The organism is Bifidobacterium sp. B4142 (assembly GCF_026537325.1).
Lineage (GTDB): Bacteria > Actinomycetota > Actinomycetes > Actinomycetales > Bifidobacteriaceae > Bombiscardovia.
Genome location: NZ_JAFNMJ010000006.1, coordinates 57,672 through 144,836, shown reverse-complemented (window position 1 = coordinate 144,836; position 87,165 = coordinate 57,672). Strand labels below are relative to the sequence as shown.

At 62.7% G+C, this 87,165-nt stretch carries 53 protein-coding genes and 1 pseudogene (1 of these 54 cut by a window edge); 21 read left to right on the top strand and 33 right to left on the bottom strand.

Annotated features, from left to right (window positions below):
• Positions 1–391: 391 nt before the first annotated feature.
• The 3 genes from J3U06_RS08675 to J3U06_RS08665 all read left to right on the top strand — a co-directional run bounded on the left by J3U06_RS08675 (position 392) and on the right by J3U06_RS08665 (position 3,525).
• On the top strand, positions 392–1,429 hold the full coding sequence (locus tag J3U06_RS08675; protein ID WP_267444944.1) for a LacI family DNA-binding transcriptional regulator: 1,038 nt from the start codon (positions 392–394) through the stop codon (positions 1,427–1,429).
• A gap of 222 nt (positions 1,430–1,651) precedes the next feature.
• Complete coding sequence (locus J3U06_RS08670; RefSeq protein WP_267401196.1) at positions 1,652–2,101, top strand: MarR family winged helix-turn-helix transcriptional regulator; 450 nt, start codon at positions 1,652–1,654, stop codon at positions 2,099–2,101.
• Positions 2,098–3,525 carry an MFS transporter gene (locus tag J3U06_RS08665; RefSeq protein ID WP_267444943.1) on the top strand — a complete coding sequence of 476 codons (1,428 nt, stop codon included), beginning with the start codon at positions 2,098–2,100 and terminating at the stop codon, positions 3,523–3,525. Before J3U06_RS08670 ends, J3U06_RS08665 begins: the two co-directional genes overlap by 4 nt.
• 13 nt (positions 3,526–3,538) lie before the next feature.
• Here the strand turns inward: J3U06_RS08665 and J3U06_RS08660 are convergent, their stop codons facing one another.
• Entirely contained in the window at positions 3,539–5,710 is a 2,172-nt protein-coding gene (locus tag J3U06_RS08660) for a glycoside hydrolase family 127 protein (RefSeq protein WP_267444942.1), read from the bottom strand.
• Positions 5,707–7,206 carry an oligopeptide:H+ symporter gene (locus J3U06_RS08655; RefSeq protein ID WP_267401193.1) on the bottom strand — a complete coding sequence of 500 codons (1,500 nt, stop codon included), beginning with the start codon at positions 7,204–7,206 and terminating at the stop codon, positions 5,707–5,709. Before J3U06_RS08655 ends, J3U06_RS08660 begins: the two co-directional genes overlap by 4 nt.
• A 266-nt stretch (positions 7,207–7,472) precedes the next feature.
• Between J3U06_RS08655 and J3U06_RS08650 the strand changes: the two genes are divergently transcribed.
• The 4 genes from J3U06_RS08650 (at position 7,473) to J3U06_RS08635 (ending at position 17,401) form a co-directional block, all read left to right on the top strand.
• Positions 7,473–8,324, top strand: a complete 852-nt coding sequence (locus J3U06_RS08650; RefSeq protein WP_267401192.1) for a helix-turn-helix domain-containing protein — start codon at positions 7,473–7,475, stop codon at positions 8,322–8,324.
• A 112-nt stretch (positions 8,325–8,436) separates the two neighbouring features.
• Positions 8,437–9,531 carry a hypothetical protein gene (locus J3U06_RS08645; protein WP_267444941.1) on the top strand — a complete coding sequence of 365 codons (1,095 nt, stop codon included), beginning with the start codon at positions 8,437–8,439 and terminating at the stop codon, positions 9,529–9,531.
• A gap of 441 nt (positions 9,532–9,972) precedes the next feature.
• Positions 9,973–13,614: an InlB B-repeat-containing protein gene (locus J3U06_RS08640; RefSeq protein WP_267444940.1), complete on the top strand. Its 3,642-nt coding sequence runs from the start codon at positions 9,973–9,975 to the stop codon at positions 13,612–13,614.
• 1,300 nt (positions 13,615–14,914) lie between these two features.
• Complete coding sequence (locus J3U06_RS08635; RefSeq protein ID WP_267444939.1) at positions 14,915–17,401, top strand: beta-L-arabinofuranosidase domain-containing protein; 2,487 nt, start codon at positions 14,915–14,917, stop codon at positions 17,399–17,401.
• Between the two features lie 181 nt (positions 17,402–17,582).
• Here J3U06_RS08635 and J3U06_RS08630 read toward each other — a convergent pair whose 3' ends face one another.
• Both J3U06_RS08630 and J3U06_RS08625 read right to left on the bottom strand, forming a co-directional pair.
• Entirely contained in the window at positions 17,583–18,971 is a 1,389-nt protein-coding gene (locus J3U06_RS08630; protein ID WP_267430617.1) for an MFS transporter, read from the bottom strand.
• A 51-nt stretch (positions 18,972–19,022) separates the two neighbouring features.
• Complete coding sequence (locus tag J3U06_RS08625; protein WP_267444938.1) at positions 19,023–19,979, bottom strand: nucleoside hydrolase; 957 nt, start codon at positions 19,977–19,979, stop codon at positions 19,023–19,025.
• Between the two features lie 306 nt (positions 19,980–20,285).
• On the opposite strand from J3U06_RS08625, the gene J3U06_RS08620 reads away from it, so the two are divergent.
• The gene (locus J3U06_RS08620; RefSeq protein WP_267444937.1) at positions 20,286–21,683 is read left to right on the top strand and encodes a sugar porter family MFS transporter; all 1,398 of its coding nucleotides are present in this window, start codon (positions 20,286–20,288) and stop codon (positions 21,681–21,683) included.
• 48 nt (positions 21,684–21,731) lie between these two features.
• On the opposite strand, the gene J3U06_RS08615 is transcribed toward J3U06_RS08620, so the two are convergent.
• The 3 genes from J3U06_RS08615 to J3U06_RS08605 all read right to left on the bottom strand — a co-directional run bounded on the left by J3U06_RS08615 (position 21,732) and on the right by J3U06_RS08605 (position 24,534).
• Positions 21,732–21,935 carry a hypothetical protein gene (locus J3U06_RS08615; RefSeq protein ID WP_211120454.1) on the bottom strand — a complete coding sequence of 68 codons (204 nt, stop codon included), beginning with the start codon at positions 21,933–21,935 and terminating at the stop codon, positions 21,732–21,734.
• Between the two features lie 113 nt (positions 21,936–22,048).
• Positions 22,049–23,086 (bottom strand): alpha/beta hydrolase, encoded by a 1,038-nt coding sequence (locus J3U06_RS08610; protein WP_267444936.1) that lies wholly within the window; start codon positions 23,084–23,086, stop codon positions 22,049–22,051.
• Positions 23,083–24,534, bottom strand: a complete 1,452-nt coding sequence (locus tag J3U06_RS08605; RefSeq protein ID WP_267444935.1) for a sugar porter family MFS transporter — start codon at positions 24,532–24,534, stop codon at positions 23,083–23,085. Before J3U06_RS08605 ends, J3U06_RS08610 begins: the two co-directional genes overlap by 4 nt.
• A gap of 159 nt (positions 24,535–24,693) precedes the next feature.
• On the opposite strand from J3U06_RS08605, the gene J3U06_RS08600 reads away from it, so the two are divergent.
• Both J3U06_RS08600 and J3U06_RS08595 read left to right on the top strand, forming a co-directional pair.
• Entirely contained in the window at positions 24,694–25,623 is a 930-nt protein-coding gene (locus tag J3U06_RS08600; protein ID WP_267444934.1) for an AraC family transcriptional regulator, read from the top strand.
• 123 nt (positions 25,624–25,746) lie between these two features.
• A complete protein-coding gene (locus tag J3U06_RS08595) occupies positions 25,747–26,466 on the top strand; it encodes a DUF4391 domain-containing protein (RefSeq protein ID WP_267444933.1) in 720 nt (239 codons plus the stop codon).
• A 40-nt stretch (positions 26,467–26,506) separates the two neighbouring features.
• Here J3U06_RS08595 and J3U06_RS08590 read toward each other — a convergent pair whose 3' ends face one another.
• Positions 26,507–27,697, bottom strand: coding sequence for a CdaR family transcriptional regulator (locus J3U06_RS08590; protein WP_267401177.1), 1,191 nt, complete (start codon positions 27,695–27,697; stop codon positions 26,507–26,509).
• A gap of 202 nt (positions 27,698–27,899) precedes the next feature.
• Between J3U06_RS08590 and J3U06_RS08585 the strand changes: the two genes are divergently transcribed.
• Positions 27,900–29,198: a GntP family permease gene (locus tag J3U06_RS08585; RefSeq protein WP_267401176.1), complete on the top strand. Its 1,299-nt coding sequence runs from the start codon at positions 27,900–27,902 to the stop codon at positions 29,196–29,198.
• Between the two features lie 27 nt (positions 29,199–29,225).
• Complete coding sequence (locus J3U06_RS08580) at positions 29,226–30,356, top strand: glycerate kinase (RefSeq protein WP_267401175.1); 1,131 nt, start codon at positions 29,226–29,228, stop codon at positions 30,354–30,356.
• 132 nt (positions 30,357–30,488) lie between these two features.
• Here J3U06_RS08580 and J3U06_RS08575 read toward each other — a convergent pair whose 3' ends face one another.
• Positions 30,489–31,607, bottom strand: coding sequence for a zinc-binding dehydrogenase (locus J3U06_RS08575; RefSeq protein ID WP_220236959.1), 1,119 nt, complete (start codon positions 31,605–31,607; stop codon positions 30,489–30,491).
• Between the two features lie 227 nt (positions 31,608–31,834).
• Here J3U06_RS08575 and J3U06_RS08570 point away from each other — a divergent pair, with 227 nt between their 5' ends.
• Positions 31,835–32,566: an SOS response-associated peptidase gene (locus J3U06_RS08570; RefSeq protein WP_267401172.1), complete on the top strand. Its 732-nt coding sequence runs from the start codon at positions 31,835–31,837 to the stop codon at positions 32,564–32,566.
• Here the strand turns inward: J3U06_RS08570 and J3U06_RS08565 are convergent.
• From J3U06_RS08565 to pepN, 3 genes are all read right to left on the bottom strand, one after another.
• Positions 32,515–33,168 carry a peptide deformylase gene (locus tag J3U06_RS08565; RefSeq protein WP_267401170.1) on the bottom strand — a complete coding sequence of 218 codons (654 nt, stop codon included), beginning with the start codon at positions 33,166–33,168 and terminating at the stop codon, positions 32,515–32,517. The genes J3U06_RS08570 and J3U06_RS08565 overlap by 52 nt on opposite strands.
• 30 nt (positions 33,169–33,198) lie before the next feature.
• Entirely contained in the window at positions 33,199–34,575 is a 1,377-nt protein-coding gene (gene glmM / locus J3U06_RS08560; protein WP_267401169.1) for a phosphoglucosamine mutase, read from the bottom strand.
• A 134-nt stretch (positions 34,576–34,709) separates the two neighbouring features.
• Positions 34,710–37,325: an aminopeptidase N gene (pepN, locus tag J3U06_RS08555; protein ID WP_267444932.1), complete on the bottom strand. Its 2,616-nt coding sequence runs from the start codon at positions 37,323–37,325 to the stop codon at positions 34,710–34,712.
• A 212-nt stretch (positions 37,326–37,537) separates the two neighbouring features.
• Here pepN and J3U06_RS08550 point away from each other — a divergent pair, with 212 nt between their 5' ends.
• Both J3U06_RS08550 and J3U06_RS08545 read left to right on the top strand, forming a co-directional pair.
• The gene (locus J3U06_RS08550) at positions 37,538–38,296 is read left to right on the top strand and encodes a hypothetical protein (RefSeq protein WP_267444931.1); all 759 of its coding nucleotides are present in this window, start codon (positions 37,538–37,540) and stop codon (positions 38,294–38,296) included.
• Between the two features lie 115 nt (positions 38,297–38,411).
• Complete coding sequence (locus tag J3U06_RS08545) at positions 38,412–39,476, top strand: 2,3-butanediol dehydrogenase (protein ID WP_220236953.1); 1,065 nt, start codon at positions 38,412–38,414, stop codon at positions 39,474–39,476.
• Between the two features lie 87 nt (positions 39,477–39,563).
• Here J3U06_RS08545 and J3U06_RS08540 read toward each other — a convergent pair whose 3' ends face one another.
• The 11 genes and pseudogenes from J3U06_RS08540 to J3U06_RS08490 all read right to left on the bottom strand — a co-directional run bounded on the left by J3U06_RS08540 (position 39,564) and on the right by J3U06_RS08490 (position 58,034).
• Positions 39,564–41,417, bottom strand: a complete 1,854-nt coding sequence (locus tag J3U06_RS08540) for a ribonuclease J (RefSeq protein WP_267430627.1) — start codon at positions 41,415–41,417, stop codon at positions 39,564–39,566.
• 62 nt (positions 41,418–41,479) lie between these two features.
• Positions 41,480–42,391: a 4-hydroxy-tetrahydrodipicolinate synthase gene (dapA, locus tag J3U06_RS08535; RefSeq protein ID WP_267444930.1), complete on the bottom strand. Its 912-nt coding sequence runs from the start codon at positions 42,389–42,391 to the stop codon at positions 41,480–41,482.
• 269 nt (positions 42,392–42,660) lie between these two features.
• Positions 42,661–43,089 (bottom strand): hypothetical protein, encoded by a 429-nt coding sequence (locus J3U06_RS08530; protein ID WP_267444929.1) that lies wholly within the window; start codon positions 43,087–43,089, stop codon positions 42,661–42,663.
• A 494-nt stretch (positions 43,090–43,583) separates the two neighbouring features.
• Positions 43,584–44,153 (bottom strand): DUF805 domain-containing protein, encoded by a 570-nt coding sequence (locus J3U06_RS08525; RefSeq protein ID WP_267444928.1) that lies wholly within the window; start codon positions 44,151–44,153, stop codon positions 43,584–43,586.
• Positions 44,154–44,256: 103 nt separating this feature from the next.
• Complete coding sequence (locus J3U06_RS08520) at positions 44,257–45,036, bottom strand: hypothetical protein (RefSeq protein ID WP_267444927.1); 780 nt, start codon at positions 45,034–45,036, stop codon at positions 44,257–44,259.
• A gap of 539 nt (positions 45,037–45,575) precedes the next feature.
• Positions 45,576–46,468: pseudogene (gene dapA / locus J3U06_RS08515) on the bottom strand (4-hydroxy-tetrahydrodipicolinate synthase).
• Between the two features lie 40 nt (positions 46,469–46,508).
• Complete coding sequence (gene dapB, locus J3U06_RS08510; protein WP_267444926.1) at positions 46,509–47,246, bottom strand: 4-hydroxy-tetrahydrodipicolinate reductase; 738 nt, start codon at positions 47,244–47,246, stop codon at positions 46,509–46,511.
• A 32-nt stretch (positions 47,247–47,278) separates the two neighbouring features.
• Complete coding sequence (locus J3U06_RS08505; RefSeq protein ID WP_267430637.1) at positions 47,279–48,589, bottom strand: MFS transporter; 1,311 nt, start codon at positions 48,587–48,589, stop codon at positions 47,279–47,281.
• Positions 48,576–49,316, bottom strand: coding sequence for a GNAT family N-acetyltransferase (locus J3U06_RS08500; protein WP_267444925.1), 741 nt, complete (start codon positions 49,314–49,316; stop codon positions 48,576–48,578). The genes J3U06_RS08505 and J3U06_RS08500 overlap by 14 nt, the downstream gene beginning before the upstream one ends.
• Positions 49,317–49,443: 127 nt before the next feature.
• Entirely contained in the window at positions 49,444–53,484 is a 4,041-nt protein-coding gene (locus tag J3U06_RS08495; RefSeq protein WP_267444924.1) for an ATP-dependent DNA helicase, read from the bottom strand.
• A complete protein-coding gene (locus J3U06_RS08490; protein ID WP_267444923.1) occupies positions 53,481–58,034 on the bottom strand; it encodes a PD-(D/E)XK nuclease family protein in 4,554 nt (1,517 codons plus the stop codon). Before J3U06_RS08490 ends, J3U06_RS08495 begins: the two co-directional genes overlap by 4 nt.
• A 131-nt stretch (positions 58,035–58,165) precedes the next feature.
• Here J3U06_RS08490 and J3U06_RS08485 point away from each other — a divergent pair, with 131 nt between their 5' ends.
• From J3U06_RS08485 to J3U06_RS08465, 5 genes are all read left to right on the top strand, one after another.
• Positions 58,166–59,719, top strand: coding sequence for a serine/threonine-protein kinase (locus J3U06_RS08485; RefSeq protein WP_267444922.1), 1,554 nt, complete (start codon positions 58,166–58,168; stop codon positions 59,717–59,719).
• Positions 59,720–59,884: 165 nt separating this feature from the next.
• Positions 59,885–65,311 carry an Ig-like domain-containing protein gene (locus tag J3U06_RS08480; protein WP_267444921.1) on the top strand — a complete coding sequence of 1,809 codons (5,427 nt, stop codon included), beginning with the start codon at positions 59,885–59,887 and terminating at the stop codon, positions 65,309–65,311.
• A gap of 6 nt (positions 65,312–65,317) precedes the next feature.
• Positions 65,318–66,823, top strand: coding sequence for an AAA family ATPase (locus tag J3U06_RS08475; protein WP_267444920.1), 1,506 nt, complete (start codon positions 65,318–65,320; stop codon positions 66,821–66,823).
• A 3-nt stretch (positions 66,824–66,826) separates the two neighbouring features.
• A complete protein-coding gene (locus J3U06_RS08470; RefSeq protein WP_267444919.1) occupies positions 66,827–68,077 on the top strand; it encodes a DUF58 domain-containing protein in 1,251 nt (416 codons plus the stop codon).
• The gene (locus J3U06_RS08465) at positions 68,074–70,485 is read left to right on the top strand and encodes a transglutaminaseTgpA domain-containing protein (protein ID WP_267444918.1); all 2,412 of its coding nucleotides are present in this window, start codon (positions 68,074–68,076) and stop codon (positions 70,483–70,485) included. The genes J3U06_RS08470 and J3U06_RS08465 overlap by 4 nt, the downstream gene beginning before the upstream one ends.
• Positions 70,486–70,640: 155 nt before the next feature.
• On the opposite strand, the gene J3U06_RS08460 is transcribed toward J3U06_RS08465, so the two are convergent.
• The 4 genes from J3U06_RS08460 to J3U06_RS08445 all read right to left on the bottom strand — a co-directional run bounded on the left by J3U06_RS08460 (position 70,641) and on the right by J3U06_RS08445 (position 80,330).
• Entirely contained in the window at positions 70,641–74,807 is a 4,167-nt protein-coding gene (locus tag J3U06_RS08460) for a DNA-directed RNA polymerase subunit beta' (protein WP_267444917.1), read from the bottom strand.
• Positions 74,808–74,895: 88 nt separating this feature from the next.
• Entirely contained in the window at positions 74,896–78,462 is a 3,567-nt protein-coding gene (rpoB, locus tag J3U06_RS08455) for a DNA-directed RNA polymerase subunit beta (RefSeq protein WP_267430657.1), read from the bottom strand.
• 194 nt (positions 78,463–78,656) lie between these two features.
• The gene (locus J3U06_RS08450) at positions 78,657–79,307 is read right to left on the bottom strand and encodes a hypothetical protein (protein WP_267444916.1); all 651 of its coding nucleotides are present in this window, start codon (positions 79,305–79,307) and stop codon (positions 78,657–78,659) included.
• Between the two features lie 30 nt (positions 79,308–79,337).
• A complete protein-coding gene (locus tag J3U06_RS08445; RefSeq protein WP_267444915.1) occupies positions 79,338–80,330 on the bottom strand; it encodes an A/G-specific adenine glycosylase in 993 nt (330 codons plus the stop codon).
• A 112-nt stretch (positions 80,331–80,442) separates the two neighbouring features.
• On the opposite strand from J3U06_RS08445, the gene J3U06_RS08440 reads away from it, so the two are divergent.
• Positions 80,443–81,096 carry a tRNA (cytidine(34)-2'-O)-methyltransferase gene (locus tag J3U06_RS08440; RefSeq protein WP_267444914.1) on the top strand — a complete coding sequence of 218 codons (654 nt, stop codon included), beginning with the start codon at positions 80,443–80,445 and terminating at the stop codon, positions 81,094–81,096.
• Positions 81,097–81,111: 15 nt separating this feature from the next.
• Here J3U06_RS08440 and J3U06_RS08435 read toward each other — a convergent pair whose 3' ends face one another.
• From J3U06_RS08435 to J3U06_RS08410, 6 genes are all read right to left on the bottom strand, one after another.
• Entirely contained in the window at positions 81,112–82,476 is a 1,365-nt protein-coding gene (locus J3U06_RS08435) for a PFL family protein (protein ID WP_267444913.1), read from the bottom strand.
• A gap of 10 nt (positions 82,477–82,486) precedes the next feature.
• Complete coding sequence (locus J3U06_RS08430) at positions 82,487–82,759, bottom strand: ACT domain-containing protein (protein ID WP_029677784.1); 273 nt, start codon at positions 82,757–82,759, stop codon at positions 82,487–82,489.
• Between the two features lie 116 nt (positions 82,760–82,875).
• The gene (gene galK, locus J3U06_RS08425) at positions 82,876–84,138 is read right to left on the bottom strand and encodes a galactokinase (protein WP_267444912.1); all 1,263 of its coding nucleotides are present in this window, start codon (positions 84,136–84,138) and stop codon (positions 82,876–82,878) included.
• Complete coding sequence (galT, locus tag J3U06_RS08420) at positions 84,135–85,418, bottom strand: galactose-1-phosphate uridylyltransferase (RefSeq protein ID WP_267444911.1); 1,284 nt, start codon at positions 85,416–85,418, stop codon at positions 84,135–84,137. The genes galK and galT overlap by 4 nt, the downstream gene beginning before the upstream one ends.
• Positions 85,419–85,500: 82 nt before the next feature.
• Complete coding sequence (locus J3U06_RS08415; RefSeq protein ID WP_267444910.1) at positions 85,501–86,352, bottom strand: DeoR/GlpR family DNA-binding transcription regulator; 852 nt, start codon at positions 86,350–86,352, stop codon at positions 85,501–85,503.
• Positions 86,353–86,571: 219 nt separating this feature from the next.
• Positions 86,572–87,165, bottom strand: the 3' portion of a protein-coding gene (locus J3U06_RS08410) for a polyprenol monophosphomannose synthase (protein WP_267401132.1). The gene runs 111 nt beyond the window's last position; only the last 594 of its 705 coding nucleotides appear in the window; the start codon falls outside the window, past its right edge; its stop codon occupies positions 86,572–86,574.

The following is an 87,165-nucleotide window of genomic DNA, read 5'->3' as shown; positions in this document are numbered from 1 at the left end:
CACACCGCATACACCACCGGCACCACAAACACCACCACAAACACCACCGCAAACGGCCCCATAAACAACCAACCACGCCAACGAGAACTCACGTGGCCCCGGGGTGCACTGCTTGACCGGGTAGCATCGCCGCTAGCAACAGCAGCCATATCTGACCTTCTCCCTCGAAGCGCTACAACAACACAAACAAACAAGCTCCGACCATATCGAACTGCAATGGACGTTCACCGGATGTTTTCGTTATCATAATAGCACGTATCTGCGAATCAAATATTCTCTGAATCTCTGATATAATGGTGTTTACAAAAATGGTGTCGCAAACATATTGTCTGCCACCAAGGAGCAACCGACGCTAAGGACGGCAAGCTCCCATGAGCTGGATCAGGTAGGCATGGGACGGAAGAAACAGGTATCGATACAGGACGTTGCACAGTTTGCCGAGGTATCGCCGCAAACTGTGTCGCGAGTCGTTAATGACAGCACAGCTGTGCGCCCGAACACCAGACAAAAAGTGCTGAACGCCATGGAAGCCTTGGGCTACCGGCCGAATTATGCCGCCAGGGCGCTGAAGCACGGCCGGTTCAACAATATTGGCATCGTCCTGTTCAACATCACCACATTTGGCAATGCACGCATCCTGGACGGCGCTGTGGAAGCCGCATCAGAATTCGGATATGCGGCGACCGTCCACGTCGTCAACCACTCATCGGAAATTACCTTAGCGGATATCCTAGAGCAGATGAAGCAGTTGCCTGTGGACGGCGTCATCGTGGTGCTTGAACAAAGAGTCGGCGATTTTGGTCGTTTTAGACCCAGCAAGGAGCTTCCCGTCGTGCTCATCACCGAGAAGCCTTCCCCTCATTGCCCCACTATCGATGCCGATCAATACGGATGCTCAACTTCGGCTGTCGAATATCTGCTCAAAAAAGGCCACCGCACTGTTTACCACATCTCAGGCCCCTCGACTTCACGAGCTGCGGAAAGCCGGGCCAAGGGATGGAGGGACGTTCTTCAGGCTTACGGCATCCCAGTGCCGCCGACTTATATAGGTGATTGGGAAGCAGACAGCGGGTATGAGGCAGGACGAGCCTTGGCGCATGAAGCTGATTGCACAGCCATCTATGCAGCCAACGACCAGATGGCTTATGGAGCCATTGAGGGCCTCAAAGACTCCGGCAAAAGAGTACCTGAAGATGTCAGCGTGATCGGTGTCGACGATTCTCTGATCGGAACGGTCCCAAGATTGAGTCTGACTACCATGCGCATGGATTTTGAAACCATCGGGCGTGAGGCCTTTGCAAAAGTCAAGCTCCAGTGTGAGGGAGAATACGTTCCTACAAACACCAAGACGCTTATTCCGGCGAAGTTGATCCAGCGCGGCTCGGTCATCGACATCAGCCAGCGACAGAAACAAGTCAGGCAAAAGTAACAACTTCCCCCGGACCATCTGACACGGCATCATAGCTTTGGCCCAAGTAGATGTCAGATCACAAGTACTACGCTGCTTGCTGTAACGGTGCGGCAGACTTCTGCGATGCCTGCAGAAGAATCCAAAGACCTCATTGCCGCCTTTAACAACCCGACATGAACGTTTGTCCATACTTGGGTGATTATTCATTAGGTAGCTAACGATCAATCCAAGGGAGGGCCTTTGAGCAAAGACTACGGCAAGCGAATCAAACGGGCAGCCAACCTCATGTCACGATCCATGGATGCCTACGCGGCTCGATATGGGCTCACGGGCACCCAGATGTCCATCATCGACTTCCTGGGCGAGTCCCAGGACCACACCCAACGGGACATAGAAATGGAATTCGACATCCGCCCGTCTACAACGACAATAATCCTGCAGCGTATGGAGGCCAGCGGACTGGTCGGCGCCAAACGGGATCCCGGGGACGGCCGTCAACGCATCATTGTTCCGACCGCAAAGGCCCGGGCCCTGCAGAAAGCCGTGCGGCTATATATAGACAGCCAGCAAAAGGCCATGGAGCGCCAGTTCGACCAGCGTGATCTGGCTGTCTTCGATCGTGTGCTGACCTATTTCATCTCCTTGAATTCCGGTGATTCCTCCCAGGCCGGAAAGGAGTCTCACTCATGAGCTCAACCCAAGCAGCCCAAGAGCAAAGTACAGCGATCCCCCGTATGGTAATCGGCGCTGTAGTAGCCACTGGCATCATGTCCTTCTGCGGAGTGATCGTGGAAACGGCCATGAATATCACCTTCCCTGCCCTCATGAGCCATTTCAGCATCGGAACCTCCAGCGTGCAATGGATGACCACCCTTTACCTCTTGGTCGTTGCCTCCATCACCCCGCTCTCGGCGGCCCTCAAGCGCCGGTTCCGCAGCCGAACCCTCTTTCTGTGCGCTAACTTGCTCTTCCTGACCGGACTGGTCATCGACGCGCTGGCTCCAATCTTCCCGCTCCTGCTGCTGGGAAGGGCCATACAAGGGTTGGGCACCAGTATCGCCCTGCCGCTGATGTTCAACATCATCCTCCAGGAGATCCCGATAAAGCGCATCGGCACCATGATGGGCGTAGGCACCCTGATTACAGCTATCGGACCAGCCGTCGGCCCCACCTTCGGCGGTTTGGTAGCGACCACGATCGGATGGCGTTTCGTCTTTATCATCCTGATCCCAGTACTGGTCATCTCGCTGGTGACCGGCCTGGCCTGTATACCCTCGGTTCCTGTGTCCGCAGACAGGCAAGCGGCCGGGCTGGGCCCGCTTGACGTGTTCCTGATGGTTCTAGGGTTTGTAGGTCTGATCTTCGGCATCAGCAACGCATCGGCAGGATGGCTCTCCTGGAGGTTTGGCGGAACGCTGGCCCTGGGGCTTGTCACCTTGACAGCGTTCAGCCTCCGCGCCCAGCATCAGGCCTATCCGATCATCGACGTGTACTTGTTCACTGACAGTTGCTTCTCCCTGCATGTCGGAGCCTACATTCTATTCGAGATCTGTGCCCTGGCTCTCTCCTTCATCTTGCCCAACCACCTGCAGCTGGTTGATGGATGCACCTCTCTGCAGGCCGGACTGGTGTTGCTGCCGGGTGCGGCGATCGGAGCTGTTCTGGCACCGCTCTCCGGCAGGCTCTACGATCAGCTAGGCCCGCGCATTCCCATCATCAGCGGTAGCTGTGTTGCCTTTGTCGGCCTCCTCGGATTTGCTCTGACGGCCCGCCGACTGACAGCCATAACCGTCCTGGTGCTCTATATTTTCTTCATGCTGGGCATCGGGCTGAGCTTCGGCAACATCATGACCAACGGTCTGCATCGGCTGAGCTCGGAGCAACAGGCCGACGGCAACGCCATTTTCAACACCGTCCAGCAGTTCGCCGCAGCCATCGGCAGCAGCCTGGCGGCCACCATCGTAGCAGCAGGCCAGGCCGCAGTGGCAGACCGGCGGCTGGGCACCATCAATGGCTCCCAGCATGCCTTGATCTTGCTGCTGATCGTTGGCACCCTGGAGGTTCTGCTGATTCTGGCCGCCCCGCGTCGCTCTCAGAAACCGCAGCATGCTTGAGGGATGGCAGCCTTCAGTCCACGTTCAAGAAAACCCTCATCTCGTTTTCGCCACGGTTAGACCAAGCGAAATAGGGAATCAGGGTGGCCGTGGTCGGCATACGACGGACCGGTTGCCATTGACGGTAGAGCGGAGCAGTATCAGCCCCGTCTGCTGACTCCCGCCAGGCTGGCGCCCGCAGTCTGACCATGCTGCGGCTGACCGCATCGACATGACCCTCGGCCTTAGAATCGTCGAGATATGCCCCGGCCTGAAAAGTGAAGGGCTCGACTCTCACGCGGCTTGCATCACCCGACAAGGCATTGCCGTCCAGATGCAGCAGATGCAGGTTGGCCCCGTTGTCCCTTTCCTCGGCGCAGTAGACTATGGGTCCCCTGGTCACCGCCACCTTGTCCGCATCCTGGCTGACCAGAGGATTGGCAGCAACAGCACGCACTGGCATGTCGAAGTCGATGTCGATCCGATCGCCCTTCTTCCAGGGACCGGAAAGGTAGAGGTACCCCTGTTCCACACGTCGGCTGATAACATCCGAGGAACCTTGGCCTGTGCGGACCGTCACCGCATCGGCAGCTGCATCGCCGCCAGCCCAGGAAGGCAGACGGAGAGCCAGGGTGGTCCAGCCATCACCGGAAGCCTGAACCTTTAGGCGGATTACACCCTTCCAAGGCAATTCCGAATGCACCTGCAAAGCGATCGACCCCTCCCCCAGGTCCGTCTGGATCCTACCGCCGATGTAGAGGTGTACAAAGAACGTGGACCCATCCTCGGCAAGGGTGTAAGCGTAATTCTGCACCGATTCGACCAGGCGGGCCAAGTTGGGCGGGCAGCAGGCGCATCCGAACCACCGTTTACGCACGACGGGCACGTAACTGTAGCGGGGATCCTTGTTCAGCTTGGTCTGGGGCCTGACCTCGAGGGGATTGCCATAGAAGAAGCTCTTGCCATCCATGGCCATACCGTCAAGCACCGTGTTATAGAGGGCCAGCTCCATCACGTCGGCATATTCCGATCTGGGGTCCAGCTGCAGCATTCTACGGGCGAAGAAGATCAGAGCCACAGAAGCGCAGGTTTCACAATATCCGGTGTCGTTGGGCAGGTCGTAGGCATAGGAGTGCGATTCGGCATCCGCGTCGGCACCCACCCCTCCCGTGACGTAGAGTTTCTTATCAACAATGTCACGCCAGATGGCATGCACCGCCTCATTCAGTGCAGAGTCCTCGGTCAGCCTGGCCACATCGGCAACTCCCGAATATAGATACCCGGCCCTGACCGCATGCCCGACGGCTTGACGTTGCTGAGCCACCGGTTCATGGGCCTGATAGTAGGCATAGGGTGCTGGCCTGCTGTCGTCGACAGTGAAGTTGGCATGCTCATAGGCTGCCCTCTGCCGATCCTCCTGCTCGAAGTAGAGGGGGCTTGTTCCCCGCTGATTGACGAAGTAGGCCGCCAGGTCCAGATACCGCTTGATTCCGGTGGTCTCATACAGGCGGATCAGAGCCATCTCGGCAATCTCGTGACCCGGATAGCCGTGCAGCTGATCGTCGGCCGGTCCGAAAGTCGCAGCCACATAGTCGGCAAACCGCTCGGCCGCATGCAAAAGCTTGGTCTTGCCCGTGCCCTGGAAATAGGCGATGGCACCCTCTATCAAATGGCCCAGGGAGTAGAGCTCATGATGATCCTTGAGATTGGTGAAGTGCCGGTTCATCCCGTTGAGGATGTAGTAGGTGTCCAGGTATCCGCTGTCCAGTTGGGCGGCACAGACAATGTCTATGGCCCCGTCGGCAAGCCGCTCCAGTTCGGCATCCGGATGATGCGCCAGGGAGTACCCCACGGCTTCCACCCATTTGGAGAAGTCGGTGTCCTGGAAAACGTAACCATAGAACTTATCCGGATCGGGATGATCCGGATCCTTCGGCAGGCAGCGGAATCCCTGATTGGTGTAAGTCGGCGGCTGGAAGTCTCCACTTTCCTCCTGCCCATTCAGCCTCTCGTTGAGAGCGGCGGCAGCGCGAAAATTGTGCATGCAGTAGCTGGGTGAAGCACCAGGCACCTGGTCGTTGAGAGCCCTCCATTGGTAGGGCAGGACCGCTGTTCTGACCAGCTCCTGCTCGGCTGACCAGAAGGGGTCGTCGACGCTGGCCTGGCTGATCTCAATAGGCCCGCTCATATTGAATTGCTGACTCATGCTGCCATCTGCCTTTCTATGTGACGGCTGAAGACGGTTAGCACCAGCGCAACAGTCGCCAGGGCCGCAGCCACGATGGGGAAAAGATAGACCTGCTGATCGGCCGTCTGGAAGAATTTGAAGAAAATGATGGCAATGGCATTGCCGATGGCCGCGGTCTGGTTCCATGCCGTCTGCAGCTGGGTCTCATAGGACTCAGGAGAGAGTCCGGAGACCAGGGAGCTGCCGATCGGACCTACGAGCTGGTCGGACAGGGCCATGAAGGCGTAGTAAATCAGCACCCACCAAAGAGAGTAGCCGGATGATCCGCTCCCACCCAGAATCAGGGAGGGTATGGTCAGCGTGAAGAAAGCCAGAGCCGTGACCAGCAGCCCCATACCATACTTATAGGTGGTCCGGATTGCCCCGACACGAGTTTTAGTCCACAGGAAGATGAAAATAGGCCCGGCTATCAGATCCATGACCATGTAGATGACCTGGAGCGAACCCGGGGCGATGGTGATACCGAAGATCACCCGGTTGACCTTCTTGTCCAGGAAAATGGCGATGGCGCTGGTCAACAGAGTGGCGCCCAGGGCCATGACGATCTGAGCGAAGAAGAACCAGAGAAAGGCCCGAAGATGGGTGTGATCACGGGCGGTCAGGTCTTTTTTGGTGAACAGGTTGACCAGGAAGCAGATGGGTACTACGAAAGCGAAGGTGGTGACGGCGTTGATGATGGCATTCAGGTTGAAATGCTTGGTCAAGACCAGGGCGGCGATGACCAGCGCCAGCAAAACTAGCCCGATGACCAGACCCTTGAGTATCTTCTGGCGCTCCTGGGCTGACAGGGGCTTGATGGGAGCCTCACCCAGGGGTCCAAAGAACCGATACTGTGTGAAGAAGATAGCCGCGCCGTAGAGCAGGGCAAAGATCCCGGCCACAGCGAAGCCGATATGGTAGTTGCTCAGACCGATCTGGCCCACCACGACCGGGGTGATGATCCCAGCCACCGTGTTGGCAAACTGGTGGATGGTGAATGCCGCGTCGCGTCTGCGGGCATCCTCCTTGCGGTAGAGCTGCCCGGTCAGGGAGGCATTGGACATCCCCATGATGGGCATGGACAGCAGCACCAGGGCGATGTAGGCCATGGTCTGCCCGAAGACCTGCCTGGTCGGCGGTATAGCAAGGATGAAGAAGGCTGTGGCCTTGAGAAGATTGCCTAGTATCAGCGCCTTACGCATTCCCAGGACCCTGTCAGACAGCCAGCTGCCCACGATATTGAGCAACCCGTTGGCCGCTCCCATGGCCGCGATCATCAGAGCCGCATCCCCCTGGGAGAACCCCAGCCCCTTGGAGAATGGGGTGTAGAGGTAGTAGATCATCAGTGCGTAGAATGCGCCCCAGGCGGCCGAGTTGCAGAAATTGCCCAGAGCCAGGGTCCCGATAGCACGAGGATGTCCGAAGAAGCCCTTGTCGTCCCTGACCTCTTCCAAGGTGCTCTCCGTGTGTTTCATGATTGCATCGCTCCCGGAATAGTGGTGAATTTATAGAAAAGGTGGATGATTTTGAGGTATAGATTCTTTACAGGCGTCTGGGTCACCGACCCCTGCGCTGGTATGGTTCGGTCTGCCACGGTCGTTCCGTCTCTTTCTCATATGCCTAGGCTCCGCTGCCTATGCTGCCTTCAATGGTAGTGATGGCGAATCTCATAGCCGGTGGCCTAGAATTCACAATACGTGGGGTTTTTTTACCTATTTTCTCCGACGAGAGGTCGATTTTCATGACATTGTTCTATGACCAGGAAAGCCAGCCGCAGCCCGAGCTGGTGTCTGCCGGCACCTTTATAGGCGACCCAGGCTGGCAGCACAGCAGACGCGTCATCAGGACCTTCGAAATCATCTGCAACATCCAGGGCATTTTGCCCTTGCAGATTGGCGACACGCGCTACATGGTGGGTCCGAGCACCTTCCTGATCGTGCCTCCCAACCTAGAGCATCGAGGATTTCGCGCCATCACCGAGAGCCTGCGATTCGATTGGATGCATTTCAATCTGCCTGGCTTGACCCCAGTCAGAGGCAACAGCGATGATCCCGAAGCGGACGAGGCTTCGAGCATCCTCCTGCCTGCCTACAGCGAGCACCTGTTCATGGACCGGATCACCGTCATCACCAACCAGTTGCTGGACGTCTACCAGATGCACGGCGATCAACACTATCTGAATGCTATCCTGGCCTGCGTGCTTTATGAGGTGACCATGCAGGCCAAGCAGCTTCTGCACACCCCGTCTATGAACATTCATGAACTGCAGCCGGTGCGCGACTGGATCCGCATACACGCTCTGGGGCCGATCAGCCTGAGCCAAATCGCCGACTACTTCAGCTACAACAAAAGCTACCTATCGCGCAAATACCGGCAGAAGTTCGGCATCACCATTTCCCAGGAGATCGAACGCTTCCGCATGGAGGCGGCTAAGTCGCTGCTGGTGGAGACCGACGACACAGTGGAAGGCATCGGGGCCATCGTCGGGTACAAGGACGACAAATACTTCATGAAGGTATTCAAACGCAACACCGGCATCAGCCCCACCCGCTACCGAAGAACCTTTCACCAAAGGCACTTCAACTCCCACTGAGCGCTACAACCGGGTCGATCATAAGGACAATAGGTGGGTTTTAATGACGCAGTGGTCTCTGCCAGGCCGATTTCGCGGCCGACGCTCATAGGATGAAAACAGCAAGGTGATTTTGCAACGAAGGGAGATCCCCATGCCCCACACCAACCCGCCTCGGATGATTTTCAGCCAGATGATCGATCCTCGACGCATCGAGCTCTACTGGGACCAGGAGGTGGAGGGAGCCTCAGATCCCAGGCATTTCCGTCTGTCCCTGGACGACCATCCTCTGCCGCTGATGGAGAGGACCGACGTGGAGTGGAATCTGCTCAATGTCTATGAACCCATCAAGAAACGGTCCACGTTGATTACCAGAGACCCCTTGGATCGCACTGTTCTGGGACGCCTGTCCGTACGAGCGGAAGCGGCCATCGTCAATCAACAGGGTCAGCAGGCCGATCCGGAAGTCGAGATCGTGGTCAACAACTGGCACTGCCAGTATACGCAGTTCACCAACTGCCGCTGCGGAATCCCCATCGAGTCATCTGAAGACGTCAGGCACCACACCCGGCTGTTGGCGGCCGACCTGATCGACACCATGATGTCCGCATCGCCGCGGATAGCCCGGACCATGATCTCCCTTGGGGCCAGGGTCGCCATCTACGGGCCTCATGAGGATGTCTATGACATACCTGAACATCGCGGCGGCGCCCAGATTATGGATCGCCCTGTGGAAGGGTACGGCGGCATGATCGGTGACCCGGTCACTTCCATCTCCGCAGCCAATATCGAGCGCATCACTGAGGGCATGCATCAGACCCGGTACCCTAACGAGTCCATACTGGCCCATGAATTCGGCCACGCCATCCACCTGCTGGGCATCAACCGTCTGGAAGATCAGAGTCTGGCCCATCGAATCCAGGCCGCCTACAGCCATGCAATGGAGGCTGGACTCTGGCCGCGAACCTACCTGATCGGCAACATCGAAGAGTACTTCGCCACCCTTACATCCATGTGGTTCAACGTCATGGCCGAGAGCGCCGACGACACCTGGGACGGGGTCCGAGGCCCGCTCAACACCAGGAATGAGCTGCACGAATACGACCCGATCGGCTACGACCTGCTTGCGGACATATATCCGCAGACCGCTCTGCCCTACCCTTGGGATACCAATGCAGTCAACCACGACTACAGCGGGCATATGGACCAGTTGCCCTGCGGGCACTAAAACTTTAGCCAGTCATCCTGCCCAAGGCCAGTCTCTCTCACTTGAAGGTAAGAGGGAATCACTTGCTGATCAATGTCATCAGCCACACTTGTAACCGACCGATGCAAAAATCAACAACTGGTGCTTTCCACACAAGCGGAATGTCTTCGGACCCCCCAGGCATTCACTGTTCCACGAACCGACATAAGCATGAGGAATCGACCAGACAAGCCCGCAAGAATCCCTAAAAAGTTACCCTGTTAATGTTCCAAAGGTGAAGGGCAGCCGTATGACGGACGCCCCTGCTGCTGGGAGCGGGATGCTTCGCTTTAAAGTGATGAGGCTGAGCGTGATAAGGTTGTTTCTGGTTGTAGGGAATACATGTGCGGCTTGCGGCTTTACATGAGGCGGGGGCACTGGGAAGCATGACCGCGTATGCGTGGATAGGGGTTTGTGCATATCATGCGCCAGCATTCGAACATCTCGGCCAGGGCCATCGGCATCTTGCTTGTCGTCATCCTGCCTGCCAGCCTCCTGGCCGGAGGCTTGGCCGCAGCCGATGCCACCGTCGGCAAACCATCCGGCACGGCCACGCACGCCACCCTGGAAAACCCAAGGAAGCAGGACCCCGAAACCCCCAGCGCAGATAGCCGGCAGCCCGACGCCGCTGGCAGCGCGCTGACCGCCACCCCGCCAGCCCCTTCATCCCCGCTGACCACATCCTCCCCACTGCCGTCATCCTCCCCCCTGGCCGCGCCCGACGCTCCCGACACCACAGGCAGCCGGCCGCAGGCCCAATCCTCTCAAACCTGGACGGTCAGCTTCGACCCGGCCGGCGGCAGCAGCATCGGCGGGCAGACCATCCCCGACGGGGGGCAGGCCAGCCGGCCCAGCCCCGACCCGTCCAGGGACGGGTACCTGTTCGACGGCTGGTTCCAAGGCGATGTCGCCTACGACTTCAACCAGCCCGTCACCCGCAGCATCGCCCTGACCGCCCGGTGGACCAAGGGAGACGACAACTGGTCCATCAGCCCCAGCCAAGGGCCTATAACCGGGGGCGCCAAGGTCACCCTCACCCCGCCAGCACAGCGCGGCATCAAATTCAGCCAGCTCAGCATGGGCGGCATGCATTCCGCGGCCCTCGCCTCGGACGGCAGCCTCTACACATGGGGAGACAACGGCGGCGGCGAGCTGGGCGACGGCACCAACACCAACAGGAACACGCCAGTCCAAGTGAAGAAGCCCCAAGGCGCGCCAGAAGGATTCATTTGGAAACAAGCCAGCGTAGGCTGGTCCCATTCCGCGGCGTTCGGCTCGGACGGCAACCTCTACACATGGGGAGACAACGGCCATGGCCAGCTGGGCGACGGGACCACCACCAACCGGAACAGGCCAATCCCGGTCGGCAAGCCCCAAGGCGCGCCAGAAGGATTCACCTGGAAACGATTCATCCTAGGAGACTTGAATACCGCAGCATTCGGCTCGGACGGCAGCCTCTACACATGGGGGAACAACCAGTACGGCCAGCTGGGCGACGGCACCACCACCGACAGGAGCAGGCCAGTCCTGGTCGGCAAGCCCCAAGGAGCCCCCGACGGATTCACCTGGAAACAGGTCAGCATAGGCTGGCAGCATTCCGCGGCCATCGGCTCGGACGGCCAGCTCTACACCTGGGGACAGAACTACAGAGCCCAGCTGGGCGACGGCACCACCACCGACCGGCACACGCCGACCTTGGTCGGCAAGCCCCAAGGAGCCCCCGACGGATTCACCTGGAAACAAATCAGCCTAGGCGACTGGCATACCGAGGCTTTAGGCTCGGACGGCAGCTTCTACATCTGGGGAAGCAACGAACACAGCCAGCTGGGCGACGGCACCACCACCAACAGGAGCAGGCCAATCCCGGTCGGCAAGCCCCAAGGAGCGCCCGCCGGGTTCACCTGGAAATACGCGATCCTAGGCTGCAACCATTCTGCGGCGATCGGCTCGAACGGCCAGCTCTACACCTGGGGAGTCAACGGCAACGGCCAGCTGGGCGACGGCACCACCACCGACCGGAACCGGCCGGTCATGGTCGTCTTCCCCGGCGCCACCACGCCTACTGATGTCCTGTTCGGCCAGGCCAAGGCCATGGGGGGGATCACGGCCAACCCTGATGGCACCTGGCAGGCGACCACGCCCGCGCATGACCCGGGGGCCGTGGACGTGAGGGTCGTCTGGAACAGGAACGGGCCGCAGCCGGACGCGCACCTGCAATACACATATATCGCCCCCAAATACCAGGTCGGCTTCACCTCCAAGGACAGCTCCTGCCCCGCCCCCACGGGCATGCCCCCCAGCCAGGCCGTCACCCAGGACGGGCAGGCGGAACGCCCCCAGCCGGACCCGAAAGCCGACGGCTGCCTGTTCGACGGCTGGTTCCAAGACAATGTGGCCTACGACTTCACCCAGCCCGTCACCCATGACATCACCCTGACCGCCCGGTGGACCAGGACGGACACGCAGCACTGGACCATCAGCCCCGCCCAAGGACCCGAGACCGGAGGCACCAAGGTGACCCTGACCCCGCCCAAGCCGCGCGGCATCAGATTCAGCCAAATCAGCGCAGGAAGAGGAAACATCGCTGCTGTCGCCTCGGACGGCAACTTGTACGCGTGGGGAAGCAACCAGTACGGCCAACTGGGCGACGGCACCGCCACCGACCGGCATGAGCCGGTCCGGGCGTTGAAGCCCGAAGGCGCGCCAGCCGGGTTCACCTGGGTGCAGGCCTCGGCAGGATACATGTTCACACTGGGCCTGGGCTCCGACGGCAATATCTACAGCTGGGGCGACAACGAGAACGCCACGCTGGGACGCAGCATCGGCGGCAAGACCATCAACGGCATCCCGGCCGACCCCCGGCCCGGCAAGGTCGACAAGCCCCAAGACGCGCCAGCAGGGTTCACCTGGAAGCATGTGGAGGCGGGAAGCCTGCACGCGCTGGCATTGGGCTCCGACGGCCAGCTCTACAGCTGGGGCCTCAATGAGCATGGCTATGTAGGCAACGGGACCACCACCCGGCAATACACTCCCGTCCGGGTAAGCTTGCCGGAGCATGCGCCCTCAGGGTTCACCTGGAAGCGGATGAGCGGCTGGGGCTGGCATTCCCTGGCTCTGGGCTCGGACAACCAGCTCTACGGCTGGGGATACTCCAGGGCTTGCGAGCTGGGCACCGGGCAAATAACGCCAGACAGGCTCACCCCTGTCCCTGTGGCCAAACCAGAGGGCGTGTCATCCTGGGGACAGTTCCAGATGGGCGACTACAGCTCGCTGGCCATCGGCTCCGACGGCAACGCCTACGGCTGGGGCAGCAGCTTCAGCGGCAGCGTCGGCAACGGGGACGCCAATATTATGGTGTGTACACTGGCCCAGGCCCGCCCTTCCTATGCTGGGCAATCCTGGAAGCAGGTCAGCGTCCACAACAGCACGTCTCTTGGCATCGATTCTGCCGGGCGCCTGTACGCCTGGGGCAACAACGATTACGGCCAGATCGGGGACGGCACCACCATTGAGCGGCATACCCCGGTCCAGGTGGCGGCGCCGGCAGACGGGCCTTCCGGCTTGACCTGGGTGCAGGTGAGCGCCGGATGGGACAACCTGTCCTACGGCCTGGCCTCAGACGGCAACCTGTACTCCTGGGGGAGCAACATCAACGGCCAGCTGGGGCGCGAGCCCGCTGAAGCCTGGCCGGCCAGCCGGCCAGGACCGGTCGGCTTCCCCGGAAAACCACAAGCCACCAGCATCTGCTTCGACCAAACCCGGCAGCAAGGCGCCTGCCTTGCCGCCGGCAAAAACCTGACGCCCAACGCGGACGGCACCTGGAACGCCACCACGCCCGCCTACACGCCAGGCCCCGTCCCCGCAGCCATCGACTGGACCCAGGACGGCAGACAGCAGCAAACCGACACAAGCAACACCTACCGGTACCTGTCCATCGCCAGCCTGCCCCTGACCGGAGGAAACGGCATGCTCCTCCTGCTCGCCACAGGACTGCTCGCCGCAGGAGCCGCCACAGCCGCCAAAAACCGACGACAACAAACCCAAACAAACACTTCACACGAGTAAGCAGCCCGGGCCACACCCCAACAGGACCCAGGCCAACAGGCGGCCCCGCCACCCCCAACACGACGGGACCGCCACCACACCCAACAACCCTACAAACCACAACCAGACCCCAGTCGGACCAACCACACACCGCCAGCAAACAGCAACCCAGCCCGACTTTAATGCAGAGAAAGCCGAGAACGGGATTGCGATCGGCCTTGACGGTCGCTGCCGCGTCAGGCATCCACAATCACCAAGTCTAAAAGCCAAAAGCGCGGGCATAGGCAACCCGCTTTCGGCAAAACAGACCACAAAACCCAAACACAAAGCTCCAACACGAACAAAAGGCACACCAGGTAAGCGCAGCCACCGACTACCATCTTCCAATCACAACCTAAAGCAAGAGTGTCATCTTATCCCATCAGCATCGATCCCTAAGTCTGCATCAACCTCGATAGATGTGTCCAGGCTCTGATCAACCCGGCAAAGCCAACGATAGAGTTCGTCTCTGGCCGTTTTCCCACATTCAAGCAACTCGCATTTGCTGTTTTATGCATTGCATCTGTCCTAATCTTCGCCTCACCCGCCAAAGACGCACAAACTGATGACAAACCAGGAATCGCTCATCAGCCCATCAATTCAGCCACGGAAGGCCGAAGCCGTACAAGTATAGGATCTGCAGAGACAATGCACGATAGAGAAGTCGAGGCTGGTCAGGAGCCCCGCATGCAAGAACCAGGCAGATCGGGTCGCGTATGAGTGCTTTCGCGCCGTATGCCATCCCTGCTTTGGCCCATGAGAGGCATTCTGGCAAGATGGTCCATTCACTGGAAAAGCAGTCACTGCGCTGGGCATGCGACTCTGCCGCTGTCTTGGCACCAACCATTCCGCGAGAAGGGGCCATCAGCCATTAAATGGCTTGATCCATGCAGATCAGTCTGAAGCGTACAAGACCCATCGTCCTGGTTCGGCTGTATTGCTCTAACTCGACCAATGCCTCAACCTGAATGGATTGATGAAATAAGAACCACGCAAGAAAGACAACCGCTCTGGCCGTCGGATCTGATGGCTGCCGCAACCACAACAATCCGCAACGACCGCCACCAGCACATCCCGATTCTCCAATAAGCGTCTCAGCCACTGCTTTGATGGTCAACCGCTCATGTCCTCATAGGAACTATGCGGATCCTGGACACGGTCCCTGGTGCCCTCATGACTGTAGCAAACCGCTAAGCGCTATAATTACTTCCAGCAGCATAGTCGGCCCCTGCTTCGCTGGTCGTCGTGCGCGGCCACTAGATATTTGCCGCAAGGAGGGGTCATGACCGATACACACGTACGATCCGCATCACCCACAAACCAGCTCCGACGGAAACATGGGCAGGAGCATGAGTACTTCACCTTTGCCCCGTCCCAGATCTGCCTGACCCCGGGCAGTACCTATGCTGATGCCCAGCAGGCCGGTGCGGACTACCTGCTCAGCCTGGATCCTGACCGTCTGCTGGCCCCATACCGGCGCGAGGTCGGCCTGCCCCACCAGGACAGCCCTTACCCTAACTGGGAATCCATGGGCCTGGATGGCCATATGGGCGGCCACTACCTATCCGGCCTGGCGGCATACTGGCAGACTCTGCTCGATCACCGCTTCCTGGCAAGGGCAACCTATATGTTGACTGTCCTGCGTGAATGTCAACGAGCCTCCGGCGACGGCTTCCTAGGCGGCATGCCCCACAGCGCCGAGCTCTTCCGAAGCCTGCGAAAAGGCCATATCCAGGCACAGTCATTCGATCTGCAAGGCGCATGGGTTCCCCTCTACAACCTCCACAAGCTCATGGCGGGTCTATTGGATTGCTGGCAGGCCTTCCAAATCCCTGAAAACAACAGCCAAGCAGCAGATGCCTCCGCCATGGCCCACGACATGGTTCTGCAGCTGGCTGACTGGTGGTGCAATCTAGCGGACGCCATTGCCGAGCAGGATTTCCAAGCCATGCTGTCTTGTGAATACGGAGGATTGAACGATGTCTTTGCCCGTCTATACCAGCTGACCGGGAGAGAACGCTATCTGCGCCAGGCCCGCCGCCTGACCGACCAGGCCTTCTTCGAACCGCTGGCCGGCGGCAAGGATCGGCTTACAGGCCTGCATGCCAACACGCAGATCCCCAAGGTCCTGGGTTACGAGCGTCTGTTTGAGATCACCCGCGAGAAAACCTATCGCAGGGCCGTAGACACCTTCTGGCATGGGGTGGTGGACCGGCGCACGGTCTCCATCGGTGCCCACTCCGTCTCGGAGCATTTCAACCCGCCGGACGACTTCTCCGCCGTGGTCACCTCCCGGGAAGGCCTGGAGACCTGCAACAGCTGCAACATGGCCAAGCTGGCCCTGAGCCTCTATAGGCGCACAGGGCAGGCCCGATACCTGGATTTCTACGAGCGGGTGCTGGTCAATCATCTGGTCTCCACAGTAGGCATCCACGAGCACGGCTTCGTCTATTTCACCCCTATGCGTCCACGGCATTACCGGGTCTACTCCAGCGCCCAGCGCTCCTTCTGGTGCTGCGTTGGCACAGGCCTGGAGAATCACGCACGCTACAACAGCATGATCTTCGAACGCCAACCAGGAAATGAGCCCGGCAGCAAATCCGAGTCCCTGGTGGTCAACCTCTTCATTCCTGCCGTCCTGGACTGGTCCGCCCGCGGACTGCGCGTCGGACTATCCTATGCTCCCGGCCCCGGAACAGCCAACCTGGGCCGTCTGGACCTGGAAGGTCCGCCGGAGGAGCAACAGACCGTGGACCTTTACCTACGTCATCCCTGGTGGCTTGAGGATGCCAGGTACCGGGTCATGCAAGGACAGCAGGCCCAGCTGACCGTCGAACCAACGAGGTCCGCTTCAAACAACAGCCCATGCTTCGACCATTTGCGCCTGACCTGGACTGGACAAGCAACTTTGGAGGTGGCCCACCGGGTCCGGGTGACTGCCGAGCCCCTGCCTGACGGTTCGGACTGGATCAGCCTGCTGCGCGGTGTCAAGGTCATGGCTGCCCGCAGCGATGACGCTGATCTGGAGGGCCTGAAGGCAGACGACTCCCGAGCCGGTCATATCGCCGCCGGTCCTCTGCGCCCGCTTGGCGACCTGCCTCTGCTCCTGGGAGAGCCCAAGGACTTCCTTCTGCCCCACCCCCAGGACGACGGCGCCATCGAGGTGGCCGTCGCCAGACCGCACGCACCAGCCCGGGAGGCGGAAAGGGACCCCGAGTGGACCGACTCGCGCCTGTTGCTGGTCCCCTTCACCTCTATAGAGGCCTCCAGGTACTCGGTTTATCTGCCTTGGGCACAGGATTGGGATAAAGACCGCGTTCATCGCATCTTGAAAAACATTGATGTTCAGGAACAGGCCCATGAGCGTCAGATTTGCGATCAGGTGAAATGCGGATCCCAGCAGTCCGAGATCGACCATGAATATCAGGGTCGGAATGACCGGCAGGAGCTGATCGAAGGAGCGAACACCCGTCGCGCACTGACTGGCGGCTGCTTCTCCTACCGGCTCCATGATGCCACTGGGAAAGCAAGGATGCTGGAGGTGGCCATGCGCAGCCAGAACAGCACAGCTCGTTATTCTCTGCGAGCGGAAGGCTTGGAGCTGGGGCAACCAGTCAGGAGCCATGAGCACGGCACGGTCCTCGACCGGTACCCCCTGAATGGGCAAGGCTTGAATGCCCTGCCCGACCGGTCTGTCAGGGTGAGGATTCAGGCTGGCAATGAGTGCCCCACCCCTGACATGCTGACCCTGGCCCTGATCCGCGGCTGAATCGCAGGCCCTTCCCCATGCAGAACTGACAGGGCTTCAAAGCAAGGCTGAGGGCGGCATCGGCAATTCCCCGTTGCGCACTGCCCACCACATACCCACCATATATATGGGTCGACCGCCTGACCGGGCGAAAGGCGATTCCTCTTATCGCGGTCAGGCGGTCGATGCTTTTCTCGGGAGCCTAGTGCTGGTCGTCAGGCTTGGCGTAGATGAACTTGTTGCAGATCAAGTACACGATCAGGCCAAGCAATGCTACGGCAGCGCCGATCAGGAGCAGGTTGCTGTAGTTGGCCGCCAGGCCGGTGGCACCCATGATGCTGAAGCCTTCCAGGCTGGTCTTGCCCATCAGGCCGCCGATGATGGCGATGCCGATGGAGCCGGTGACATTCATGACCAGGTCGTTCATGCCCACGCCGCGGCCTGACTGCTCCTGTGGCAGGGTGTCAAGCACGGTGGAGACGATAGGCGAGTACATGAGGCCGACGCCGGCGTAGTAGACGCAGGCAGTCAGAGTCAGAGCCAGAAGGCCGGAATTGACCACTAGGGCTGATCCGGCGAAGCCTAGTATCATCAAGCAGGCAGCGATGATGATCGCTGTTTTGCGACCGATTTTGTCCACGATGGCACCCGAGGTGGTGCCCAGCACGGCGGCTACCAGGAATGCCCAGACCACGTGCAGGGAGACCGTGGAGGTCGGCACCCGGTAGACGTCACGCCCGATGGCGTTGAAGATGGGCGACATGCAGTAGTTCATGAAGTAGAAGATCAGGATCAGGGCGATGCCCATCAACCAGCGCTTGTTGCGGAAGAAGGCCGGGGTGATGAAAGGGCTGCGGGCCCGGCTGATATACAGCCCGAAGATCAGGTAGCAGACCGCGGAGGCCACCAGCAGCCACCAGGCGGCATATGAGAAGAAAAGAGTCAACAAGGCCGTTGCCAGGCCGAAAATGACAAAGCCCAGCCAGTCCACCTTCTCGCCATTGCCACCGCCGGTGGGCAGGCTCTTGAGCAGAACGGGCAGGAAGAAGATCGTGACCGCAGGAATAAGGAACAGGTACTGCCAGGCCAGCGAGCTGAGCAGACCAGCAGCGAAGATGCCGATGGCTGCAGACACCTGGTAGCCTGCCGTGAAGATGCCAAAGAAGATCACTTTCAGCGAGGGCTTGAGATATTTGGTCGCCACGACCAGGTAGGCCGAGCCGGCCACCTGCTCCCCGGCGGTCTGCAGCAGCCGGGCCGCAATCACATTCCAGATGTTGGGGGCCATAATCGTGTTGGCCACATACCCGTACACGGACCCCACGAACAATATGCACAAGCCAAAGGTGACCAGCTTGCGCAGGGAGACGAAGTCGCCCAAGGAACCGTAGATGAAGCAGACGATGCCCAGGACGATGCTGGGCAGGGCCGTGATCAGCGAGGCCTGATCAGGTGCGCCCGCATCCTTGCCGACTTGCTGGAATACCAGGTTGAAGCCCTGCAGGCACAAGGTGCCCAGGACAAAGGTGATCAGCAGCAGGATCAATGATCGTACGGCTGTCGAATCCTCGGTGGGTTGTTCTTCGGACATAATGTCTTCAATACTCTTTCTCTTGCGTGAACTTGCCGGGGATGGCGGACATCACTCGGTCTGGGAGGCCAGACTGGTGATGCGGGTCATGAACTCGTTCAGGAAGCGGGGCACATCTACGTCGACGGCCACACGCATGGTCTTGTGCGGATCATTGAGCCGCTGCTCGTCCCCGATGGTGCGCCCGCGCGTGGCCCCTTCGGTCTCGACCTTCATATTCATAGGCAGGGTGGTGACCAGGGTCGGATCCACGGCCACGCCCACGGCCAGCGGATCGTGCAGGCCACAGCCTCCCAGGTGGGGCGAGGTGGTCTCATAGGCCTTGATATAGAAGTCGGTCATATCCGCCAGGAAGGTGCCTGCCGCAGTGCCCAGTTGCCGCCAGCGGGCGGTCTCCTTGTAGGTGAGCAGAGTCTGCAGGGTCACGTCCAGACCGACCATGGTCACGGGCGCGCCGGAGCGGAAGAGCGCATCTGCCGCGTCCGGATCCTGGGAGATGTTGGCCTCCTGCCAGGCATCCACATTCCCCGGCACGGTCAGAGCACCGCCCATAAGCACAATGGAGCCGATGCGCTGGGCTATATCGGGCTCCTTCGCCAGGGCGGCGGCGATGTTGGTCATGGGGCCTGTGGGCACGTATACTAGGTCCTTGCCGTAGGTGTTGACTGAATCGATGATAAAGTCTACAGCCGACTGCGTCTCCGCCTTGCGGTGCGAGTCCGGGATGGCCGCGTCGCCGATGCCGTTCTCGCCGTGAATGAAGACGGAGACAGGCAGCACCTTGAAGGAGTCGGCTTTGGAGGCGTGGGGCAGACCCGGATAGACCTTGACCTCCGGGTGTCCCAGCAAGTCGGTGATGGCCAGATCATTCCGGATGCCCTGCTCCAGCAGAACGTTGCCATAGGTACCCGTTATGCCGATCAGCTCAACTTCGGGGCTGCCCAGGGCGTAGGAAATAGCCAGAGTGTCGTCGACACCAGTGTCCAGATCGAGAATCAGCTTGCGCATGCAATGCTTCCTTTCGTCGCCATGGCTGTATAGAACCATGGCCGTAAGCACCCACGGCGTTCTTGGCGCGCATACGAGTTTACCATAGGTTGGACCGGGCTGTTTCGCCGCTCATGACAGGAACTAGCCGTGGACAATATCCTCAGATGCTCATGGCTTCGGCAACCAGAACTCAGGTGACGAGTCCGGCATCTGCCTTCTGGCTGATTGCACTGTCCATAATGACAAGCCAGACGCACAAGCCGCTCCCCCAGGTGCCTATGATGACTCTGATTCTGCCCGGATGAGCTGGCGAAAGGGGTACCCATGGCTCCAAGGGAAACGAAGGCATCCACAACCACGCTCCAAGAACGTCGACGCAACCTGCAGCTGATGACCTCGCTAGGCGTGCTGGCCGGAGGCCTCTACGGCTACACCCTGACCGTTATCTCCGGGACGCTGGTCGGCATGAACCTAGGCTCGGGTCCGGACGGGCACCTGACGGCCGGCGAGCAGGGCATGGTCACCTCCGCTTTGTTGATAGGGGCGGCGCTGGGATCCTACCTGGCAGGCAGGCTCAACGACCGCTTGGGTCCCAGACTCATCATCCTGACCGGCGCCCTGCTGGCCATCCCCGGAGCTCTGCTGAGCGCCCTGGCCCCCAGCCTGCCCCTGCTGGAACTGGGGAGGTTGGTCATCGGGGTCGGCATAGGCATGACTTCGACCATTGTGCCCATCTACCTGGCCGATATGGTCGGCACGGTTGAACGCGGACGGGTGGTTTCGGTCAACTCGGTCATGATCGTGGTTTGGCAGCTGCTGGCGGTCAGCGTCAACGCCATCATGAACCGGATGGGCGCCGACTGGCGGACCATGCTCTGGGCAGTAGTGCCACCAGCCGTCCTGCTGGCTTTGCTGGCATGCTTCCTTCATGACAGTCCTGCCCACCTGATCCGCCGAGGCGAACAGGACCAGGCGGCGGCCTTCCTTGAGGCTACACACGACGAAAAAGAGGCCCGGGAGACCATGCAGGAGCTTTCACAGCCCAAGAGTGCGACAACCGCCAGCTTCAAGGCCCCCTGGCTCCGGCGGGTGCTGATCGTGGGCATCGGCGTGGCCATGATCAACCAGCTGACAGGGCTGAATATCGTCAACTACTACGCGCCGACCATCTTCACCGATACCCTTGGCTTCGACCCCTCCCTGTCCATGGTCGCCACTGTGCCCGTCATCCTGGTCTCCGCCATAGCGGCCACCATCGGAGGACTGGGGCTGATTGACCGATTTGACCGCCGCGCCATACTGGCCGCGGGACTTGCAGGCACCATCGTCTTTCTCGCCGCCATCGGGGTCTGCTACCAGTTCGTCGGCGCCCCCGGCTCCGGGTCACGAACGGCCGCCTGGATCATGATCGGCATGATGATGATCTACGTGGTTTTCGTCCAGGGCCTGGTAGCCCCGGTCACCTGGCTGCTCCTGTCCGAGATCTTCCCTCAGGAGGTCAAGAGCCGCGGCATGGGCTACGCCAACGTGGCCATGAACCTGACCAACTTCGGACTCTCCTTGGTCTTCCCCACTCTGCTGGCCCGGCTGGGCGGCACCGGCGCCTACCTGCTCTTCGCCCTCATCAATGTATGCGCCTTGGTTTTCGCCTGGGTCAGGGTGCCCGAGACCAGGGGCAAAAGCCTAGCCCAAATCGAGCAGGAGGCCCGAGCCCGGGCATGAAAAGAGGGCGAAGCCGGATGCCGGCCCGCCCTCAATGGGCCTGATGCTTCAGATGCCGAAGACCTGCTTGGCCAGCTTGGCAATAGTGTCGCCACCCAGCTCCGCGACATCGTTCTTGCACTGGTTTATCTTGCCGAAGAGCTGGTCCGCATCGTTGTAGGACAGGGGCTTGCCAATCTGCTTGGCCAGGTCCACCAGCTGGTCGATGGTCTCCAGGTTGCTCAGCTTCTCTACCAAGGTCTTCTCGTCCATGAATCACTCCTCTGTAAGCGGCGGTGCAGGTACCGGGGGCCTTACGCCATCGATGCCCATATTTTCCCCTCCCATCATAGTCAACGACCGGATGAACCGGGCGCGCAAAGGGCTCAAATCAGGTCGTAGGAAAAATCGTGGATCTGGTCCAGGGCCTGCCGGCTCTCCACCAGCCAGGTCATGGCCACTGGATAGACATGTCCCAGGGTCTGCAGGCGGTTGAGTCTCGGGTCCTGCAGCTCGAAGTCGCGGCCCTTCCTGCACAGAATCTCGGCCAGCTTCAGAGCGTCACCCTGCAGAAAATCGTCGGCACTAGTGTTCAGGAAGACCGGCGGCAGGTGGACCATGTCGACCAAGGTCGTCAGGTCGGCCACCTGGTCGCCCCCAGCATGTATGAAGCTTCTAAAGAAGGATGGAGCAACGATTGCCAGGTCATCGGTGGGCGAACCAGTTGGATGGAAGTCTTCCAGATCCGCCGATAAGTAAGTAGTCAGATCGAAAAGCCCTGAGACGAAGGCAGCGCCCCGAGGCCGCAGACCGGCAGGTTTCAGCCCCAGCCTCTGCGCGAATTGGTCATCGGACTCCACTGCCAGCGTATAGAGGGCCAACGTGCCTCCGGCCGAATCTCCCGTCAGAAAGATCCGATCAGGCGAAACCGGATACGCGTCCAGGTGGTTCTTTATCCAGGTCAGAGCCGTCAGCACATCACCCAGCTGGCCCATGAAGTCCGTGCTCGGGACCAGTCGGTAGTTGACTGAGAAAACCGCAAAGCCGCGCTGGGCCAGGTGGGTGCAGAAGTTCCGGTTGAGCTCCTTGTAGCCGTACATGAACCCGCCGCCGTGGATGTCGATGTAGACCGGGGTCACCTTGCCGTTGCGCAGCAGGGCATCATGAGGAAGGTAAAGATCCAGCTTGTGGGCCCGCAGACCATCGTCCACATAAGCGATGTCGTTGAGGCAGTCCACTCCCTCGGGCACCTGCCAGTGACGGGAGCGGGGAGCATCCATGCGCCCGAAAGTCAGCCGGGAGCCCAGAACGGCCTGGACTATATCGGCACTGCAGCCATCCAGGTCCCCGTCAACCTCGGTCCAACCCTCCAGGAGTTCACGTTCCTCGTCGGTTACAGTCATCTCTGAATCGTTGCTCATCATTCAGCCCTCATATCTTCCAGCTCTACGCCGTTGGTCTCTGGCAGAACCTTCAGAACGAACAGGAGGCTCAGCGCCGCGAAGACGGTATACAGCAAATATACGTTGCCGGTGCCGATCCCATCCCGCAGCCAAGGGAAGGAGGTGGACACCAAAAAATTCCCGATCCAGTTGAAAGCGGTTGCTACGGCCACGCCCATGGCACGGATATTGTTGGGGAAGATCTCACCGATGACCACCCACATGGCCGGCCCCCATGTGCCGCAGAATGTGAAGTAGAAGAGGTAGACCGCTACCAGAGTGAGCGGCGCCCACACACCCTTCAAGGACAACCCCGTGGCGGTGACCTGGGCATGGTAGAAGCCGAAGGTAGCGAGAAGAAGGAAGACGGTCATGCCAGCAGAACCGAAGGCCAGAAGCTTTTTCCGGCCGATCCTGTCAATCAACGCCATGGAAATGATCATGGGGACGAAAGCGACCACCGCACGGATAACCGAAATGTTCAACGCTTGCTGCTCAGAAAAACCGAGCGATCGCCAAAGGCTGGAATCATAGTAAAGAATGATGTTGACCCCGTTGAACTGTTGGAACAGCGCCACAGCAATAGCTATCCAGACCACCTTTTTCAGGCCGAAGGTGCGTCCGCGCAGATCAGACAGCCGTGGACTGGTCTCATTGCCGACCGAAAGCCTTATCTGAGCCACTTTTGCCTGTGGATCCCGGGTGCCATTGAGTTGCCTGAGCAGGGTGGCAGCCTCCTGGTCACGTCCTTTCATGACCAAGTACCTGGGCGACTCGGGCAACTTAAAGCAGACAATCAGCATGATCAGAGCAGGGACCAACATCATCAACAGCATCCACCGCCAGGTGGGCAAGGAAAACCACAAAGCCTGGTCAGCTCCACCTGAACTTTTGGCCAGCACATTGTTGACTATAACGGAGGCCAGCATGCCGATGCCCACCGCAAACTGCTGGAAACTGGTCAGGAATCCACGCATTTTCGTGGGCGAAACCTCGGCAATATAGGCCGGTCCGACCACAGAAGCAAAGCCCACGCCAATGCCGCCGATGATGCGGAAGAGTAGGAAACTCCATATTTCCGGAGCGAAGGCCGACCCTATTGAACTGACCACAAAGAGTAAAGCCGCCGAAAGCATGATCTTTACTCGCCCAAATCGGTCAGCCAGTTTGCCAGCGAACCAGGCACCGATCACGCAGCCCAACAGGGCAGCCGATACCGAAATGCCGCTCATGAAGCTGTTAAGGCCAAAACCTGCTTTTGTGCCGGCAATGGAATCCACGGCCCCGTTGATCACTGAGGTGTCGTAGCCGAACAGCAATCCTCCTGTTGCCCCTGCCAGACAGACCAGGATGATGCGGCGTCGCACAGACGGATCAAGAACTTCCGTCACATCACCAGACGATGACGACTGATTGTTTTTTTGTGACACGGTCACTCCTTTGTAGCATGACACATCGTTACCACAAAGCTATACATACCCGAGGGTCTGAGAATGTCAATCGGTGACCCGGATACGACATTTTGTGACCTGTCTGCCAGGTGAAATGAAATAATGTACAGACTGCTTTCCTCGGAAAGGAGATGTTCAATGCTGCAAAATCCAAAGGAAGCCCATCAATACAACACAGTGATCAGCCCCGACTTCTTGGAAGAGGACATTTATCCCGAGGGCTATCCAGGCCTGGTCATCGTTCATTATGACAATGACGAATTGGTTAGCGCTCATTGGCACCAGGGTCTGGAAGTGATTCACACCATCCATGGTGGCGGCTCCTTCCAGGTCGAAGACCAGCACTATATGCTCAGGGACAACGATAACCTGCTGATCAGCCCGTATAAGATGCACCAGGGCCGCACCGTCAGCCACAGCAAAGGTTTGGTTAAGATCATCTCAGTCACCTTCAACAATGAAGTCGTAGGTCGGATTTACCCCTTTGCCGACAGGTTTCTTTTCTCGCTCTCCAGTCCCCATGCCAACATGCAAGACCGGAAGAATCTGGACCAGCTGATGATCAGCATCGGCAGCCTGTATGAATATCAGAACACGGCTTCGGCATTTCTGCTGAATGCAACGCTTTATCAATTGCTGCACTCGCTGTACACCAGATTCACCATCGGCGTGCGGCCGCCGGAATCAATCAGATCAGGGCGCAATGTCACCAGGCAGATTCTCGGCTATCTAGCCAATCACCACACCGAGAATCTGACCGAGCGGACTGCGGCCGCCTACTTTGGCTACAGCAGAGAGCACTTCAGCCGTCTATTCCGAAAGACCACTGGCTCCACCTTCAAGTCTTATCTGACCAAATTGAGACTGGACGACGCAAGAGCCAATATGGATCGGTCCAGTGGCCCCATAACAAATATTGCCGCCGATGCTGGATTCCCCAATCTGACCAGTTTCACACGATCCTTCACTCGTGAATACGGGATCACACCCCGGCAATACCGAAGGGGGCATCTCCAGATCGATCAAGCAACGTTACAGACGAACAGCGACGATCTATGCGACAAGTAGCAACACTCATAAAAACGTTTGCCTGATAGACAACAAGTCATGTCATGCCGTCAAACGGACATTCATGCTACTGGTCGCGCTCCTGCCGGTAGAATAATGGAAACAGAGACAGAAAGGCCAAGGATGACAATCGCAACCTACGAAGGCGTATCCGCGCTATCCCTGGGCCTGCCGCCCGCCACCGCCATTCCAGCAGCCAAGAGCGAACTGCCCATAAGGGCCTTCACCACGCGACCTCCCGTCTCCTCACGGCTGCGTCAGCACTTCTCCACCAGCATCGACAAGATCGTCATGCTGGCCCTGCTGCGGCCCGGGACTGTTCCTGTGACGGATGGCGCACACTGCCATGAGGTGCTGGTCATGGCCGTCGGGCTGAAGACCCCCGATGTGCCGGAGGACGTGTTGGAGCACATCGCCGCCATGCGCTCCTCAGGCATGGTTTTTATCACCATTCACCAAGGTGAAGAGGGACTCGTCTGCACGCCGGCCGTCCGCCGGGCCCTGCCTACCAAGGCCGGTCATGAGACCAGGCATACGCTCCACCTAGGCAGGCCCCGCCCTGCCGATCAGACCAGTCTGACCCTGGTGGGCGACGATATGGATCAGCTCTGGGACAGCCTGTGCGCCCAGGTGACCCTGGACCGGACTGACGGCACGGATCTGGACAGCCGACTCGCCGTCCGCGAGCGCATCGACCTGCTCAAGACCCAGGAGGCCAAGCTGGCCGGGGACCATGGCCGGGCCCGGACCACCCAGGCCCGCAACACAGCCTTTGCCAAGCTTCAGAAGGTCCGGGCCGAACTGAACCAGCTTTCCGCCGGTAGTCAGACGGCGCAAAAATAGGACACGGAGTCTAGCCCGACCTGGTTCGGCCTTATTTGTTCTAGCTCGTTTCCCTAGGATGGTCGGCGGTCTCAGGATGCTCACCCAACTCGGCGCGTTCATCGGGGATATCCTTGTAGGCCAGGTATTTGCGCAGTTCGAAGGCCATGGCCAGGTCGGGATAATCGCTTAGGCGGCGGGGATTGTAGCCTGTCTCTCTGGCCAGGGCATCCAGTCGGTTCTGCATGGTGTTCTTGTGGATGAAAAGCTCCTGGGCGGCGTGGGTGATGCTGCCGTTGTGCCGGATGTAGGCGCTGAAGACCCTCTCGAACCAATCGACACGATCCGGAGGGAGGCCCGCAAAGACCTGATCCACAAAGGTCTGACACTGCTCGGCGGGCAGTGAGGTGATGAGCAGACCCGCGCCCATCTGCTCGTACCGATACCGCTGGTCATCGTCGGTGAATCCGGCCCAGCGCGCGGCGATGCAGGCCTGCCGGTAGCTGTGCCAGTACTGGCCCGGATCCGCTTGGATCATCCCCGCGCCTAGCACCACCTTGGAGCCGACTGCCCGACCGAGAGCCTGACGCAGCGCAGCCACGAACTCATCAAGCTCAGCATCCCCCATCTGCGGCGCATAGATGCGAAAGACCTTTGGGCTCACAGCGAAAAGGGGAACCCCGAAGGACAGACAGGTCTTGCAGAGCCTCTCGTAGAGCCTATCCTGGTTGAGCCTTTCCAGCCGGATACCTGGCGTCCGGCCGACCAGAGCCCGTCGTGGACCCGACAGATCCAGGTCGAGGGCCAGGGCCAGGGCGTTCATCAATTCGTCGTCCTTGTGCTCCAGAGTCAGTAGGTTGACCAAGTTGCTGGTCATGATCCGCCGGTTGAATCTGTCAATCTGCTCCATGTTGGCGCAGAGCATGAGCTCGGTCATACGCTCGATGATCCCGCCCAGAGCGCCAACCTTGTTCACTGGGCCGGTGATGCCGATGACCGCCACCACAGCGTCATTGAGCACCACCGGCACGTTGACCCCGTCACGGGCGCCCTGATAAGGATGGCGACGATCCACGGCAACGGTTTGGCAGTCAACGGCCGCCTGACGGGCCGCGTCATGGAAGCTGCCTATGCGCGAAGCATCAGTGCTGGCCACCATGGCTCCCTCGGTGTCGAAAAAGTTGATATTGTACTCGGTTACATCCTTGAGATTATCGACGATTGTCTGCGCCGTCGCAGGGTCTATGGTCATGGCGCCTCCTTACGGACATGGTACATGAACCATTTTTGCCATCGTCACCCATCGCTTTTCGATTATGGGTGCCCTGGCAAAAAGTCCATAACAGAGCCACACTAAAAGCGAGAAAAGAATGGGATCGTTACTGGACTGGCCCGGCAGCTACGACGGTGCCGGCCCTGGTCCCTGGCACAGGTTACGGATCAAAGGAACCGACATGGACATTACCCTGTCATGGTGGGCCGCCCTGCTGGGCCTGGCCCTGGCCATCATCCTCATTCTCAAGAAGCTCAACACCACCTATGCACTCATGCTGGGAGCAATCCTGGGCTGCCTGATCGGCGGCGCCTCCCTAGGGCAGACCGTCAACATCGTGGTAGCCGGATCCCAGAGCGTCATGGGCACGGTTATCCGGGTCCTGGCTGCCGGCGTGCTGGCGGGAGTCATGATGGAGTCCGGCGCTGCCAACCGGATAGCCCGAGCCATAGTAGACGGCTTGGGCGAGCGCATGGCCATCCTCTCCCTGGCCCTGGCCACCATGATCATCTGCGCCGTCGGAGTCTTCATCCCCGTGGCCGTCCTGATCGTGGCGCCCATCGCCATCGAGGTTGGCAGTCGGCTCAGGATCTCCAAGCTGGCCCTGCTGATCGCCCTGTCCGGGGGCGGCAAGGCCGGCAACATCATCTCCCCCAATCCCAACACGATCGCGGTGGCCTCAGGGTTCCACATACAGCCCTCGGCAGTCATGATCGGCAGTTTCATCCCGGCACTATGCGGACTGGCCATGGCCGTCCTGCTGGCCACCATCATGCAGCATCGCGGGCGTATCGTCACCATGGACGACCTGGGCGATGATGCAGCTAAAGCCTCCAAGGACAAGGATCTGCCCTCCTTGGGACGCTCCCTGGTGGCCCCTATCACTGCTGTGGTTCTGCTTCTGCTCAATCCCGTGGGCTCTATTCTGCATATCGGCCTGCTGGAGCGGTTCCAGGTGGATGCCATGTACATCCTGCCCCTGGCATCCCTCTTGGGTCTGCTGGCCATGGGACAGGGCGGCAAAATCCTCACATACACCAGCGCCGGCCTGCAGCGCATGGTTGATGTGGTCCTTATCCTGATCGGAGCCGGGGCCTTGGGCGGACTGATCACCAGCTCCGACCTGCCCAAGCAGATCGTCAGCCTCATCCACGCCATGGGCGTGCCCGGATCCATGCTGGCCCCCATCGCCGGCGTCCTCATGGCCGCAGCCACGGCCTCCACCTCCACGGGCGTCATTCTGGGCAGCAGCTCCTTCGGCAAGTCCATCCTGGCCTTCGGCACCTCGGGGGTGGCTGCAGCCGTCACCATGCAGGCAGGCGCCACGGTCATTGACCAGCTGCCCCACGGCAACTACTTCCACGTCACTGCCAAGTCCATCAACATGACCTTGGGCGAGCGGATGAAGGTGGTCCCCTTTGAGTTCCTGGTAGGCCTGACCATGACCCTGGTGGCCATGCTGGTCTATCTGGTCTTCTGAAATGACGAGTCAGGAAAGGCAACAACCATGAAAATCATCATTGCGCCCGACTCCTTCAAGGGCAGCCTGACCGCCAAGGAGGCTGCAAAAGCCATCGAACGCGGATTGCGACGCAGCCCCCTCAAGGCCGAAATGGTCCTGGTGCCCATGGCCGACGGCGGCGAGGGCACGGTCCAGTCCCTGGTCGATGCCACCGGAGGCCATATGATCCAGGCCCAGGTCACCGGACCCTTGGGGCAGACCGTGAACGCCAGCTACGGCATTCTGGGCGACGGACGGACAGCCGCCATCGAGATGGCTGCGGCCAGCGGCATCCAGTTCGTCAACGAACAGACCCGCGACCCGCTGACCGCCACCACTTACGGCACGGGCGAGCTGATCAGCAAGGCCCTGGACCAGGGAGCACAGGAAATCATCGTCGGCCTGGGCGGATCGGCCACCAACGACGGTGGCGCCGGCATGGCCCAGGCCCTGGGTGCCCGGCTTCTGGACGCCCAAGGGCATGAGCTGACCCAGGGTGGAGCGGCGCTGGCCCGGCTGGACCGAATCGACGTCTCCGGGCTGGATTCCCGGCTGGCCCGCACCCGCATTCGTCTGGCCTCGGATGTGACCAACCCCCTGACAGGCCCCGAAGGAGCATCGGCCGTATTCGGCCCGCAAAAGGGTGCAGACCCATCCATGGTGGCCACCCTGGATGCAGCGCTGGCCCACTATGCAGCCGTCATTCGCAAGGACCTGCATCGGGAGGTGGAGACCAAGCCGGGCGCAGGGGCCGCCGGTGGTCTGGGCGCAGGGTTCCTGGCCTTCACTCCGGCCGTCATGGCCTCGGGCGTCAACATCGTGGTGGAGACCACCCGTCTTAAGGAGCTGGCCTGCGGCGCCGACCTCTGCTTCACCGGCGAGGGCGGCATCGACTTCCAGACCGGTTTCGGCAAAACCCCCATGGGCACAGCCCAAGCCGTCAAGGAGTCCTCCCCCGGCTGCAAGGTCATCGCCCTGGCCGGCAACGTGGGCGCCGGGACCGAAGAGCTCTACAAGGTGGGCATCGACGCCATCTTCAGCATCAGCCCCGGGGCCGTCAGCCTTGAGGATGCCATGGCCAAGGCCGCCGACAACCTATCAGCAGCGGCCGAGAACATCGGTAGGCTCCTGTCCTAATCCAGTTCGGATCAGCTGAACAGCAAAGGGGGTTCCGGATGCCTTGAGCACCCGGAACCCCTGCAGTCGGAACCCCTGTCAGGGCCCCTGCTCGGCATGACCTTCAGCAGCCATGCCGCCAGTTGAAGGAGATCAGTCGAATTCGGTGATGACCGAACGGATGACTTCGCCGTTGACCAGCTGCTTGTAGGCCTCATTGATCTGGCTCAGCTTGATGTCCTGGCTGACGATGTCATGCATGTTCAGCCGTCCATCCACAGCAAAGTCCGCATACATGGGGATGTCATGCTTGATGTTGGTGGAGCCCATCCACACGCCCTTGAAACCGCGCTGGTGGACCAGCAGATCGGCCGGGTTGATCTCCAGGGAGACCGTGGCATCCGGCTTGGTCAGGCCGATCGGATAGGCGGTGCCGCCCACGCCCAGCATGTCCCAAGCCTGCTTCATGGTGACGGGCAGGCCGATGGCCTCAAAGGCCTGATCCACGCCGCCGTCAGTCAGCTCGCGCACCTTGGCCACAGGATCCTCGTTCTTGGAGTTGATGACATCGGTCGCACCGAACTTGCGGGCGAATTCCAGCTTGTTGTCCAGCAGGTCGATGGCGATGATCCGCTTGGCCCCGCAGATTCGGGCTCCTGAGATGATGTTCAGGCCGATGCCGCCGGTGCCGATGACGGCCACGGTGTCGCCGGGACGCACATGGGCGGTGTTGATGGCCGCGCCGGCTCCGGTGATGGTGGCGCAGCCGATGCAGGCGGCCTCATCCCACTTGACCTGGTTGTTGACCACAGCCAGCTGGTTCTCGTGAATCAGGGCCTTCTCGGCGAAACCGCCGGTGCCGAAGGCCTGGGTGATGGGCCGGCCGTCAGGGAAGGACAGACGGGGCTTCTCGCCTTCGCCGCGCACGCACTCCTGCTGCTGAGTGCAGGACTGGGGCTGACCCTTGAGGCAGTTGGCGCAATGGCCGCAGACCTGCTCCAGGGAGGCCACCACATGATCACCCACCTTGATGCCGGACACTTCGGGGCCCACGGCCTCGACGATGCCGGCGATCTCGTGGCCGATCACAGCCGGGAAGGGGAAGAACTTGTCATCATCCTCTACCAGATGCAGATCCGAATGGCATAGGCCGGAGGCCTGCACATCCACCAGGACCTCCGCGCCGATGGGATCGTCAATGATAATCTCTTCGGGCTGGGCAAACCCCTTGCCGATTCCATAGGCAATCGACGCTTTGATCTTCTGAGGCATAAACCATCTCCTAATCACAATGCCGCCGCCGGTTTCATGCCAGGCAGGGCAAAAATACATCGTTGGATACTCTGCTGCGGCCACGGCGGTCCTCAATGCATGCACCGCTGCCACAGACCATTCTCATAATAGCAGGGAGGAGACGGCAATGGCCATTCAAGCCAGTCCGGGGAAAGGCTAGCGGCGTTTCCTCGACTGGGGCTCAGAACATCCATAGAATGGGGTCCATGTGCGGACGATTCGCAGCTGACCTGGACTACTCCAAACTGGCCGAAATCTATGGTGCCCGGCAGGCTCCGGGGCTGCCCAGGCCCTCCTGGAACATCAGCCCCGGGTCGGCCATCGCCCTGGTGGCCCAGGACCGACGTGGACAGCGGCACCTGCATCCGGCCCGCTGGAATCTGGTCCCCTCCTGGTCGGACAGCAGCCAAATGGCCTATCCTACCCACAATGCCCGGGTGGAGAGCGCCCTGACCAAACGGACCTACTCGGACTCTGCCAGGAGTCACAGGGCCATCATTCCGGCCAGCGGCTACTACGAGTGGACATCCGACCACCGACCCTACTACTTTCAGGCTCCCGACGGCCATACCCTGAGCATCGCCGGCCTTTACTCCTGGTGGAGGGCTCAGCCAGGCCAACCCTGGCTGCTGACGGCCACCATCCTGACGACACAAGCCACGCCAGAGGCATCCCGGGTGCACGATCGGATGCCCTTGCTGATCACTGATGCGACCCTGGACTCCTGGCTGGACCCAAACGTAGATGGCAGAGCAATCCTGCCCCTGGCTGCAGAGTCTGGCCGCCATGCCTCCGAGGCGCTGATCATGCACCCAGTGGCGCCCCTGAAAGGGGACGGGCCGGAGCTGACTGAGGGCATGGCCCTGGATCAGAGAGTCAAAACGGCTCAGAGGGTGAATCCCAACTCCCGTGCCGCATCGGTGGGAACCGGGTCGTAGGCCCAGTACTCGCTCAGGTTCTCATCGGAAGACAGGCTGCGAATCTCAGCCTTGTCGATGTAGACTTCGCCGGACAGATGGTCGGTCTCGTGCTGGAAGATGCGGGCCGGCCAGCCGTGCATGCGCTGGCGGTGCTTACGCCCTGAACGGTCCTCCCAGCTGGCCGTGATGTCCAGCCAGCGCCGCCGAACCGCCTGGAATCCTTCCAGGGACAGGCATCCCTCGTAGAAGGCGGCCGTCTCCTGCCCGATAGGCTCATAGGAAGGGTTGATAATGACCCTGAAGGGCAGTTCGTCAATCTGGCGGGGGTCGTCCTCATCGTCATGGACATGATCTTCGATGACTGCGATGGCCAGGCCCAAGCCCACCTGGGGTGCTGCCAGACCCACGCCCGGAGCCTCAAGCATGGTGGCACGCATGGCCTTGAGCAGCCTGTTCAGCGTCTTGGCTGCCAGCTGACCCTTGTAGGGCCGGGCCTGCTGACGCAGGACTGGCTCGCCCATCTGCACGATGGGCAGGAGCTCTTCCCTGCCAGCCTCGCCCAGCATGGACTCCACCCGGTGATTGAGATCGGCATCGAAGGCCGTTTTCCTGCCGAACATGAACGATTCCGCCTTTCCTGGGTCGTCGAATCAGATGGCCAGCTCGTCGGCCACGACTCCCGCCAGCCGCTGGCAGACCTGGTCGGCCTGCTCCTGGGTGGCCGCCTCTACCATGACCCTGACCAGGGGCTCGGTTCCCGAAGGCCGCAGCAGGACCCGGCCAGTGCTCCCCAGCATCCGCTCCTCCGCCTCGACCGCGTCCTGGACCTTGGCATTGGTGCGGGCTGCGTTCTTGTCCACCCCGGACACGTTGATCAGCCGCTGGGGCAGCTGTGGGAAGTCGGCGGCCAGCTCCTTGAGACTCTTGCCCGAACGCACAACCTCCTTGGCCAAGGTCAGGGCTGTCAGGGTCCCGTCGCCCGTGGTAGCGAACTCCCTGTTGATGACATGCCCGGACTGCTCGCCGCCCAGGGTGTAGCCGCCGCGCAGCATCTCTTCAAGAACGTAACGGTCGCCCACGGCCGTCTGAACGGTGACGATGCCCATCTGCTTCAGGGCCAGCTTGAGTCCCAGGTTGCTCATGACGGTGACCACCAGGGTGTCGTTGGCCAGCTTGCCCTCACGCTGCTTAGCGCGGGCCAGAATACCCATGATCTGGTCACCGTTGACCATGTGTCCCTCTTCGTCCACAGCCAGGCAACGATCGGCATCCCCGTCAAAAGCCACGCCCATGACCGCGTCCGAGGCCTTGACCATGGCCTGCAGCTGCTCGGGATGGGTGGATCCGGCATGCTTATTGATGTTGTAGCCATCGGGAGAGGCGTTGATGACCACCACATCCGCCCCAGCCCGGCGCAGAGCCTCGGGAGCTACCACCGAAGTCGCCCCGTTGGCGCAGTCGGCCACGATCCGCAGACCGTCCAAGGGCTTGGGCTGGGTCTTGTCGGGGGCGACAGGGGCCACAGCCTCCACCAGGTGGTCGATGTACATGTTGGTGGCGGTGACCGTGTCATGGGAGACGCGGCCCACGCCCTCGCCCACTGGACGCTCCCAGTCCTGGCCCAGGACCGATTCGATGTCGTCCTCCTTGGAATCCTGGAGCTTGAACCCGCCCCGGGCGAAGAACTTGATACCGTTGTCGGGCATGGGGTTGTGGGAGGCGGAGATGACTGCCCCCATCTCTACGTTGAGCACGCTGGTCAGGTAGGCGATGCCTGGAGTGGGAATGATGCCCACGTCGATCACGTCGAAGCCGCCCGATGACATGCCGGCGGCCAGGGCCGAGGCCAGAAAATCGCCGGAGACCCGTGTGTCGCGGCCGATCAGCGCACGTCGACGGCCAGCGGACCGATCCGCGCCACGACCCAGGACCCGGACCGCGGCATCGCCTAGATCCAGGGCCAGCTGTGCAGTTAGGTCTTTATTGGCCAAACCACGTACACCATCGGTACCGAATAATCTGGGCATTGCTCTCCTCCGAACCCGGCTGCCAGGCCACTGAAGGCCCCGCCGATCCTCACGTACCATCCTGCATGCAGGCGACAGGTTCATTATGGACCCGCCCCTGACCCGTCGCCACTCGGGGCAGGGCGGGCAGGGTGCTAGCGCAGCCGCTCGTTGTATTCGCGAACCTTGAGGATGCGCCTGGATGACTCCGTATTCTGGATGATCATTCCCCGCAAGGCCTTAGGAGCCTCGGCATGGTCGGCCAGCCAGGCATCGCCCGCCTTGACCAGGGCGGCCGGGTCGGCCTTGGACGGGTAGAGCCCGCCTGCCGACAGCGGGTTGAGCAGGGTCTCCGCGATATGGAAGGTTTTCTGGGCCCAGACCTGGTCCACGGCAGCGAAGAAGCGGTCCACGTAAGGCGCAAAGAGCTCCTGGTCCCCCGAGCCGGAGAAGCCGTCTGCCAGGGCCTCAATCTGTGAGTTGGTCAGATCCTCGTTATGCAGGGCCTGACCCCAGGCCCAGGCCTTGGCCTCGACCGTCGGACAGGCAGCCCGGGAGCCCATGGCGAACTCACGATTTTCAGTAGTGTCTCGCGCGGCCAGCTCCCGGTCGATCTCCCCGTCAGCCAGCAGATCGTGGGCGGACAGGGCGTGGATGATCAGCCAACGGGTGTTGTTGTCGACGGTCAGCCCCTCCAGCTTCAGGTCGCCGCTCAGCAGCCCACGGGCGTGTTCCTCGAAGTCAGTATCGTCCCCGTAGCCCAGGTAAGCGCGGACCAATTGGAACTGCTCGTCCGAACCGGGCTGGGCCTTCACGGCAAGGTCCCAGAGCGTTCCTGCCACCAGCTGCAGCATGGGTTGGCGACGACGGGATGCGGTGAAATGGTGGGCGGCCGTGGAGATCTGGGACAGGGCGTAGCGGAAGGTGGTGGATTGGTGCTCAGTGGCCAAGGCCTTCAGGCTCAGGCTGATGAAGCGTTCGGCAGGGAATTGCGCGTCCCGGGTCATGTCCCATAGGCTGAGCCAGACCACGGCCCGGGCCAGACGGTCCTCGATCCGGTACAGGTTCTGCGCAGCATACTCCAGGGAGTCCCGGTCCAGACGCAGCTTGGCGTAGGTAAGATCGTCGTCGTTGATCATGACCAATGCCGGACGCTTCCTGCCGACGACCTGGGGCACCTCAGCTCCTTGGCCGTCCAGGTCCAGCTCGAACTGGTCCGTGCGCACCACCTTGCCGGACTTGTCTTCGTCGTAGAAGCCCACGGCCAGTCGGTGCGGACGCAGGACCGGATGCTCCTCGGGAGCAGTCTGATCAATCCTCATGGCGGTGATGGCCCCCTGCTCATCGGTCTGCACCTGGCAGGTCAGGGTGGTGATGCCGGCCTCTTCAAGCCAGAGCCGGGACCAGCTGCCCAGGTCGCGGCCGCTGGTCTTCTCCAGCTCGGTCAGCAGATCCTTCAGTGTGGCGTTGCCATGGGCATGAGCCGTCAGATAGTTGTGAATGCCCTGGAAGAAGCGCTCACGGCCCACATAGGCGACCAGCTGCTTCAACACGGAACCGCCCTTGGCGTAGGTGATTCCGTCGAAGTTGACCTCGGTGTCGTGCAGGTCGCGGATGGGGGCCACCACCGGATGGGTGGTGGGCAGCTGATCCTCGGTCAGAGCCCAGCTCTTTTCGCCTGAGCAGAAGGTAGCCCAGTCGTCGGTCCACTCGGTGGCCTCGGCAGTGGCCAGGGTCGACATGAACTCGGCGAAGGATTCATTCAGCCACAGATCATTCCACCACTTCATGGTCACCAGGTCGCCGAACCACATGTGGGCCAGTTCGTGCAGGACAGTCTCCACGCGGCGGTTGATCTGCGCCCCAGTGGCCTTGGACTCGAAGACGTAGGAGTCGCGGAAAGTGACCAGGCCGATGTTCTCCATGGCGCCTGCATTGTATTCTGGCACGAAGATCTGGTCGTACTTGGCCCAGGGGAAGGGCAGGTTCCAGGTCTTGGCATAGAAGGCGAAGCCTTTCTTGGTGATGTCGAAGAGGTATTCGGCATCACCGGCCAGGGAGTCCTTCAGCGCCTGCCGGCAGTACAGGCCCATGGGGATGGTCCGTCCGTCCTCGTTCCGATACTCGCTGGTCCATCGTGCGTAGGGCCCGGCGGCGAAGGCGGTCAGATAGGAACTCATGACCGGGGTCGTCTGGAAGGTCCAGCGGGTCGCGTCCTCGGCGCGGCCGCCCTCCAGGGTCCCTTCGGCGGTTCGGCTGTCCAGGTCCTGGTGGGAGGCGGGAGGCATATTGGAAAGAACCGTCCAGGATGCCGGAGCATCCACAGTGAAGTCGAAGACGGCTTTGATGTCCGGCTGGTCGAAGACGGCATAGACTCTGCGCGCGTCGGGCACCTCGAACTGGGAGTAGAGGTAGACGTTGCCATCCGAAGGGTCCACACTGCGGTGCAGCCCCTCCCCAGTGCGCGAATAACGGCATAGGGCCTCCACCCGAAGCTGGTTATGCCCCATCAGGTCGTCGAGCTCTATCCGGTCATCCCGGAAGGCCAGGGCCGGATCCAGACGCCGGCCGTTCAGCTCGATCAGGCTGACCTGGTCGGCTATCAGATCAACAAAGGTGGACTCCCCAGGCCGGGCATCAAAATCGATCAAGGCCGTGGAAGGGAAAGTGGCAGGCCCCTTGGTCAGGTCCAGATTGACCTTATAGCTGACATTGGACACGACGAGGGCTCGTTCTTCGGCTTCCACACGAGTCAGATTGGCTCCGGGCATAATTTCCTTTCACGCATGGATGCCGGTGCCCCCACCGGCATCAGCATAGGTCCTGTACGGATATGGCATTCCAAGTCTAATGCGGACACCCGCCGACGGGCCAGAAGGACGATTCGCCTCTTTCCTTACGGCGCAGTCCGGACGGGAATAACCACGCATCCAGGCGGTTGATCAAGGCCGATGGCTTACCAGCCGGGCAGAGAGGAGGCGCCATGCAGGTTCGGACCGGATTCACCACGCATCAGCTCAACATGCTCTGCCAATACTCTTATGGGATCGGCAGAGGGGACGTCAAGACCCGGCCGGGCCTGCACTGGTTCGAGGATCCAGCTCTGGGCATCTACTGGGTGCTGCGCTCCCGCTACTGCCCTGAGAACGGCTTCGAGGGCATGATCGCCGCCCAGGACCTGGATGGCGGTCCGGACTATGCCCATATGGCCGTAGTCTATGCAGGCACCAATCTGCGCGACGACCCCCGGCACGACATCCATGCCGCGCTGACCTGCTTCCTGCCGCCGCTGAACGGGGAGCCAGGACAGACGCAGCAGGCAGGCATCCTGGCTCAGCAGGCACTTGACCTGGCCCGACGCAAGGCGGGAGCCGTGCGCGGGGTCCTCTTTACCGGACATAGCTTGGGCGGAGGTCTGGCACTGATCCAGGCGGCGGAGCAGGACCTGCCCGCCAGGGTCTTCTGCGCCGCCGACCCCTGGCGGGTGCTTGACCAGGAGCAGCGTCAGCGGGTGACCAGCCACTACGGGGACGGCAAGTTCCTGGATTACCGCCTGGGCAACGACAGGGTGACCGGAACCGCCAACCGCCTGCTGAGCGGACAGGCTGACCGCAGCGCCTGTGTGGTCTGGTGCGGCAAGGGGCCCAGCAGGTTCGGACACTGGCTGGGCGACTTCGACTTCGGCCAGGACGGTGAGGTCCTGGCCGAAAGCCCTCTTATGCCAGCTGCATGTACGCGTTAGTATATAGATGGGATGGTCCCCAAAGAAGGGGCGCCACCCATTCGCGAGGACGGGAAGCTGGGTTGTCAACTCCGTCCATACCGTACCGGCCTGCATGTCAGAAAGGGTTTACGCCATGAAAGCACTTATGTACTACGGCAAGGAAGATGTACGTCTGGAGGACGTGCCCGAGCCTGAGCTCAAACCGGGAACCATCAAGATCCATCCCGCCTTCACCGGCATCTGCGGTTCCGACCTTCACCTCTACTACGACGGCGAACAAAACGGCGGCAACTCCAAAAACACCCCGCACCCTCTTTCCGGGGAGACCTTGCCGGTGGTCTTTGGCCATGAAATCTCGGGCACAATCGAGGCAATCGCCGATGACGTGCACACCGACATGAAGGTGGGCGACTCCGTGGTAGTCGAGGCCGAAATGGCCTGCGGAGAATGCCCGGCCTGCAAGGCCGGCAACTACAACGACTGCTCCAAGCTGGGCTTCATCGGCATCAACGGCTGGGGCGGCGGCATGAGCGAACACATGGTGGTGGCCGCCGAGCGTGTCTTCCCTGTGGGCGATCTGCCCCTGGATCAGGCAGCCCTGATCGAACCCTTCTCAGTGGCCTACCACGCCGTGCGTCTGATCCACACCGAGCCCGGGCAGACCGCCCTGGTCGGCGGGGCGGGGCCAGTCGGCCTGCTGCTTGGAACCGTGCTCAAGGCCAAGGGACTCAAGGTCATCATGTCCGAGCTCTCCCAGGCCCGCAAGGACAAGGCCCTGCAGTCCGGTGCCGCTGACCTGGTCATCGACCCCAGCAAGGAGGATCTGCTGGAGCGGGTCAATGCCGAGACTGACGGCCGTGGCGCCGATGTGGCCTTCGACGCAGCCGGCGCGGAACCGGTGGTCCACCAGCTTCTGTCGGCGCTCAAGGCCCAAGGCAGCCTGGTCGTCGTGGCCATTCACGTCAAGCCCATCAACTTGAACGTGACCATGGAGATGGGCTTCGGCGAGAAGCTGATGTCGGGGTCCATGGGATACGCCAACGATCATGCCGACGCCATCAAGCTGATCCATGACCGGAACATCGACCTGTCCACCTTCATCACCGACCGGATCAGAGTCGAAGACATCGTGGACAAGGGCTTCCGTCCGCTACGTGAGGACGCGGAAAACCACGTCAAGATCATCGTGAGCATGTAAGCACTGCTGCCTACTGATAACACCAAAGGCTCCGGCCGTCCATCTGGGCGGCCGGAGCCTTTGGAATCAGCATGCAGGCAGTGGTGATCAATCCTGCGGTTGCACGTCGGTGGCGATGTCTGCCACTACGGGCACGATCATGGGCCTGCGGTGCAGCTTGCGGGAGATCCATCCGCCCAGAGTGCGGCGCATCATCTGCTGCAGCTGGTAGGTGCCTGTGGTCCCCTTGGCCATAGCATCCTCAAGCTGATCGACTATCTGGGCGTTGATGGACTTGAATTCGCTCTCGTCCTCGGCCACAGCGTTCAGGTAGAGCTTGGGGCCGGAGACGACCTTGCTGGTCTCGGTGTCGACCACGGCAAAGGCGGAGACGAAGCCCTCGGTGCCCAGAATCCGGCGTTGCTCCAGCTCGTCGTCGGTCAGCTGGCCCACTGAATCGCCGTCCACATAGACGTATCCGCAGGGCACGGATCCAACCACGGCGGCCTGGCCATGGTAGAGGTCCACCACGTCGCCGTCCTCGGCCAGGACCACGTTCTGCGGATCCACGCCGGTCTTTACGGCAATCAGGCCATTGGCCACCAAATGCCGGTTCTCGCCGTGGATGGGCATGGCGCACTTGGGCTGCACGATGTTGTAGAAGTGCAAGAGCTCGCCCTCGTCGGAGTGGCCGGAAACGTGGATGGCTGCGTTGTCGCGGTTGACCACCTTGGCGCCCAGGCGCACCAGTTTGTTGATGACCTTGTAGACCTCGTGCTCATTGCCGGGGATCAGCGAGCTGGCCAGGATGACCGTGTCGAACTCGTTGATGGTGATATCGCGGTGGGTCCCGTCGGCGATGCGGCCCAGAGCCGCCATGGGCTCGCCCTGGGATCCGGTGCACATGTAGACGATCTTCTCGTCGGGGATGCTGTGGGCATCCTTGAGATCGACCACGGTGTCCTCAGGCAGGTGCAGGTAGCCCAGGTCGGAGGCAATGGACATGTTGCGGACCATGGACCGGCCGGCGAAGACCACCTTGCGGCCGAACTTGTGGGCGGCATCGACCACTTGCTGCACCCGGTGGACATGGCTAGAGAAGGAGGCCACGATGATCTTGCGCTGAGCCTCGGCGAAGGCCTTGTCCAGGGCAGGAGCGATGGAGATTTCGGGCTTGACGAAGCCGGGAACTTCGGCGTTGGTGGAGTCCACCATGAGCAGGTCCACGCCGGACTCGCCAAGCTTGGCGAACTCGCGCAGGTCGGTCAGGCGATGGTCCAGTGGCAGCGGGTCGATCTTCATGTCGCCGGTGTCGATGATATGGCCTGCCGGAGTGCGCACGGAGACGGCCAGGGCATCGGGGATGGAGTGGGTGACCGCCACAAACTCCAGGTTGAAGGGGCCTACCTTGAGCTTGTCGCGGCCCTTGACCTCAACCTCGGTGGGCTTAAGATGGTGCTCCTCGCACTTGGCGTCAACGAACCCTAGGGTCAGCTTGGAGCCAATCAGAGGGATATCCGGACGCAGCTTGAGCAGGTAGGGCACGCCGCCGATATGGTCCTCATGCCCGTGGGTCAGCACCAGGGCATCCACCTGGTCCAGCTTGTCCTTGATGTAGCTGAAGTCGGGCAGGATCAGGTCCACGCCCGGCTGTTCCTCCTCTGGGAAGAGCACGCCGCAGTCGATGAGCAGGATGTGGCCGTTGTACTCGATCACATTCATGTTCCGACCGATCTCACCCAGGCCACCCAGCGGGACGATGCGCATGGAACCCTTGCGGTACTTGGGGGGCGCCACCAGACGCTGCTCGGCCTGAGTGCCCTTGCCGCGGGCGATGGCGCCGTTGCGGCGGTTGCGGGACTCGCCCCGGGACCTGCCTGACCCCTGCTTGCCGTTCTTGGAGGAGGACCGACGATTTCTACTCTTGCCGGTCGTGTTTGATTCTTCTTGTTTTCTTGCCATTCTCACTTGTGTTTCTATTATCTGTACCCCCGTCTGATACAGGGGCGACGCTTGGTTGCTTGTCAGGAACGCATCAGCCCTGCGGCCTTCATGCCTTTCTCGGCTTGGATCAGCTGGTCCTTGCCAGGCCCAAGATTAGGGAGCCTCATCGTCGTGCTGTCCAAGACGCCGGCCACTTTCAAAGCGGCCTTGGCCATGACCGCCTGCTGCCCTTGGCCGTTCAGAGCCTGGACCAGCGGCGCCAAGGCGGTCGACAACCTCTGTGCCCCTTTCAGGTCGCCTTGATCGAACCGAGTCGCCAGGTCCTGCATAGGACCGCTGGCCACATGGGCCATGACCGATATGATGCCGACGGCACCCAAGGCCAGGAAGGGCAGGTACAGCCCGTCATCACCTGAATACCAGATCAGCCCCGTCTCCTTGCGCTTGATGGGAACTGCGGCCAGGTCACCAGTGGCATCCTTGACTGCCTCGACATGCGGCAATTCGGCAAGGCGACGGTAGGTATCCACAGTCACGTGCAACCCGGTGCGGCCAGGTACATCGTAGAGCACAATGGGACGATCCGCAGACTGACAGACGGACCTGAAATGCGCTACAACCCCATCCTGGGAGGGTCTGGAGTAGTAAGGCATGACCACCAGGAGCGCATCCGCCCCGGCTTCCTGGGTCATCTCGGCCATGCGTACCGTATGAGCCGTATCATTGGAGCCTGCTCCAGAGATGACGGGCACATCGACGGCATCCTTGACGGCTCGCACCAAATCGACTTTTTCTTCCATGTGGGTGGCCGGAGATTCGCCGGTTGTGCCGTTGACCAGCAACCCATCCGCCCCATCAGCGACAAGCCTGCGGGCCAGTTTGCCAGCGGCCTCAAAATCCACGGACCCGTCATGGTCCATGGGGGTGACCATGGCCGGCACGACCCGCCCAAACGGGGCCTTGTCCAACAGATGGGTTTGAAGCTCAGACATACTTCAACGCTACTTGCAGACGGGGACTCATCACCCTCGCGACACCCTCCCCCTCACACTGTCAGTCTTGGACAAGCAACGTGCGCCGAACCTCCACGGTCCCTGCCCAAATCAACAGAAGGAGAAAGAGGCGGTTCCCAGTAGCATAAGCCAGAAGGCAGGGCAAGCCAGGCCACCCTGCCGCCTCCCACGTTGTGCGTTCGATCCGCGTCTATCCATCACCTGGCACTACTCAGCCGGGCAGAGAGCAGCATCCCCCCGGGGCAAGCTCATTGCCCTTGTGCGGCGGTGCCGCCGCGATATAGTGCGGCCACCAGGGTCATCAGGTCGAAGATCAGCGCCCAGGCCGCCAGCCACTCGAAGGAGGCGTCACGATTGTCGCCCGCACAATAATCGATCGCCCACAGGTCCTGCAGAAACCACAAGGCGCCCGTCGCGCCCACCGCCATGCACCAGGGCAGGCACGACAAGGGGGAGCCCCCGAACAGCAGGCACAGCATCCACGACGACACCACGCACGAAGCGGCCGAAGCCGCCCAGGCCGCCACACGGACACGCACCAGATCCGACACGAACCGAAGCCAGGTCACCCCGGCCACCACCAACACGGCCACCGACACGAACACCCAGCGCATCACCCCCGGATGCATACCAGTTGCCGCGCCGAACGCCACCCCCCAGCAGGGCATCATCGGCATCGTCAGCGCCAGACACCAAAACCCAGGACGCCCCCCACGGCTCTCGAACCGACTCAAAAAACCACCACATCGCAAAAATCGAGAACAGGCCCACCAGAAGAAACTGGATGCAACGGCCGCGCACCCACTGCTCCTCCTGGTCGTAAAGGAACGCCCAGCCCGGCACAAACCCCGCCAGGAAGGCCGCACCGCACACCGCCAGCTTGCGCACCACACCGGCACACGAAAAGACACGCTCACCCGCAGGCGCATGACGCGCACACCCCGCCACCCGCGACATGACCGAAGACGCGCTCTGCAGCCAGGACCTCCCCACAGGAAGCCGCAAAGAGCCGGAAACACCAGCCATCACTCACCACCATCCCGCTCAAAGCATCGAATCCGCCACTCGGCCCGCCAGACCGTCGATTCCGGTCCTGCATCAGTGCCGTTCATGCAGGTCTCTTTCCATCCCGCATCGTCGAGGTTCGCCCTTTCCTGTTACAGGATAGGGGTCACTGTCCGTTCGGGTCCTCTGGATACTGCGCCGTACCAGTCCGACTCACACCGAGGCTTCCGTTATCGACAAATGGATGACGGCGACGCGAGGGGACGCACATGATGGCCAGCTGAACGACCGCAGCCAGAAGGAGGATGATGATCCCCGGGGGCGAAGGGGCGGACAGGTCCAGCTCTTTTTGGGCATCCGACACCATCGGACCGACAATCAGACCCACGGCCACCACCGTCAGCGCGTAAGGGACCAGCGCCAGCCACCCCGACAGGGCCAGGTCATGCAGACGCCGCACCGTCAGGGCATACATGGGCACCAGCACCGCCAGGGAGAACAGCCCCGGTATGACGGCCAAGGAACCCGAGGAGAACAGGCCGGTCATAGCAGTGGACATGACCCAGATGAACGCGGCGAAAATCCATATCTCCTTGCGACAGGAACGCCCTTTCCCCCTCGCGTACAGGTAGAAGGGCCGCTGCAGACACTCCTGCATCGTCGCGTCGTACATGGGCTCGTACCCTTTCATCACATCCACACGACGCGGCCTCTTCGAGAACAAGGCACTGGTCATGATCATCACCTTTCCTTTCTTCATAAACCCGTCCCGACGGTCTGTCAGAACGGAACATCCGATATTGATGTCAACGGCAGCATGCCCATGGTGCCGCCCGGCGTCACCGGCTGGCGTCATCGTCATTATTGGAGGCTCCCAGGAGGGAGGCGATCAGCACGATCAGATCGAACACCAGCGCCCAGGCCGCCAGCCATTCGAAAGCCGCGTCACGATGCGTGTCCGCGCACTTCTCGATCGCCCACATGTCCAACACGAACCACAAAGCGCCAACCACGCCCACCACACAACACCAGAACAAGGAAGCACCAGCCGACCCCGTCACCCTGGCCAGCATCCAGGACGGCACCACACACAACACCACCATCGCCGCCCACGACAGGAACCCATTGCGCACCAGCCGCATCAGCAACGGAAACACCAACACCCCGACAGCCACCAGCACAGCCACAGACACCAACACCCACCGGAACACCCCACCAGAGGTACGGCCGGCAGCCCCGAAACCCACGCCGAACCCCGGAGCGCACGGGAAAGACAAGGCCACGAACCAAGGCCCCGGACGCCCCTTCCCATCCTCATACCGCCCCAACAGGATCCACACAGCCAAGACGGAAAGCACAGCAAGCAAAATAGAATCAGCTATCCAGGCACGTACCCAATCCTGGCTGTCGTCGGTTAGGACGAGCCAGCCACAGGCGACCCCAGCCACATAGGCCACCCCGTACAGCACCGTCTTCCACAGCACCCCGCCCAGGGAGAACTCACGGGCGCCAGGCCGAGCATGCGGCACGCTCCCGACCACACGCGACATGACCGACGACAGAACAAACGCATCAACCCGATCCTCAGCGCCATCCAACACCCCGCTGGACACAGACATCACCACCACTCACCCTTCGCCCTGCATCTGCGCAAGCACGGAACCCAAGAACCCTGCTAACGGCGAGAAAGGCTTCAAATAACCAAGGGCCTCAGACAACGACGTCTTCCACCCGACACCACCTTTATTCTGATTATAGACCTGAGGCTTTAAGGCATCGACCTCGTCTTTAACCACGGATCGGATTTCACAAGAAACGAATTTCAACCTCTTCGAAACCGGCAGGATGCCGTTCTATTTACCCAGCATCATCGAAAAGTGGGAAACCAAATAACCACCTTGTTACATAAGGTCACCCAAAAGCCTCAGCTTTGGAATAATTCAAGCCCTATTGAAAGACTCTTACCCACAACCTTCAAGCCAAACACTGCTGAACCTCCCCCGGCACAGACCCCCTTTGCCTTAACAGCCGGCGGGGGCGGCCAACAACCAGCAACGGTTTGCTCCCACCTGCTGTACCCGGTGGACGTGGCTGGAGAAGGAGTCCGCGATGATCTGTCCAAGGCAGGGGCAATAGCGCCATTGCTCTCAGGAGTAATTCAGATCAGTCCGGCAGCCTTCATGCCCTTACAAGCAAGAGCCACCTGATCCTCATCGGGACCCAGATTGGGCAGCCTCATGGCGGTCTGATCCAGTCTCCCGGCCGCCTTCAGAGCAGCCTTGGCCATGACGGCCTGCTGACCCTGGCCATTCAGAGCCTGAACCAGCGGATCCAGACGTGCGGCCAAATCCCTTGCGCCATCCAGGTCCCCGGCATCGAATTCATCGGCCAGGCGCTTCATAGGCCCGGAGGCTACATGGGCGATCACCGCGCACCCAAGGCCAGGAAGGGTAGATAGAGGCCATCGTCACCTGAATACCAGGTCAGGCCGGTCTCCTGGCGCTTGCGAGGCATGGAGGCCAGGTCGCCCGTGGCATCCTTGACGGCTGTTACCCCGTCCAGCTCGGCCAGCTTCCGGTAGGTGTCCAGCTCTACGTGCAGTCCGGTCCGTCCAGGCACATCGTAGAGAATAATCGGCCGCTGAGCCGACTGGCATACCGAACGGAAGTGGGCCACCACCCCATCCTGGGAGGGCCGCGAGTAGTAGGGCATGACCACCAGCAGGGCATCGGCCCCGGCCTCCTGGGTCATCTCCACCATCCGTACTGTGTGCGCCGTGTCGTTGGAACCCGCTCCAGAGATGACAGGCACATCAACGGCATCCTTGACGGCCTTGACCAGGTTGACCTTCTCCTCCATATGGGTGACAGGAGACTCGCCTGTTGTGCCGTTGACCAGGATGCCGTCGGCCCCATCGGCCACCAGGGTCCGGGCCAGATTGGCGGCAGCCTCGTAATCAACGGATCCGTCTTTATTCATAGGCGTGATCATGGCGGGGATCACCCGGCCAAATGGGGCAGGAGGAAGCAGATGGGCACCAGTCTCAGTCATATCTTCACGCTACTTGCAGAAGGGGACGCTCTTGCGGATATCAGAACAGATAGTGGTCCAGGCCCACGGTCAACCCGGGAATGCTCCCGGCACGGCGCACGGCCAGGAGGACTCCGGGCATGAAGGAGACACGCTCGAAGCTGTCCGCGCGGATGGTCAGCTGCTCGCCGGGGTTGCCCATGAGGATCTCCTCGTGGGCGTTCAGGCCCCGCAGCCGGACGGCATGGACGTGGACACCGTCAACCACCCGGCCCCTAGAAGCATCAGCCTGCTGGGTCGCGTCGGGCATGGGACCCATGCCAGCCTGGCGACGGGCTTCGGCGATGGCGGAAGCGGTTCCCAGAGCCGTGCCGGAGGGGGCGTCGACCTTGTCGGGATGGTGCATCTCGACCACCTCGGCCGACTCGAAGTAGCGGGCAGCCATGGCTGCGAACCGGTCGGCCAGCACTGCGGAGATGGCGAAGTTGGGAGCGATGAAGACACTGAGCCCAGGATGCCCGTCCAGGGCCTGCTTGACCTGGTCCAGACGCTCCTTGGTCCACCCGGTGGTGCCGATGACGGAGTGGACCCCCTGCTCTATCAGGGTCAGGGTATTGGCCAGGACAGCATCGGGGCTGGTGAAGTCGACCGCCACATCCGTGTTGCTCGGATTAATGGCCGCCGGATCATCGTCCGGACCCAGCAGCAGGGCCGTCTGCATATCCTGCGCGCCATTCAGAGCACACACCACCTCGGTTCCCATGCGTCCGTCTGCGCCCAGCACCGATACCCGGATCATCGGCTGCCTCCTTCTCGATTGTTCATTTCATTTCACTGTGTATTTTCGGTCTTTTTCTCGACCATACCCCTCCTGCGGCTCCTGGCCCAGCCCAGCAGGGCCAGAGGGACAGCGCAGCAGGTGACCACCGCCGGTATGGTCATGCCGCCGTGGGGCCCGAACTGATCCAGGGCGACCCCAGCCAGGGTGGAACCCAGGGATGTGCCGATGGATCCTCCGGTAGACAGCCAGGAGAGCCCCTCGGTCAGGGCCCGGGCATCCACGTTCTCGCGCACGATCAGGTTGCCGGTGGCGAAGATGGGCGAGACGCACAGACCGGTCAGCACCTCGGCCAGACCCAGCAGAGCCAGGTTGTCCATGACCAGGCGGAAGACCACGTAGCCCAGGGTCAGCAGCACCAGGAAGGTCGTCAGATAGCGCCAGCGGGATCCTTTGAGTCTGACCGAGCCGAAGATCAGCGCCCCACACAGGGAACCCAGGGCGAACAGGGCCAGCTGCAGACCCACAGCACCCTCGCGACCCATGGACTTGGTCAGGGCGGTCACCGAGACGTCAACGGCAGAAAAGCTCATGTTGAAGACGACGAAGATGACGACCAGCAGGAGGATGCCCGGGTAGACCAGGGCCGAGCGCGATCCCTGGTGGCCGTCAGTATCACTCGGCAGAACGGTTCCGTGGGCATCCACCGGGGAATGATCCGCTGCCGACTGATCGACGGCCTCCATACGAACGACGGCCGGGGGCTCGGTGGAACGCATGGCGAAGAAGGTCAGTCCGCCGACCAACAGGGCCAGGGCAGGCAGGTAGAGCTGGGAGACCGGGCTCACCGAGGTAGCCAGGTAGGCGGAGAGGATGGGTCCCAGGATGAAGACGCACTCGTCCAGTCCCGACTCCAGGGCGTAGGCGGTGTTGAGCAGATTGGTCTTGTCCTCGCGCAGCACCCAGGCCCAGCGGGTACGCACCAGGGCTCCGAAGGCGAACTGGGTCAGGCCCATCAGGGCCGCCAGCACGAAGAGCACTCCCAGCGGAACCCGGCGCATGGCCCCCACAGCGAATCCCAGGATGGCCAGAGCCTGTACGATCAAGGCGGTCACCCCGACCCGACGCTGGCCGAACCGGTCGAACAAGCGGGCGTAGAAGGGGGTGACCAGGGCCGCGCAGAGCGTGTAGACGGCGCTCATCAGACCGGCCGAGGTCCAGTTGTCATAGATGTTGTTCAGGGCCAGCACGATGCCTAGACCCATCATGCCCAGGGGCAGACGGGCCAGAACGGCCGACAGGCAGAAGCCGGCGGCGCCCGGGTAGGTGAACAGGCGCAGGAATGGGGATTTAGCGGCCGCCACGGTCACCGTCCTTGCCCAGCTGGTCGCTCACACGGCCTCCGTAAATGAAGATGTCGTCGATTCCCTCGAAGAACTGCGGGTCGTCGGAGGGGTCACGCCCGGCGAAGGCCGCATGGTCCCGCCCCTTGAGCTCGGCCAACCGCTCCATGCCCTTGTGGTCGTAGAAGCCCACGTCGCAGGAGGAATCCGTATGCAGGTAGAAGCGCTCGATACCCGCCTGATCCAGATGCTCCAGGGTGTCCCGCCACAGGGCGCCGCCCACACCGCGTCCCCGGGCACGGCTGGAGACCAGGAAGAGCCTCAGCTCAGCCTGGGGTGGGACAGCCAGATCGCACTGCTCCTCCAGCTTGACCTCGGTCAGCTGCCACTGGCGGGCCCGATCCAGGGTCTGAGCGCCCAAGGTTGTGGCAGACAGCTGTTGGTCCACTCGCTCCAGCTCCTCCTGGGCCTGGGGGAAGCACAGTTCGCCACGCCCCTCGGCCAGCAGGGTCACCCCCAGAAAGTCCTGCCCATCAACAGCTATCCGGGCCCTGGTGGTACCCACCAGGTAGTGCAGGATGAAGTGGGCGGCGCTCAGCCGGGACACGGTGCCCTCGGGATCCTCCTGCACCTTCCAAGTAGCGTCGAAAGTCCCCACCAAGTCGGGCATATCCGCCCAGACCATGGGTCGTATTTCCTCGCTCCCCCTCCGCCGGGAGGCCTGGTCGTGAATACTGGACGTTGTCATCTGTCTCATTGCTCCATTCGGGCGTGCCCGGCCCAACGACGGCACTTGGCCGTCTGCCGATCGCCTGCTGTTCATGATTGCTGATGCGCGGCACCCATCGCCTTATCTTGCGGGGTCTGCCACAGACTCAGTCCTCGTCCGACTGCTCGGGTATGCCCTCGGCCAGGGATGCGAGAATTTCTTCTTCGGTCCTGGCACGGGCCCTGATGAGTCGATCCTGGGGCCGGTCTTCGCTTACATAATAAAGGCAGGCGTCGATGGTCGACAGGCCGATACCCTCCAAGCGTGACAGGAGCAGCCGGTAGAAGTCCAGCTGGACCAGACGGCGGTTGGTCGACTCCTCTCCGTGCGGTCGGGCACCGGTCTTCCAGTCCACGATGGTGTAGCGCAGATCCGGGCGATCAGGGTCCAGTCCGCCTGCGAAGACGGCATCCAACTTGCCCTTGACAATCTGGCCTGCCAGCACCGCCACGATGGGCCGTTCCACCCAGACGGGAGTGCGCTGGGTCCAGTCAGACTCGGCCAGCCGTTGCTCCCAGGTCAGCAGACGGGCCTGCACGGGATCGGCCTGGGAATCCAGGGACTCCCGCTCCTGGTCAAGCCCGGCCAGCATGCGGGCCCGCTCGGCCATGGCCCCGGGACCAAGCGGACCATCGAGCAGATTCGGCGATTCCGCCTGATCGGGCAGGTCCACCAGTCCTTGAGGGTCGGAAATTTCGGGCAGGATGAAGCGCCTGGCCCAGTCATGGAAGCGGGTGCCTGCCTCGGCCTGCGGGGAGGCCACCTGAGGTATGGGTCTGACCAGCCCCTGCCAGTAATCCCTCTCCATCTTGGGGTCGCCCCCTGCCGAACCAGCCTGGATTGCGGTGACGCTGCTAGCCCCATGCCCCAGGATCCGTCGGCCGGTGCGCCGCAGCAGATCCAGGTCCGTGAGCAGCTGGTCATCGGCGACACCCAGACGACCCGTGCTGACCTGCAGGACGCGGGCCGCATTGGCGTAGAGCCCGTCATCGCCCTCCTCATCAACTGCGGGCTCGCCCGGTTCCCCGGCGTGCACCCAAGCGGCCGAACGATCCAGGGCTTGGCGTGTGCGCGCACTCAGCACCGGAGGCCAGAGCGCCTGGTCACGTTCGCCGTCGCGGGCGGCGACCTGATCCACCTGATCCAGCGCGCGGTCGACAATGGACTGGCGGTAGGACTGGGCGTTCTCACCGACAAAGAGCCCCAAGGGCGGCGTCAGTTCGCCCTCCTGCGCATCCTCTGCCTGCTGCAGCTTGACCGCATCGGGCTCTTCCTGGAAGAGCTCCACCAGCTCGGTCCAGAAGTTGGAGGCCTTATCCGGGTCTGGAGCCGGCGTGTTCAAAGCGGCAGACTCCGCCTGGGAATCCTGGCTGAAGGTCAGCAGCAGGTCATGTCGGGCCCTGGTCGCCGCCACATAGATCAGCCGCCGCTCGTCGTCCAGCAGCCGACGGCCGTACTGTTCGCGCTGAGAGGGGGTTATGGCATCGGCCCGGACCGGGCGGGCCTGGTCGTCCAGCCCGCTCTCCCGAGACAGGCCCATGGCCTCCTCCTCCAGGCCCGCAAGGTCAAGCCGACCCAGCAGGTCTTCAGGGTCAGCTCCCAGGGGGGCATCGTGAGGAAAGCGGGGCAGAATCATGGCATCAGCCCGCACCGGCACCGGCACGGACTCGGGATCGACCAGCCAGGTACGGGCCGTGCAGTTGTACTGGTAGACCGGGCCGTCCGGGGATTGGGCCACCGGCTGGTCCGAGGCGGGCTTGACCGTGAGCCGATCGCCCTGGCTGCTGGGGAAGGCGCCACGCTTGAGCCCGACAACCGCGACGGCATCCCACTCCAGACCCTTGGCCTGGTGGACGGTCATCAGGGCCACATCGGCCTGCCGGTCGTCCCCGTCAGTGGGCATTTCGGGACTCTGGTCCAAGGAAGACAGCCAGGAGACGAACCCGCGCAGGCTGGGCCCCAGACCCTGGGGCAGCTCGGACAGGTAGACATCAACCTGATCCAGCAGGGCTTGGATGCCCACCTTGGCCTGGCTGGGCTCCAGAGGACGTTGGGGATTGGCCAGGGAACGAGACAAGACCAGGTCCACGTCCAGATCCAAGGCACGGATGGCGGCGATGACCACCTGGCGCAGGGGGGCCGAGGACTCGGCCTGGACCTGGCAGATGACCCGGGCGGCCTCGGCGGCCAGAACCCTTCCCCTGGCAGAGAGCCCGGAGCCCTTCAAGAGGTCTGACAGGTCGTCGCGCAGGAGCAGGTCCACCAGGAAAACGTCGTTGGGAACCTGGTCACGGTAACGGTGCAGATCCTCACGACGGCGGCGCGGATCGGGGTCAGACTCGACCAGGCCGGCACGAATCAGGGCCCGGTACTGACTGTCCTCGTTGACCTTGGCGGCCAGGGATGCCAGAGCGCTCAGGTCGGCCGCGTCCATGCCGAACCGGGCCGAGGCCAGCAGACGCATCAGGGAATCACTGTCGGTGTGGTCGCAGATCAGGGAGAGCAGGGCTCTAAGGTCCATGACCTCGGGTCGATCAAAGAGGGAGGAGTACCCGACGACCTGGCAGCTCAGTCCTGCAGCCTCCATGGCCTCGCGGTACCTGGGCAGGGCAGCCTTGGAGCGGAAGAGAACAGCCACGTGCGGCGCGTCACCGTGATTGCCATAAAGCTCACGTGCCTTGAGGGCGAACCTGACCACGCCATCAATCTCCTGGCCGCCGGTGCTGTAGCCCAGGAGGCCCACGGTACCCGGGTCGGCATCCTCACGGGGACGGAGCCTGGCCACATCCACCTCGCGCAGTTCTACTTCGGACCGGCTCTCCTGGCCCCGATGGCGTAGGGGGACGGTCAGCTGGTTGGCGGCCTTGAGCACCCAGCTGGAGTTGCGGAAGGTGCGCGACAGGGTCAGCGGGTCCTGATCCTGCGAGCGCCCAAAGGCCGTCACGCCAGACAAGGGACCATTGCCGGAGGCGGGTCGGTCGGCCAACATGCCGAACTGGGCCTGGAAGGTGCGGAAGGCCCCGGGACTGGCCCCTCGCCAGGCATAGATGGACTGGAAGGGATCACCCACGGCAGTCACTGCGGATCTGCCGGGAGCCTGGTCCGCACTCCCCTGATCCTCCTGTCGATTTTGCGGATGGAAGATGGCCGCTAGAAGCAGCGCCTGGGTGGTGGAGGTGTCCTGGTATTCGTCCAGAAAAACGTGGCTATAGCGGCGACGCAGCTGGGCACTGATGGAGGGAAAACGCTCGACCAGCTGGAAGGCGGCCAGGGTGAAGTCGCCGAACTCGGCCATGTTGGCCTGACGCTTGGCCCGCTGGTAGTCCTGGACCAGGGTCAGCAGCTTCTCTCGTGTCAGAACCGCCCGGCGCATAGCATCCACCCGGTAAAGGCGAATGCTCTGCCTGGCGTCTCGAAAAGCCTCGATTTTGCCTTGATAGTGCTCGTCGGTCTCCTTCTTGCTTCGTTTGGGTGGCGTCTTGCCGGCCCTGGGCTCGGTGTCCGGCACGGGCTGGTCACCGATGAGCTGGTCCGCGCGATCCACAAAGGCGCGGTCCCAGGCACGGATCCGCTCCACAGCCTGGTCGAAATCAGGGCAGTCGCTGCTGATCATGGAGGTGGTCACTGCCCCGGTCAGCCCCAGGACCCGGTTGACGGTCGTCGAGAAGGTCGCAGAGCCCAGGTCGTCGGGTTCACCATCCTGCGCCGAGGAGCCGGCGGGAAAGATCAGATCCAGATGGTCGGCAACCACCTGGGAGGCCAGCTGGTGGGCCCCTGCCGAACTCAGGGGACGGGTGTCCTGGTCCATCCCCACCAGCAGGCCGTACTGGCGCACGATGGACTGGAAGAAGGCGTCATAGGTGGACACGGTCGGCTTAAGAAAGTTGCGTTCAGGGTCCACAGCCGAGGTGCCTCTGCCCTGATCGCGTCGGATGACCGCCGCCCCCACCCTGGACTGGAGTTCGGATGCGGCCTTGCGGGTGAAGGTCAACCCCAGAATCTGCTCGGAGGGCACTCCCCGACGGATCAGGGCGATGACCCGGCTGGTCATGGTCATGGTCTTGCCCGAGCCGGCGCCGGCCACCACCAGAAGATCCTCATTGACATCCGCATCGACGATGGCGGACTGTTCGGCAGTCTGCTTCATTCCTGATCCTCCAGTAGATTGGGCGCCACCAGTTGCCATGCCTGACATTCCTGACCATTGCCGGCCCGATGGCAACGGGCAGGGTCGAAGACCGCGTCATCCCGGCCAGCCGTCAGCTTGACCCCGGCAGCGAAGAAGACCCTGGCTATCATGGTCAGCCCCCATACAGCCTGGGAGGAGACCCGGGCGGCTCGGACCATGCCCCACAGGTCCGCATCCACCCCAGGCGGCACCTGATCAGGCAGATCCGCAGGCTCAGCCTTGGACTTGAGCGGGGAGGGCATGCCGGTTCTGGGCTGAGCGATGGTGACCAGCCTGTCACGCTCGAACAGTGGCGGCTGATAGGCCATCTCCTCCCGGCGCAGCCCTGTTTGCGCATCCTTGGGCGGGGCCTGCAGCTGCAGGAGCAGGGACTGGCTCAGCTTCATCCCCTCGGTCCTGTCCAGATCGGGAGCCTCGGGCAGGCTCCAGGCCGCCCCCACCTCCGGGCTGCTGCCGGGCGTGGGCGGGAAGGCCAGTCCCAGCTGATAGCAGACCAGCTGCAGGTCGTTGAAGAGCTGCCCCTGGGTATAGGGGACCCTGCCGGTCTTGTAGTCCACCAGCCGCAGACGGATGCCCTCGGGCAGGGACCTGACCTCCAGACGGTCGATGCGGCCGGTCAGCCTGACCGTCGTCCTAGAATCCAGAGCTGCTGGGAAGCCGTCGACCAGGCCGGACATCAGGGCGAAGAGCCCATCGGCATCCAGAGGTCTGTCGGGGAAGGTGGCTTCCCAAACAGGAACCAGGTCCTCCACAGACAGGCTGACGTCGAAGGAGCGCTCGCTCTGAACCCCCAGCAGGTCGCCGACCGGGACCGGGCTCTTGCCATCAAGGCCGTATTGGGAATCCGATGAGCGGACGAAATAAGAGGCCAGGTTATCCAGGATGGGCTCCACCCGGCTCCTGCGACCACGCTGGTCATAGAGTTCGTCGGGGTCCCGCAGGCGCTGTTCCTGAGGGGCCAGTTCCTGGTAGATGTCCAGGAGCGCATCCCGCACCTGCTGCTGGCGGGCGTCCGGATCACCCTGGCCGGGACGGTCCAATCCCTGGGCTGTGCCCTCGCTGGCCACCTTGTGAATCAGGGAACCGAACTCCGTAGGCACCCTTGACGGGGAGGGGCCGGAGAACTGGTCACCCAGGGCCCACTCCAGGGGGCAGTTCCAGATGGCATCGACCGCTGAGGGCGAAAGAAGGACCACCTGGCGGTCGGACCGGCGCTCATGGCGATGGTCACGACCCTGGTCACGGTTTTGTATTCGATCCGCCTGACCGGCTTGATTGACGGAAGCATGTGCAGAACGAGGGGCATGGTCCCTTTCAGTAACCGATGTGACACCTGAGGCGGCGCCTACGGCCCTTGACTCGGCGGCCTGTGCAGTATGAACTTCTTCCGCCGAGGCCGGTTCAGCAGCGCCCTCCTGGTCATGGTCATAGAGGAAGGGCCAATGCCTGGGATCGGCCGAATCCTGGCCCTGGTCGGCCAGCAGCCGCAGGGCTTGCACGGCATCGTCCACTCGCTCACGGTCGACTTGATCTTCCGGGAGCAGCGCTTGAACAGCCAGGATGGACCGGGCGGCCGCCGTCAGCCCCCTAGCAGACACCTCCAGCCCCCCATAGCGCTCACTGCCGCCGGAGCCAGCGCCGACCATGCTGAACTCGGCCTGGCTCATATCGGCGGTGCGTGGATAGCGTTCGGGCAGGTAGCCGTAGAGGAAGTCCGATGGAACCAGGTCATCGTTCCAGACCGCGCTGATGCGTACCTGGGTCCGGGCCCTGGTCAGCGCCTCCAGGAAACCCTTCTTCTCGGCGTAGAGGATGGAGCGCAGGGCAGGATCGTGGCTGAGCGTGTCCGCCAGGGGGTCGCCGATGCGGTCGTGCAGGACCAGGTCGGCCAGCTCCTCGGCCCCGAACATGGTGTCGCGGGGGATCAGATTAGGCCAGACCCCGTCCTGGACGGCGGGCAGCCAGACCAGCGGCCAGTCGGTGGCCAGGGCGGCGGCGCCGGCGGGTGTGGTCAGGGTGACGGCGTGCTCGATGGGCCCGATCCGCGCCAGGGAGTCGGCCTCGATCTGCATGGTGCGCACCTGGTCCATGAAGGCCTCGACCGTGGGGAAACGACGGGAGCCAGCCGCGTACTGGAAGAGCCGCATGAGCGCGTCCAGACGGTCGTTGGCCTCCTCCCCCTCCTGGGTGGCCATCAGGGCTCGCCGCTGCCAGTCATCGGCCAGGTCCAGGCTCCGCCAGGCCTCCCAGAGCACGTATTGGGGCTGACGGTCCTCCAGGGCGCTGATGCGGGTGGCGGTCAGATGCAGAACCTGCAGGGCCCTGTCCAGGACCTGAACGTCAGGGTCCTCCCGGCGACCTCCGGCGATAGCGGTCATGGCCTCCAGAATGATTCCCGAGGATCGGTCATCCGGATCCAGCACCAGCAGGGTCTCCAAAGCCTGAACCGACAGAATGGCTGGCTGTTGAGCACCCCGGTCTCCCAGATCCACCGGCTGGTCCGGGGCCGAGGCTGTGGAGAAGGGACCAGACCCGTCCCCTGGCTCGGCGCAATCGTGCCTGGTCAACAGGGAGTCATCGACGCTGATGCCGGATGAACGGTCCCTTTGAGCCCGCCGCTCGGCCAGGTCCTCGACCCAGGTCTGCCAGGCCTGTCCCAGGAGCGGCAGGTCCTCCAAGGAGCCCGATGAGTCCGGGTCACTCCCCCGCTGGTCGGACAGGGGAGCCAATGCGGCCATGGTCTCCATGATGGACTCCAGGCGTTCCATTCTGACGGGTCGCTCTGCGCGAGCGGCGGTGGCGGGAACACGGAAGAGCGGCCCAGCCATCAGGGTGCGCAGGCGAGAACGGATCCAGGCGGCCACCTGGGCAAGATCGTCCGGGTCGCTTCCGGCGGCACCAGGGTCCAGCACCGATTGGGCCAGCTCGACCAGGGCGAAGAGGCCCTGGATGGCGGGCTCCTGGCTGAGCGGACGGGTCACCGAGGAGAAGCGCACCGGCACACCCTGAACACGCAGCTTGCGGCCCAGGGTACGCAGGGTCATGTTGTCGTGGGCGATGACGGCCATGTCGTTCCAGTCACGCTGATTGGCCAGAAACTCATGCTTGATCTGCCAAACCAGGTCATCGTCCTCCTGGTCGGGGGTGTGGAAGAGTCTGGTCTGTACGCTGCCATCACGGATAAGACCGTCGCCATCGGTCAAGGGTGCCACAGGTCCGGCACCGGGCCAGGCGGGCAGCTTGCCAGGCCTGTCGGGCAGGGGGGTGTCGTTCTCCTCGACTCCGGCGATGCCCAGGCTGACCCTGGCAGCCACCAGATCAGCGTAGGAACCTGGAGCCGCCGGGTCGGAACCCCGGCCGCTTTCGGTATGCTCTGCAACTGCTTCCGGAACCACCATTCTCCGGGGTTTCAGGGTCACGGTGGCGGCGTCCAGGCAGGCGAAATCCTGGGCCAGCAGGGGGGCTGAGGCGCTTGGCATGGGCTTGGACAAGGCCGTCAGGCGAGTGGCCAGAAATTCCGGGTAGGAGCCGCGGAAGGACTGGACCGACTGGTCGGGATTGCCCACCAGAAGGAGTCGGCAGCCAGCCTGGTTCAAGCCCTGCAACAGGCCCATCCCGGCCAGGGTGATGTCCTGCCAGTCGTCCACGACCAGCAGGTCGGGCAGGTCGTCATCGGCCAGACCGTCCAGGCTGCGGGAGGCTTCGACCATGAGCATGGAGGGGTCCAGACGGAATTCGTCCGGGTAGCTCTCGGTGATGCTCTGGCGATACTCATCCTCCAGGGCGAAGGCCAGCCGCCACTGCAGGCCCAGCCGGTCGCGGCGGTCGGGATCCATGGGTTGGACGGCCAAAGCATCCAGAAGCTGATCCCGGTCATCCCTATCCAGGCCCAATTCCGTCATGCGGGCGAACATGTCCCGCAGCTGGGCGATGAATCTGTCCGCGACCCCTACGACCCGTCCCTGGTCATCGCCAACCAAAACGGAGGACCAGCCCGCCCCGTTGCGAAAGTAGCGTTCCAGGAGTCGGCAGACTGCGCAGTCGTCCCCGGCCTGTACATGCTCCAGATGGACGGTCATAACCTGCCTGAGCAGGGCATCCTCCTCGGCGCCGTTGAGCAACCTAGGCAGGAGCGGATCGTGGCCCCCCTGGGCCAGCCGGGACCGTGTCAGCAGACGGAAGGCCAGGGCCTGCAGGGTGCCCACAGGCCGGGTGCGGTCGGACCTGCCCCGCTCAAGAATGACCTGGCGGCTGACCTGGTCGGCCGCGGTCCTACCTGATACGGCCATGCTGGCTCCGTCACCAAACTGCTCCATACCGGCCAGCAGAGCCCGGGTAGTCAGCCTGGTCTTGCCGCTGCGAGGAGGACCAGCCACCACCAGGGCCCGGGTAGGCCGACCCTCCTCGTTCTGGAGCCGATCGCCGATAAGGGCGCGGACCGGTTCCATGGCCTCTTGCGGATCCACCGGTGGCTGCTTGCTCATAGCTACAAGAATAGGGTCCGGCATGGTCCATCTACAGGCCCCGAAACCCGCTGGTCCGGAACCGCCGGCAGAAGGCTCAATCGATGCCTGATCAGGAACGACGTGCTGTTATCGTGGATAGCAGTTTCCAGGCAGTTCTTAGGAGGTAATGTCCCTTGCAGCAGAACGGTTCCCACCCCCAGCGCCCAGGTGCGGTTCCAGCCATGGACGATGCGCCAGCGCTGCCCGGGCTGCGGCTTATGCGTCCCTTGGACCTGGGGGGCACCGCCGCCGTCTACCTGTACGAGCAGGAGGGGCTCAACCGACCTGTGGCGGTCAAGGTGGCCCTCCAAGGAAGCATGGACCAGCAGACCCATCAGCTCTTTCTGCGGGAGGCCAAGACCCTGGCCAAGCTCTCCACCCACCCCTGCATCCTGAGCATTTACCAGGCGCTTGTCAGCGATGACGGACGGGATTGTCTGGTGCTCGAATACGCTCCAGGCGGCAGCTGCAAGGCCATCATGCTCAAGGGAGGCATGGATCAGGAAGGCGTGCTGGACCTGGGAGTGCGCATGGCCTCGGCCCTCTACTGCGCCCATGAACGCGGAATCCTGCACCGGGACGTCAAACCCAGCAACTTTCTGATCACCGACCAGGGCCTGCCCGTCCTGGCCGACTTCGGCATCTCCTCGGGCATCTATGGAGGCGAACGGGCCGGCGGCCTTTCCATACCCTGGGCGGCTCCAGAGGTCCTGGCCAACCGCTCAGGAGGGTCCGAGGCCAGCGACATCTACTCCCTGGGCGCCTCGCTCTTCGGCATGCTGGCCGGCCGCTCCCCCTACGAGTACGCCTACCGGGCCAGGGATGAGGATCACCTGTCACAGCTGATTCTGACAGCTGAGACCCCGGTTCTGCACATGGGTGAGGCCTCTCCTATGCTGGCTGCGGTTCTGGAGAAGGCCATGGCCCATGACCGGGACGACCGCTACTACTCGGCACTTGAGTTCGGCCGCGCCCTTCAGGAGGTCCAGCAGCAGCTCTACGGCCATGCGACGCCTTTCATCGGCGAGGGAATCGACCCCTATCCCAAGGGGGATGTACGCCCGCACGCCCATACCGGAGCCATTCCGGGCGGGACGGAGAACAAGGAGTCCGGTCACACCTGGACCGGGACAGGGACCAGTTCCGAATCGCGTCTGCAACCAGACAGGGAGGCGGTCGCTGACCATGGAGACAGCCAAGCCAGGCGGTTTCCTGGCGGCCGCCGCCTGATTCTTCTGGCGCTGATCCTCGCTGCCGTCCTGGCCGTTGCCTTGGTCTGGGCCTTCGTTGTCGGCCTGCCAAACGGATCCGAGCGAGGTTCACAGCCGACTACAGGAGCCTCCCAGATCCAAACCCAGCAGGCGCAGTCCCCGGACCCGACGGATTCGAGTGGCCCCCAGGATCTGCAGGAGGGCGCGGTTCCCTCGCCCACCCAGGGTCAGGGCCGTTACCAGGGCACCACGGCAGTTTTCACCTGGGCCAATCCCGACCCCAAACCGGGAGACAGCTACGTTTGGCATCCCCTGGACCAAGGTGGCAACGACGACCGTGGCCGCAGCGTGCAGACTCGACAGCCGACCGCCCGCATCGACGATCCGCAGGGGGGCCAGACCTGCATCAGCGTCACCCTGGTGCGGGCCGACCGGAGCATGTCCCAGGAACCGACCATCATCTGCGCTGTTCAGTAAACCCTCGGTGGATGAATTTTCACATTCGACCACCCCGACTTTCACAGACCACCAAGCCCCTGCAAACCAGCTAAAATCAGTCCTCAGAGAGAGCATTTACGGCGGTCCGGGACGAGTTAAGAAGCTAAGCCTGTGTGGCAGGACAGGAAAGGAACCCAGGGGATTATGGACTTGCAGGGAGGATTCCTGCGGATGCGCCGGGCCGGGCTGCGCCTGCGGCATGCTCTGGCCGTCCGCGCCAAGAACCCTGCCGCCATCCTGGCCGTCACGCTGACGGCGCTGGTTCTGCTCATCCTGGGCGTCTTATTCGTGCATGGGGTGGACCGCCGTGCCGTTCAGGTGGATGACGGCAGCATCTGGATCACCTCCCAGAACGAGCGTAAGGTCGCCCGGTTCAAGCCCGACATCGGAGAGGCGGACGTGGCCCTGTCGACGGGCACCGACCACTTCGACCTGGCCCAGAGCGGATACGCGGTCATCCTGGGCCGGGAGGGAGGCATGGCACCCATAGCGGCCTCCACCGCCACCCTGGGGGACACCACCCGTTCGGATGCCAGGGTCCAGCGGATGGTCAACGGACCCACACTGGTTCTCTTCCAGGCGCGGACCGGCAAAATCTGGGTGGGCCGGGCCGCTTCGCCGGGAGATCTGGACCCGCAGCGCCGGGACCCTGTGCTGACCCTGGGCTCCGGGGCCTCCGTCACCGTGGATGCCTCCGGAGCCGTCTACGCCTACCGGCCCTCGGACGGGGTCGTGTTGAGGATCGACGGACCAGACTCCCGGGCCCACCGTGAACTGGACTCCCTGACAAACCACATCCCCGTCCGGGCCACTGCCTTCAGCGTCATCGACGGAAGGCCCGTCCTTTTGGCTGGTGACCGGCTTTACTGGCCCCAGGGATCCATCCGGATACCGCACCGGGGAGACCTGCAACTCCAATCCACTCCAGTGGATATGGACCGCCAGGGACCCTGGGTGGGCCTGACCGATCAGGAAAGCGTCCACCTGGTTGATCTGGATCACCCCAGCAATAAGGTTGAGACTGTAGACACCGGCGGCAGCGGTCAACCCGCTCAACCGGTCTCCTCTGGCGGATGCCTTTGGACGGCCTGGGCCTCTTCGGGGAACAATTTCCTGCGATTGTGCGCAACAGGGACAGCCATGCCGCAGGTTCGGTCACCGCAGCCGCGTGCCTCCACCCTGGAGGCCATCGGCCCCACCTCGGATCTAGTCTTCCGAGCCAACCACCGGAGGGTCATCCTCAATGACGTACTGACCGGCGATGTCTGGAATCCCCGAACCTCCACCAAGGTGATTCGGCCGCAGTGGCAGACCATGGAGGTCAAACACACGGACAGGACCGATCAGCGTCAGGACTCGGCCGACAATCGTCAGCGGTTCGCTGCCACCTGTCGATCAGGATCCCAACCCATCCAGGCCGAGGACGACAGTCTGGGCATTCGGGCCGGATCCAGAGCCCTGCTGGATCCCCTGCGTAACGATCACCAGACCGACTGCTCGGTTCTGCGAATCGAGGATGCACGCAGCTCACAGGGCAACCTTCGCCTGACCCCGGTCATGAACGGCCGCTACCTGCAGGTGGATGCCAGCGACGCACCTGTCGGCCGGGCCCGGATCAACTACTCCATCACCGACGGACGCGGCCAGGTCTCCTCGGCTGGCATCGACCTCAACATTGCCCCAGCCAAGATGGACCGAGGCGATCAGGCACCGGTCCAGAACGATACCCCTCCCGAGTACGAGGTGGAGCAGGGAGCCACAACCACCGTCAACGCCCTGGCCGGCTTCGAGGATCCCGACGGGGACCCCCTGACCCTGGCCGGTGCCGAGTCCGTCAATTCGGATCGGATATCCCTGTCCACCAGGGCTGACGGACAGCTGACCATGAGTGCCGGATCGGCCACCTCCGGTCAGCTGGCAGTCAAAGTCACTGTTTCAGACGGAGTCATGAGCGGTCAGGGACTCATCTATTTCACCATTAGACCCGTCAACACCTTGGCCCCACTGGTCGATCCGGTCATTCGCCAGGCCACTGCCGGCCGAGAGGCCACCGTGGACCTGAGCAGGAGCGTACACGCCAATGCCGCTCAGCCCCTCCGCCTGATCCGGGTCGACAAGCCCGACGGAATCCAGATAAAGGTCAACACCGAGAGCCTTTCCTTCACTGCCACCGCCGCCAACCCGGGCACCTATTACGTGCCCTACCGGGTGGCCCAGGGTGACCGGGAGACCCAAGGGCTGGTCAGGCTGGAGGTAGAACACGACCATGGCGGATCCGCGCTGCCGGTTCCTGTCAACGATGTAGCCCTACTTGGGACCGACCAGACCGCCATCGTCGATCCGCTCGACAACGACCTGGATCCCATGGGCGGAGTGCTGGCCCTGACCGATGTGCGGGTGGATCCGGACTCCGGCATCAAGGCCGGCATCGTGGACCACCGCCGGGTCTACCTGTCTGCCAGAAAAATCCCCACACGGCCGCTGAGCATTGCCTACACAGTTGCCAACGCCAGCGGCAGCGCCCAAGGGACCATCGTCCTGCAGCCTCCCTCCCTGAGCAGGGCAGCCTCAGCGCCCAAGGCCCCGAATCTGACGGTAGGGGTCCGCTCATCGGGCCTGGTCACGGTTCCAGTCATGGACAAGGTCACCCACGCTGACGGGACCAGCGTCACCCTGGATCAGCAGCTGACTACGGATCAGCGGGTCTTTGCGGGCCTGGCCTTCGTATCCGGGGATACGGTCAGATATCAGGCCAGCGAGCGCACCGGGGACTTCACGGCCACCTATACGGTCAGGGACGATCTGGGCAACGCGGCCTCAGGCACCATCACCTTCCGGGTGCATGCCTCCGACCCGGCCAGCAAGCCCGCGCCTACACCCAAGGATCTGCGGGCCCAGGTGGCTGCCGGGACCAAGGTGCGCATCCCCGTCCCCCTGACCGGCATCGACCCGGACGGAGACTGCGACACCCTGTCCGGCTTGGGCAATCAGGCACCCAGGCTGGGCAGGATCGTCAAAGCCGGTGCCGACTACCTGATCTATGAGGCCTATCCCGACTCGCATGGCACTGACGAGTTCACCTACGCCGTGGAGGACTGGATGGGGCAGCGTGCCCAGGCACACGTGCGCATCGGCGTCTTCCCCGACTCCTCGGTAACCGGGGTCTTCGCCCGGGACGACAAGGTCAAGCTGCGGCCCGGGACCGTGGCCGACGTGCCGGTTCTGCTCAACGACATCTCCGGGGATGACCACTCCTTGAGCCTGGACCCCCACCTGGAGCGCCAGGGCCTGGACCAAGCCAGCGTAAAGGACGACATGATCCGGCTGACCGCCCCCTCACAGCCAGGCACCTCCTATCTGGTCTACCGGGCTCACAACCGGGCAGGGCTGAGCGACCAGGCCACTCTGACCGTGGTCTCGGATCCCCAGGCCCCCATCCAGCCGCCCATAGCGCAGGATTACCAGGTGGCTCCCGAGGATACGGTGGATAAGCGCAGCGTGGAAGTCAATCTGGCCGACTCCATCAGCAATCCATCCGGCACCCTCGATGACCTGCGCCTGGGGATTCATCCTGGGGCCAGGGCCCATGCCAGGACCGTAGGCGAAACCGGCTCCACCAAGCTGGTCATCGACCTGACCAACCAGGCCAGGGCCGTGCCTTACACCGTCACCAACACCCGGTACAAGATCACCTCAATGGCCTTTGTGAAGGTCCCCGCCTATGGGGTATTCCCCCCGGTCCTAAGACCACGCGCTCCGGCCCTCAAAGTGCGGGCTGGTCAGAGCATCACCATCGACATCGCCGATCAGGTCAGGGTGGGCGCAGGCAAGACCGCACGGATCACCTCCCGCCAGTCCGTTTCCGCCACCAAGTCCGACGGGTCCGACCCCTATGTGGACGAGCACACCCTGAGGTTCACCGCCGCCAAGGACTATGCCGGTCCAGCCTCATTGACCTTTGCCGTCCGTGATGGGGATCCAGGCAGCCAGGCCATCGTCAACGAGTCGGTGCTGACCCTGCCCATCACCGTAACAGGCGGCAGAGCATCCCCGCCTGTCCTCTCGGCACCGGTCATCGATCTGGTGGCCGGGGAGCCGGCACAGACCATCTCCCTGCCTGCCATGACCCGTTGGCCTCAGGGAAGCGACCCAGCAGACAGCACATTCTCTTCCGGGGACCCCCAGGGGCCGATCCATGCCAAGCTGAGTCCTCGGGGCCAGCTGAACGTGTCCGCTGACAAGACCGCAACGCCTGGCACCAAGGCCACCCTGTCGGTAACCATCGCCGGTTCATCCGGCCAGGTGCATACGGTCCTGACCTTCCGCATCGTCGCCACCACCCGGCCTCTGGCTTCGGTCCCCTCACGCCAGGTGGGGCTCAAAGCCGGTCAGAGTCTGGAATTGAACCTATTCGACGATGCCCTCAACCCCTTCCCCGACACCCCGCTGCGCGTGGTCGGCCTGGTCAGCGACGACACCTCACGTCTGACAGCCAGCAACCTGGGCGACGGGAGGATCGCCATCAAAGCCGATCGTGACATCGGCGCCTCCACCAACACCATTCTGGCCACGGTCGAGGATGGCAGCCGGGATCCGGGCCGCCGGGTGAGCGCCACCATCACCGTGGGCATCATCGACCGCCCTCAGGCCCCCAGAATGCTGTCGGGCGCGGCCCAGGCAGGCGACGGAACGGTTCTGCTGGCCTGGGAGCCGGGTGCAGCCAACGGCAGTCCGGTGGACGAGTATCGAGTCTCCTACACCTCATCGGCAGGCTCGGGACAACGCTCCTGCGGCAATGCCGTCACTTGCCGGGTCGACGGGTTGGACAACGGCCATGATTACTCCTTCACTGTCCAAGCCCATAACCAGGTGGGCTGGTCCCCCGCCTCCTCGCCGGCGGCAGCAAGGCCAGACGCACTTCCCGGAGGCGTGCAGGCACTGACTGTGGACGGCGGCAGCAAGGAAACCCTGACCGTCACCTGGCGTCCGCCAGAGAATCATGGCCCACCCATCCAGGGCTATACGGTCCACGGGGAGGGTTCCGGCTGCGGTTCGCCACGATGGCGGTCGGCCACCTCCACCAAGGCGGTCTTCGATGTGGGTCATGACGAGTCCGGAGGCACCTGCACAGTGAGCGTGACCCCGGCCAATATGGCCGGATCAGGACCTGTGGCCTCAGCCTCTGGAGCCACCTGGTCGCACCCGGATCCGCCTGCATTCCAGACTCTGGAGTACCAAGGCAAGGATCAGGTCAAGCTGGTCCTGAACCCTGGTGCCGAACACGGCCGACCCTGCGCAGACATCCAGGTGAGCATCGATGGCCTCGACCCCGGCAAGGCTTCCTGGACCCTGCCATGCGGTCAGCCGGAGGTCAGTGATGTCATCACCCTGCCCGCCGGATCAGTCAAACCTGGTGCCAGGCTGAACTTCCGGGCGGTAGCTCGCATCCGTGGAGTGGGGTCCGAAGGCCATTCGCCCGCCGCCACCAAGGAGCTGACCCTGCCCGAGGATGCCGACAAACCAAGCGACAAGACCCTTACCCGTCAGGGGTCCCTCAGCAGACAAGGATGAATGACCATGGATGATCGAAGCGCACAGGAACCCATCCAGCAGGACGGCACCATCCCGGATGACGCGACCAGGAGGAGTACCCCCAAGGCCGCCCGCGAGGCAACCAACGAAGGCCGACGGATCCCCGCCGACCGACTGGATGTACTCAAGCGACAGCGCCAGGCCCTCATGGCCGGTCTGGGGCAGCAGGAATCTGACTCGGCGGCGAACGACGACCGGACCAGGCCCGGCCGCATCCCCGTGGCTGCCGGACAAGAAATGAATCAGAAATCCGGGACGGAATCTGCCCCATCGGACCGCACCATGGTGGAAGACGGGACTATCCCCGGTCATCAGCCAGTCCGTGACCTGTTCTCCCGGTCCTCCTCAGCTCCTGCAGGGCCTGACCTCGTCGACGCCACCGATCAATCCCGTCACCCACAGCTGGAGCGCACCTCAGTTCCCAGATACGAAGTCGAGACCGGGCAGAACCAACGGCCTCCCACCGAAGCAGGAGGTCAGGCATCAGAGACCAGGCAGCAGCGACGTTCAGGCCATGCCACAGGCAAGAACCAGGCCCCCGTGGATGTGTCGACCTTCGCCAACCTCTTCCGCTCCATCGTGGACAACGTCGGCCAGGCGGTGCTGGGCAAGGAGGAAACCGTCGCCTTATGTGTCACCGCCCTGATCGCGGGAGGCCATGTGCTCCTGGAAGACAATCCGGGCACTGGCAAGACCCAGCTGTCACGCGCCCTGGCTGCCTCCATCGCCGTGGACTGCAAGCGGATCCAGTTCACCCCGGACCTGCTGCCCTCCGACCTGTTGGGTGTGACCTTCTATGACCAGGCTCAAGGACAATTCTCCTTCCGGCCCGGCCCGGTCTTTGCTTCCCTGGTTCTGGCCGACGAGATCAACCGAGCCTCCCCCAAGACCCAGTCGGCCCTGCTGGAGGTCATGGAGGAGGGCCAGGTGACCGTGGATGGCCGCACCTACCGCCTCCCTCGGCCATTCATGGTGATGGCTACTCAGAATCCCATCGAACAGCTAGGCACCTATGCCCTGCCCGAGGCTCAGATGGACCGCTTTCTGATCCGCACCTCGCTTGGGGCGCCTGGGCACGATGCCAGCATGCGCATTCTTGAAGAAGCCGACATCCGCGACCGGGCAGGCCTGGTGGAACCGGTGGTCGACGCCGCCCAGGTGGAGGCCATGGCTGCCTGCGCCTCCGAGGTTTTCTGCGATTCCTCCATCATGGAATACGTCATCCACATCATCGAAGCCACACGGCACAGTCCCGCCATCCGGGTCGGCTCCTCCATCAGAGGCGGGCTGGCTCTGGTCCGTTGCGCCAGGATCCGGGCCTGCGCCCAAGGCCGTGACTACGTGATTCCCGATGATGTCAAGAAACTGGTCGACCCCATCCTGGCCCACCGGCTGATCCTGACCTCCCAGAGCAGGCTGGCGGACATGGATGAACACCAGGCGCTGGCCGAAGCCCTGGCCAAGGTTTCCGTCCCCACAGGAGAGCAGTGAGCCATGACCGCCTTCGCCAGCCGAACTGCCCCGAAAGCTAGACCGACATCCTCGACAGGATCCGAACAGAGCCTGCAATCCCGGGCCGCCGGCCTATGGCAGTCGATCACTGCCCTGGGCCGGGCTATGGCTCTGGCCACGCTTCTGTGCGTTCTGGCCTTCGCCCCTACAGGCTGGCGTGAACTGCTGGCGGGCGCTCTGCTGGGCGTGGGCATGCTCCTACTGGGGTTGTTGATGAGCCTGGGCAACCTGTCCTGTAGCGCTGAAACGAGCCTGGACCAAGGCCACCTGGAGGTGGGTGGCCAGGCCGAGCTGATCCTGGTGCTGACCAACCCAGGCAGCCGCTCCACCTGCCGCGGCCGAATCGGCCTGGCCCTAGGCCAAGGAACCGTCATGGCACCGCTGCCAGCCCTGACACCCGGTCAGAGTCACCAGATCCGCTTGAAACTGGAGGCCAGGTCCCGTGGCGTGATTGACCTAGGCCCGGTGACCATGGAGGCTGGGGATCCGCTGGGGCTCATCCGTCGCCGCCGAATTCTGAGCGGCGCCCGCAAACTCTATATCCATCCCCGCACGGTGGCACTGCCGCCCCTCGAAGCCGGATTGGAGCGCGACCTGGAGGGGGACCCTGGCCCCGGCATTGTCGACGACGATCTGGAATTCCATGCCCTACGCCCCTACGTTCCGGGCGACGACATAAAACGGGTTCACTGGTTATCCACCGCCCGGGCCGGCACCCTGATGGTCCGCCAGTACGAGCCCACCCTGCGCACCAGAATCAAACTGATCCTGGACGGCCAGGCCATATCCTACAGGAGCGCGGATGAGTTCGAGCTGGCAGTCGAAATCTATGCCTCTCTGGGCTGCCGATGCCTGCTTGACGGCCGTCGGCTGCAAGCACTGGCCCCAGAACCGGACGATCCCGATGCCCATGGGACCACCACCCTGCCTACGGAGGATCCCCGAAGCTTTCTGGATGCCTGCAGTGCCATCCGCCCCCGCCAGGACAGCTACGACAAGCCCGATCTGGCTGATGCTCCCGAGCAAACCAGTCTGATCATCCTGGTGACCGGTCCGCTGGGTGACCGCCAACCCTCAGTCCTAGCGGACGGATCGGCCCAGAACGCATCCCCGGTCATGCTGCTAGCTGCTGACCTGGATGCCCATCCAAGCCTGCAGATGCAACCGGGGTTGGTCAGCGCTGTTGTGGGCAACAGGAAGGACCTTCCCATCCTCTTGGAGAACCAGCCATGAGCACATCCGCATCATGGATGGACCAAGCCCAGAGGGAGCCTATCCGCCTGATCGACCGGTCTGGTCTGCAATCCACCGTCGACCCGACCAGGCGCCGCTCCCCCGCTATTCTGGTCGCCGCATTGGCCCCACTCGATCTGCTGGCCGGACTCCAGCTGCTGCCGGTCTATGGCAGCCTGCCCTTCTGGCTGACAGTGGGAGCCGCCGCCTGTCTGACCGGACTGCTGATCGCCATGCTCCCCCGGCGTGGGATCGCCACTGCCCTCCTGCAGCCTCTGCTGCTGATTGCCGCCCAATTCCTGCTAGGGCCTATATTCGCTCTGAACGGGACCACCCTGGCCCATGTCCTGCCCACTTGGGCAACCCTGGCACAAGGGTGGTCCGCCACCTTCGGCGCCTTCAAGACCCTGGCAGCCATCGATCCACCCCTTGGACAGGAAGCAGGCGGACTAATGGCCCTGTGGACGCTGATGCTCTGGACCTGTTATCTGGCCGTACTGCTGGCCCGTCATGGCCTGGGCCGCAACCTGGGACGGCCGGCGCATCCCGTGGCCGTCCTGACAGCCACCCTGCCCATCCTGGCCACCATGGCTCTGTCAGCAGCCCTGGGCACCAGCAGAGGCCTCTATCCGGCGTTGACAGGTGGCATCCTCTGGGTGCTCCTGCTGATCTGGTGCGCCAGTGGGCTGGGGCTGCTGCGTCTGCAGGGGCCCGCATCCGCCCTCCTGACCCTAGCCCTGGCAGCTGGACTGATGTTCTCCGCTGGACTCCTGCCCGCCCCGACCCGACTAGTCATTCGCGACCACTACCAGCCGCCCATAGACCCCTACCAGTTCACCAGCCCCTTGAGCGATTACCGCGCCTACATCAAACGCCACCGCGACGATACCCTGGTCACGGTCCGCAACCTTCCCACTGGCACCCCAGTTCGTATGGCCGTCATGGACCGTTATGACGGCAAGGTCTGGAATCTGTCCGACTCCTCAGGTGCAGGAGCCGCCGACTACCGGCGCATCGGTGCCCGGATCCGCACAGAAACACACCAGGAGAAGGACAAAAACACCAAATCGACCGGACGACCTTTTACAGCGACCTTCCAGATTCGAGAGGGATTCAACCACGCCTGGTTGCCTTCCGCTGGACAGGTCAACGGTATCGATACGGATAAGGGCCTGCAAAGGGAGGATCTCTACTTCAACAAGGCCACAGACACTGTCCTGACCGATCAGGCCCTGCAGAAGGGAACCAGCTATACAGTGCATGGCCTGGCCGAAGATAGACCAGCAACCCGTCGCATCGCCGACAGCGATCCGGGAGATGTGCAGGTGCCTCCCCTGGCGGATGCTCCAGAGAGCCTGCCCAAGGCGGCTGCCTCCATGACCTCCATGCAGGTGCGCGGCGGTGCCAGGGCTCTGGCCATCGAGGAACGGCTGCACCGGCAGGGGTGGTTCTCCCACGGTCTGGCCGGCGATTACCCCTCGGCCTCCGGCCACGGCGACTATCGAATCAATCAACTCCTGCAGGGCCAGGCCATGGTGGGCGACAGCGAACAATACGCCTCAGCCATGGCCCTCCTGGCCCGGCAGATGGGTCTGCCATCCCGGGTGGTCTTGGGATTCCTGCCCAAGAACCGTGACGGCTCCATCAGCAGGGAACGGACCAGGACCCAGGCGGACGGCAGCACCAGAATCGACTTCACAGGACGCGATGCCCAGGCCTGGGTGGAGGTCAACCTAGAGGGTCTGGGATGGGTCCCCTTCTACCCCACGCCACCGGAGACCAAGACCCCTGACAGGTCCCTGGACTCTACGCCACCCAACCCGCGTACCCTGGTTCGCCAGCCACCACCCCCGCTGGTCGATCCTCCCCGCGACGACCGGACCACCCAGGGTCGGACTACCGTCGGCGGGCAGGAAGCATCCCGGCAGTCTTCACCCTCCTTCTGGAAGCGGTACGGCCCTTTGATAGCCAAAGTGGCGCTCTGGACCATGCCGGTCTGGCTGCCCGCTCTCCTGGCTCTGCTCCTGCTGGCCGTCAAGGCTTGGTTGCGCCGACGGGCCCGGTCGACCGGCGATCCGAAGACACGCATCCGCGCCGGCTGGCGACAGATCGGCAACCTGGGCAGACAGACCGGCCTGTCCTTGGATGGCACCCGTAGCGAGCAGGCAGCTCTGATCGCCCAGACCCTGCTGACCGACCCCCCAGGGTCCTCGTCGGCTGGGCTGCGTTGGGATCTGGATCGACTGCGCAGCATGGCTGATCAGGCCTCGTTCGACCGTCATCCTTCAGATGAGCAGGAGGTCGAAGACTGCTGGCAGCTGGTAGACAAGCTCAGATCCGCCATCCTGGCATCCCTGCCGCGAACCCGACGCTGGCGCACCCTGCTTTCCCCTAGGCACCTGCGTTGACCTGTCTGCAGCCTGGACCGCGAGAAAACAAGGTGAGGGCCCGTGCAATCGCTACGATTGCACGGGCCCTCATCCTTTATCACATCCGGCAGCCGAATCCGCCAGGCCGGGTCATCCGGCCCAAGCGTATCTACGGCTACCGGTTGTTCAGACGCTCACTGGTTGGAGTGCTGATCCTCCGAAGAGGAGAAGGTGGCCGAACCGGACTGCTGGGACGGATTCTGGGCAGAGTCACTGCCATCGGCGGCATCCGAAGATCCCGTGCTCGTGGTGGCAGCCGTCTGATCGCCGGCCTCAGCTGACGGATCCTGCACGTTGGGGGTGTCCAGATGGCTCTGGCCGCCCTGGTCGTTGAGGAAGTCGTCCGGGTTGAAGTCGTCGCCCAGCTTCAGATCCCCGAAGTCGATGTTGGAGAAGTCCACATCGTTCAGGTCGGCATCGCTCAGATCCACGTCGCCGCCACCCAGACCGAAGTTGGGGTAGATGGTGTCGCGGATGGCCTTGTCGGGCTCCACGGTGGCGTTGCGGTACCTGGCCAGGCCGGTGCCGGCAGGAATCAGCTTGCCGATGATCACGTTCTCCTTGAGGCCCTTCAGGTCGTCGACCTTCTGGTTCAGGGCGGCCTCGGTGAGCACGCGGGTCGTCTCCTGGAAGGAGGCGGCCGACAGCCAGGAGTCGGTGGCCAGGGAGGCCTTGGTGATGCCCATGAGCTCGGGACGTCCCGCGGCCGGCTTGCCTCCGGCCTTGACGGCCTTCATGTTGGCGGCCTTGAACTTGGCCTGGTCAACCAGCTCGCCGGGCAGCAGATCGGTGTCGCCCGAGTCGATGACCGTGACGCGGCGGAGCATCTGATGGACGATGACCTCGATGTGCTTGTCGTGGATGTCCACGCCCTGGGAACGGTAGACCGTGTGCACCTCGTTGACGATGTTCACCTGGGCGGCGCGTGGGCCGAGGATGCGCAGGATCTTCTTGGGATCCACGGAACCCTCGATCAGCTGGGTGCCGGCCTCGACGTGCTGTCCATCCTTGACCATCATGGGCGCACGGCGGGTGACCGGGTAGGTCAGCGCCTCCACAGAGGTGTCGTCGGGGGTCAGGGTGACCTGACGGCCGCGGTCGGTATCCTCCACCTTGACGATGCCGGGGAACTCCGCGATGGGAGCCTCGCCCTTGGGGGTACGGGCCTCGAAAAGCTCGGTGACACGGGGAAGACCCTGGGTGATATCGGAGGCCGAAGCCACACCGCCGGAGTGGAAGGAACGCAGCGTCAGCTGGGTACCGGGCTCGCCGATGGACTGGGCGGCCACGATGCCCACAGCCTCGCCCACATCCACCAGCTTGTTGGTGGCCAGAGACCAGCCGTAGCACTTGGCGCACACCCCGCGGGTGGACTCGCAGGTCAGGACCGAGCGGGCCTTGACCTCCTCAACGCCGTGGGCGACCATGTCGCGCAGGACATCCATGGACATGGCGTCGCCGCGCTTGTAAAGCACAGTCTTGCCGTCCTCCTTGGGGTCGATGACGTCGGCCGCCAGGAGGCGGGAGTAGGGACCGCCGTCGGCCGCCTTGACCAGGACCAGGTTGCCCTGCTCGTCGCGCTCGGCCACTTTCATGGTCAGACCGCGCATGGTGCCGCAGTCCTCTTCGCGCACGATCACATCCTGCGAAACATCGACCAGACGACGGGTCAGATAGCCCGATTCGGCGGTGCGCAATGCGGTGTCGGCCAGCCCCTTGCGGGCGCCGTGCTGGGAGATGAAGTACTCCAGCACCGACAGGCCGTCGTGGTAGTTGGACTTGACAGGTCGAGGAATGATCTCGCCCTTGGGGTTGGCCACCAGGCCTCGCATGCCGGCGATCTGGCGGATCTGCATCCAGTTGCCTCGCGCCCCGGACTGAACCATGATGTTCACGTTGTTGTCCGGAGTGAAGTGCTCCTGCATGGCGTCAGCCACCTTGTCGGTGCACTCGGTCCACAGGTTGATCAGCTCCTGACGGCGCTCCTCGTCGGTCAGCAGGCCCATATCGTACTGGGAGTTGACCTTGGCAGCCTGCCCCTGGTACTCGTTGACGATCTCGCTGCGCTCGGGCGGCACCACGATGTCGGAGAAGGCCATGGTCACGCCGGACCACTGCGCCCTTGTGAAGCCCAGATCCTTCAGGGCATCAAGGGTCGCCGCAACCTGTGCGGTCGAATACCGGGTGGCGATGTCGTCCACGATGCCGGACAGCTTGCCCTTGGGCACCTGCTCGTTGATGAAGGGGTAGTCCACAGGCAACGTCCGGTTGAACAGGACTCGCCCGTAGTTGGTGGCGAAGAGCCTGGAGCCATCCTTGAAGACCTCCTCCTTGACCACGTCGGGGCTGCCGGGCTCGGGGTCGACGACCTTGAGGTCGCCGGGTTCCCAGTCCTTGGGCATGACGAAGTCGGCGGGCACACGCAGCAGGATCTTGGCCTGCATGTCGATCTCGCCCAGGTCCAGAGCCATCCGAGCCTCAGCCAGGCTGGAGAAGATCCGGCCCTGACCCTTGGCGCCGTCCACGACGGTGGTCAGGTAGTACAGACCCAGAATCATGTCCTGGGAAGGCATGGTGACCGTGTGGCCGTCGGCGGGCTTGAGGATGTTGTCAGAAGCCAGCATCAGAGAGCGGGCCTCCGCCTGGGCCTCGGCCGACAGGGGCAGGTGAACTGCCATCTGGTCGCCGTCGAAGTCGGCGTTGAAGGCCGCGCAAGCCAGCGGGGGCAGGTGGATGGCTTTGCCCTCGACCAGGATGGGCTCGAAGGCCTGGATGCCCAAACGGTGCAGCGTAGGCGCACGGTTGAGCAGGACGGGATGCTCGGAGATGACCTCCTCCAGCACGCCCCAGACCTCGGGGTCGCCACGGTCCACCAGGCGCTTGGCGCTCTTCATGTTCTGGGCGTAGTTGAGGTCCACCAAGCGCTTGATGACGAAGGGCTTGAAGAGCTCCAAGGCCATGGGCTTGGGCAGGCCGCACTGGTGCATGCGCAGGGAGGGCCCGACTACGATCACGGAACGGCCGGAGTAGTCCACACGCTTGCCCAGCAGGTTCTGACGGAAGCGGCCCTGCTTGCCCTTGAGCATGTCTGCCAGGGACTTCAGGGGACGGTTGGAGGCTCCGGTGACGGGACGGCCACGGCGGCCGTTGTCGAAGAGGGAGTCCACAGCCTCCTGGAGCATGCGCTTCTCGTTGTTGAGCATGATCTCGGGAGCGCCCAGCTCGATCAGGCGCTTGAGCCTGTTGTTGCGGTTGATGACGCGCCGGTAGAGGTCGTTCAGGTCGGAGGTGGCGAAACGGCCGCCATCCAGCTGCACCATGGGGCGCAGGTCGGGCGGAATGACCGGGACGACATCCAGGACCATGGCCTCGGGCTTGTTGCCGGTGTTCAGGAAGGCGGAGACCACCTTGAGCCGCTTGAGGGCACGGGCTTTGCGCTGGCCGGAGCCGGTATCGATCTCGTGGCGGAGCTCCTTGGCGGCACCCTCCAGGTCGAAGTCCTGCAGGCGCTTCTTGATGGCCTCGGCACCCATGCAGCCCTCGAAGTAGTCACCGTAGCGGTCCTGCATCTCCCGCCACAGGTCCACGTCGCCTTCCATATCGCCGGGCTTCAGGGTCTTGAAGCGGTCGAAGACGGCGGTGATCCTCTGAATCTGATCGTCGTAACGCTTGCGGATGGCGGTCATGTCCCGCTCGGCACCGTTGCGCAGACGTGCCTTCATAGAGCCTTTGACCTCGTCGGTCTTCTCCAGCTCGGCCAGGTCCTCTTCCAGCTTCTTAGCGCGCTTGTCTATCTCCAGGTCGCGCTTTTTCTCCAGCTGGGAGATTTCGTTGTCGAACTCGTCCTGCAGGTCAGGCAGATCCTTGTGGCGCTGCTGCTCGTCCACCTTGGTGACCATGTAGGCCGCGAAGTAGATGACCTTCTCCAAGTCCTTGGGCGCAATGTCCAGCAGGTATCCCAGCCGGGAAGGCACGCCCTTGAAGAACCAGATGTGGGTGACGGGGGCGGCCAGCTCGATGTGGCCCATACGCTCGCGGCGGACGCGGGAGCGGGTGACCTCCACGCCGCAACGCTCGCAGACGATCCCCTTGAAGCGCACGCGCTTGTACTTGCCGCAGGCGCACTCCCAATCTCGGGTGGGTCCGAAGATCTGCTCGCCGAACAGACCGTCCTTCTCGGGCTTCAAGGTACGGTAGTTGATGGTTTCGGGCTTCTTGACCTCGCCATAGCTCCAGCCGCGGATGTCGTCGGCGGTGGCCAGTCCGATTCTCAGTTTGTCAAATGCATTGACGTCCAGCACTCTGTGTCCTGTCTCTGATCTTGTAACTGCTCTGAAGTTTGCCTCTTGGCGGGATGCCCGTCAGACGGGCATCCCTGTGACTGGTGGTTCAGCGGTACTCCGGCTCGGGAGCGGACTGGTCTGCCTTGGCTGCAGCGTCCGGACGGGCGCCGATGTTGAAGCCCAGGTCGTCGGAGGCAGCGCTCGGGTCGTCGTCCTCGTCCTTCATCTCGATCACGTTGCCTTCCGCGTTGAGCACTTCCACGTTCAAGGAGAGCGACTGCATCTCCTTGAGCAGCACCTTGAAGGATTCGGGGATGCCGGCTGCCGGCAGGTTCTCCCCGCGCACGATGGCTCCGTATGCCCGGACGCGGCCATCCACGTCGTCGGACTTGGTGGTCATCATCTCGTGCAGGGTGTAAGCGGCGCCGTAGGCCTCCAAGGCCCAGACCTCCATCTCGCCGAAACGCTGGCCGCCGAACTGGGCCTTACCGCCCAGGGGCTGCTGGGTGATCATGGAGTAAGGGCCGGTGGACCGGGCGTGAATCTTGTCGTCGACCAGGTGGTGGAGCTTGAGCATGTACATGTAGCCCACGGAGATGGGCTTGGTGAAAGGCTCGCCGGTACGGCCATCGTAGAGCACGGCCTTGCCGTCGTCGCCCACCAGGCGCTCGCCGTCACGGTTGGGCAGGGTGGTCTTGAGCAGACCGTTCAGGGCATCCTGACGCACGCCGTCGAAAACCGGGGTGGCCACGGCGGTGCCGGGCTCGGCCTTCTCGGCGCCTGCCGGGATGTGCTTCTTCCACTCCGCTTCCAAGTCGGGGTCCAGGCTGATGTCCCAGCCGGAGTGGGCGATCCACCCCAGGTGGAGCTCCAGGACCTGGCCCAGGTTCATACGGGAGGGCACCCCCAGGGGGTTGAGCATGATGTCGATGGGGGTGCCATCGGCCATGAAGGGCATATCCTCCTCGGGCAGGATTCTCGAGATGACGCCCTTGTTGCCGTGGCGGCCCGAGAGCTTGTCGCCCTGGGTGATCTTGCGGTGCTGGGCGATGTAGACCCGGATCATCCGGTTGACGCCGTTGGGTAGCTCGTCGCCGTCCTCCTCGGCATCCTCGCGGGTGACCTCCTTGACCTCGATGACCGTGCCGGTCTCGCCGTGGGGCACCCGCAGGCTGGTGTCGCGCACCTCGCGGCTCTTCTCGCCGAAGATGGCCCGCAGGAGCCGCTCCTCGGGGGTCAGCTCGGTCTCACCCTTGGGGGTGACCTTGCCGACCAGGATGTCGCCGGCCTCGACCTCGGCACCGATGCGGATGATGCCGCGCTCGTCAAGGTTGGCCACTGCATCCTCGCCCACGTTGGGCAGGTCGCGGGTGATCTCCTCGGCGCCCAACTTGGTCTCGCGGGCGTCGGTCTCGTACTCCTCGATGTGGATGGAGCTCAGGGTGTCGTCCTGGACCAGACGCTGGGAAATGATGACGGCGTCCTCGTAGTTGTAGCCGTTCCAAGGCATGAAGGCCACCAGGAGGTTCTTGCCCAGGGCCATCTCGCCCTTCTGGGTGGCGGGGCCATCAGCGAGGACCGTGCCGGCCTCGACCCGCTCCCCATCCTTGATCAGAGGAACCTGGTTGTAGCAGGTGGTCTGGTTGGACCGCTGGAACTTGGCCAGCTTGTAGGAGGACTGGGTGCCGTCGTCATTCATGACACGAATGATGTCGGCGGAGACGTAGGTGACCACGCCTGGCTTCTCGGCCAGGATGACGTCACCGGAATCGATGGCGGACCGCCACTCGGAACCGGTACCCACCAGGGGACGCTCGGACTTGACCAGGGGGACGGCCTGACGCTGCATGTTGGTGCCCATCAGTGCTCGGTGGCCCTCGTCGTGCTCCAAGAAGGGGATCAGGGAGGCACCCACCGAAACCATCTGCCGGGGGGAGACATCCATCAGATCCACCTGGGAGACGGGCACATCCTTGGCCTCGGCCTCGGCATCACGGACCAGGGCCTCGTCCTCGACGAAGTGTCCGGTCTCGTCGATCTCCTGGTTGGCCTGGGCGATGGTGTGCTCGGACTCCTGGTCGGCGGTCATGTAGACCACGTCGTCGGTCACCTGGCCATCAATGACCTTGCGGTAGGGGGTCTCGATGAAGCCGAAGGGGTTGACGCGGGCGAAGGTGGCCAGGGAGCCGATCAGACCGATGTTGGGACCTTCAGGGGACTCGATGGGGCACATGCGTCCGTAGTGGGAGGGGTGCACATCGCGCACCTCCATGGAGGCACGGTCGCGGGACAGGCCGCCGGGGCCCAGGGCCGAAAGACGACGCTTGTTGGTCACGCCGGCCAGCGGGTTGTTCTGATCCATGAACTGGCTCAGCTGGGAGGTTCCGAAGAACTCCTTGATGGTGGCGTTGACCGGGCGGATGTTGATCAGGGACTGCGGGGTGATGGCCTCGGCGTCCTGGGTGGTCATCCTCTCGCGGACCACACGCTCCATACGGCTCAGGCCGGTGCGCAGCTGGTTCTGGATCAGCTCGCCCACCTGGCGGATGCGGCGGTTGCCGAAGTGGTCGATGTCGTCCACGTCCACCCGCAGCTCGATGTCCTGGCCGTCGCGGCGGCCGGGGAAGGTCTGCCCGCCGGCATGCAGGGTCACCAGATACTTCAGGGTGGCGATGATGTCCTCGGGATGCAGGCTGCGGTCGTTGAAATCGGCCTCAAGGCCCAGCTTGCGGTTGATCTTGTAACGACCGACCCGGGCCAGGTCGTAGCGCTTGGTGTTGAAGTAGAAGGAGTCCAGCAGGTTGCGGCCGGCCTCGGGAGAAGCGGTGTCAGCAGGCCGGATCTTGCGGTAGAGGTCGGTCAGGGCCTCGTCCTGGGTCTCGATGGTCTCCTTCTCCAGGGCATCCAGCACCAGCGGGTAGCCCTTGAAGGCCTTGCGGATCTGCGGCTTGGTCATGCCGATGGCCATGAGGAAGACGATGGCGGACTGCTTGCGCTTGCGGTCCACGCGCACGCCCAGCACATCGCGCTTGTCGATCTCAAACTCCAGCCAGGCACCCCGGCTGGGGATGATCTTGGCCCCGAAAATCTCCTTGTCGGAGTTGCGGTCCTGGGTGCGGTCGAAGTAGACACCCGGGGAGCGAACCAGCTGGGAGACGATAACGCGCTCCGAGCCCCCGATAATGAAGGTGCCGTGAGGGGTCTGCAGCGGGAAGTCGCCCATGAAGACGGTCTGCGACTTGATCTCGCCGGTGTCCCCGTTTTCGAACTCGGCGTTCACATACAGAGGAGCCGAGTAGGTGTAGTCCTTCTCCTTGCACTCCTGGACCGTGTGCCGAGGCTCCTCGAAGTAAGGATCCGAGAAGGTCAGGCTCATGGTCTGGGCGAAGTTCTCAATGGGAGAGATCTCCTGGAAGACCTCATCCAGGCCGGAGACGGGGGCCACGGTATGGGTCCCGTTGACCTGATCCTCCTCGACCCGCTTCTTCCAGCGGTCGTTGCCGACCAGCCAGTCGAAGCTATCGGTCTGCACACCCAGGAGGTAGGGCACCTCGATGGGTTCGCGGATGGATCCGAAGTTGACACGATCGGTGGCCTTGTGCAGTTTGATGTCGTGTTCGTCAGCGCGTGCCTGCGTAGTGGTGGTACTTCTTACAGCTTTATTGGCAGCCAAAATGGACGTTCCTTATCGCTCGCCGTACTCGATCATTCCTGTTACCCCAGGGAGATGCCGAATGGCCGCCATATGCCTATTCGCGGGCACCTCCTCGATGATGCATGCCCGCTATATGACACACCTCATGCAAAGCATCAAGAGTACCAGCTAAGAGCCCCGGAAGCAATCGGCGTGTCGTTTTAGAGCAACTGCTATTGGACCATGACCGGCACAGGCTGGGAAACCACTCGGGGATTGGCCTTGAGGACCAGCTTGGCCTGGTAGGAGCCGGCATTGACGCGGGGCAGCTGATCGTCGGGCAGGCAGCTGTCCTGACTGCTGTCGGCATTCCAGGTGATGGTCTGCACGTCCTTGTCGCCGGTGGCCATGAGCAGGGTGCGAGCCCCAACCGGACAGGCATCGGAACGCCAGATGGTCTCCTCGCCGCTGGTGATAATCAGCACCCGGCCGCCGTCGGAGCCGTCCACCAGACAGGAGCCCGTTCCCTTGTGACGAATGGTCGCCGTAAAGTCGATGGATCCGCCGACCCCGGTACTGGGATCGGGCGCGGCCAGCTCCAAGGCCAAGTCCTCCTTGCCGCAGTCAGGAGCTCCTGAGGAACGCTTCTTGCCGGAATCCTTCTTCTGCTTGTCTTTGTCCTTGGATTTGGTCTTTGAGCTCTGCTGGACACTGGTCGAGGTTCCCTGGGCCCCATTGCCTCCACGCAGTGCTCGGATGCCGGCCCCCACGCCCAAGACCAGACCAGCGCAGACCAACAGAAAGAGCACCGCCAGCAGGGCAGCCGCAATCCTCCGGCGACGGTACATCCGCCGCTTCTTCTCGCTCATGCGTCGCTTGGCCATACTTCTCCAGTCTAATCGTCAGGGCTGCCTTCACTGCGGCAGACTCAGGAGGCCATCTGGGCCGATCTCCAGAAGGCCGTCCTCGTCCAGGGAGGCGATACACCGATCAAGTCGGATTTCGTCGTCGCACAGGGATTTCAGGTCCTTCCTGGAGACGGGCGCGCCCGAAGCCTGTCGCAGTGCCTGGAGAATGGATCCGCGAATCTGCCGATCGGTGCCTGCGAAGCGCTGCCGGGGCCTGGTCCTGCCTGCACCCAGACCGGGCAGCCCAGCCTTGAGGAAACGGCAGTGGCCGGCCAGAGGACAGATGTCGCAGACCGGCTTGCGGGCCACACAGACCGTAGCCCCCAGCTCCATAACGGCCTGATTCCATCGGGCCGAGGGCGGCTCCCGCCAGGCTGCCGACCGGATCTGCGGGTCAGCCGTTCCCAAGCTGTCGTCACCATTCACGTGATGATCAGAAACTTCTGAATCTTCGTCCTCAGGCAGGACCTGCCAGGCCAGCTGGCGCTCTTCTCGGCTGGCAGCACCCCCTTTGGATTCACGTCCCAGAAAGACCCTGGAGAGCACCCTGCGAATGTTGGTATCGATGACGGCGATCCTCTCGCCGTAGGCAAAGCTCATGACAGCGCTGGCCGTATAGTCGCCGATGCCAGGCAGGGCCACCAGCTGGTCGTAATCCCGGGGCAGCCGGTCTGCGTACTGACTGGCCACCTGCCGCGCGCACTCCTGCAGGCGCAGGGCTCGGCGCGGGTAACCCAACCTGCCCCAGGCCGTAATGACTTCAGCCTTGGGGGCGGCGGCCAGTGAGGCCGCATCCGGCCAGACTTTCATCCAGGCCGTCCAGTAGGGCACCACCCGACTCATCTGGGTCTGTTGGCTCATGACCTCGGAGACCAGGACCCCCCAGGGCGTGGTTCGCCCGAAGCGCCAGGGCAGGTCGCGGGCATATCGGCTCCACCAGTCGAACAGCCGCAGACGGATGGGCTCCGTCTCCGCCAAGGTCGTCTCCGCACGCTCCATGGGTCACACCGCCCCTCACCATCCGATTCCGCCTCATTCAACCGCCGTATTCTGCCCGACGGTGCCGACCGGCACTGCCTGGCCTGTCGTTTGGCGACGGTAGGTTGGCCTCATGAACAGGCAGGAACAGGAGCGGTCCGGCAACCCCTCGAAGGCCGTCGAAAGCATGTACGAGTACGGATACCGCAAATCGAACTATGGTCCCGACGAGCTGGTCACCGACGCCCACGGCAACCCCATATCGGTAGTGGATGCCATGATGAAGGCCGATCAGGCCAGCCGTGTCAAGACCTCCACGCCCCACCTGTGCTACTACTCGCCGCGAATCCCCGGCAACACCGGCTCGGCCATCCGCCTATGCGCCGTGACCGGCACCATCCTGCACCTGATAGAACCCCTGGGCTTCAACCTCAAAGACACCAAGCTGCGCCGGGCCGGCCTGGACTACCACGACATGGCCCATGTAGTCCTGCACCCGGACTTCGACGACCTGGTCCGCTCCATGCCCGACAGCCGAATCATCGCCTTCACCGCCCACGCCGACAAGCTCTACACCGAGGTCAGCTACCGGCCGGACGACATCCTCCTGTTCGGCCCCGAACCGGGCGACATCCCCGACCCCATGGAGATCATGGCCGGCCCTCACGTGGCCGAACAGGTCAGGCTGCCCATGCGACCCAGCCTGCGCAGCCTGAACCTGACCAACTGCGCCTCCATCGCCATCTACGAGGCCTGGCGGCAACTGGGATTCCAAGGCGGTCGCTGAACCCCGCGAGCGCACTCAGTTCTTGAAGCTGTGAATGGGTGCCGGGATGTGTCCGCCTCGATTGACGAAGTCCGCGCAGGAACGGGTATTGACCGGCACGACCGGCCCGCCGCCCATGAGCCCGCCGAACTCGGCCCACTCGCCCACCTGCTTGCCGATGACAGGAATGACCCTGACAGCGGTGGTCTTCTGATTGATCATGCCTATGGCCGCCTCGTCGGAGATCAGGCCGGCAATGGACTCAGCAGATGTATCCCCGGGGATGGGGATCATATCCAGCCCCACCGAGCAGACGCAGGTCATGGCTTCAAGCTTCTCCAGGGTCAGGCTCCCCTCCTGCGCAGCCTGGATCATGGCGGCGTCCTCGGACACGGGGATGAAGGCCCCAGACAGCCCGCCCACCGAGCTGGAAGCCATGATGCCGCCCTTCTTGACCTGATCATTGAGGATGGCGAGAGCAGCGGTGGTCCCCGGTGCGCCCACCTGCTCCAGGCCCATGGCCTGCAGGACCTCGCCCACTGAATCCCCGACGGCAGGGGTGGGCGCCAGGGACAGGTCGATGATCCCGAAGGGCACGTCCAACCGACGGCTGGCCTCCTGGGCCACCAGCTGCCCCACCCTGGTGATCTTGAAAGCCGTGCGCTTGATGGTCTCGCAGAGCTGCCCGAAGTCCGCCCCTCGCGCGGATTCGAGGGCGGTCTTGACCACTCCAGGACCGGAGACCCCCACGTTGATGACGGCCGACCCCTGGCTGACCCCATGGAAACCGCCGGCCATGAAGGGGTTGTCGTCCGGAGCGTTGCAGAAGACCACCAGCTTGGTGCAGCCGGAGCTGTCCGAGTCGGCGGTGCTCTCGGCAGTGGCCTTGATGACCCGGCCCATCAGGGCTACGGCATCCATGTCGATGCCCGTTCTGGTGGAGCCCACGTTGACGCTGGCGCAGACCCGTTCCGTCTGGCTCAGCGCCCTGGGCAGAGACTTTATCAGCAGCCGCTCGGCCGGGGTCATGCCCTTGCCGACCAGGGCCGAGTAGCCGCCGATCAGGTTGACGCCGACCTCTTGGGCCGAGCGGTCCAGGGCCTTGGCCACGGCCACATAGTCCTCCACGGTGTGGCAGGCTCCGGCGGCCACCAGAGATATGGGGGTGACGGTGATCCGCTTGTTGACGATGGGAATGCCGTATTCGCGGGCGATGGAGTCCCCAGTGGGCACCAGGTCGTTGGCCAGGGAGACGATCTTGCGATGAATGTTTCGGCAGAGCATGTCCACATCCTGGCTGGCGCAGTCCAGCAGGCTGATGCCCATAGTGATGGTGCGCACGTCCAGGCGCTCCCGGTCGATCATGTCGTTGGTCTCCAGGACCTCGTCACGTGTGATCATGGCTGCCTCCTCAGACCCGGTGCATCCTTGTGAAGATCTCCTCGCGTTGGCAACGGATGGAGACTCCGATGTCCTCTCCCAGGGATTCCATCCTCTGACTCAACGCATCGAAATCATCCCGGCAGGCGGTGCAGTCCACAATCATCATCATGGTGAAGAAGCCGTCCAGAATGGTCTGCGAGATGTCCAGCACGTTGATACCCTGCTGGGAAAGGTCTGTGCAGACCTTGCCGATGATGCCGATGGCATCCTTGCCTACCACCGTGATGATCGCCTTGTCCATGACCGTCCTCCTCATCCACCTCGCCCTTGACCGGATCCCGTGAAAACCGGATCCCCGCTCCCCCAGCTTAGAGGAGCGCCGGGAGAAGCAAGGTCGTAGAAGTCTACAGTCCGGATTCAGGATTCGCGCGCAGCAGCCGAAGAGGGCAGGGCGATCAGGGCCCTTGGGGCCTTGAATCCTTTGGAGGCGAATCGTTCGGCGATGTCACGGGCAAGATCGGAACCCTTGCCGGCATCAGCCAGGGCGATGATGGATCCGCCGAACCCGCCGCCAGTCATGCGAGCCCCGTAGGCCCCGCCCTGGCGTGCCGCATCCACGGCCTCATCCAGCTCCGGGCAGGTAACTTCGTAATCGTCCCTGAGAGAGTCATGGGAGGCGTTGAACAGGCGGCCGGCCAGGACGTAATCGCCCCTGCCGAAGGCCTCGATGAAGCGGTCCACCCGTCCAATCTCGCTGACCACGTGACGGACCCGCCGACGCATGGTCTCCTCAGGCAGCTGCTCCAGCAGGACAGCCAGGGCGGATGGCGGATCAGCAGCCCCATTGACCTGATCGGCCGCCTGACGCAGGTTGGCCACCCCCAGCAGATGCGCGGCCTGCTCACAGGTGGCCCGTCGCTGATCGTATTGGCCGTCGTTGAGCTGATGCTGGGCCCTGGTGTCGACGACCAGCAGCTCCAGGCCCGCAGCTTGCAGGTCGAAGGGGACCTGGTGCACGTTGCTCATGGCATCCAGCTCTGGCCGACAATCCAGCCGCAGGGCGCAGCCGGTTCGACATCGCATGGCGGCGCTCTGATCCATGCCGCCGGTGGAGGCGCCGGCCATATCGTTCTCAGCCGTGATGGCGGCCTGGATCAGCCTGACCCGGCCAGCCTCGTCACCGCCCAGCCCCAGACCGAAGAGGTCATCCAGGGCCAGGGCCACGGCACAGGTCATGGCCGCCGAAGAGCTCAACCCTGACCCGACTGGCACACAGGAGGCCAGGGCCAGGTCAAACCCTCGAACCCCAAGGAAGCCGTCCCGCTGCAGGGCCCAGGCCACGCCGACCGGGTAGGCCGCCCATCCGCTCACTCCCCGGGCCTGCAGGCCATTCAGGTCAGCCTGGACCGGATGCTCCGGATCCATGGTGGAGACCAGTCGGACGCGGCTGTCCGTCCTGGGGCTGACGGCCACATAGGTACGGGTGGGCAGGGCGATGGGCAGACAGAGCCCGGCGTTGTAATCCGTGTGCTCGCCGATCAGGTTGACCCGGCCAGGGGCGCTCCAGGTGCCCTGGGGACCCTCGCCATAGACTTTTTGGAAGAGCTCGCGGGCCTTGGCGGCCCCTTGGCCGTCGGCACCCTGGGTCCAGGCGTGTATGAATTCCGCTGTCTTCGTCATTGATTTTCTCCATTCTCCAGGTCCAGGGGCCCCAGCTGGCGGAAACGGTCGGCGATCCGCTCGGGAGTGGTATCCGACACCCAGGCAGCCATGCCTGACTCGGATCCGGCAAGATACTTGATTTTGTCCACGGCCCGACGGAAGGAGAAGAACTGCAGGTTGAGCCGGTAGTCCTCCCGCCGCGGATCGTGCAGCGGTGCCTGGTGCCAGGCGGCGATGTAGGGCAGATCCATCCCCCTGCCGTCGCCCTTGTCGAAGAAGGCGTTGCCCCTCTTGAGCAGGGTGGAATACATGACGGCCAGGTCCCAGCGCTCCTGGTCGTTGAGCTGATCCAGGCTCAGGATCCCGTCGCGGATGGGGGCCAGGTGGACTTCCAGGGGCCAGCGAGCGGCGGCAGGCACATAGGCCACCCAGGTGGCATTGCGGAAGACCACCCGCCGCCCGGAGTCCAGCTCGGCCTTGAGGATGTCCGCCAGGAGGTTGCCGCCGGTGCGCTCCCGGTAGTCGGCGCACTGCCTCAACTCCTGCTCCAGCCGGGGGGCGATGAAGGGGTAGCAGTAGATCTGTCCGTGGGGGTGGGCCAGGGAGACGCCGATCTCCTGGCCATGGTTCTCGAAGGGGAAGATCTGTTCGATGCCCTCCATGGTCGAGATCTCAGCAGTCCGGAAGGCCCAGGCCTCCACCACCGTCCGCAGACGGGAAACCGGCAGATCGGCGGGCAACGCGTGCTCATCGGGGTCGAAGCAGACCACCTCGCAGCGCCCGTTGGCCTCGCGCACTGGCCAGAGTGGGTTGCCGTCCACCAGGGAGGACTGGTCGACCGCCTGGGTATTGGGCACCTGCATCATGGAGGGGAAACGGTTCTCGAAGACCGCCACGTTGTAGTCCACATCGGGGATCTCCCCATCCTGGTAGGGGTCCCCGGGCTTTCTGGCGGCCAGGGGGTTGCCCTTGGCGGTGGCCTGCGGGCCGGCGGTGATGGGCCGGTTCATCCGGGCCGTGGCCATGGGAATCCAGTCGCCGGTCAGAGGGTCCCGACGCATCTGCGGCGGCTGGAAGGGCACCGTCCTGCCCTCCTGGTCCTGATGGGGGGCGAACCGGTCGGTCAGCGGACGGGGATCGTCCAGACGCCTGGTCTTGCGGCCGGAGACGTACTCAGGATCGTCGTCCAGGTAGAAGAACCGGCGTCCGTCGGCCAGCCTGGTGGGGGTGATGCGGATGTGCTCCCTAGCATACTCGCCGGGAACATACCGTTGGGGGACATACTGCTCTGACTTCATGCTGCTCCTTCATCGTCCGTGATGATTGACAATCCATGGCAACCAGCTATGGCAACCCGCACACCCCAGTGTGACCGGCCGCTCATTGAACCTGATCCTCAGACCCATCGGTGGGTTGAGCCTGGCCTTCCTCGGGGTTTACCGGCACCAACACCAGCCGCTTGACCAGGGACCGGGTGGCCTCGGCCGACTCCTGGTCCAGCTGGTCGTCGGTGATGACGGTGTCTACCTGGTCGAAGGAGGCGAACAGGGACAGGGAGGTGCAGCTCCACTTGGTATGGTCGGTCAGGATGATGGTCCGGTCGGCGATGTCCATCAGCGCCATATCGGTGGCCGCCTCCAGGGAATTGGGCATCAGGAAGCCGCGTGGGATGGAGACCGAGTGAGTCCCCAGAAAGACCGTGTTGACCCGCAGGGAGGCAATGACCTTATCCGCAATGGGGCCTACCAGGGAGTTGGACCGGGTGATGACGCCGCCGGTGACGATGACCTCGACGTCCTTGCTCTCCATGGCCTGAACCAGCTCGGCCACGGGGATGGAATTGGTCAGCAGGGTCACGCCGGCACACTGACGGCTCTCCAGGAGGTGCTGGGCGAAGACATAGGCCGTGGTTCCGCCGCCGATGGCGATGACGTCACCCGGGGAAACGTAGTCGATGGCATGACGGGCGATGGTGTCCTTGAGGCCCATGTCCATCTGCGACTTGACCGAGAAGAGCGGCTCAGCCAGCAGCGAGCTGGTGGTGACGGCCCCTCCGTGGACCCTCTTGAGCAGGCCCTTGTCCGCCAGGTCGGCAATGTCCCGACGGATGGTCATGGCGGAAACGCCCAGCTCCTTGGAGAGGGCGGTGATACGGACTGCGCCACGAGTACGCAACCGGTTCAATATCAGGTGTTGGCGTTGTGACGATATCATTCGAACATTATCGCACACATTCGCCCAAATTGGCAAGCCGGCCATTGGACTGTGGTCGCGGTCCAAAAACAGGGGCGAACAATCGATGTTTCCTCGATACCCCGACCATTCTTCCATATGCCAGAGGCCTGCCGCGGCTATTGCAGCAATCTGTCAGCCAAGGCACATTCTGTCTTCAAGTCGCCCACAAGGGCCTGCTGGGTCGCCTGAGAAAGCGAACACGATGGTGATGCAATGTCAGTTTCGATGGGTCAACCGTTCAAGTCCCCACAGGGTCACCTGGACCATGGCCTCCAGTACGATCCCGGCATCCATCTTCGAGCTGCCGCGAACCCGCTCCACGAAGACTATAGGCACTTCGACGACGCTCAGACCCATGGCCTGGACCCGACGCAGCATATCCACCTGAAAGACGTAGCCGCTGGAGCGAACCTTTCCCAGATCGATGCGCCTGAGCACATCCGCTCGATAGACCCGCAGCCCGGCGGTCATGTCACGCACTGAGGATCCCAGGGCGGTGCGCGCATACCAGGATCCCATACGCGAGATCAGGTCCCGATACCAGGGCCAATGTTGAGTGCGGCCTCCGCGCACCCGGCGCGAGCCGATGACCAGATCCGGATGCGCCTCACCTCGGGCCACCGCCAGCATCCTAGCCAGATCCTGGGGTCGATGGGAGCCATCCATGTCCATCTCGCAGATCAGGCCATAGCCATGCCCCAAAGCCCAGCGGAAACCCTGCACGTAGGCAGGACCCAACCCGCGGCGGTCATGCCGATGGATGACGTGCACGCGAGGGTCGCGCTTGGCCATGTCCTCGGCCTTGGCACC

What these genes read in the sequence shown, in the direction of transcription:
- J3U06_RS08675 (WP_267444944.1), top strand. Translation starts at nt 392, where the DNA reads ATGGGACGGAAGAAACAGGTATCGATACAGGACGTTGCACAGTTTGCC.
- J3U06_RS08665 (WP_267444943.1), top strand. Translation starts at nt 2,098, where the DNA reads ATGAGCTCAACCCAAGCAGCCCAAGAGCAAAGTACAGCGATCCCCCGT.
- J3U06_RS08660 (WP_267444942.1), bottom strand. Translation starts at nt 5,710, where the DNA reads ATGAGTCAGCAATTCAATATGAGCGGGCCTATTGAGATCAGCCAGGCC.
- J3U06_RS08655 (WP_267401193.1), bottom strand. Translation starts at nt 7,206, where the DNA reads ATGAAACACACGGAGAGCACCTTGGAAGAGGTCAGGGACGACAAGGGC.
- J3U06_RS08650 (WP_267401192.1), top strand. Translation starts at nt 7,473, where the DNA reads ATGACATTGTTCTATGACCAGGAAAGCCAGCCGCAGCCCGAGCTGGTG.
- J3U06_RS08640 (WP_267444940.1), top strand. Translation starts at nt 9,973, where the DNA reads ATGCGCCAGCATTCGAACATCTCGGCCAGGGCCATCGGCATCTTGCTT.
- J3U06_RS08635 (WP_267444939.1), top strand. Translation starts at nt 14,915, where the DNA reads ATGACCGATACACACGTACGATCCGCATCACCCACAAACCAGCTCCGA.
- J3U06_RS08630 (WP_267430617.1), bottom strand. Translation starts at nt 18,971, where the DNA reads ATGTCCGAAGAACAACCCACCGAGGATTCGACAGCCGTACGATCATTG.
- J3U06_RS08625 (WP_267444938.1), bottom strand. Translation starts at nt 19,979, where the DNA reads ATGCGCAAGCTGATTCTCGATCTGGACACTGGTGTCGACGACACTCTG.
- J3U06_RS08620 (WP_267444937.1), top strand. Translation starts at nt 20,286, where the DNA reads ATGGCTCCAAGGGAAACGAAGGCATCCACAACCACGCTCCAAGAACGT.
- J3U06_RS08615 (WP_211120454.1), bottom strand. Translation starts at nt 21,935, where the DNA reads ATGGACGAGAAGACCTTGGTAGAGAAGCTGAGCAACCTGGAGACCATC.
- J3U06_RS08610 (WP_267444936.1), bottom strand. Translation starts at nt 23,086, where the DNA reads ATGATGAGCAACGATTCAGAGATGACTGTAACCGACGAGGAACGTGAA.
- J3U06_RS08600 (WP_267444934.1), top strand. Translation starts at nt 24,694, where the DNA reads ATGCTGCAAAATCCAAAGGAAGCCCATCAATACAACACAGTGATCAGC.
- J3U06_RS08595 (WP_267444933.1), top strand. Translation starts at nt 25,747, where the DNA reads ATGACAATCGCAACCTACGAAGGCGTATCCGCGCTATCCCTGGGCCTG.
- J3U06_RS08590 (WP_267401177.1), bottom strand. Translation starts at nt 27,697, where the DNA reads ATGACCATAGACCCTGCGACGGCGCAGACAATCGTCGATAATCTCAAG.
- J3U06_RS08585 (WP_267401176.1), top strand. Translation starts at nt 27,900, where the DNA reads ATGGACATTACCCTGTCATGGTGGGCCGCCCTGCTGGGCCTGGCCCTG.
- J3U06_RS08580 (WP_267401175.1), top strand. Translation starts at nt 29,226, where the DNA reads ATGAAAATCATCATTGCGCCCGACTCCTTCAAGGGCAGCCTGACCGCC.
- J3U06_RS08575 (WP_220236959.1), bottom strand. Translation starts at nt 31,607, where the DNA reads ATGCCTCAGAAGATCAAAGCGTCGATTGCCTATGGAATCGGCAAGGGG.
- J3U06_RS08570 (WP_267401172.1), top strand. Translation starts at nt 31,835, where the DNA reads ATGTGCGGACGATTCGCAGCTGACCTGGACTACTCCAAACTGGCCGAA.
- J3U06_RS08565 (WP_267401170.1), bottom strand. Translation starts at nt 33,168, where the DNA reads ATGTTCGGCAGGAAAACGGCCTTCGATGCCGATCTCAATCACCGGGTG.
- glmM (WP_267401169.1), bottom strand. Translation starts at nt 34,575, where the DNA reads ATGCCCAGATTATTCGGTACCGATGGTGTACGTGGTTTGGCCAATAAA.
- pepN (WP_267444932.1), bottom strand. Translation starts at nt 37,325, where the DNA reads ATGCCCGGAGCCAATCTGACTCGTGTGGAAGCCGAAGAACGAGCCCTC.
- J3U06_RS08550 (WP_267444931.1), top strand. Translation starts at nt 37,538, where the DNA reads ATGCAGGTTCGGACCGGATTCACCACGCATCAGCTCAACATGCTCTGC.
- J3U06_RS08545 (WP_220236953.1), top strand. Translation starts at nt 38,412, where the DNA reads ATGAAAGCACTTATGTACTACGGCAAGGAAGATGTACGTCTGGAGGAC.
- J3U06_RS08540 (WP_267430627.1), bottom strand. Translation starts at nt 41,417, where the DNA reads ATGGCAAGAAAACAAGAAGAATCAAACACGACCGGCAAGAGTAGAAAT.
- dapA (WP_267444930.1), bottom strand. Translation starts at nt 42,391, where the DNA reads ATGTCTGAGCTTCAAACCCATCTGTTGGACAAGGCCCCGTTTGGGCGG.
- J3U06_RS08530 (WP_267444929.1), bottom strand. Translation starts at nt 43,089, where the DNA reads ATGCCGATGATGCCCTGCTGGGGGGTGGCGTTCGGCGCGGCAACTGGT.
- J3U06_RS08525 (WP_267444928.1), bottom strand. Translation starts at nt 44,153, where the DNA reads ATGACCAGTGCCTTGTTCTCGAAGAGGCCGCGTCGTGTGGATGTGATG.
- J3U06_RS08520 (WP_267444927.1), bottom strand. Translation starts at nt 45,036, where the DNA reads ATGTCTGTGTCCAGCGGGGTGTTGGATGGCGCTGAGGATCGGGTTGAT.
- dapB (WP_267444926.1), bottom strand. Translation starts at nt 47,246, where the DNA reads ATGATCCGGGTATCGGTGCTGGGCGCAGACGGACGCATGGGAACCGAG.
- J3U06_RS08500 (WP_267444925.1), bottom strand. Translation starts at nt 49,316, where the DNA reads ATGACAACGTCCAGTATTCACGACCAGGCCTCCCGGCGGAGGGGGAGC.
- J3U06_RS08495 (WP_267444924.1), bottom strand. Translation starts at nt 53,484, where the DNA reads ATGAAGCAGACTGCCGAACAGTCCGCCATCGTCGATGCGGATGTCAAT.
- J3U06_RS08490 (WP_267444923.1), bottom strand. Translation starts at nt 58,034, where the DNA reads ATGCCGGACCCTATTCTTGTAGCTATGAGCAAGCAGCCACCGGTGGAT.
- J3U06_RS08480 (WP_267444921.1), top strand. Translation starts at nt 59,885, where the DNA reads ATGGACTTGCAGGGAGGATTCCTGCGGATGCGCCGGGCCGGGCTGCGC.
- J3U06_RS08475 (WP_267444920.1), top strand. Translation starts at nt 65,318, where the DNA reads ATGGATGATCGAAGCGCACAGGAACCCATCCAGCAGGACGGCACCATC.
- J3U06_RS08470 (WP_267444919.1), top strand. Translation starts at nt 66,827, where the DNA reads ATGACCGCCTTCGCCAGCCGAACTGCCCCGAAAGCTAGACCGACATCC.
- J3U06_RS08465 (WP_267444918.1), top strand. Translation starts at nt 68,074, where the DNA reads ATGAGCACATCCGCATCATGGATGGACCAAGCCCAGAGGGAGCCTATC.
- J3U06_RS08450 (WP_267444916.1), bottom strand. Translation starts at nt 79,307, where the DNA reads ATGGCCAAGCGACGCATGAGCGAGAAGAAGCGGCGGATGTACCGTCGC.
- J3U06_RS08445 (WP_267444915.1), bottom strand. Translation starts at nt 80,330, where the DNA reads ATGGAGCGTGCGGAGACGACCTTGGCGGAGACGGAGCCCATCCGTCTG.
- J3U06_RS08440 (WP_267444914.1), top strand. Translation starts at nt 80,443, where the DNA reads ATGAACAGGCAGGAACAGGAGCGGTCCGGCAACCCCTCGAAGGCCGTC.
- J3U06_RS08435 (WP_267444913.1), bottom strand. Translation starts at nt 82,476, where the DNA reads ATGATCACACGTGACGAGGTCCTGGAGACCAACGACATGATCGACCGG.
- J3U06_RS08430 (WP_029677784.1), bottom strand. Translation starts at nt 82,759, where the DNA reads ATGGACAAGGCGATCATCACGGTGGTAGGCAAGGATGCCATCGGCATC.
- galK (WP_267444912.1), bottom strand. Translation starts at nt 84,138, where the DNA reads ATGACGAAGACAGCGGAATTCATACACGCCTGGACCCAGGGTGCCGAC.
- galT (WP_267444911.1), bottom strand. Translation starts at nt 85,418, where the DNA reads ATGAAGTCAGAGCAGTATGTCCCCCAACGGTATGTTCCCGGCGAGTAT.